Source organism: Pararhizobium sp. LjRoot235 (genome assembly GCF_964254145.1).
Taxonomy (GTDB): Bacteria; Pseudomonadota; Alphaproteobacteria; order Rhizobiales; family Rhizobiaceae; genus Pararhizobium.
The window spans coordinates 55182-167525 of record NZ_CAXUSP020000001.1; the positions used below are offsets into that span (position 1 = coordinate 55182).

At 61.0% G+C, this 112344-nt stretch carries 111 protein-coding genes and 2 tRNA genes (2 of these 113 running past the window's edge); 69 read left to right on the forward strand and 44 right to left on the reverse strand.

Going from position 1 to position 112344, the window contains the following annotated elements; genetic code table 11:
• Positions 1-55 (forward strand) — tRNA-Leu (locus ACSQ2Z_RS00295); it begins 32 nt to the left of the window's first position.
• A gap of 463 nt (positions 56-518) precedes the next feature.
• Here the strand turns inward: ACSQ2Z_RS00295 and ACSQ2Z_RS00300 are convergent.
• The 3 genes from ACSQ2Z_RS00300 to ACSQ2Z_RS00310 all read right to left on the reverse strand — a co-directional run bounded on the left by ACSQ2Z_RS00300 (position 519) and on the right by ACSQ2Z_RS00310 (position 2189).
• Entirely contained in the window at positions 519-1034 is a 516-nt protein-coding gene (locus ACSQ2Z_RS00300; protein ID WP_436079368.1) for a hypothetical protein, read from the reverse strand.
• Positions 1035-1554: 520 nt separating this feature from the next.
• Positions 1555-1773 (reverse strand): hypothetical protein, encoded by a 219-nt coding sequence (locus tag ACSQ2Z_RS00305; protein WP_436079369.1) that lies wholly within the window; start codon positions 1771-1773, stop codon positions 1555-1557.
• Positions 1770-2189, reverse strand: a complete 420-nt coding sequence (locus tag ACSQ2Z_RS00310; RefSeq protein ID WP_436079370.1) for a DinB/UmuC family translesion DNA polymerase — start codon at positions 2187-2189, stop codon at positions 1770-1772. Before ACSQ2Z_RS00310 ends, ACSQ2Z_RS00305 begins: the two co-directional genes overlap by 4 nt.
• Positions 2190-2395: 206 nt before the next feature.
• Here ACSQ2Z_RS00310 and ACSQ2Z_RS00315 point away from each other — a divergent pair, with 206 nt between their 5' ends.
• The 8 genes from ACSQ2Z_RS00315 to ACSQ2Z_RS00350 all read left to right on the forward strand — a co-directional run bounded on the left by ACSQ2Z_RS00315 (position 2396) and on the right by ACSQ2Z_RS00350 (position 9356).
• Positions 2396-2830 carry a DUF1772 domain-containing protein gene (locus ACSQ2Z_RS00315; RefSeq protein ID WP_436079371.1) on the forward strand — a complete coding sequence of 145 codons (435 nt, stop codon included), beginning with the start codon at positions 2396-2398 and terminating at the stop codon, positions 2828-2830.
• 224 nt (positions 2831-3054) lie between these two features.
• Positions 3055-4254, forward strand: a complete 1200-nt coding sequence (locus ACSQ2Z_RS00320) for an ABC transporter substrate-binding protein (protein WP_436079372.1) — start codon at positions 3055-3057, stop codon at positions 4252-4254.
• A 127-nt stretch (positions 4255-4381) separates the two neighbouring features.
• Positions 4382-5248, forward strand: a complete 867-nt coding sequence (locus tag ACSQ2Z_RS00325) for a branched-chain amino acid ABC transporter permease (protein WP_239601771.1) — start codon at positions 4382-4384, stop codon at positions 5246-5248.
• 4 nt (positions 5249-5252) lie between these two features.
• The gene (locus tag ACSQ2Z_RS00330; protein WP_436079373.1) at positions 5253-6242 is read left to right on the forward strand and encodes a branched-chain amino acid ABC transporter permease; all 990 of its coding nucleotides are present in this window, start codon (positions 5253-5255) and stop codon (positions 6240-6242) included.
• A gap of 3 nt (positions 6243-6245) precedes the next feature.
• The gene (locus ACSQ2Z_RS00335; RefSeq protein ID WP_436079374.1) at positions 6246-7025 is read left to right on the forward strand and encodes an ABC transporter ATP-binding protein; all 780 of its coding nucleotides are present in this window, start codon (positions 6246-6248) and stop codon (positions 7023-7025) included.
• 3 nt (positions 7026-7028) lie between these two features.
• Positions 7029-7751 (forward strand): ABC transporter ATP-binding protein, encoded by a 723-nt coding sequence (locus ACSQ2Z_RS00340; protein WP_436079375.1) that lies wholly within the window; start codon positions 7029-7031, stop codon positions 7749-7751.
• Positions 7752-7774: 23 nt separating this feature from the next.
• Complete coding sequence (locus ACSQ2Z_RS00345; protein ID WP_436079376.1) at positions 7775-8530, forward strand: aspartate/glutamate racemase family protein; 756 nt, start codon at positions 7775-7777, stop codon at positions 8528-8530.
• A gap of 121 nt (positions 8531-8651) precedes the next feature.
• Complete coding sequence (locus ACSQ2Z_RS00350; RefSeq protein WP_283073070.1) at positions 8652-9356, forward strand: GntR family transcriptional regulator; 705 nt, start codon at positions 8652-8654, stop codon at positions 9354-9356.
• A 235-nt stretch (positions 9357-9591) separates the two neighbouring features.
• On the opposite strand, the gene ACSQ2Z_RS00355 is transcribed toward ACSQ2Z_RS00350, so the two are convergent.
• Entirely contained in the window at positions 9592-10365 is a 774-nt protein-coding gene (locus ACSQ2Z_RS00355; protein ID WP_436079377.1) for a slipin family protein, read from the reverse strand.
• Complete coding sequence (locus ACSQ2Z_RS00360) at positions 10362-11762, reverse strand: NfeD family protein (protein WP_436082926.1); 1401 nt, start codon at positions 11760-11762, stop codon at positions 10362-10364. The genes ACSQ2Z_RS00355 and ACSQ2Z_RS00360 overlap by 4 nt, the downstream gene beginning before the upstream one ends.
• A gap of 217 nt (positions 11763-11979) precedes the next feature.
• Here ACSQ2Z_RS00360 and ACSQ2Z_RS00365 point away from each other — a divergent pair, with 217 nt between their 5' ends.
• From ACSQ2Z_RS00365 to ACSQ2Z_RS00420, 12 genes are all read left to right on the forward strand, one after another.
• A complete protein-coding gene (locus ACSQ2Z_RS00365) occupies positions 11980-12681 on the forward strand; it encodes a CerR family C-terminal domain-containing protein (protein ID WP_436079378.1) in 702 nt (233 codons plus the stop codon).
• Positions 12678-13685 (forward strand): secretion protein HlyD, encoded by a 1008-nt coding sequence (hlyD, locus tag ACSQ2Z_RS00370; protein WP_436079379.1) that lies wholly within the window; start codon positions 12678-12680, stop codon positions 13683-13685. The genes ACSQ2Z_RS00365 and hlyD overlap by 4 nt, the downstream gene beginning before the upstream one ends.
• Positions 13682-15424 (forward strand): ATP-binding cassette domain-containing protein, encoded by a 1743-nt coding sequence (locus ACSQ2Z_RS00375; RefSeq protein WP_436079380.1) that lies wholly within the window; start codon positions 13682-13684, stop codon positions 15422-15424. Before hlyD ends, ACSQ2Z_RS00375 begins: the two co-directional genes overlap by 4 nt.
• A complete protein-coding gene (locus ACSQ2Z_RS00380) occupies positions 15421-16554 on the forward strand; it encodes an ABC transporter permease (protein ID WP_436079381.1) in 1134 nt (377 codons plus the stop codon). The genes ACSQ2Z_RS00375 and ACSQ2Z_RS00380 overlap by 4 nt, the downstream gene beginning before the upstream one ends.
• Positions 16554-17666 carry an ABC transporter permease gene (locus tag ACSQ2Z_RS00385; protein ID WP_436079382.1) on the forward strand — a complete coding sequence of 371 codons (1113 nt, stop codon included), beginning with the start codon at positions 16554-16556 and terminating at the stop codon, positions 17664-17666. Before ACSQ2Z_RS00380 ends, ACSQ2Z_RS00385 begins: the two co-directional genes overlap by 1 nt.
• Before the next feature lie 256 nt (positions 17667-17922).
• Positions 17923-19455, forward strand: a complete 1533-nt coding sequence (locus ACSQ2Z_RS00390; protein WP_436079383.1) for an acyl-CoA carboxylase subunit beta — start codon at positions 17923-17925, stop codon at positions 19453-19455.
• A gap of 79 nt (positions 19456-19534) precedes the next feature.
• The gene (gene yghU, locus ACSQ2Z_RS00395) at positions 19535-20446 is read left to right on the forward strand and encodes a glutathione-dependent disulfide-bond oxidoreductase (RefSeq protein WP_436079384.1); all 912 of its coding nucleotides are present in this window, start codon (positions 19535-19537) and stop codon (positions 20444-20446) included.
• A gap of 10 nt (positions 20447-20456) precedes the next feature.
• Positions 20457-20834, forward strand: a complete 378-nt coding sequence (locus ACSQ2Z_RS00400) for a hypothetical protein (protein ID WP_436079385.1) — start codon at positions 20457-20459, stop codon at positions 20832-20834.
• A gap of 4 nt (positions 20835-20838) precedes the next feature.
• Positions 20839-22842, forward strand: coding sequence for an acetyl-CoA carboxylase biotin carboxylase subunit (locus tag ACSQ2Z_RS00405; RefSeq protein WP_436079386.1), 2004 nt, complete (start codon positions 20839-20841; stop codon positions 22840-22842).
• Between the two features lie 793 nt (positions 22843-23635).
• Positions 23636-25777 (forward strand): methylmalonyl-CoA mutase, encoded by a 2142-nt coding sequence (gene scpA, locus ACSQ2Z_RS00410; protein WP_436079387.1) that lies wholly within the window; start codon positions 23636-23638, stop codon positions 25775-25777.
• 166 nt (positions 25778-25943) lie between these two features.
• Positions 25944-26132, forward strand: coding sequence for a hypothetical protein (locus ACSQ2Z_RS00415; RefSeq protein ID WP_436079388.1), 189 nt, complete (start codon positions 25944-25946; stop codon positions 26130-26132).
• Between the two features lie 169 nt (positions 26133-26301).
• Positions 26302-26514: a hypothetical protein gene (locus ACSQ2Z_RS00420; protein WP_436079389.1), complete on the forward strand. Its 213-nt coding sequence runs from the start codon at positions 26302-26304 to the stop codon at positions 26512-26514.
• Between the two features lie 196 nt (positions 26515-26710).
• Here ACSQ2Z_RS00420 and ACSQ2Z_RS00425 read toward each other — a convergent pair whose 3' ends face one another.
• A complete protein-coding gene (locus ACSQ2Z_RS00425) occupies positions 26711-27742 on the reverse strand; it encodes a hydroxyacid dehydrogenase (protein WP_436079390.1) in 1032 nt (343 codons plus the stop codon).
• A gap of 93 nt (positions 27743-27835) precedes the next feature.
• The gene (locus ACSQ2Z_RS00430) at positions 27836-28147 is read right to left on the reverse strand and encodes a hypothetical protein (protein ID WP_436079391.1); all 312 of its coding nucleotides are present in this window, start codon (positions 28145-28147) and stop codon (positions 27836-27838) included.
• 141 nt (positions 28148-28288) lie between these two features.
• On the opposite strand from ACSQ2Z_RS00430, the gene ACSQ2Z_RS00435 reads away from it, so the two are divergent.
• Both ACSQ2Z_RS00435 and ACSQ2Z_RS00440 read left to right on the forward strand, forming a co-directional pair.
• A complete protein-coding gene (locus ACSQ2Z_RS00435; RefSeq protein ID WP_436079392.1) occupies positions 28289-28915 on the forward strand; it encodes a ribonuclease D in 627 nt (208 codons plus the stop codon).
• Positions 28915-29847, forward strand: a complete 933-nt coding sequence (locus ACSQ2Z_RS00440; protein ID WP_436079393.1) for a DUF817 domain-containing protein — start codon at positions 28915-28917, stop codon at positions 29845-29847. The genes ACSQ2Z_RS00435 and ACSQ2Z_RS00440 overlap by 1 nt, the downstream gene beginning before the upstream one ends.
• A 56-nt stretch (positions 29848-29903) precedes the next feature.
• Here ACSQ2Z_RS00440 and ACSQ2Z_RS00445 read toward each other — a convergent pair whose 3' ends face one another.
• The gene (locus ACSQ2Z_RS00445) at positions 29904-30236 is read right to left on the reverse strand and encodes a DUF6665 family protein (RefSeq protein ID WP_436079394.1); all 333 of its coding nucleotides are present in this window, start codon (positions 30234-30236) and stop codon (positions 29904-29906) included.
• Between the two features lie 60 nt (positions 30237-30296).
• Entirely contained in the window at positions 30297-31679 is a 1383-nt protein-coding gene (locus ACSQ2Z_RS00450) for a nicotinate phosphoribosyltransferase (protein WP_436079395.1), read from the reverse strand.
• Between the two features lie 370 nt (positions 31680-32049).
• On the opposite strand from ACSQ2Z_RS00450, the gene ACSQ2Z_RS00455 reads away from it, so the two are divergent.
• The gene (locus ACSQ2Z_RS00455) at positions 32050-33918 is read left to right on the forward strand and encodes a hypothetical protein (RefSeq protein WP_436079396.1); all 1869 of its coding nucleotides are present in this window, start codon (positions 32050-32052) and stop codon (positions 33916-33918) included.
• Positions 33919-34004: 86 nt separating this feature from the next.
• Here the strand turns inward: ACSQ2Z_RS00455 and rpsA are convergent, their stop codons facing one another.
• The 3 genes from rpsA to ACSQ2Z_RS00470 all read right to left on the reverse strand — a co-directional run bounded on the left by rpsA (position 34005) and on the right by ACSQ2Z_RS00470 (position 37350).
• On the reverse strand, positions 34005-35708 hold the full coding sequence (gene rpsA / locus ACSQ2Z_RS00460; RefSeq protein WP_436079397.1) for a 30S ribosomal protein S1: 1704 nt from the start codon (positions 35706-35708) through the stop codon (positions 34005-34007).
• 122 nt (positions 35709-35830) lie between these two features.
• On the reverse strand, positions 35831-36463 hold the full coding sequence (cmk, locus tag ACSQ2Z_RS00465) for a (d)CMP kinase (RefSeq protein WP_436079398.1): 633 nt from the start codon (positions 36461-36463) through the stop codon (positions 35831-35833).
• A complete protein-coding gene (locus ACSQ2Z_RS00470) occupies positions 36460-37350 on the reverse strand; it encodes a hypothetical protein (RefSeq protein WP_436079399.1) in 891 nt (296 codons plus the stop codon). Before ACSQ2Z_RS00470 ends, cmk begins: the two co-directional genes overlap by 4 nt.
• Positions 37351-37591: 241 nt before the next feature.
• On the opposite strand from ACSQ2Z_RS00470, the gene ACSQ2Z_RS00475 reads away from it, so the two are divergent.
• From ACSQ2Z_RS00475 to ACSQ2Z_RS00530, 12 genes are all read left to right on the forward strand, one after another.
• Complete coding sequence (locus tag ACSQ2Z_RS00475) at positions 37592-37981, forward strand: TIGR02300 family protein (RefSeq protein ID WP_436079400.1); 390 nt, start codon at positions 37592-37594, stop codon at positions 37979-37981.
• A gap of 201 nt (positions 37982-38182) precedes the next feature.
• Positions 38183-38258 (forward strand) — tRNA-Ala (locus tag ACSQ2Z_RS00480).
• A gap of 220 nt (positions 38259-38478) precedes the next feature.
• Entirely contained in the window at positions 38479-38907 is a 429-nt protein-coding gene (locus ACSQ2Z_RS00485; protein WP_436079401.1) for an OsmC family protein, read from the forward strand.
• Between the two features lie 74 nt (positions 38908-38981).
• A complete protein-coding gene (locus ACSQ2Z_RS00490; RefSeq protein ID WP_436079402.1) occupies positions 38982-40289 on the forward strand; it encodes a UDP-glucose dehydrogenase family protein in 1308 nt (435 codons plus the stop codon).
• 42 nt (positions 40290-40331) lie between these two features.
• Positions 40332-41336 (forward strand): NAD-dependent epimerase, encoded by a 1005-nt coding sequence (locus ACSQ2Z_RS00495; RefSeq protein ID WP_436079403.1) that lies wholly within the window; start codon positions 40332-40334, stop codon positions 41334-41336.
• 304 nt (positions 41337-41640) lie between these two features.
• Positions 41641-42057, forward strand: coding sequence for a hypothetical protein (locus tag ACSQ2Z_RS00500; protein WP_436079404.1), 417 nt, complete (start codon positions 41641-41643; stop codon positions 42055-42057).
• Positions 42058-42582: 525 nt separating this feature from the next.
• Complete coding sequence (locus ACSQ2Z_RS00505; RefSeq protein ID WP_436079405.1) at positions 42583-43155, forward strand: hypothetical protein; 573 nt, start codon at positions 42583-42585, stop codon at positions 43153-43155.
• Positions 43156-43180: 25 nt separating this feature from the next.
• Complete coding sequence (locus ACSQ2Z_RS00510; protein ID WP_436079406.1) at positions 43181-44668, forward strand: O-antigen ligase family protein; 1488 nt, start codon at positions 43181-43183, stop codon at positions 44666-44668.
• Positions 44665-45441, forward strand: coding sequence for a metallophosphoesterase family protein (locus ACSQ2Z_RS00515; protein WP_436079407.1), 777 nt, complete (start codon positions 44665-44667; stop codon positions 45439-45441). The genes ACSQ2Z_RS00510 and ACSQ2Z_RS00515 overlap by 4 nt, the downstream gene beginning before the upstream one ends.
• A gap of 139 nt (positions 45442-45580) precedes the next feature.
• Complete coding sequence (locus ACSQ2Z_RS00520) at positions 45581-47728, forward strand: GumC family protein (RefSeq protein WP_436079408.1); 2148 nt, start codon at positions 45581-45583, stop codon at positions 47726-47728.
• A 278-nt stretch (positions 47729-48006) separates the two neighbouring features.
• A complete protein-coding gene (locus tag ACSQ2Z_RS00525; protein WP_436079409.1) occupies positions 48007-48567 on the forward strand; it encodes a transglutaminase-like cysteine peptidase in 561 nt (186 codons plus the stop codon).
• Positions 48568-48880: 313 nt separating this feature from the next.
• A complete protein-coding gene (locus ACSQ2Z_RS00530) occupies positions 48881-49573 on the forward strand; it encodes a hypothetical protein (RefSeq protein ID WP_436079410.1) in 693 nt (230 codons plus the stop codon).
• Positions 49574-49725: 152 nt separating this feature from the next.
• Here ACSQ2Z_RS00530 and ACSQ2Z_RS00535 read toward each other — a convergent pair whose 3' ends face one another.
• Positions 49726-50904, reverse strand: coding sequence for a fumarylacetoacetate hydrolase family protein (locus tag ACSQ2Z_RS00535; RefSeq protein WP_436079411.1), 1179 nt, complete (start codon positions 50902-50904; stop codon positions 49726-49728).
• A 221-nt stretch (positions 50905-51125) separates the two neighbouring features.
• Between ACSQ2Z_RS00535 and ACSQ2Z_RS00540 the strand changes: the two genes are divergently transcribed.
• From ACSQ2Z_RS00540 to ACSQ2Z_RS00550, 3 genes are all read left to right on the forward strand, one after another.
• Positions 51126-52316 carry a TMEM43 family protein gene (locus ACSQ2Z_RS00540; RefSeq protein ID WP_436079412.1) on the forward strand — a complete coding sequence of 397 codons (1191 nt, stop codon included), beginning with the start codon at positions 51126-51128 and terminating at the stop codon, positions 52314-52316.
• A 164-nt stretch (positions 52317-52480) separates the two neighbouring features.
• Positions 52481-53269, forward strand: coding sequence for a YdcF family protein (locus tag ACSQ2Z_RS00545; RefSeq protein WP_436079413.1), 789 nt, complete (start codon positions 52481-52483; stop codon positions 53267-53269).
• Positions 53270-53330: 61 nt separating this feature from the next.
• Positions 53331-53966 (forward strand): trimeric intracellular cation channel family protein, encoded by a 636-nt coding sequence (locus ACSQ2Z_RS00550; RefSeq protein ID WP_436079414.1) that lies wholly within the window; start codon positions 53331-53333, stop codon positions 53964-53966.
• Positions 53967-53974: 8 nt separating this feature from the next.
• Here ACSQ2Z_RS00550 and irrA read toward each other — a convergent pair whose 3' ends face one another.
• The gene (gene irrA, locus ACSQ2Z_RS00555) at positions 53975-54394 is read right to left on the reverse strand and encodes an iron response transcriptional regulator IrrA (RefSeq protein WP_436079415.1); all 420 of its coding nucleotides are present in this window, start codon (positions 54392-54394) and stop codon (positions 53975-53977) included.
• 320 nt (positions 54395-54714) lie between these two features.
• Here irrA and fabA point away from each other — a divergent pair, with 320 nt between their 5' ends.
• The 4 genes from fabA (at position 54715) to htpG (ending at position 59331) form a co-directional block, all read left to right on the forward strand.
• Complete coding sequence (gene fabA / locus ACSQ2Z_RS00560) at positions 54715-55230, forward strand: 3-hydroxyacyl-[acyl-carrier-protein] dehydratase FabA (protein WP_436079416.1); 516 nt, start codon at positions 54715-54717, stop codon at positions 55228-55230.
• Between the two features lie 47 nt (positions 55231-55277).
• Positions 55278-56501 carry a beta-ketoacyl-ACP synthase I gene (gene fabB / locus ACSQ2Z_RS00565; protein WP_436079417.1) on the forward strand — a complete coding sequence of 408 codons (1224 nt, stop codon included), beginning with the start codon at positions 55278-55280 and terminating at the stop codon, positions 56499-56501.
• 4 nt (positions 56502-56505) lie between these two features.
• Positions 56506-57312, forward strand: coding sequence for an enoyl-ACP reductase FabI (fabI, locus tag ACSQ2Z_RS00570; RefSeq protein WP_436079418.1), 807 nt, complete (start codon positions 56506-56508; stop codon positions 57310-57312).
• A gap of 132 nt (positions 57313-57444) precedes the next feature.
• Positions 57445-59331, forward strand: a complete 1887-nt coding sequence (htpG, locus tag ACSQ2Z_RS00575) for a molecular chaperone HtpG (RefSeq protein WP_436079419.1) — start codon at positions 57445-57447, stop codon at positions 59329-59331.
• A gap of 78 nt (positions 59332-59409) precedes the next feature.
• Here the strand turns inward: htpG and ACSQ2Z_RS00580 are convergent, their stop codons facing one another.
• From ACSQ2Z_RS00580 to rbfA, 10 genes are all read right to left on the reverse strand, one after another.
• Complete coding sequence (locus ACSQ2Z_RS00580) at positions 59410-59646, reverse strand: hypothetical protein (RefSeq protein ID WP_436079420.1); 237 nt, start codon at positions 59644-59646, stop codon at positions 59410-59412.
• A gap of 136 nt (positions 59647-59782) precedes the next feature.
• On the reverse strand, positions 59783-60799 hold the full coding sequence (locus ACSQ2Z_RS00585) for a class I SAM-dependent methyltransferase (protein WP_436079421.1): 1017 nt from the start codon (positions 60797-60799) through the stop codon (positions 59783-59785).
• A gap of 82 nt (positions 60800-60881) precedes the next feature.
• Entirely contained in the window at positions 60882-63014 is a 2133-nt protein-coding gene (pnp, locus tag ACSQ2Z_RS00590) for a polyribonucleotide nucleotidyltransferase (protein ID WP_436079422.1), read from the reverse strand.
• A 361-nt stretch (positions 63015-63375) separates the two neighbouring features.
• Positions 63376-63645 (reverse strand): 30S ribosomal protein S15, encoded by a 270-nt coding sequence (rpsO, locus tag ACSQ2Z_RS00595; RefSeq protein WP_018323646.1) that lies wholly within the window; start codon positions 63643-63645, stop codon positions 63376-63378.
• 199 nt (positions 63646-63844) lie between these two features.
• Positions 63845-64726 (reverse strand): phytanoyl-CoA dioxygenase family protein, encoded by an 882-nt coding sequence (locus ACSQ2Z_RS00600; RefSeq protein ID WP_436079423.1) that lies wholly within the window; start codon positions 64724-64726, stop codon positions 63845-63847.
• Between the two features lie 4 nt (positions 64727-64730).
• Entirely contained in the window at positions 64731-65495 is a 765-nt protein-coding gene (locus ACSQ2Z_RS00605; RefSeq protein WP_436079424.1) for a TylF/MycF/NovP-related O-methyltransferase, read from the reverse strand.
• Positions 65496-65611: 116 nt separating this feature from the next.
• Positions 65612-67303, reverse strand: coding sequence for a sensor histidine kinase (locus ACSQ2Z_RS00610; protein ID WP_436079425.1), 1692 nt, complete (start codon positions 67301-67303; stop codon positions 65612-65614).
• Positions 67304-67436: 133 nt separating this feature from the next.
• On the reverse strand, positions 67437-68372 hold the full coding sequence (truB, locus tag ACSQ2Z_RS00615) for a tRNA pseudouridine(55) synthase TruB (RefSeq protein WP_436079426.1): 936 nt from the start codon (positions 68370-68372) through the stop codon (positions 67437-67439).
• Between the two features lie 3 nt (positions 68373-68375).
• Positions 68376-68831 (reverse strand): hypothetical protein, encoded by a 456-nt coding sequence (locus ACSQ2Z_RS00620; protein ID WP_436079427.1) that lies wholly within the window; start codon positions 68829-68831, stop codon positions 68376-68378.
• Positions 68831-69235 (reverse strand): 30S ribosome-binding factor RbfA, encoded by a 405-nt coding sequence (gene rbfA, locus ACSQ2Z_RS00625; RefSeq protein WP_436079428.1) that lies wholly within the window; start codon positions 69233-69235, stop codon positions 68831-68833. Before rbfA ends, ACSQ2Z_RS00620 begins: the two co-directional genes overlap by 1 nt.
• Before the next feature lie 189 nt (positions 69236-69424).
• On the opposite strand from rbfA, the gene ACSQ2Z_RS00630 reads away from it, so the two are divergent.
• The 3 genes from ACSQ2Z_RS00630 to ACSQ2Z_RS00640 all read left to right on the forward strand — a co-directional run bounded on the left by ACSQ2Z_RS00630 (position 69425) and on the right by ACSQ2Z_RS00640 (position 71674).
• Entirely contained in the window at positions 69425-70177 is a 753-nt protein-coding gene (locus ACSQ2Z_RS00630) for a type 1 glutamine amidotransferase (protein WP_436079429.1), read from the forward strand.
• A gap of 208 nt (positions 70178-70385) precedes the next feature.
• Positions 70386-71090: a pentapeptide repeat-containing protein gene (locus ACSQ2Z_RS00635; protein WP_436079430.1), complete on the forward strand. Its 705-nt coding sequence runs from the start codon at positions 70386-70388 to the stop codon at positions 71088-71090.
• Positions 71091-71215: 125 nt separating this feature from the next.
• Complete coding sequence (locus tag ACSQ2Z_RS00640) at positions 71216-71674, forward strand: GFA family protein (protein ID WP_436079431.1); 459 nt, start codon at positions 71216-71218, stop codon at positions 71672-71674.
• A gap of 51 nt (positions 71675-71725) precedes the next feature.
• Here the strand turns inward: ACSQ2Z_RS00640 and ACSQ2Z_RS00645 are convergent, their stop codons facing one another.
• On the reverse strand, positions 71726-72031 hold the full coding sequence (locus ACSQ2Z_RS00645; RefSeq protein ID WP_436079432.1) for a putative quinol monooxygenase: 306 nt from the start codon (positions 72029-72031) through the stop codon (positions 71726-71728).
• Positions 72032-72171: 140 nt separating this feature from the next.
• On the opposite strand from ACSQ2Z_RS00645, the gene ACSQ2Z_RS00650 reads away from it, so the two are divergent.
• Positions 72172-72489: a winged helix-turn-helix transcriptional regulator gene (locus tag ACSQ2Z_RS00650; RefSeq protein ID WP_436082927.1), complete on the forward strand. Its 318-nt coding sequence runs from the start codon at positions 72172-72174 to the stop codon at positions 72487-72489.
• 155 nt (positions 72490-72644) lie between these two features.
• On the opposite strand, the gene ACSQ2Z_RS00655 is transcribed toward ACSQ2Z_RS00650, so the two are convergent.
• Together ACSQ2Z_RS00655 and lepA are read right to left on the reverse strand one after the other, a co-directional pair.
• The gene (locus tag ACSQ2Z_RS00655) at positions 72645-73019 is read right to left on the reverse strand and encodes a YegP family protein (RefSeq protein WP_436079433.1); all 375 of its coding nucleotides are present in this window, start codon (positions 73017-73019) and stop codon (positions 72645-72647) included.
• A 204-nt stretch (positions 73020-73223) separates the two neighbouring features.
• Positions 73224-75056: a translation elongation factor 4 gene (gene lepA / locus ACSQ2Z_RS00660; protein WP_436079434.1), complete on the reverse strand. Its 1833-nt coding sequence runs from the start codon at positions 75054-75056 to the stop codon at positions 73224-73226.
• A 166-nt stretch (positions 75057-75222) separates the two neighbouring features.
• Here lepA and ACSQ2Z_RS00665 point away from each other — a divergent pair, with 166 nt between their 5' ends.
• The 5 genes from ACSQ2Z_RS00665 to ACSQ2Z_RS00685 all read left to right on the forward strand — a co-directional run bounded on the left by ACSQ2Z_RS00665 (position 75223) and on the right by ACSQ2Z_RS00685 (position 78918).
• Complete coding sequence (locus ACSQ2Z_RS00665) at positions 75223-75756, forward strand: helix-turn-helix domain-containing protein (protein ID WP_436079435.1); 534 nt, start codon at positions 75223-75225, stop codon at positions 75754-75756.
• A 4-nt stretch (positions 75757-75760) separates the two neighbouring features.
• Positions 75761-76291, forward strand: a complete 531-nt coding sequence (locus tag ACSQ2Z_RS00670) for an N-acetyltransferase family protein (RefSeq protein ID WP_436079436.1) — start codon at positions 75761-75763, stop codon at positions 76289-76291.
• Positions 76292-76446: 155 nt separating this feature from the next.
• Positions 76447-76824 carry a hypothetical protein gene (locus ACSQ2Z_RS00675; protein WP_436079437.1) on the forward strand — a complete coding sequence of 126 codons (378 nt, stop codon included), beginning with the start codon at positions 76447-76449 and terminating at the stop codon, positions 76822-76824.
• A 149-nt stretch (positions 76825-76973) separates the two neighbouring features.
• On the forward strand, positions 76974-77639 hold the full coding sequence (locus tag ACSQ2Z_RS00680; RefSeq protein WP_436079438.1) for an OmpA family protein: 666 nt from the start codon (positions 76974-76976) through the stop codon (positions 77637-77639).
• 181 nt (positions 77640-77820) lie between these two features.
• Positions 77821-78918 (forward strand): helix-turn-helix transcriptional regulator, encoded by a 1098-nt coding sequence (locus tag ACSQ2Z_RS00685; protein ID WP_436079439.1) that lies wholly within the window; start codon positions 77821-77823, stop codon positions 78916-78918.
• Here the strand turns inward: ACSQ2Z_RS00685 and ACSQ2Z_RS00690 are convergent.
• Together ACSQ2Z_RS00690 and epmA are read right to left on the reverse strand one after the other, a co-directional pair.
• Positions 78915-79979: a lysine-2,3-aminomutase-like protein gene (locus ACSQ2Z_RS00690; protein WP_436079440.1), complete on the reverse strand. Its 1065-nt coding sequence runs from the start codon at positions 79977-79979 to the stop codon at positions 78915-78917. The genes ACSQ2Z_RS00685 and ACSQ2Z_RS00690 overlap by 4 nt on opposite strands.
• Positions 79976-81046, reverse strand: a complete 1071-nt coding sequence (gene epmA, locus ACSQ2Z_RS00695; protein WP_436079441.1) for an EF-P lysine aminoacylase EpmA — start codon at positions 81044-81046, stop codon at positions 79976-79978. Before epmA ends, ACSQ2Z_RS00690 begins: the two co-directional genes overlap by 4 nt.
• A 198-nt stretch (positions 81047-81244) precedes the next feature.
• On the opposite strand from epmA, the gene efp reads away from it, so the two are divergent.
• Positions 81245-81814: an elongation factor P gene (gene efp / locus ACSQ2Z_RS00700; protein WP_436079442.1), complete on the forward strand. Its 570-nt coding sequence runs from the start codon at positions 81245-81247 to the stop codon at positions 81812-81814.
• Positions 81815-81882: 68 nt separating this feature from the next.
• Here efp and ACSQ2Z_RS00705 read toward each other — a convergent pair whose 3' ends face one another.
• Together ACSQ2Z_RS00705 and ACSQ2Z_RS00710 are read right to left on the reverse strand one after the other, a co-directional pair.
• Positions 81883-82212, reverse strand: coding sequence for a hypothetical protein (locus tag ACSQ2Z_RS00705; protein ID WP_436079443.1), 330 nt, complete (start codon positions 82210-82212; stop codon positions 81883-81885).
• Between the two features lie 25 nt (positions 82213-82237).
• Complete coding sequence (locus ACSQ2Z_RS00710; RefSeq protein ID WP_436079444.1) at positions 82238-82489, reverse strand: GlsB/YeaQ/YmgE family stress response membrane protein; 252 nt, start codon at positions 82487-82489, stop codon at positions 82238-82240.
• A gap of 187 nt (positions 82490-82676) precedes the next feature.
• Here ACSQ2Z_RS00710 and ACSQ2Z_RS00715 point away from each other — a divergent pair, with 187 nt between their 5' ends.
• Positions 82677-83582, forward strand: a complete 906-nt coding sequence (locus ACSQ2Z_RS00715) for an EamA family transporter (RefSeq protein WP_436079445.1) — start codon at positions 82677-82679, stop codon at positions 83580-83582.
• Between the two features lie 83 nt (positions 83583-83665).
• Positions 83666-84907: a class I SAM-dependent methyltransferase gene (locus ACSQ2Z_RS00720; RefSeq protein ID WP_436079446.1), complete on the forward strand. Its 1242-nt coding sequence runs from the start codon at positions 83666-83668 to the stop codon at positions 84905-84907.
• On the opposite strand, the gene ACSQ2Z_RS00725 is transcribed toward ACSQ2Z_RS00720, so the two are convergent.
• The gene (locus tag ACSQ2Z_RS00725) at positions 84891-85718 is read right to left on the reverse strand and encodes a lipo-like protein (protein WP_436079447.1); all 828 of its coding nucleotides are present in this window, start codon (positions 85716-85718) and stop codon (positions 84891-84893) included. The genes ACSQ2Z_RS00720 and ACSQ2Z_RS00725 overlap by 17 nt on opposite strands.
• A gap of 150 nt (positions 85719-85868) precedes the next feature.
• Between ACSQ2Z_RS00725 and mbfA the strand changes: the two genes are divergently transcribed.
• Positions 85869-86852: an iron exporter MbfA gene (gene mbfA, locus ACSQ2Z_RS00730; protein ID WP_436079448.1), complete on the forward strand. Its 984-nt coding sequence runs from the start codon at positions 85869-85871 to the stop codon at positions 86850-86852.
• Positions 86853-86925: 73 nt separating this feature from the next.
• On the opposite strand, the gene ACSQ2Z_RS00735 is transcribed toward mbfA, so the two are convergent.
• Together ACSQ2Z_RS00735 and ACSQ2Z_RS00740 are read right to left on the reverse strand one after the other, a co-directional pair.
• Positions 86926-87546: a transglutaminase-like cysteine peptidase gene (locus ACSQ2Z_RS00735; RefSeq protein WP_436079449.1), complete on the reverse strand. Its 621-nt coding sequence runs from the start codon at positions 87544-87546 to the stop codon at positions 86926-86928.
• A gap of 229 nt (positions 87547-87775) precedes the next feature.
• Positions 87776-88579 (reverse strand): alpha/beta hydrolase, encoded by an 804-nt coding sequence (locus tag ACSQ2Z_RS00740; RefSeq protein ID WP_436079450.1) that lies wholly within the window; start codon positions 88577-88579, stop codon positions 87776-87778.
• A gap of 217 nt (positions 88580-88796) precedes the next feature.
• Here ACSQ2Z_RS00740 and infC point away from each other — a divergent pair, with 217 nt between their 5' ends.
• The 5 genes from infC to pheT all read left to right on the forward strand — a co-directional run bounded on the left by infC (position 88797) and on the right by pheT (position 93972).
• Positions 88797-89333 (forward strand): translation initiation factor IF-3, encoded by a 537-nt coding sequence (gene infC, locus ACSQ2Z_RS00745; protein ID WP_436082928.1) that lies wholly within the window; start codon positions 88797-88799, stop codon positions 89331-89333.
• 233 nt (positions 89334-89566) lie between these two features.
• On the forward strand, positions 89567-89770 hold the full coding sequence (rpmI, locus tag ACSQ2Z_RS00750; protein ID WP_018323613.1) for a 50S ribosomal protein L35: 204 nt from the start codon (positions 89567-89569) through the stop codon (positions 89768-89770).
• A gap of 38 nt (positions 89771-89808) precedes the next feature.
• The gene (gene rplT / locus ACSQ2Z_RS00755) at positions 89809-90213 is read left to right on the forward strand and encodes a 50S ribosomal protein L20 (RefSeq protein ID WP_349436690.1); all 405 of its coding nucleotides are present in this window, start codon (positions 89809-89811) and stop codon (positions 90211-90213) included.
• A gap of 97 nt (positions 90214-90310) precedes the next feature.
• Positions 90311-91396 carry a phenylalanine--tRNA ligase subunit alpha gene (gene pheS / locus ACSQ2Z_RS00760; protein WP_436079451.1) on the forward strand — a complete coding sequence of 362 codons (1086 nt, stop codon included), beginning with the start codon at positions 90311-90313 and terminating at the stop codon, positions 91394-91396.
• 149 nt (positions 91397-91545) lie between these two features.
• Positions 91546-93972, forward strand: coding sequence for a phenylalanine--tRNA ligase subunit beta (gene pheT, locus ACSQ2Z_RS00765; protein WP_436079452.1), 2427 nt, complete (start codon positions 91546-91548; stop codon positions 93970-93972).
• Positions 93973-94192: 220 nt separating this feature from the next.
• On the opposite strand, the gene ACSQ2Z_RS00770 is transcribed toward pheT, so the two are convergent.
• Both ACSQ2Z_RS00770 and ACSQ2Z_RS00775 read right to left on the reverse strand, forming a co-directional pair.
• Positions 94193-94552: a nuclear transport factor 2 family protein gene (locus tag ACSQ2Z_RS00770; protein ID WP_436079453.1), complete on the reverse strand. Its 360-nt coding sequence runs from the start codon at positions 94550-94552 to the stop codon at positions 94193-94195.
• Between the two features lie 250 nt (positions 94553-94802).
• The gene (locus ACSQ2Z_RS00775; protein ID WP_436079454.1) at positions 94803-95798 is read right to left on the reverse strand and encodes an aldo/keto reductase; all 996 of its coding nucleotides are present in this window, start codon (positions 95796-95798) and stop codon (positions 94803-94805) included.
• A 136-nt stretch (positions 95799-95934) separates the two neighbouring features.
• Between ACSQ2Z_RS00775 and ACSQ2Z_RS00780 the strand changes: the two genes are divergently transcribed.
• Entirely contained in the window at positions 95935-96825 is an 891-nt protein-coding gene (locus tag ACSQ2Z_RS00780) for a LysR family transcriptional regulator (RefSeq protein ID WP_436079455.1), read from the forward strand.
• Between the two features lie 62 nt (positions 96826-96887).
• Positions 96888-97505 carry a hypothetical protein gene (locus tag ACSQ2Z_RS00785; protein ID WP_436079456.1) on the forward strand — a complete coding sequence of 206 codons (618 nt, stop codon included), beginning with the start codon at positions 96888-96890 and terminating at the stop codon, positions 97503-97505.
• Positions 97506-97560: 55 nt separating this feature from the next.
• Here the strand turns inward: ACSQ2Z_RS00785 and ACSQ2Z_RS00790 are convergent, their stop codons facing one another.
• Together ACSQ2Z_RS00790 and ACSQ2Z_RS00795 are read right to left on the reverse strand one after the other, a co-directional pair.
• Complete coding sequence (locus ACSQ2Z_RS00790; RefSeq protein ID WP_436079457.1) at positions 97561-98004, reverse strand: N-acetyltransferase family protein; 444 nt, start codon at positions 98002-98004, stop codon at positions 97561-97563.
• A 20-nt stretch (positions 98005-98024) separates the two neighbouring features.
• Positions 98025-98975: an aldo/keto reductase gene (locus ACSQ2Z_RS00795; protein WP_436079458.1), complete on the reverse strand. Its 951-nt coding sequence runs from the start codon at positions 98973-98975 to the stop codon at positions 98025-98027.
• Positions 98976-99150: 175 nt separating this feature from the next.
• Here ACSQ2Z_RS00795 and ACSQ2Z_RS00800 point away from each other — a divergent pair, with 175 nt between their 5' ends.
• Positions 99151-100137 carry a Gfo/Idh/MocA family protein gene (locus tag ACSQ2Z_RS00800; RefSeq protein WP_436079459.1) on the forward strand — a complete coding sequence of 329 codons (987 nt, stop codon included), beginning with the start codon at positions 99151-99153 and terminating at the stop codon, positions 100135-100137.
• 61 nt (positions 100138-100198) lie between these two features.
• On the opposite strand, the gene ACSQ2Z_RS00805 is transcribed toward ACSQ2Z_RS00800, so the two are convergent.
• Positions 100199-100420, reverse strand: a complete 222-nt coding sequence (locus tag ACSQ2Z_RS00805) for a hypothetical protein (protein WP_436079460.1) — start codon at positions 100418-100420, stop codon at positions 100199-100201.
• A 366-nt stretch (positions 100421-100786) separates the two neighbouring features.
• Here ACSQ2Z_RS00805 and xseA point away from each other — a divergent pair, with 366 nt between their 5' ends.
• The 3 genes from xseA to ACSQ2Z_RS00820 all read left to right on the forward strand — a co-directional run bounded on the left by xseA (position 100787) and on the right by ACSQ2Z_RS00820 (position 103792).
• Entirely contained in the window at positions 100787-102379 is a 1593-nt protein-coding gene (gene xseA, locus ACSQ2Z_RS00810; RefSeq protein ID WP_436079461.1) for an exodeoxyribonuclease VII large subunit, read from the forward strand.
• 201 nt (positions 102380-102580) lie between these two features.
• Positions 102581-102931, forward strand: a complete 351-nt coding sequence (locus ACSQ2Z_RS00815; RefSeq protein WP_436079462.1) for a MarR family transcriptional regulator — start codon at positions 102581-102583, stop codon at positions 102929-102931.
• Between the two features lie 6 nt (positions 102932-102937).
• Positions 102938-103792 (forward strand): NlpC/P60 family protein, encoded by an 855-nt coding sequence (locus ACSQ2Z_RS00820; RefSeq protein ID WP_436079463.1) that lies wholly within the window; start codon positions 102938-102940, stop codon positions 103790-103792.
• Here ACSQ2Z_RS00820 and ACSQ2Z_RS00825 read toward each other — a convergent pair whose 3' ends face one another.
• The 5 genes from ACSQ2Z_RS00825 to ACSQ2Z_RS00845 form a co-directional block, all read right to left on the reverse strand.
• A complete protein-coding gene (locus ACSQ2Z_RS00825) occupies positions 103793-104752 on the reverse strand; it encodes a 2-hydroxyacid dehydrogenase (protein WP_436079464.1) in 960 nt (319 codons plus the stop codon).
• A gap of 11 nt (positions 104753-104763) precedes the next feature.
• Positions 104764-106392, reverse strand: a complete 1629-nt coding sequence (locus tag ACSQ2Z_RS00830) for an ABC transporter ATP-binding protein (protein ID WP_436079465.1) — start codon at positions 106390-106392, stop codon at positions 104764-104766.
• 8 nt (positions 106393-106400) lie between these two features.
• Positions 106401-107543 (reverse strand): ABC transporter permease, encoded by a 1143-nt coding sequence (locus ACSQ2Z_RS00835; protein WP_436079466.1) that lies wholly within the window; start codon positions 107541-107543, stop codon positions 106401-106403.
• Positions 107543-108634, reverse strand: coding sequence for a microcin C ABC transporter permease YejB (locus tag ACSQ2Z_RS00840; protein WP_436079467.1), 1092 nt, complete (start codon positions 108632-108634; stop codon positions 107543-107545). Before ACSQ2Z_RS00840 ends, ACSQ2Z_RS00835 begins: the two co-directional genes overlap by 1 nt.
• Before the next feature lie 180 nt (positions 108635-108814).
• A complete protein-coding gene (locus ACSQ2Z_RS00845; RefSeq protein ID WP_436079468.1) occupies positions 108815-110662 on the reverse strand; it encodes an extracellular solute-binding protein in 1848 nt (615 codons plus the stop codon).
• A 227-nt stretch (positions 110663-110889) separates the two neighbouring features.
• On the opposite strand from ACSQ2Z_RS00845, the gene mepA reads away from it, so the two are divergent.
• Positions 110890-111966 (forward strand): penicillin-insensitive murein endopeptidase, encoded by a 1077-nt coding sequence (gene mepA, locus ACSQ2Z_RS00850; protein ID WP_436079469.1) that lies wholly within the window; start codon positions 110890-110892, stop codon positions 111964-111966.
• Between the two features lie 109 nt (positions 111967-112075).
• Positions 112076-112344, forward strand: partial view of a methylglyoxal synthase gene (locus ACSQ2Z_RS00855; protein ID WP_436079470.1) — the 5' portion only. 112 nt of this gene lie beyond the right edge of the window; only the first 269 of its 381 coding nucleotides appear in the window; its start codon is at positions 112076-112078; its stop codon lies beyond the right edge, outside the window.

Here is a 112344-nt window from a genome sequence, read left to right on the forward strand (position 1 = left end):
TTCAGGTGCTGGTACTCGCAAGGGTGTGGAGGTTCGAGTCCTCTTCTGGGCACCATTCCATTCTAAGTGCTTGATTTAATTCAAGGACTTTTATGCTTGTCAGTAATGTTCCAGCTGTAGCAGTGTTTGTTATAGTCGAGGCATTCAAAGCATGAGAACACTGCCCGAACGGCTTATGGTGCGCAACTGCACCTTCTATTGCCGGATGTGGTGCCGCGCGACCTCGCGCGAACCTTTGGCCGGCAGCTGGTTGTCATCTCCTTGCGGACAAAAGACCTCACGCTGATCGATTCGAAGACGGCTCGAGCCCGATTTCTAAAGATCGCCCGGCAGCACGCTATCGACGTGAGCGACCGTGAGTTCACACAACGTGCCGAGCTTTTCCGAGAAGCGAGCGAGACGCCGACACGGCTGTGGAGCGGCGAACTGGTGCCCCTGCCGACGCCCGCGGATTTCGGCCATGACCAAGAAGATGCCTACACATATTTTGACCACTTGGTCGCGGACGGCGATCTGAATCACGTCCTGATAGGCTCGAGCTTCCCAAAGAGCGCGGCAAACGGCACTTTTTTGGTATCCAAGTGAACCATCTCCACTTTCGTCATGTCGTATTTTGAAGCTTCGGTTTTGCTTGCGGGCTTCTTCTTTCGTATCGATTGCGCGTGATCGGTTCCTCTGGCCGATTTCGGCGCTGCCTTGGGCGTGGCGATTGGGATTTGCCGAGGAGGCTCTGCTATCGTTTCGACCCACGCGCCGGAGAAGAAAGCAACCGGCTGCAATGTGTCACGATCAACGAATGAAATCTGGTTGCCGCGAACGCTCACAAAGTCCCCTGCCTCAAGAAGCGGCTTTGCCGATCGGCATGTAAAGCGAAACTGTTCGCCTGTATCGGAGTCGAGAAACTCGCCCTCAACCTTATTTTCGTCGCCGCGCCTGTCGACGGATTGAACGACTACGAGTGTCCACTCTTCGGGCTTTCTTCGCCCGAAGACTTTGTGCCCGGAGAAACCCACGATTTGCGCAGCGTCGAGCAACTCGATGACTTGGCCTCGCGCCCGCCGCGTAGGTACGGCGGGTGCTTCGACTGCCGCGAATATCTTGTGCCGCGAATTATCTGTGCATCCGTGTTTTGGCCACGGCGGACCAGGTAATTGAAGAAAACCCTGCTACCGGCGGTATTTGCGTAGAAAAAGACTGGTTCCCTGCAAACGGGGCAGCGAGCGTTTGGATTGACGTAACATGCGGAGACGGAATTCGCGCCGCTCTGCTGTAACAGCACTTTTGCATCTCGATACCGAAAGCTCTCGGTAAGCTCGATCCTGTTGATCCTTGATCGCCCGTAATTGACGCACCATCCGCATGAACAATCGGGGTAATGATTATGGCCTGTCATAACGGCCGATGCGCCCCAGTCACATAAAAAGGTCAGACGTATCCCCTCTCGAAAAGCCATCTCCGCCCGCTCCCCTCCTCAGTGCCACGATGGCGAGAATGCTTCACAGCAGGCGTGCGGGCAAGATCGATCAGGCAAGTCCACCAACAAACCCGGTCAGTTCATCGAGGCGGAGACAGGCGCACTCCGCCGCGACATCCGCGCGCCCTGCACACGGTTTCGCGCTCCAGCTCGTCGATGTAGAGAAATTCTCGCTCTGGCGACGAGTAGACGATCGCCCGCGTCAGATAATGGACGTGGCCACATTTCTTGCAGCGCGCTTCCAGCCTTTGATTGTCAGCCAGATCGCCGACACGGATATTCTGCTTCCAGCTTTTCACCAGAAATCCTCCGCGGATGGAATGCGCGTGTAGCTGATCTTCCCGCCGACATGGCCGCCAGGCGGCGGCCGCCACTGGCCGAGACTGACGACCGTGCCGGCGTATCGCGTATTCAGATTATCGATCGCCTTGCTGGCGTTTTCCCAACGCCGCCGCTGGCGATCGTCGTTGAGCAGTAAGTCGAGCTGACGCTCATGGGATGGCGAAAGGTCGTAAAGCGTGACGCCGATCCGAAAAATCATCACGCCGCGCGGATAGTCCTTCCATACCTGGCCCCACAACTCGGAAAGCGCTGAGAGTATGGCCTGGTCGTCGTTGACGGCAGGCAGATGACGCTTTCCCATCCAAGACCCGTCCCGGATCGACAACCAGAGCCACAGGCCAGCCGCATAGAAATTCTCCCGCCGCAGTCGCAATTTTCTAGAAGTTCACGCAAACTCCGGCAGGCAGACCACACAAAATCACCGGCGGTGATACCGGCTTGTCACAAAGCAACCGAAATTGGCGAAGGACGGAGAGCGCCGGGTGTCGGCGACACGCGTCTCACGCGTGCAGAGGAAAACAATGCACCTGCTGTCGGGGCGTTCATCGTGTATGATGGTCCGAGATAGGAGAACGTCGAATGTTCGGTCTGCTCGCTTTGCTCACGGCGTCCATCTTCTTCGGCGCCGCCATTTACATAAACGTGGCCGAACAGCCGGCAAGGCTTGGCCTCGATGATCGCGCGGCCCTCGCGCAATGGGGTCCGGCGTACCGGCGGGGCTTCGAGATGCAGGCTTCTCTCGCGCTCGTTTCCGGCCTCCTCGGCGCTGCGGCGTGGTGGCAGACCGGCAATCCGCTTTGGGGTGTCGGCGCAGCGATCATCATCTTGAACTGGCCCTATACGATGCTCGTCATCATGCCGGTCAACCGGCGCCTGGAGGCAACGCGACCGGAAGAGGCGGGCGAGGAAACCCGTGACCTTCTTCTCCGCTGGGGCAAGCTTCATGCGGGCCGAAGCGCCATCGGCGCAATCGCGGCGGCCATCTTTCTGCTCGCAGCCTTTCGCGGTCTTTGAACCGTCCTCCCGAGGGCTACACGCGCAATCGGTGCGAAGATTTCCCCTCAGCAGCCATTCAAAGTGCTTTGCGCGTCTGAAAAGACGCGCGGCGCTGTGGGACGGCGCAATCAATTTTGTATACAAAAATAGACAATAATGTTGACAACAATGTATTTTAGGATTTCCTTTAACTTTATCCGCACCGCCACGGCGCACCGGATGCTAAAAAAATGGGGAGTGAGATGATCAACAGACGCTCGACATTGAAATCGCTGGCGCTCGGCGCCGTTTCGCTGCTGGCAATCGCGGCCGGAGGCACCTTTTCGGCGCAAGCCGAAAACAAGGTGCTCAAGATCGGCTTCGTTGGCGTGACCAGCGGTCCCGCCGCCGCCTGGGGTACGTCCAACGTGCGCTCGATGCAGACACGCGCCGACTGGATCAACGAGACCGGCGGCGTGAAGATCGGCGATGACACCTACAACATCACCATCGTCACCTTCGACGACCAGAGGGATCCCAAGCGTGCCATCGCCGGCATGGAGAAGATGGCCCAGGAAGGCATCCGCTATGTCGTCGGACCGAATGTCGACGACGGCGCCGCCGCCGTTCGCCCGGTGGCGGAATCCAAGGGGATCATCTATTTCCCCTATGCCTTCCCGAAATCGCTTTATGTCGCACCGGCTTCGAACGCGGTGCTCGGCATGGTCGCCAATTATCAGTCCGGGCCGGCGATTTACAAATACCTGAAGGAAAACAAGGGCGTGAAGAAGGTCGCCTTCATCGCCGCCAATGAATCCGATCCGCTCAGCCAGCGTGACAGCGGCGTTGCCGCCGCCAAGGAACTCGGGCTCGAAGTGGTCGCCGAGACCGACACCTACCAGACCGACACGCGCGACTTCACGCCCGTGCTGACACCCATCGTGCAACTGAAGCCAGACCTGCTCGTGCTGTCGGGCGTCGCACCGGCCAATGCGCCGTTGCTGATCCGCGCGGCACGCGAACTTGGCTATGAAGGCCTGATTTCGGCCGAGACAGCGCAGGACGCGACGGTGCTGCAGGAAGGCGCCGGCGAACTCGCCAACGGCTTCATCTCGGTCGGCGGCGCCTCAACGCCGGAGATCCGCACGCCGATGATGGAGGAATTCATCGATCGCTACATCAAGAAGTTCGGCGAATACAATGACGAGTCCAATACCAAGGTCTACGCGCTCGAATACATCATCGAAACGCTCAAGGCGAACCCCAAGGCGATCGACGACGTCGAGGAGTTCAAGAAGACCATGGACACGTTCTCGGCGCCCAATCCCTATGCCAAGAACGGCACGCTGAAATATGTCGGCATGACGTCCTTCGGCCAGAAGCGGCAGGTCTCAGTGCCGATGGTGGTGACCGAGTTCAAGGACGGCGCGTTCCAGACGCTGTTCGTCGGTGAAGTGGACTGACATTCGTCGCGGTCACGTTGTGATCGTCCTGCGAGCGAGACCGGGAGCTGGTGAAAAACCGCCAGCCCGGCACCTCAATCGAGGTTCGGGAATAGTCCCGAACCTCCCACCGACTGGATCCGTCGCTATGGAACAGGTGATTGCCAACGGACTCTATCTGGGCGCCCAATACGCACTGATCGCGCTCGGACTGACGCTGATCTTCGCGCTGATGAACGTGCTCAATTTCGCCCATGGCCAGATGTATGTGCTGGGCGGCTTCGTGACCTATTCGATCTACGGCCAACTCAAGCTGCCTTTCGTGATCGCGCTAATCTGTTCGGGCGTGACGCTCGCGATCGTCGGCGCGCTGATGGAGAAATTCCTGTTCCGCACGGTGATCCGGCGCAGCAAACGCGAGGAAAGCACGATGCTGCTTGCGGCCGCGACCGCATTCTTTCTCGATGCCGTCGTGCTGTTGCTGTTCGGTGAGAAGCAGCGCGGTGTGCCGAAGATCATCAGCGGCGTCTTCGTCTCCGACAGGGTGATCCTGCCCTATGACCGGATTCTCGTCGGCGTTGTCGCCATTCTGATGATCGCCACCTTCATGCTCTTCATGCAATACAGCAAGCCGGGCCGGGCCATGCGGGCGCTGGCGCAGGATCGCATCGCCGCGCAACTGATGGGCGTCAAGGTCGAACGCTATTCGATGATCGGCTTCGCGCTCGGGGCGATGCTAGCCGGCATCGTCGGCGGGCTCCTCGTCAGCATCACCGGCGTCAATTCCGGCATCGGCGGGCCGATCTCGATCAAGGCCTTCCTGATGGTGATGATCGGCGGCGCCGGCGTCGTCGGTGGCGCGATCGCCGGCGGCTTCATCCTCGGCATGATGGAATCGGTCGGCCTCACCGTGCTGCGCGCCTATGGCGACATCACTTACCTCGTCATCTTCGCGCTGCTGATGATCTTCCTGAGCATCCGCCCTCACGGGCTGATGGGCAAACCGTGGGGTTGAGGCGATGGGCAAGTCACGAGCCAATACCGTCAAGATCGTCTCGGCCGCCCTGTTCCTGCTTGTGCTGCTGGTGGTGGTCCCGCTGCTGATCGCGGCAACGGGGCGAAGCGATCTTTATTACACACTGACATCCGTAGCGCTTCTCAGCATCATCAGCGCGGGCGTGTGGATCACCTTCTATATCGGCCGCATCAACATCGGCCAGGGCGCCTACGCGCTGATGGGCGGCTACGTCTCCGCCATCCTGGTCATGAACTACGGCGTATCGTTCTGGCTGACCTTGCCGCTGGCGGGCCTGTTCTGCGCCGCCGCAAGCGTTCTCATCGGACTGCCGATCCTGCGCCTGCGCGGCGTCTATTTCGCCATGGTCACGCTGGTGCTGACGGAGGTCACCCGCCTTCTCGCCCTTGCCGTGCCGACGATCACCAACGGCGCCTCGGGTATCGTCAGCATTCCCCTGCCGGCCGGCATAAGCTTCTTCGGCATCACGCTCGTTCCGGATTTTGCAACGCTCGCGAATCCTCGCCTCGCCTTCTACATTGTTTCCGTATTGCTGATGGCGCTTTGCTTCCTGGGCCTCTACCGGCTCGCCCATTCCCGCATCGGCCAGCTCTGCCAGTCGCTGCAGCAGAACGAGGAGCTCGCCTCCTCGATCGGCGTCAACATCGCCTATCTCCGCGTTATCGCCTATGCGCTGTCGTCATTCCTCGGCGGCGTCGGCGGAGCGATGTTCGCATCGATCTCCCAGTCGATCTACCCGTCAAGCTTCACGGTCGTCGACTCGGTTAATTTCATGCTCAACTGCTTCCTCGGGGGGCTCGGCTATGTTCTCGGGCCGATGCTCGGCACCTTCGTCCTCTATTTCGGCTGGGACCTGTTGTTCGAGACCGGAGAGTTCCAGCTCCTGATTTTCTCGACAGTGCTGATCGCGTTGATGCTGGTGTTACCGAACGGCCTGCTGAGCCTGACCCTGCCGCACAAGAGGAGGGCCTAGGCGGTGGCTGATATTCTCGAAATCGTCGGCCTCACCAGGCGTTTCGGCGGCCTCGTCGCGGTCAACAACGTATCCTTCTCCGTGCGCGAACGCGAGATCCTCTCGGTGATCGGGCCGAACGGCGCCGGCAAATCGACGCTGTTCAAGCTGATCGCCTCGTTCCTGCGGCCGACGGAGGGCGAAGTGCGTTTCAGGGGTGAACGGATCTCGGGACTCGCACCGCACATCGCTGCCCGAAAGGGAGTGGTGCGGACCTTCCAGGAGACCACGATCTTCAAGGACATGACCGTGCGCGACAATGTTGTGACGGCCCATCATCTGCGCTCGCGCGCCAGCCTTGCCGGATTCTATTTCGGCAGCGCGGCGGCGCGCGGCGACCTGGATGCATTCGGCACGTCGGCAGACGAGATCCTTGCCTTCCTCGGCCTGGCGGCGATGCAAAGCGAGGTCGCCAGCACCCTGCCCCACGGGCATCTGCGCGCACTCGGCATCGCCATCGCGCTTGCCACCAATCCGTCGGTCATTCTGCTCGACGAGCCCTTCGCCGGCATGAACCACGACGAGACGAGGCGGGCGATCGAGATCGTGCGGAAGCTGCGCGAACGCGGCATCACCGTGCTCCTGGTCGAGCACGACATGCCGGCGGTCATGAACATCTCGGACCGCATCGTGGTGCTCAACTTCGGCCTGAAGATCGCCGAGGGGGTTCCGGCAGAAATCCAGCAGCACCCCAAGGTCATCGAAGCCTATCTCGGTGCCGAAGACGAATCGATCGGATTGTAGGTCATGGAACCACTGCTGAAATTCGATGACGTCGAGCTTTACTACGACCACGTCTACGCCCTGAAGGGCGTGTCGATCGAGGTGCACGAAGGCGAGACCGTGGCGCTGATCGGTGCAAACGGCGCGGGCAAGTCGTCTATCCTGCGCGCCATCACCGGTCTCAGAAAGATCCGCAAGGGCGAGATCCACTACCACGGCAACCGGATCGACGGCACGGCACCGGATGAGATCGTCCGGATGGGCATCTCCATGGTGCCGGAGGCACGCCGCGTCTTTCCCTTCATGACCGTGCGCGACAACCTGCTGATGGGCGCCTTCACCCGCACCAACAAGATCGAGATCCAGCAGAGCATGGACATGGTGCTGACGCGCTTTCCGCGTCTCAAGGAGCGCTATTCGCAGCAGGCCGGAACGATGAGCGGCGGCGAACAGCAGATGCTGGTCATCGGCCGGGCACTGATGGCGCGCCCTCGCCTGCTGCTGCTCGACGAGCCCTCGCTCGGCGTCGCGCCGAAGCTGGTGCAAGACATCGCGCGTTCGATCGTGGCGATCAATCGCGACGAAAAGGTCAGCGTTCTCCTTGTCGAGCAGAATTCGCGCATGGCGCTGCGCGTTTCCCAGCGCGCCTACGCGCTGACGACCGGCAAGGTGGCGCTCAGCGGAAATTCGGCCGAGATGCTGGCCGACGAGCGGGTCCGGCATCTCTATCTCGGCGGCGAAATCTAGGCGGCGAAACTAGGCGGTAGGACATGCGCATCCTCGTCATAAATCCAAATACCACCGCTTCGATGACCGACAAGATCGGCAAGGCGGCAGAGGTCGCGGCCTCGTCCGGAACGCAAATCGTGGCGGTCAACCCGAAGGATGGCCCCCCGAGCATCGAGGGTTATTTCGACGAGGCTTTCGTCGTCCCGGGCATCATTGCGGAAATGGCAAAGGCGGGCGCGATGGATGCCTATGTGATCGCCTGTTTCGACGACACCGGTCTGGACGCGGCGCGCTGTGCCGCCGACGCTCCGGTGATCGGCATCGGCGAGGCGGCCTTCCATATCGCAACGCTGATCGCCGGCAAGTTCAGTGTCGTCACCACGCTCGCCCGTTCGGTGCCGGCGATCGAGCACAACCTGTCGAAATACGGCCTCGCCTCGCGCTGCGCCAAGGTCCGCGCCTCGGATGTCCCCGTGCTCGACCTCGAGCTGCCCGGTTCCGATGCCCGCCGCAAGATCTCCGCCGAGATTGCCCGGGCAATCACCGAAGACAAGGCGGAGGCGATCGTCCTTGGCTGCGCGGGCATGGCCGACCTCGCGCATGCGCTTTCGCAGGAACACGGCGTGCCGGTGCTCGACGGCGTCGCCTGCGCGGTAAGGCTCGCCGAAACGGTTTCGGCGCTGGGTCTAAGGACATCCAAGGTCGGTGGCTATGCCGCCCCGCTCGCCAAACGATTTGCCGGGCTCTACGCGCCGTGGTCTCCGGGAGGTGACAAAGGCGCCGACGGCACGCCATAGGCCCACGGCGCTGCAATTATGGGACTACGGCTCGGCCGAGTGGGGCGGCGCACCGGGGTGGGATTGACCGGAAGGCGAGCCATATGAGACTTCATAGGGCCCGGCCCAGAAAACGATGAACATGTTGACAACACTCAGGCCCGAAAACGATCGTCAAAAGCCGGCGGCGCGCTGGTCGCCGATCTATCATAGTCTCAGGGACGCCATCGTCGGCCACCGCCTGTCCCCCGGCACGAAACTGCCGGAGGATGAGCTGGCGTCGATCTATTCGGTCAGCCGGACAGTCATCCGCGCCGCCCTCCAGGAGCTTTCGCACGATTGGCTGGTGCGGCTGGAGCCCAATCGCGGCGCCTTCGTCGCGCAACCCTCGCCCAAGGAGGCGCGCGAGGTCTTCGAAGCACGCGCCTTGATCGAGCCGAGGGTTGCAGCACTTGCCGCCAGAGCGGCGAAACCGGGGGATGTGGGTCTTCTGCGCCACCATCTCGAAAGGGAGCATGAGGCGCTGCACGCCGGACGCGACAGCGACGCGATCATGCTGTCCGCCCTGTTCCACGTCGGCATCGCCGAAATCGCCGATCAATCCGTCATGACGGGCTTCGTCCGCGATCTCGTTTCCCACTCCTCGCTGATCATCGCGCTCTACTGGAAACGGCGGGACACCACCTGCGAGAGCCACGCCCATCACGCGCTGGTCGATGCCATCGAGGCAGGTGACCCCGACAAGGCTGCGGACCTGATGAAGGAACATATGCTCGACCTGCTGTCGGGTCTGGACCTGAACCGCACGGAGCAGAAGCCGGGCAACCTCGCCGATATCTTGCGCTGATATCGTGTTCCGGTATTCGGCGCATCGAGCCCATCCACGGCCAAATGCGTTACACGCAAGGCGCAACAGCATTTTACAGCGCCGCGCGTCTTATCTGACGCATCTTCTGTGCACCATTCCATTCTAAGTACTTGATTATCTTCATGTACTTATATTTCTTCCCGACTTTGCCTTAGCTGTAACAGTATTTGTTATGGTCGAGGCCTACGGACTGCAGGCCAACCGTGGTCATCTATCATTTGGTTGGTGTGTCCGTCCTGGCGGCCAGGAGATGAACGAGTTCCATCGGGAAGGGGAATATTATCGTTGAGTTCTTTTCTCCGGCAATGACGTTCAACGCGCTTAGGTAGCGCAGCTGCATGGCCAGCGGCTGCTTTGCCAAGATTTCGGCCGCTTCCACCAGCTTCGCCGCAGCCTGCTGCTCACCCTCTGCATTGATGACTTTCGCGCGCCGCTCGCGTTCGGCCTCCGCCTGGCGAGCGATCGCACGGATCATGGATTCGTTGATGTCGACGTGTTTGATCTCGACGTTGGCGACTTTGATACCCCAGGCGTCAGTTTGGGTGTCGAGCATTCTCTGGATATCCTCGTTGAGCCGGTCACGTTCCGCGAGCATCTCATCGAGATCGTGCTTGCCGAGTACCGAGCGCAGCGTCGTCTGGGCAAGCTGGCTCGTGGCTGCCATGAAATCCTCGACCTGGATCGTCGACTTTTCGGGATCGATGACCCTGAAGTAAATGACCGCACTGACGCGAACCGAGACGTTGTCACGAGAGATGACGTCCTGGCTGGGTACATCGAGAACGCGCGTCCGCAAATCGACCCGCACCATCTGCTGCACGTAAGGAACGAGCAGGATCAATCCAGGCCCCTTCACACCGGTGAATCGGCCAAGTGTGAAAACAACCGCGCGCTCATACTCGCGCAGGATCTTGATCGCGCTCGCGAGGATGACCAGCAAGAGGATGATCGCGGCGAAATAGAAGATGAAATCTCCAAACATGGTCATGCGCTTTTCTCCCTGCCTTCCAGAGGCCGCTGATCTCTTGGCGGTTTGCGGGCAACCTCAAGCGTTAGCCCCTCTCGAGCGATGACCGTCACATCGTCTCCGGCTGTGAGCCGTTCGGCGGAGACCGCTCTCCAGCGCTCTCCGTGGGCGAGGATGTAGCCGGTGGTGTCCGTCCAATCCGAAACTTTGCCGGAAATGCCGATCATCTGCTCCGCACCCGTGACGACGGCATGCTGGCGCGCGGTGAATGCAAGTCGAGCAACAATGAAGCTGAAGGCGAGGCCGGAAATGCCGATGCCAACCAGAACTCGCCAGCTCACTTCAAAATCCGGTACATCCGTATCGAAGAGAATCGTGGCACCTAGAACGAGCGCGACGGCACCACCGAGGCCGAGGACGCCGAACGTCGGCGTATGCGCTTCCGCAACGAACAGAGCGCCAGCAAGGGCGATGAGGCCGACACCCGCGTAGCTTACCGGCAGCATGGCCAAAGCGTAAAGGCCGAGCAAAAGACTGATGCCGCCGACCGTTCCAGGTATCACCGCCCCGGGTGTAAGAAACTCGAAAATCAAGCCATAAATACCGATGATCATCAGGATGAGTGCCACGTTCGGATCGGCAATGACCGAAAGCAGGCGCGTCCGCCAGTCAGGCTCGATGTTCTGGACGATGAGACCGGTTGTATCGAGGCGTATGTCTCTCTCTCCTACTCGCACCGTACGGCCGTTGGCTTGCGCCATGAGATCATCAACAGTGGTTGCGATGAAATCGATGACTTTTTCACGTTCGGCAGCGATCGACGAAAGGCTTGCGGCGTCGCGCACCGCCCGTTCTGCCCAGTCGGCATTGCGATTGCGAAGCTCAGCCAGCCCCCGAAGATAGGCAGCCGCATCGTTCACGGCTTTGGCCTCTGCGGCGTTGCGCGGCTGTTTTTCCTTGCCGTCGCGGTCATCGTCACCGTCGAATCCGCTGCCACCGAGGGCAATAGGCGTTGCCGCACCCAAATTGGTGCCTGGCGCCATGGCCGCGATATGGCTGGCATATAAAATGTAAGTGCCGGCGCTGGCCGCGCGTGCACCACTCGGGGCCACGAAACTCGCGACAGGCACCGACGAGGCAAGGATTGCGCGAATGATTTCCCGCATCGACGTATCGAGGCCGCCGGGTGTGTCCATTTGCAGAACGACCAGCGTCACCTCGCGTTCGTTGGCAAGCTCAAGACCACGTTTCACATAGTCGGCCGACGCCGGGCTGACGGCGCCATTCAATCGCAGCAGCAGGGCGACGCGCTCCGAACCCGCTGTCGGTGCGACGGAAAACAGGGATGCCAAGCCCAAGATGAGTGCGAGAGCGAAAATTCGGCTTGCCTGTTGGCAAAACCTCCGGGGTCGCACCATCAGCCGATAAATGTTCATAATTTTAAATATACGCCAGAATCACCAAAAGATAAGGCAGGAGCTTCTTGGCCACCCGCTCATGAAAATGGCCGCATCGTTCCCAATGCGGCCATCCTGTCTGATTTGTCGGACGTTTCACACAGCAACCCCGGGAGCGTTTCGCAAGCGACACATTCATTCGATTGACTGAACTGATGCAACAGCGTATATTTACGCCATGACTAAAATTGAAACCGATCAGAACGCCGTCACCGCACGCCGCGATGCAACCCGCGAAAAGCTGCTTGTCGCTTCGCTCGACGTCTTCGGCCGCTATGGCTTCGACGGCGCTTCGACACGGCGGCTGGCCGATGCAGCAGGTGTCAACCTGCAGGCCATTCCCTATTATTTCTCGGGTAAGGAAGGCCTCTATGTTGCCACCGCCGACTATCTGACGGAGCTGATCAGCAATCATGTCGGCGACATTCGGCAGCGCGTCGGCGCCCGCATCGTCGCGCTCGACACAGCAGGCGAACCGATGTCGCCGGAAGAGGCCCGCGCTTTCCTGACCGAAATCGCCCAGTCGATGATCGCGCTCTTCGTCAGCAAGAAATCCGAATCCTGGGCGCGCTTCATCATTCGCGAGCAAATGGAGCCCACCGAGGCCTTCACGCGCGTCTATCAGGGCATCATGCGGCCCATGATCGAGATTGCCCGGAGGCTGATCGGCACGATCCTTAATGAGGATCCGGTATCCGAGCATGTGCGGCTGCGCGCCTTTTCCTTCATCGGCAGCATCCTCGTTTTCCGCATGGCGCACGCCGCCGTGCTCGCGCAGATGGAGTGGGAGACGGCCGGTCCAAACGAAGTCGCGACCTTGCGCAATCTCGCCGCCGAACTCGTCGCTGCCCTTGGGCCTGTCAAAGGAGGCGCGGCATGAAAAAGATCGTCGTCATTCTGCTGCTTGCCATAGCCGGCGCTTCCGCATGGTGGTTCGAGCTGCCGGCGAAACTCGGCTGGCAGGACACAGGGCGGAAGGACTTCGTGCTCTACGGCAATGTCGATATCCGCCAGGTCTCCCTCGGCTTTCGCGTCAACGGCCGATTGTCGGAGGTCGCGGCCGATGAAGGCGATGCCATCAGGAGCGGTGCGGTTCTCGCCAGGCTCGACGCAAGGCCCTACGACTATGCCGTCCAGTCGGCGCAGGCCAATGCTGCTGCCCTTCGCGCCACGCTCGACAAGCTGAAGGCCGGCCCGCGTCCAACCGAGATCGCCCAGACGCGGGCCACCTACAATGCCAGCGTCGCCGAGCTCGAGAATGCCGTACTCGAACTCACCCGCGCTGAGCAGCTTCGTCCGCGGGGCACGATCTCGCAGTCGGCTTTCGACCAGGCGACGGCTGCGAAAGCAATGGCGGCGGCGCGCGCGGAAGCCGCCAGGCAGGCGCTGAACCTGATCGAGGAAGGCACCCGCGCCGAGGACATCGCCGCCGCCGAGGCGCAGCTGCAGGCCGCAGAAGCGACGCTGGCCTCGGCCCGCACATCGCTGGAGGATACCGAGCTGCGGGCGCCGAACGACGGCATCATCCTGTCGCGCGTGCGTGAAACGGGCGCGATCGTCGCGCCGGCGGACACCGTCCTCGTCCTGTCGCTGACAGAGCCGGTCTGGGTGCGCACCTACGTCGCTGAGCCCGACCTCGGCCGCATCCATCCCGGCTTGAAGGTGAAGGTGACCTCCGATACCCGCCCGAACGACGCCTATGACGGGACGATCGGCTTCATTTCGCCGATCGCCGAGTTCACCCCGAAATCGGTGGAAACGGCAGAACTTCGAACCGACCTCGTCTACCGCCTGCGTATCGTCATCGACAAGCCCGGCACCGACCTGCGTCAGGGCATGCCGGTCACCGTGCGGCTTCCCTTGGGCGAGGTTGCCCGGCAATGACCGCCGCTCCGGACAGGACCGAACTGGTCCGGCTGTCGGACGTGACGAAGCGGTTCGGTGATGCTCCGCCGGCACTCGATGCCGTATCCGGCTTCATCCCCGGCGGCGAGATCACCGGGCTTGTCGGCCCCGATGGCGCCGGCAAGACGACGCTCATCCGCCTGATGACCGGCCTGATGCTGCCCGACAGCGGAACAGTAGAAGTTCTAGGTTTCGACACAGCCAGGAACCCGGCCGCAATCCAGGCCGCCATCGGCTACATGCCGCAGCGCTTCGGGCTCTACGAAGACCTGTCGGTGCAGGAGAACCTCAATCTCTACGCCGACCTGCGCGGCCTGCCGAAACAAGAACGGGCGGCGACCTTTGATGAACTCCTGATCTTCACCGATCTCAAGCGCTTCACCGGCCGGCTGGCCGGAAAGCTCTCCGGCGGCATGAAGCAGAAGCTGGGGCTTGCTTGTGCGCTGCTCAAGAAACCGCGCCTGCTGCTGCTCGACGAACCCGGCGTCGGCGTCGATCCGATCTCGCGCCGCGACCTCTGGAAGATGGTCGAGGACCTGACGAAGGAAGGCATCGGCGTCGTCTGGTCGACCGCCTATCTCGACGAGGCGGAAGCCTGCGACGGCGTGCTGCTGCTCAACCAGGGAAAACTCATGTTTTCCGGCAAGCCGGCGGATATGACCGCGCGTGTTAAGGACCGGGTGTTCCGGGTCTCCGGCGTTTCCGGTCGCAAGCGGCAGGTGCTGGCAAGGCTTTTGGACGAAGAGGGCGTCATCGACGGCGTCATCCAGGGCGAGGCCCTGCGGATCGTCGCCGGAGAGGGGGCCGAGCCCCGATTGCTGTCTGCCGGAGACGGTGCAAAGGCTTCCCCTGCCCCGCCCCGCTTCGAGGATGCCTTCGTCGATATGCTCGGCGGCGGGCCGGGCGGGCGCTCCAAACTTGCTGAAGCCCAGCAGCCGCTGGCAGCAAAAGATGATCGCCCCGTCATCGAAGCGAAGGGGCTGACCAAACGTTTCGGCGATTTCACCGCAGCCGAGGACATCACGTTCGATATCCGCCGCGGCGAGATTTTTGGACTGCTCGGGCCGAATGGCGCCGGCAAATCCACAACGTTCAAGATGCTCTGCGGCCTGTTGAAGCCGACGGCCGGGCAAGGCCGCGTCGCTGGCTTCGACCTGCGCCGCGATGCCGCCTCCGCGCGCAACCAGCTCGGCTACATGGCGCAGAAATTCTCGCTCTACGGCGACCTCAGCATTGCCCAGAACCTCGATTTCTTCGCCGGTGTCTATGGCCTGTCCGGCCAGCGCAAGCGCGACCGCATCGCCCTGATGAACGAGATCTTCGATTTCGGCCGCCATGCCGGACAATCGTCGAGAGACCTGCCGCTCGGCCTGAAGCAGCGCCTGGCGCTCGCCTGCGCCGTCATGCACGAGCCACGGGCGCTGTTCCTCGACGAACCCACCTCCGGCGTCGACCCGATCACCCGGCGCGAATTCTGGACGCATATCAATGGGCTGGTCGAAAAAGGCGTGACGGTGCTCGTCACCACCCATTTCATGGAGGAGGCCGAATATTGCGACCGGATTTCGCTGATCTATCGCGGCCGTTCGATCGCGCTCGGCTCGCCGGATGAACTGAAGGCAAGCATCGTCACCGGCGACCAGCCCGATCCGACCATGGAGGACGCCTTCGTCGCGCTCATCCGGCAATCCGAATCCGAAACGAGGCAAGCGGCATGAGCACCTCCTCGACATCGGACAGGATCAGGCGCTTCACGGCTCTCGTGCGCAAGGAGAGCTATCAGGCCGTGCGGGACCCCAGCACGACGCTGATTGCCTTCGTGCTGCCTTTGATCCTGCTCTTCCTGTTCGGCTACGCCGTGTCGCTCGATACCACCCGCACCCGCATCGGCCTCGCCATGGAGGAGACCACGCCGCTTACCCAGAGTCTCGCCGCGAGCTTCGAAGCCTCGCGATATTTCACCGTTGCCACCAGCCGCGACCGGCGCGTTTTCGAGGAGGATCTGGTCAATGGCCGCATCCGCGGCATTTTCGTCATCCCGGCCAACTTCACGACGGACTATGCCGCCGGCAACCGGCCGCAGGTCCAGGTGATCGTCGATGGCTCCGAGCCGAACACGGCGAATTTCGTCCAGAACTATGCGCAGGGTACCGTCGCCAACTGGGAGCGCCAGCGGCAAGCTCTGATGGCCGAGGGTGCGCCCGCGATGTCGATAGAACAGCGCTTCTGGTTCAATCCGGAACTCACCAGCCGCTATTTCCTCGTCCCCGGCTCGATCGCCATCGTCATGACGCTGGTCGGCACGCTACTCACCTCGCTGGTCGTCGCCCGCGAATGGGAACGCGGCACGATGGAGGCGATGATGGCGACGCCGGTAACAGCGATCGAACTGCTGATCGGCAAGATCTTCCCCTATTTCGTGCTTGGCCTCGCCGCGATGACGCTCTGCGTGCTGCTTGCCGTCTTCCTGTTCGGCGTGCCGTTCCGCGGCTCGGTTCTGGCGCTCTATGCGCTGTCGGCGACCTTCCTCATTCCGGCACTTGGCCAGGGCCTTTTGATTTCGGCGGCGACCAAGAACCAGTTCCTCGCGTCGCAACTGGCGCTGATCTCCGCCTTCCTGCCGGCTTTCCTGCTGTCCGGCTTCCTGTTCGAGATCAATTCGATGCCGACCGTCATCCAGTGGATCACATTCATCGTACCGGCGCGCTACCTGATCCCGAGCCTGCAGACGGTGTTCCTCGCGGGCGATATCTGGCCGATGTTCCTGCATTCGATAGCGGTCATGCTGACGATCGGCGCGGTGTTCTTTGCGCTCGCCGCCCGCAGCACCAGAAAGAGGATCGGCTGATGTGGTGGACGCGTCTTCGGGCCCTGATCGTCAAGGAATTGCTGGCCGTGCTGCGCGACCCGAAGGGCCGCGCCATCCTGATCGGCCCGCCCCTCATCCAGCTCCTCGTCTTCTCCTATGCGGCAACGCTCGAGGTCCGCAATGTCGATGTGATGGTCCTCAATCGCGACAGTGGCCATTGGGGACAGGAACTGGTTGAGCGCATCGAGGGATCGCCGACCTTCCGCAGGATCGAGATCGCCGCGCGGCAGGACGATGTGCGCCAGGCGATCGACAGCCAGGACGTCATCGCCGCCGTCGAGATCGGTCCGGATTTTTCCCGCGGCATCGAGGCGGGAACCCCGGTCGATCTGCAGATCATCCTCGACGGGCGCCGCTCGAACGCCTCGCAGATCGTGTCCGGCTACCTGACCCAGATCGCCGGCGGACTTGCGGCCGACACGCCTGCCGGCAAACGGTCGGCCGCGCGCTCGATCTCGGCCATTCCGCGCAATTGGTTCAATCCGAACCTCACCTATCAATGGTTCATGGTGCCTAACCTGATCGCCAGCATCGCGCTCCTGATCGGGCTGGTCGTCACCGCGCTGTCGATCGCCCGCGAGCGCGAACTCGGCACCTTCGACCAGTTGATGGTGTCGCCGCTGCGCGTGCATGAAATCCTGATCGGCAAGCTCTTGCCGCCTATGATGATCGGCCTCTTTCACATCACCCTCTACATCCTGGCGGCGCTGTTCATCTTCGGCCTGCCGCTCAGGGGCTCGCTGCTTTTGCTCTATGGCAGCGCGATCTTCTATCTCGCGTCGGTGGTCGGCATCGGGCTGTTCATCTCGGCGCTCTCGATGACGCAGCAGCAGGCCATCCTCGGCGCGTTCCTGTTCATGGTGCCGGCCATGCTGCTCTCCGGCTTCGCAACGCCGATCGAGAATATGCCGGACTGGCTGCAGCCGGTGACGCTGGTCGACCCGCTGCGCTATTTCCTGATCATAGTGAGGGGCGTCTTCCTCAAGGATATCGGCCTTGTCGAGGTCGTCCGCCAGACGATCCCGCTCTGCCTGATTGCCGCGGTCACCTTGAGCGCTGCCGCCTGGCTGTTCCGCAGGCGCCTGGAATAATGCCGGCCAAAGTCCTTAAAGGCTGTGGTATGCGCCCGCATGTCGTTTTGCTGGCGGTTGTTTTCATTATCTTCATCTGTTCGGCGAAGCGAGGCTGAGAAAGCTATCTGAGCGCGCCCCTTGCGCGGCTGGTCGCAGCCTTGCGGTCGGGACAAGAGCGGCCGGTGGCTCACACTAAAGTTTTCCAAACGATATCGGCGATTTCCTTCGAACCCGTTTCCGGCTAAGCAAGACGCAAAGACTGTCGGGAGGGGGCATGCGCACTATCATCGAATCGGTTGAAGCACGCCGCGCCGAAGCACGGCTCGGCGGCGGGCAAAAGCGTATCGACGCCCAGCATGCCAAGGGCAAGCTGACGGCGCGCGAGCGCATCGAGGTGCTGCTCGACGAAGGCTCCTTCGAAGAATACGACATGTACGTCACCCACCGCGCTGTCGATTTCGGCATGGCCGAACAGAAGGTCGCAGGCGATGGCGTCGTCACCGGTTGGGGCACGATCAACGGCCGCCAGGTCTACGTCTTCTCCCAGGATTTCACCGTGCTCGGCGGCTCGCTGTCGGAGACCCACGCCCAGAAGATCTGCAAGATCATGGACATGGCGGTCAGAAACGGCGCGCCGGTGATCGGCCTCAACGATTCGGGCGGCGCGCGCATCCAGGAAGGCGTCGCCTCGCTTGCCGGCTATGCCGAGGTCTTCCGCCGCAATGCCGAAGCATCCGGCGTCATCCCGCAGATCTCCGTCATCATGGGGCCTTGCGCCGGCGGCGCCGTCTATTCACCGGCGATGACCGATTTCATCTTCATGGTGCGCGACACCTCCTACATGTTCGTCACCGGCCCCGACGTGGTGAAGACCGTCACCAACGAGATCGTCACGGCCGAGGAACTGGGCGGCGCCGGCACCCATACCAGGAAGTCGTCCGTCGCCGATGCGGCCTATGAGAACGACATCGAGACGCTGGAGCAGGTCCGCCTGCTGTTCGATTTCCTGCCCCTCAACAACCGCGAGAAGCCGCCGGTGCGTCCGTTCCACGACGACCCGGCCCGCATCGAGATCCGGCTCGACACGCTGATCCCCGACTCGTCAGCCAAGCCCTACGACATGAAGGAACTGATCCATGCGATCGCCGACGAAGGCGATTTCTTCGAACTGCAGGAAGCCTTCGCGAAGAACATCATCACCGGCTTCATCCGCCTGGAAGGCGAAACGGTCGGTGTCGTCGCCAACCAGCCGATGGTGCTGGCCGGCTGCCTCGATATCGACAGTTCGCGCAAGGCCGCCCGTTTCGTCCGCTTCTGCGACGCCTTCTCGATCCCGCTTTTGACACTCGTCGACGTGCCCGGCTTCCTGCCCGGCGTGGCGCAGGAATATGGCGGCGTCATCAAACACGGCGCCAAGCTGCTCTTCGCCTATAGCCAGGCAACCGTGCCGATGGTGACGCTGATCACCCGCAAGGCCTATGGCGGCGCTTATGACGTCATGGCTTCCAAGCACATCGGCGCCGACGTCAACTATGCCTGGCCCACCGCCGAGATCGCCGTGATGGGTGCGAAGGGTGCCACGGAGATCCTCTACCGCTCCGAACTCGACGACCCGGACAAGATCGCCGCACGCACCGCGCAATACGAGACCCGCTTCGCCAACCCCTTCGTCGCCGCCGAACGCGGCTTCATCGACGAGGTGATCATGCCGCACTCCTCCCGCCGCAGGATCGCCCGCGCCTTTGCCTCGCTCAGGAACAAGCGCAAGGAACAGCTGTGGCGCAAGCACGACACGATACCGTTGTGATGGGCTTCAATGCCGCCGCCGGCGCCCCATATGCTTGACGCGCGCTCTGAGCGCATGTGTCAATTACCAAGGACAGTTCATGACCGAAAAATCCCCCGCTGATAATTTTCCTGCCGGTTACGAAGTTCCCAGGGTCTGGACCTGGGACAAGGCCAATGGCGGAGAGTTCGCCAATATCAACCGCCCCATCGCCGGCTCCACCCATGACAAGGAACTGCCGGTCGGCAAGCATCCGCTGCAGCTCTATTCGCTGGCGACGCCGAATGGCGTCAAGGTGACGATCATGCTGGAAGAGCTTTTGGCTCTCGGCCACAAGGGCGCGGAATACGACGCCTGGCTGATCAGGATCGGCGATGGCGAACAGTTCGGCTCCGGCTTCGTCGACGTCAATCCGAATTCGAAGATCCCGGCCCTGATGGACCGTTCCACGCCGGAACCGACCCGCGTCTTTGAAAGCGGCTCGATCCTGCTTTACCTCGCCAACAAGTTCGATGCCTACTTGCCGAAGGACCACAAGGCGCGCACGGAAACGATGAACTGGCTGTTCTGGCAAATGGGGTCAGCACCCTATCTCGGTGGCGGTTTCGGCCATTTCTATGCCTATGCGCCGATGCATATCCAATACGCGATCGACCGCTTTGCGATGGAAGTGAAGCGCCAGCTCGACGTGCTCGACCGGCATCTCGCCGACAACCGCTACATGGCAGGCTCGGAATATTCGATCGCCGACATCGCCATATGGCCCTGGTACGGCAATCTGGCGCTGGGCAAGCAGTATGGCCAATCCGGCATCTTCCTCGACGTTCAGAGCTACAGACACGTTCAGCGCTGGACCGCTGAAATCGCAGAGCGCCCCGCGGTCAAGCGCGGCCGCATGGTCAACCGCCTATCTGGCGATCCCTCCGAGCAGCTGCACGAACGCCACGATGCCTCCGACTTCAAGACGAAGACGCAGGACAAGATCGGCCAAGACCAGACAGTCAAGGCCTGAGGAGACAAGGATGCCCAAACGGCCCGACATGACCAAGCATCGAGGCTTTCCCTCCGGCATGCCGGGCCACGGCCATCATTTCACCATTCGTCGGGCGAACGAGAAGGGGGTAACGCCGCTCAAGGCATTGCAGCGCCTCGCTCGCCCGCACACGATCGAACACAAGGTGGATGCAGCCTTCCTGCATGCGCTCTGGCACCATTTCGGGCCGGAACCGTTCGAACGGGGCAATCTCGATGCAGGAAGGCTGAACCTCTTGTTTGGCCGCGAGGTCGTGCCGGCTGAGGAGCCGTTCGATCCAACGTCCTATGAAGCGCTTTTGAGGATTGACGAAAGAGTAGCGCGCAGGAGCTTCCCGGAAGCGTTCGAAGACGTGATGGAAGTCTGAGCCCATGTTCAAAAAAATCCTCATCGCCAATCGCGGCGAAATCGCCTGCCGGGTCATCAGAACCGCAAAGAAGCTCGGCATCGCCACCGTCGCCGTCTATTCCGATGCGGATGCCGATGCCCTGCATATGAGACAAGCCGACGAGGCGGTGCATATCGGGCCCGCGCCGTCCAGCCAGTCCTATATCGTCATCGACAGGATTCTCGACGCGATCAAGAAGACCGGCGCCGATGCCGTGCATCCGGGCTACGGCTTCCTCTCGGAAAACGCCACCTTCGCCGAAGCACTGGAAAAGGCCGGCGTCGTCTTCATCGGCCCAACGGTAAATGCCATCCAGGCGATGGGCGACAAGATCACCTCGAAGAAGCTGGCGGCGGAAGCCGGCGTCTCCACCGTACCCGGCCATATGGGCTTGATCGAAGATGCCGACGAAGCGGTGAAGATCGCCGGCGAAATCGGCTTTCCGGTGATGATCAAGGCGTCTGCCGGCGGCGGCGGCAAGGGCATGCGCATCGCCTGGAACGATGCCGAAGCCCGCGAGGGCTTCCAAGCCTCGAAGAACGAGGCGAAAAGCTCGTTTGGCGACGACCGCATCTTCATAGAGAAATTCGTGACGCAACCGCGCCATATCGAGATCCAGGTGCTGGGCGACAAGCACGGCACGGTTCTTTATCTCGGCGAGCGCGAATGCTCGATCCAGCGGCGTAACCAGAAGGTCATCGAGGAGGCGCCATCGCCTTTTCTCGATGGGAAGACCCGCCGCGCCATGGGCGAGCAGGCCGTCGCCCTCGCCAAAGCAGTCGGCTACCATTCCGCAGGCACTGTCGAGTTCATTGTCGATGGCGAGCGTAATTTCTACTTCCTCGAAATGAACACCCGCCTGCAGGTCGAGCATCCGGTGACGGAGCTGATCACCGGCATCGACCTGGTCGAGCAGATGATCCGCGTCGCATCCGGTGAGAAACTGTCCTTTGGCCAGAAGGACGTGCGCCTCAACGGCTGGGCGATCGAAAGCCGGCTCTATGCCGAGGACCCCTATCGCAATTTCCTGCCCTCGATCGGCCGGCTCACCCGCTACCGCCCGCCGGCGGAAGGAACGACGGCCGACGGCACCATCTTGCGCAACGACACCGGCGTCTTCGAAGGCGGCGAGATCTCGATGTATTACGACCCGATGGTGGCAAAGCTCTGCACCTGGGCGCCGGACCGGCTCTCGGCCATCGATGCGATGAGCGCGGCCCTCGACGACTTTGAGGTCGAAGGCATCGGCCACAACCTGCCATTCCTCTCGGCCGTCATGCAGCACGACCGGTTTCGCGCCGGCCGGCTCACCACCGCCTTCATCGCCGAGGAATTTCCGGACGGCTTTTCCGGCGTCGAACCCGATCCGGCATCGGCCCGCAAACTGGCGGCGGTCGCCACGCTGATCCATCAGGCCCTGCAGAGCCGCGCCGCGCAGATCTCCGGCACGATCGGCAATCACCGCCGGGTGATCGGCAAGGACTGGGTCGTCAGCTTCGGCGGACAGGAATACGCGCTGACGCTCGACGCCAAGGCCGACAGCGCCCATGTGCAGATGGCCGATGGAGCGGCTTTCGCGGTCGCGGGCGACTGGATGCCCGGCTGCAGCCATGCCACCTTCAACGTCGAGGGTACGGCCATGGGCGTGAAGATCGACCTTTCCGGCACCGCCATCCGCCTGCGCTGGCGCGGCATGGACGTTACCGCCCATGTGATGAGCCCGCGCGTTGCCGAGCTTGCCCGGCTGATGCCGAAAAAGCTGCCGCCCGATACCTCGAAAATGCTGCTCTGCCCGATGCCGGGCGTCGTCACCGCACTTGCCGTTGCCCCGGGCGACACGGTCGAGGCCGGCCAGGCGTTGGCAACCGTGGAAGCAATGAAGATGGAAAACACCCTGCGCGCCGAACGCCGCAGCGTGGTGAAGCGCGTCGCCGTTTCGGCCGGCACGAGCCTCGCGGTGGATGAGCTGATCATGGAGTTCGAGTAGTGCCGGAGAATTCCCCTCACCTGCAATTTCTAACACTTGAGCGAAGCTAAGATGTTGAAATTGCTTCCTCTCCCACCGAGGGGAGAGGTATGATGCGGAAAACTCGGCGCGCTACCTCTCCCCTTGTGGGAGAGGATACAAAATCAAGATCTTAGCTTCAGCTAAGTCTTGGATTTTGTTGGTGAGGGGATGCGCGACACGAATCCCGCTCTCCATAAGAGAAAACAAGGATGTCAGAGAAACCGAATGACTTTTTATCCCCGCCCCGCGCATCCATGCCATGATAGCCTCCGTTCCGCCATCGGATACGCTGCCAGGCGTGGCAGTGAGGCGGAGCCGGCGCTGGATGGGAGAGAACGACGCAGGCTCTTTCATCCGGGGTTCGCAGAAAGGTTCCCCTCCGCAGGCTGTTGCTGCTGCGGGCGTGCCGACGGTGCACTGAGGGCCGACAAGGCCGTAGCGGAACGAAGTTGCGGGCAAAAACCGCCGAACGGGGCGCTGAAAGGTGTCATTTTTTTATTACCCAACGCGGCAGCTTTGAGCGCCCCGTCCTTTGCGTACTCTAAACCCACGGCGGTTTTCCGCGCGTGGATGCAGGCGGTTGAGGCAACGCTCCAACTGATCTCCCCCCTTGAGGGGGAGATGCCCCGAACGGGGCAGAGGGGGGTAATGCGGCGTTCGCACAGGCCGATGGCTCGCCCCCCTCTGTCGGTTTCACCGACATCTCCCCCTCAAGGGGGGAGATTGGACCGAGCCCTTAGCCGCACGACCTCAGATAAAGGGATGCAAACCCATGCCCGATAAGAAAACCCTCAACGACTGGGCCACCCTCGCCGAATGCGAAGTGAAATCCTCGCTCGAGGCGCTCACCTGGCAGACGCCCGAGGGCATCGCCGTCAAGCCGCTCTACACCGAGGCCGATCTCGAAGGCGCCGATCATCTCGGCTCGCTGCCGGGCTTTGCGCCGTTTACCCGCGGGCCGCGCGCCACCATGTATGCCGGCCGCCCCTGGACGATCCGCCAATATGCCGGCTTCTCCACCGCCGAGGCCTCGAATGCCTTTTACCGCAAGGCCCTCGCGAGCGGCCAGCAGGGCGTCTCCGTCGCCTTCGACCTCGCCACCCATCGCGGCTATGATTCGGACCATCCGCGCGTCGTCGGCGATGTCGGCAAGGCGGGCGTGGCGATCGATTCGGTCGAGGACATGAAGATCCTGTTCGACGGCATTCCGCTCGAAAAGATCTCCGTCTCGATGACCATGAACGGCGCCGTCATCCCGATCCTCGCCGCGTTCATCGTCGCCGGCGAGGAGCAGGGCGTGCCCCGCGCCGAGCTCTCCGGCACCATCCAGAACGACATCCTCAAGGAGTTCATGGTCCGCAACACCTATATCTATCCGCCGGAGCCTTCCATGCGGATCGTCGCCGACATCATCGATTATACGGCGCGTGAAATGCCGAAGTTCAACTCGATCTCGATCTCCGGCTATCACATGCAGGAGGCCGGCGCGACACTGACGCAGGAACTCGCCTTCACGCTCGCCGACGGCCGCGAATATGTCCGCGCCGCCCTCGCCAAGGGCCTGAACGTCGATGATTTCGCCGGCCGCCTCTCCTTCTTCTTCGCCATCGGCATGAACTTCTTCATGGAGGCCGCCAAGCTCCGCGCCGCCCGGCTGCTCTGGACGCGGATCATGGAGGGTTTTGCGCCGAAAAACCAATCCTCGTTGATGCTCAGGACCCATTGCCAGACGTCGGGCGTCTCGCTGCAGGAACAGGACCCCTACAACAACATCGTCCGGACCGCCTTCGAGGCAATGTCGGCCGTGCTTGGCGGCACGCAGTCGCTGCACACCAATTCTTTCGACGAGGCGATCGCGCTGCCGACCGAATTCTCCGCCCGCATCGCCCGCAACACCCAGCTCATCCTGAGCCACGAGACCGGCGTCACCAAGGTCGTCGATCCGCTCGCCGGCTCCTACTATGTCGAAAGCCTGACGGCGGAACTGGCGGACAAGGCCTGGGCGCTGATGGAAGAGGTCGAGGCGCTTGGCGGCATGACCAGGGCCGTGGCCGAAGGCCTGCCGAAACGGCTGATCGAGGAAGCGGCGACCCGCCGCCAGGCTGCCGTCGACAAGGGCGAAGAGGTCATCGTCGGCGTCAACAAGTATCGGCTGGAAACCGAGGATGATCATGACATCCTCGACATCGACAATGCCGCCGTGCGCACCGCCCAGATCAAGCGCATCGAGGAAACGAAGCGCCGCCGCGATACGGCCGAGGTCACCGCAGCACTCAAGGCCCTCACGGGCGTCGCCCGCAGCGGCGAAGGCAACATCCTCGAAGCCGCGGTCGAAGCCGTCCGCGCCCGCGCCACCGTCGGCGAAATCTCGGACGCCATGCGCGCTGTCTTCGGCGATCATTCCGCAGTCCCCGAGGTCGTCACCGACATCTATGGTGATGCCTACAAGGACGAACCGGAACTGGTGACGCTCTCAGCTCGGTTGTCGACGGTCGCCAAGTCGATCGGCCGCAAGCCGAAGATCATGGTTGCCAAGCTCGGCCAGGACGGTCATGACCGCGGTGCCAAGATCATTGCATCAGCCTTCGGCGATATCGGCTTCGATGTGCTCGCCGGTCCGCTGTTCCAGACGCCGGAGGAGGCCGCGGACATGGCGCTTGCGGCAAACGTCCACGTCGTCGGCGTTTCGTCGCTTGCCGCCGGCCACAAGACGCTTCTGCCGCAACTGATCGAGACGTTGAAAGCCAAGGGCGGCGGCGACATCATCGTCATCTGCGGCGGCGTCGTGCCACGCCAGGATTATCAATTCCTGATGGATCACGGCGTCGCCGCCGTCTTCGGGCCGGGAACCAATGTCATGGAGGCAGGCCGCGCCGTGCTCGATCTCCTCGAAGGCAGGCTGCGCAATGCCTGAGGCGACGGAATACCCCAAATAATCATCGCCGAAAAGTTGTGCTTCCGATTTACGGGAAATGTCGCATTCTGTTCACGTGCTCAGGTGATTCGCCGCATGTGCCTGCGTCAGGCCGGATTGAGAGCTGGACGACGACGCTAAATGATTTAGCCGGGGGGCAAGCGCGATGCGGAAGCGCGACGAGGTCGAAAACTGGGCAGTCGACAGGGCGCAACAAATTCTGATGCGCGAGGGCATGGACCTCGCCCTCTCGGCGCGCGACTTTGACAGCAATGCGATCCGGGCCAAGGGCAAGCTCCTGGCGATGGCGATCGCCGCTTCGCTGCTCGAGGCATCCGCTGTGGCGGCGGAATGACCTGAACGGCCTGTTCGGCTCTCGAGTTTGGCACGGTAACCCTGGTTCGACCGCCGGGCCGCAACCCCTTAAATTTGAGAATTGTCACCACGTCTCACGGTATTACAATGCCGGTTCAAACCGGGTGTGTTTCGAACGCCAGGTGTGTTTCGAACGATGGGGTGAAGCAATGTCGTTTCTGTCGGACATGGCCTTGAACCAGAGTGAAATCGAAGTGGTCTGCAGCGCGCTCGAAGAATGGTGCAAGGAAACACGCACGCGGCTCGACAGCGACGATGGCCGCGACGCCGCCACCGTGATGCTCGGCCTCTACAAGACCGGCCACGCCACCAAAGGCTCCATTCTCGAAGCGATGCGCCGGGTCGCCGGCGAGTGTGTCTGACGGCTCTTTAAGACGCGTCAGACATGCACCGGTTCGCAGCGCGGTCAGCAGCGCCGTGTTCCTGGCGACTTGCCGGCCAAATGTCCCCGCCTTGTCCAACTGCGGTAGACTCTTCCCTCGCAGGACGGCGGCGCTGTCTGTTTTTTGAAGAGTCCGGTTGAATTCTATTACTGGCAGCTTTCGCCCGCGGCGGACGTCAGTTGACAGTGACGGGTTTGGAGCGCATGCGCGACACCGTCTCGCGCTCCGCCCGCTTGCAGCGCATCGGCGGCAGGTTGCGGTCCATCAGGTCCATGTCCTCCAGCACCATATCGCCCATTTTCTTGAAGGCGCTGTCGAGCGCGCCGGCCCGGTGGGCGGAACGCAGGAAACCCTTGAGGTTTCGAACGGGATGGTCGAGCGGCAGCGGCTCCTGCGGAAAGACGTCGCTTGCCGCAACGATATGGCCGCTTGCGACCGCCACCATCAGCGCATCGAAATCCACCACATCGGCACGGCTGAGCAGGATGAAGGCGGCGCCCGGCCGCATGCTGGCAAAGGCATCGGCGCCGAGGAAATGCTGGTTCTCGCTGGTGACGGCCGCAACGACGAAAATGAAGTCGCTTTCGGTCAGCACCTCCTCAAGGCTCGACGGCTTGACGCCGTGGTCGATCAGGATCGAGGCCGGCATCCACGGATCGAAAACGCGGGTCTTGGTGCGGAAGCCGGTAAGGACCCGGTTCAGCGCCTTGCCGAGATCGCCGAAGCCGATGATGCCGACGTCGGCGCCGGAGAGAAGCCGCGCTCGGGTATTGCCCTCGCCGCCCCAGAGTTCCCGGCCCTCGCGGAAATCGAGATCCGCATCGACGATGCCGCGGGCGATGTTCAGCGCCATGGCAAGCCCGAGTTCCGCAACCGGCTCGGCAAAGACCTGGCCGGTCGTGACCACATGAATGCCGCGGGCGAACAGCACCTCGTAGGGCATGTTGTTGATCAGGTTACTTTCGACATTGAGGATGCAGCGCAGCCCAGGCATGCGGGCAAGGGTTTCGGCGCTGAGCGGCGGCTGGCCAATAATATAACGGGCTTCGCCGAGAATCGCGTCACCCAACCCGGCGATATTCTCCGGAGCGGCCTCGACGATCCGGTATTTCGCCTCGAGCTGTTCGCGCGCTTGCGGCGTGAAGATCAAGTTGAGCGTGCGCGGCTCCGGCGCGCAAATGACGAGCGGCCGCTGCGGTTCAAGCATGATGTCGTCTCCCAGGCCGGCATCGGAAAAGCCGGCACGCCTCCATGCGGCAAGTTGTATTGATGCCCCGGCGATTTGCAAGCGGCCGCGCTGTCAGTAATTGAAGCCGCGCAACTGCCGTATGATCGAGGGGGGCAGCCGGCCGGACTGGAAGACCGGTCCGTTGCCGCGCCGGCAGAAATTGGTGGTCGCATAGCCTGAATTGAGACCAGGGTCGCGCCGCACTACAACCTGCTTGCATATCACTGCGTTTTCCCGCTCCACGGCATCCGGCGACTTGACGCCCGGAAGATCGGTATAGGCCTGCACAGGTTGCCACAAAGGATCAGCCGAGGCCATCGGCCCAAACGACGACGATGCAACAGACAGGAAGAAGGTCAGGCTGACGGTCCGGAGCACCTTCATAAGTTTCTCACATTCTGATCCGGCAGCCGGAAATCCGAAGTGTTTCCGCGTAAGGAGACGTTTCGTTAGCAGCGAAGTTGCGCTATAGCCCAACGACTTGAACGAAGCGCGACACCCTGTTCGGCTGATGTGGGGATTTCCATGGCAAATACAATACGGTTTCACGAAGGCGACATCTCCGCGGAAGACGCCGCCCGCTACAAAGGCGCGATCGCCATCGACACCGAAACGCTCGGCCTCATTCCGCGCCGGGACCGGCTCTGCCTCGTCCAGCTTTCACCGGGCGATGGCACCGCCGACGTGATCCAGATCGCCAAGGGTCAGAAAGAAGCGCCCAACCTAGTCGCCATGCTGGAAGACCCAGCCCGCCAGAAGATCTTCCATTTCGGCCGCTTCGACATCGCCGTGCTGTTCCACACCTTCGGGGTGACGACGACGCCGGTGTTCTGCACCAAGATCGCCTCGCGTCTGACGCGGACCTATACGGACCGTCACGGCCTGAAGGACAATCTGAAGGAACTGCTCGACGTCGATATTTCCAAGCAGCAGCAATCTTCCGACTGGGCGGCCGAGACGCTGACGCCGGCGCAGCTGGAATATGCCGCCTCCGACGTGCTGCACCTGCATGCGCTGCGTGACAAGCTGACGGCACGGCTGATCCGCGACGGCCGGATCGATCATGCCGACGCCTGTTTCGCCTTCCTGCCGACGCGCGCCAAGCTCGACCTGCTCGGCTGGGAAGAAACCGACATTTTCGCGCATAGCTGATGCCGCCAATCGAAGGCCACGCCACAGGGCCGGTTCTCGAACCCCTGCGGCTTGCAATCCGGCGGCAGCTTCAACGCTTGCCGCCGGGCCATGCCGAGTTCATTCTCTTCGGCTTGAAACAGGCATGGTCATGTCTTTTCGGCGCGCTCGTCCTGTTTTTGATCATCGCTACCAAGCTCGTCTGGGGCTCTGAGTGGGTCTTGAACCGCTATGATGCGCTCTTTCTCATGGCGCTGGCGATACAGATCCTCTTTCTCCGGCTGAGGATGGAGAGCTGGGACGAGGCGAAGGTCATCTTGATCTACCATGTCACCGGCACCTGCATGGAGATGTTCAAGGTGAAGATGGGATCGTGGACCTACCCGGGGGACGCGATCTTCCAGATATCCGGTGTGCCGCTTTTCTCGGGCTTCATGTATGCTTCTGTCGGCAGCTACATGGCACGCGCCATCCGCATTTTCGACATGCGCTTCACGCACTACCCGCCGTTCGCACTCACGGCCCTTCTGGCGGCGGCGATCTACATCAATTTCTACAGCCATCATTATATCGCCGACCTGCGCATCGGGCTTTTTGCGACCACCGTTCTCCTTTTCTGCCGGGTGCGCGTATATTTTACCGTGGAGCGGAAAGCGCGCTGGATGCCGCTGGTGCTGGCCGCATTTCTCACCAGCATCTTTCTCTGGATTGCCGAGAACATCGGAACGGCAACGGATATCTGGCTTTATCCAGGGCAAAGCGAATGGCACATGGTATCGCTGCAAAAGATGGGGTCGTGGTATCTGCTGCTTTATGTGAGCTTCGTGCTGGTCACGATCGTGTGCAAACCGAAGCTGCCGGATGGCTGGAAAACCAACGCCAAACGGCCGATGAGGACGGCGTCCCCCGCGTTGCTTGCCAAGGAGGACTCTCTGGCGCCGCGCGTCCTCTGAGCCGCGCCAAGGTCACCATGACGCTTTGATCGGCTGCAGAATTTGCAGTAGCCTGATCAGGCCTTGCGGATGATGCCGAGCCGCGCCATCACTTCCTTCGGGATGCCATAGCGCTGGACCGCGTCACGGTTCGAGCGCAGGCCGCAGATCTCGCGCTGGATGAAGAAGGCCCAGACGGCATCGGCAGCATCGTTCAGCAATTGCTCGCGCCGCTCCGGCGTCGTTGCGGCATCGGCAAGCACGCTCAGCGCCGCGATCGCCTTTTCCACCTTCAAGCCGTGCCGCCCGAGCGCATCGGCCCGTTCGGACATCAACTCGTATTCCAGGAGATTGAGGCCGGAACCTCTCTTGAAGGACGAGGACAGGGATTGGGGCGGGCGGACCGTCATCTCAAGGCTCCCATATAAACCAGAGCAAAGATGGGACGAGAGCGCCGATGCTGCAAGCGCCTATTTGGCGCGCTCTCGAATTTCTGCAAAGCTCCAGTCCCTCAGAAGCTCGCCCTCCTTCCACACCGGCTCCAGATGGTTGCGCCGGTCCTTGAGCTCGTCAAGGCGCGCCGCTTCCAGCCCGCCGAGACCGCTGACGACGGCCTGGCGGCCGGCCTTGGAGGCTTTGACATTCATGGTCGCCGGGCGCTTGAAGACATCGCGCCATTTGCCGGTATCGTCCCGTCGCGCATTGGTCTTCATGGCGAAGGAATAGGTGTCGCGATTGACCTTCTGCAGCAGGCCGCCGCCCATGCCGAAGGCGATGTTTTCAGCCGAGAAACCAAAGGCTTCCAGCCGCCCGAGGATCTGACCTATATCGGCGTTGGAGACGCCGTCGCCCTGGATGACGCGCACAGACTTGTCGAGCACTTTGTAGCCCTTGGCATTCAGCGTCGATCCGAAATGATAATCCAGCTGCTTGACGACATGGACCGGCGTTTCGATGGGATCACCGCTGTCGGGGCGGATGACCAGCGTGCCGCCGCTGGCCTTGACCCTCTCGCGCAGCTGCTTGCCCCAGATTTCAGTGACCGCATGATTGATATCATAGCTGTCGGAGACAACCGCGAACATGCCGCCGCCGGCGAAGCGGTCGATCATGTTGGCATAGGCGTCCGCTTCGCGCTCAACACCCCAGGCGGTCATGGTCGAATGTTCGGAGGCCGGGATGGAGAAACCGGCCATCTCGGCGCCGTAATACCGCCGGGCATAGAGCACGCCGGTCACGGTATCGGTCCCCATGAAGTTGACGAGATGGGCGGCGCCGCCGATGCCCGCCTGCTCAAAGGCGCCGACGCCGCGGGCGCCAAAATCGTGCAGGCGGAAGGGCAGAACAGCTTGCGGATCGTCGCAGGTCTTTTCGAGCATCGGGCGGATGATCTGCTTGACCTTGCGGGCATTGCTGGCAACGGAGGACGGGTACCAGACGGCGCGCAACAGCGCGGTCTCGATATAGGAGGGCAGCCAGAAGGATTGCGGATCGGTATTGACCACCTGCACCATCGGTACGCCGCGGCGAATGAGCGTACCTTCCGGCAGGGCCTGGATCTCCAGCGGTAGATAACCGCCGAACTGTTCGACGATGCGCCTCCAGCCGGCGCGATGGAACGGCAGGCCGTGTGCCGTCACGATCGCCTCGGCTTCGTCGATATCGGCCCGCGTCACCGGCTTGCCGAGATAGTCCTTCAAGAACATCTGCAGGCCGAAGAACAGGACATCGGCCTGATCCTGATGGCCGCGCGTTTCGATATAGGCGGAGATGGCGCTTGTGCCCGGCGGGTATTGCAGGAAGTGGCTGAACTTGTAGCTATCGGTGTTGAGGATCAGATTGGCCGGATTCATCGCATTCCCCCTCAAGCAATTCCAAGTCCGCCGCGCGATCAACGGCGGGCGGCGGCAAAGATGTACGCGACCGGGCAAAACGCAGCAAGGGCAAAGGCGGCCACGTGCTCCGGCTGAATTCTCCTCGCGCCGCGCAGCATGGTTAATATTCTGTCAATCATTCTGCCCTAACATCGATCCTGAAATGCTCGGCCATTCGTGGTTCCGCAGCAGCAGCCGCAGTCTGGTATGGCCGTGAACGCGCCGTCGGGCATGCGCATGAAGCGCCCTTTTCCTTCGATATCCGCTTGGTCTCATCCGGCTCGACGGCCGATGGGCAGCGAACAGACACGATCCCTTTGGCCTCAACCCGAACCTGACGGAGATTGCGATGCTGACGCCCATTCTCACAGTCAAGACATCTGCCGCAACCGGCCAGACGGCAGCCGCGGTGGAGGCCGTGACGCCGAAGGAACAGCGCACGCATGCAGAACCTGTGAGGATTTCGGGAAGCCAGTCGGAAGCCGTCCTCAAGGTTCTCGAGACGCTGAACCGCCACCTCGTCGGTAGCGAACCACTGCCGAAGGAAGCATTGATCCGGTTACTGGACACCCTGGCAAAAGTCCTGAAATTTCCGCCGCTGCCGCAGGAAACCGTGCGTGACTTTAGCAAGCGGCTTGCAGTTTTTCTGGAGACACTGCCGCCAGCCGCGCGGCTGGCGCTGGAAAAACAACTGGGGCAGCGCGATCTGGCCATATCGATCCGGATTCTCGCGGAAGCGCTGAAGGGGCCTTCGATCATCGACGCGCCGCGTCTGCTGGAGACGTTTTTCACCCCGGCAACGGTCGCGCGGCCAGCGACCGGCCAGCCGGAGGGACGGCCGGCTGCGACAGGGACCATGCCACCGGAAACCGGGACAGGTCGCCCGACAGCGCAGCCGCAGTCTGCGGCACCGGCGACAGTGAGCGATTCCGGCATGCTGCAGGCGGTCCTGAAGAAGGCCTTTGGTGACGAAGGAGAGACCACGGCGCCAGCTGTTGTTGCGGAGGAGGGCGAAGGCGGGGAACAAACGGCCGAATCGCAAACACCGCGCGGTAGCGACACAGCTGCTGCAGGCGCGCAGCGCCTAGCCAAGGCGAATTCCGAGACGATCCCCTTGCTGCGGGCCGCCGCTGCCTTTCTCGCCGCGGATTCGGAGGCTCTGTCGCTGGTGGCCGCCATTGCCACGGGCGACATCGATAGCCAGACAAAAGCCGATCTGGAGCAGGAATTGGGATTCGATCTCTCAGAGCAAACGGGGCAGATCGAAACACCGCAACAGCCGATCCAAGCCGAATCCTTTGCTGCGGAAGGCGCGCAGGAGCCCACATCAGGAACGGCAACAGGCGAGAACACCGCATCCTCCGAGACCGGTTCCGCTTCGCGGCAGGCCGCGCCGGCGGTAGCCGATCTCCTGCCAGCGACCGCCGCCGAACCGGACGTCCGGACGGAAATCATCCAGTCCGCCGACATGCAGCCGCATCGCGGCGAGGTCGAAGATTTCAAGGGCGACGGTCCCGGAGAATGGGACCTGCACACAGAACTGGAGGAGCGCCCCTTTGCGCCGGTGGCCGAGGCGCAATCCGCTGCATTCGAAGCCGAGACATCGCGTCCCGAAAAGATGCTTGTGGAGACACTGAAAACGCTGGTCGAGGCCAGCCTGCCGATGCCGGAAGGATCAGCAGGCACGGGGCCGCAAACGCTTTTTGCCGCGCTGGCAGGCGAGACGGCCGATATGGGCGCCGAAGCACTGTTTGCAGAACTTCAGACGGCGGACGATATCGAGCTGCCGCCGGATACGGCGCTGACCACCGGTGGCTTCGCCGAGCAACCCGAACTTGAAGCCGACACCTGGAGCGCGTTGCTCGATCCTCCGGAGGAGAAGGCGCCGAGGCGGCCGACCCATCCTTCTGCCCTGGATGAAGGCGGGCGCGAGGCCCAGATACCCCGGCCGCCGGAAACGGGCATTGCACGAGATGCCATCCCCTTCGCGATGATCCCCTATTTGCCCACAAAAACCGTGGAGACGCGGAGCGTCAAGGAAGAAGAGGAACAACCGTCCTTTGCCGAGGACGAGCAGCGGGACGAGCGCGGAGAAAGCAATGATCAGGGGCACGAAAACGAGCATCACGCCGCAGGAAACGAGGTGGCCAGCCAAGAGGACGAAACGGCAACCGCCGATGCCTACGATGTCTACAAACGCATGGGCGGGCTCGTCTGACTGAACAGCTGGCGCCGCAGACCAGGACACGAAAAAGCCCGCGGAAATCGCTCTCCGCGGGCTTCTTTATTCGTAAGGCCTAAGGCTTATTCGCCGCCGCGGTTCTTCAGAGCCGCACCGAGGATGTCGCCGAGCGAAGCGCCCGAGTCGGACGAACCGAACTGTGCGACAGCTTCCTTCTCTTCAGCGATTTCAAGCGCCTTGATCGACAGCATGACCTTGCGGTCCTTCTTGGAGAAGTTGGTGACGCGGGCGTCAACAACCTGACCAACGGAGAAACGCTCCGGACGCTGCTCGTCGCGGTCACGCGACAGATCGGCACGGCGGATGAACGAGATGAGGTCTTCGTGGTTGACGAGCTTCACTTCGATGCCACCGTCGTTGATGGCGATGACTTCGCACGAGACGACGGCGTTCTTGCGCAGGTCGCCGGAAGCGGCGGCGTCGCCGACCGCATCCTTGCCGAGCTGCTTGATGCCGAGCGAGATGCGCTCCTTCTCGACGTCCACATCGAGAACGACAGCCTTGACGACGTCGCCCTTGTTGTATTCCTCGATGACCTGTTCGCCCGGACGGTTCCAGTCGAGGTCGGAGAGGTGCACCATGCCGTCGACGTCGCCGTCGAGACCAATGAACAGGCCGAATTCGGTCTTGTTCTTGACTTCGCCTTCAACTTCGGTGCCAGCCGGATGGCTGTGCGCGAAGGCCTGCCACGGGTTCTCGAGCGTCTGCTTGAGGCCGAGCGAGATGCGGCGCTTGGTCGGGTCGACTTCGAGAACGACAACGTCGACTTCCTGCGTCGTGGACAGGATCTTGCCGGGGTGTACGTTCTTCTTGGTCCAGGACATTTCGGAGATGTGGATCAGGCCTTCGATGCCCGGCTCCAGCTCTACGAATGCACCGTAGTCGGTGATGTTGGTGACGGTACCGGAGATCTTCTTGCCAACCGGGTACTTGGCACCGATGCCATCCCACGGATCCGACTCGAGCTGCTTCATGCCGAGCGAGATGCGGTGGGTTTCCTGGTTGATGCGGATGATCTGAACCTTGACCTGCTGGCCGATGTTCAGGATTTCCGACGGATGGTTGACGCGGCGCCATGCCATGTCGGTGACATGCAGCAGGCCGTCGATGCCGCCGAGGTCAACGAACGCACCGTAATCGGTGATGTTCTTGACGACGCCGTCAACAACCTGGCCTTCTTCGAGGTTCTGGACGATTTCCGAACGCTGTTCAGCGCGCGATTCTTCGAGAACCGTGCGGCGCGACACGACGATGTTGCCACGGCGCTTGTCCATCTTGAGGATTTCGAAGGGCTGCGGGTTGTGCATCAGCGGCGTGACGTCGCGGATCGGACGGATGTCGACCTGGGAGCGCGGCAGGAAGGCAACGGCACCATCCAGATCGACGGTGAAACCACCCTTGACCTGGTTGAAGATGACACCTTCGACGCGTTCGCCGGCTTCGAACTTGACTTCGAGGCGGACCCAGCTCTCTTCGCGGCGAGCCTTCTCGCGCGACAGAACAGCTTCGCCCAGCGCGTTTTCGATGCGCTCGACGTAAACTTCGACCTCATCGCCGACCTTCAGCGTGCCGTCCTTGGCCTTGGCGCCGAATTCCTTCAGAGCGATGCGGCCTTCGACCTTCAGACCGACGTCGACGATCGCGACGTCCTTCTCGATGGCCGTAACAATACCCTTGGTGACGTAGCCTTCGGCAAGATCCTGCGTGGCAAAGGATTCCTGCAGCAGAGCGGCGAAATCGTCGCGGGTGGGGTTAGCTTGAGACATGAATACTCCTGATGTGCCTTCATATGGGGCACAGGCGCCGGGGGTTGGTGTTGAACCTGTCCGAAAACCATCCGCTCCCATTCAGATGAGGAGCAAATCCGGCGCGGGGATGGTGTCTCGAACTATTTCTTCAATGCGGCATCGATGATGCTCTTCGCCGCCAAGAATGCGGCCTCTATACTCATTTCGGACGTATCTAGCAAGTGCGCGTCGTCGGCCGGGCGAAGCGGACTGTCGGCGCGGCCCATGTCGCGCTCGTCGCGCTTGACGATGTCGGCGAGGATCTCCAGATAATCGGCCGGAACGCCGTTTGCGACGATCTCGTCGAAGCGGCGGCGCGCGCGCACTTCGGGGGATGCCGTGACATAGAGCTTCACTGGCGCATCCGGGCAGACAACCGTGCCGATGTCGCGGCCGTCGAGCACCGTGCCCGGCTCACGCTTCGAAAAGGCACGCTGCGCCTCGACCAGCGCCTGGCGGACGAGCGGCATCACCGCGATCTTCGAGGCGGCCTCGCCGACCGAATGGACCGACAGCACGGAACGATCGAGCCCGGCAAGCTCAACCTCGCGCGCCATCTCCTCAGCCAGCAGTTCGTCATCGAGCGGCAGGCCCGCATCGATGAGCGCCTTGGCCGTGGCGCGATAGGTCAGCCCGGTATCGAGGTGATGAAAGCCGTAGTCCTTGGCAATCCGTCGCGAAAGGGTTCCCTTGCCCGCCGCCGCGGGTCCGTCGATGGCGATGATGAATGTCATTCTGCTACCTGGAAGTGGATGTGATCGTCGTGGCGGGCCGCCCTGCAGCCCTGGAATCTTACAATACCGTCGTCTACCGCAAGCCTTTTCGCAAGGTGCGGTTCGATGAATATCTTCTCGACACCCATTTTTCGGCCATCGGAGGACAGCCACTGAACCGCTGCCTTCGTCCGCTCTTCGTCCAGATGCCAATCAGCAAAAAGAGGTTGAAGAAATCCGAGGTTCCAGCGGAAGGTCAATAGATCGTTGCGCCCGTCACAGGGAAGCGGGGCGCCGGCACTGGCCTGTTCGAACGCGAAATTGCCGATCGGCGACCGCGTTCGTCCGTTCATCGCGGCTTTTCCTCGGTAATAGAACGCTATGTCCAGCTTCCGTCCGTCATTATGCGAAAGGTGCGGAAGAAGCGGGAAGCCGTCCAGAAACGGAAAATTGGCATCGAGCGCCAGCGTAACCGTCCCAGGAAATGCCCCCGCCATATGCCGGGACAGCGCATCGGCGACGCGCAGCACGTCACCGGTCACGTAATTTCGGTTAAGAACGCAGTAGAGAGGAGATTGGAGCTTTAGCGGCGTGTTCCCGCTGAAACATGGCAGTGGAACCCGACCGAACAGGGGAGCCACCTGGTGCGCAGCAACGGTCGCCGCCGCATAGAGGCTGAGAAACACCGCCAGCCAGGCCAAGCGGCCCGGGATTTTTGCGACGCAGGATACACCGATCGTTGCGAGGAAGACGATCCCACCGATCTGCGTCAGCAACGTCAAGACGACAAGGAAAAGAACCTTGCGAGCGAGCGCGGCGCCGGCCCTATAACTCCGTTTTTCGTTGACGACGTTCACAATCAAGCCCGTCATACTCTTCGTTACGCACAGCACCGCCCTGCGTTCCATTCCGCAAGCGAAGGGCGGCTTTGCAGCGGCAAGGCTTGCTATCGGCCCGTTTCGAGCGCTGCCTAACACAATGGAGCCGAACGGTCATCCTATCCCCAAAGAAAAGCGCGCAGCTGTCTTGGCAAGTTAGGCTTTGACAGATCAGGCCAAGACGATTATGGGGACCGGCTAATTCATTTCACGTTCAACGCCGGTATTCCGGCAAATGCCGGTAACCCCGGCCATTCAAGAGGCTTTGACTGTGGCAAAAGCGGAACTTGGAACAAAACGCATCGATCCGGAAACAGGCCGTAAGTTCTACGACCTGAACAAGGATCCGATCGTTTCTCCCTACACCGGCAAATCCTACCCGTTGTCCTTCTTCGAAGAGACCTCCGTCGCCAAGGTGCTGGAAAAGGCTGCCGAGGAGGACGAGATCCAGGAAGTCGATACCGAGAACCCGGAAGTCGAGCTCGTCTCGCTCGAGGATGCCGACAGCGAAGCAGGCAGCGGCGACGATCTGCCGGATCTGGGCGATGACGATGTCGAGATCGAAGGTGACGACGACGACACCTTCCTCGAGCAAGATGACGAAGACGAAGACGGCCTTTCCGATCTGATCGGCGTTTCGGACGACGACGACGAGGTCTAAACCTCTCATAATTCACGCAAATGGCGTCCGCGCGGGGTTTCGACCGGCACGCGGACGCAAGTTCCGGGCTCATTCGATAAAATCTCGCCCGCTTGTGTTTTTCGGCTTGCCATCTGCAAAAAGCAGAAGTATGAAGCCGCCACCCGGCCGAACGAACAGTTCGGACGGACTTCCCGGAACCGGCATCGCCGGACCCAAAATGGGGCTATAGCTCAGCTGGGAGAGCGCTTGCATGGCATGCAAGAGGTCAGCGGTTCGATCCCGCTTAGCTCCACCATTCTCTTTCCTTATCCATCGAAGACTCTTGCGTGGCAGATCTGGGCGGAATTAAATAAATTGCTGCCTGCATTAGGCGGAGACCCTCCCTCCAATAGCTCGCCGCCATCGTAGATTACTGTCTTGCTGCCGATTTCGTTCTTCGATTTGCCGCAAACGTTGTTTCGACTGATAGTCCCGTCTGAAGCGGATTATCTCTGGCGCGCAGGAAAGGACAGGACATGACGGACTTGAAGACACGATCCCGGCCGACAGGGGCAACCGCCGTTCTGGGCCGCACTGGATTTCCGCATATTACGTCAGCAACCGGGGGCGAACTCGGCATCGTCACCGGCCCGTCGCAGCAAGGCTTCAATCCGCTCGACCTGCTTTACGCGTCGCTGTCCGCCTGCCTCACGATGAGTGCCCGCATCGCGGCAAGCCAGATGGGCGTTCTCGACAGGGTGACGGAAATCAGCGCAGAAGTCACCGGCGAAAAGGCGACGGAAGGACTTTCGCGGGTTCAGACATTCAACATCCTCTTCACGATCAAGGGCGACATCGACGATGAGACGCGCAACGCCATTGCGCGGGCGGCGGAAGAGGAAATCTGCACTGTCAGCAACACGATCCGCGGCAATCCCGATTTCTCGACGACCGTATCCGTTTAGCTCTTCAAACTCCGCCCATTGGCAACCCGCGCGTGTTTGACTATGAGTGCATCCGAGCAATTCTGGAGTATGTCATGAAAATCACGATGATCGGCGCCGGTTATGTCGGGCTTGTCTCCGGTGTCTGTTTTGCGGATTTCGGCCATGAGGTGGTCTGCATCGACAAGGACGCGAGCAAGATCGAGGCGCTCACCGCCGGCCGCATTCCGATCTTCGAGCCGGGCCTGGAACAGCTGGTTGCCAACAACGTCAAGGACGGGCGTCTGAGCTTCAGCTCCGCTCTGGCGACCAGCGTCGCGCAAAGCGACGTGATCTTCATTGCGGTCGGCACGCCCTCGCGGCGCGGCGATGGCCATGCCGACCTTTCCTATGTCTATGATGCCGCCCGCGAGATCGCCGCCCATGTGACCGGCTTCACCGTCATCGTCACCAAGTCGACGGTTCCGGTCGGCACTGGCGACGAGGTTGAGCGGATCATGCGCGAGACCAATCCGGACGCCGACATCGCCGTCGTCTCCAATCCGGAATTTTTGCGCGAGGGTGCTGCGATCGACGACTTCAAGCGGCCGGACCGCATCGTCATCGGACTCAACGACGAGCGCGCCCGCGGCGTCATGACCGAGGTCTATCGACCGCTCTATCTCAACCAGTCACCGCTGCTCTTCACCACGCGGCGCACCTCCGAGCTGATCAAATATGCCGGCAACGCCTTCCTCGCCATGAAGATCACCTTCATCAACGAGATGGCCGACCTTTGCGAAAAGGTCGGTGCCAATGTCCAGGAGGTCGCCCGCGGCATAGGGCTGGACGGTCGCATCGGTTCGAAATTCCTGCATGCGGGGCCCGGCTATGGCGGCTCCTGCTTCCCGAAGGACACGCTGGCGCTAGTCAAGACGGCGCAAGATCATGATAGCCCGGTGCGGCTGATCGAAACCACCGTCGCCGTCAACGACAACCGCAAGCGGGCGATGGGCCGCAAGGTGATCGCAGCGGCCGGCGGCGATGTGCGCGGCAAGAGGATCGCCGTGCTCGGCCTCACCTTCAAGCCCAACACCGACGACATGCGCGACAGCCCGGCGATTGCCATCATCCAGGCGCTGACCGATGGCGGCGCCATCGTCACCGGCTATGATCCGGAAGGCATGGAGAATGCGCGAAACGTCATCGACAGCATCGCCTATGCCGACAGCCCCTACACGGCGGCGGAAGGCGCCGACGCACTCGTTATCGTCACGGAATGGAACGAGTTCCGCGCGCTCAACCTCGGTCGGTTGAAATCGTCGATGAAGAACCCCGTGCTTGTCGATCTCAGAAACATCTATCACCGGGACGAAGTGACCAAGCACGGTTTCAGCTATACGAGCATCGGCCGGCCGGTATAACCGCGGCATCTCGATCGACGGCAGGCAAAGCAAGGAGCCGGTATGCGCTATCTGATCACAGGAACGGCTGGTTTCATCGGATTCCACCTGGCCAAGCGGCTGCTCGATGACGGCCATTTCGTCACCGGCTTCGACGGCATGACCCCCTACTACGATGTCCGGCTGAAGGAGCGGCGCCATGCCATCCTTTCCCGCTCGAACGGCTTCCGGCCGGTGATCGGCATGCTGGAGGACGCTGGCGCGCTGCAGACGGCCGCGGAGATTGGCGAGCCGGACGTCATCGTCCACCTCGCAGCCCAAGCCGGCGTCCGTTACAGCCTTGAAAACCCCAAGGCCTATGTCGATTCCAACCTGATCGGTTCATGGAATATCCTTGAACTGGCCAAAGCCGTGCAGCCCAAGCACCTTTTGCTTGCCTCCACCTCGTCGATCTACGGGGCCAACGAGAAAATCCCGTTTGCCGAGACCGACCGGGCCGACGAGCCGATGACGCTCTATGCCGCCACCAAGAAATCGGCCGAGCTGATGGCGCATAGCTATGCCCATCTCTACGGCGTGCCGACCACCGCTTTCCGCTTCTTCACGGTCTACGGACCCTGGGGACGCCCGGACATGGCGCTGTTCAAATTCGTCGATTGCATCCTCAACGGTCGGCCGATCGAGATTTATGGCGAAGGCCGTATGAGCCGCGACTTCACCTATATCGACGACCTCGTCGAAGGCATCGTCCGTTTGATGAGCGTCGTGCCGGCGGCGGAAAATCGCATCGGCGACATCGATACGCTGTCGCGGCACGCGCCGTTTCGCGTCGTCAATATCGGCGGCGGACAGCCGGTGGAACTGATGCGTTTCGTCGAGACGGTCGAGGCCGCTGTCGGCAGACCGGCGATCCGTATGATGCTGCCGATGCAGCAGGGGGATGTTCCGAGAACCTTTGCCGCCCCGGACCTTCTGAAGGCGCTGACGGGCTTCACGCCATCCATATCGGTAGAGGAAGGTGTGAAACGCTTCGTCGCCTGGTATCGGGCGGAGATGATCAGCGCCTGAGAATGACCAGGCTCGATCCGCCATTCCGCCGAATCATCAAACGAACCGGCACGGACAGAAACGTATGGATCTGCTGGAACAAAGTCTCCGAGAATATCGCACCGCACATATTCTGTTGCTGCGGTGCATCCTTGGCCCACTTTCGAAAGCGCGTTTGCCAGCGGCTCGCGTCCATTGGCCCGATAATGACTTGACACGAGCCTTAAGAAACTCCTAATCTACTCCAAAATCTAATTAATTTTCCGGGGCGGATTTCCCAAGTCCGATCCATTTAACCAAGTCCAATCCATTTAAGGGGTTCATTATGTTTAAACGGTCTTTGCTGATTTCGACACTCGCGCTTTGCGCTTCCGTTTCTTTCGCACATGCACAGGCAGCACCGTCTGCAGCTGCCATTTCGGGCCTCACCACCTGCACAAGCGACTGCGTTACCGAGGCACAGAGCCTTGTTGATGCAATCAACGCCATGCCGGCTGGTCCGGAAAAGGACAGGCTCCTTCTCTCGCTGGTCAAGGCGGTTGGTACTCTCGCCATTGCAAATCCGGAACTCTCTGTAGCTCTTGGCGGTATCGCCGCGTCGGCTCAGGCAGGATTGAGCCCGGCGGCGGCGGCGGCGTTGCCATTTGTTGCGCAGGTGGTGGCCGCTCTCAGCGCCGGCACCCCCGGTTCGGCGACGGCCGCTCTCGGCGCGCCGAGCTTGGGCGACGATCCGGCGAGCTGATTTTACGAACGGTCTGGTTATCGGCTTTGAAAAGGCGCCTTGCGGGGCGCTTTTTTATGCTGTTGTTCTGCGGTCCGCATGGGTCGCGGAATGTCGTTGCGTGTGTGGTGCGCCATTCCCGCAGTGGCACAATTGTCATTGCTCTGACCGGCGCTTGATGCTGCAAGGTTCGTAATGTCGGACAGTAATATATACCATTGACATAAAATTGAAGACGCAAGCCTCGCCCAACTCCCCGCTGCTACGGTAAACCCATGTGCTCGAACCCGTTGATCCGATTGCACGTTCACAATTGCTTAGGCGACATTTCGGCTGCGGTTTTCGGCCACAAACCACAATCTGGGCGGCAGGCATGAAATTTTTCAGTAGCGTCCGGGCTCGACCACTCGACAAACATCGATGCCGGAGAGACCCCGCCAGAGACGGCGCGCCATGGTGAAGCAGAGAAAATGGATTGCGATGGCATGTTGCTTGCTGATTTCGGCGGCGAGCGGATACGGCCTGTGGCGTGAACTGGCGCCATTTATGGCCAGACCCATCGAGCAGGCGCTAACCCCAGCCGTATTTGCTGACGAAGATTTCGGCTTCGGCCTTTCGTCCTATTCGAAGACGCTGGTCATGAAGGACTGTCTCCGCATCGCGCTGGCCTACAGGGATATCGACATGATCGATGAAGCGGCGCGCGATGTGGTGTCGAAATGCGCCGCACGGGCCTCTGATATCGTTGCCGCGACGCCGACGGATTCCTTCGCCTGGCTGGTGCGTGCCGCCGCATCGGTTCGCCTGCTTGCCAGAGACGAGTTCAACGCCGCGTTGAGGCAATCGCAATTGACCGGTCCCAATGAGCAGTGGATCGCCCATTTTCGCGTCAATCTGGCGGAGACCTATTTTGCGCAGCTGAGCGCCGAGACCATCAAATCGGAAGCCGCCGACCTGAAACTGCTCGCGAGCAGCGAAAGGGGTGTCAAACTCATTGCCCAACGCTATGTCTCCAACCCGGATTTCCGGGCGCGAATCACTGCCATCGTCGAAACGATGCCGCCGGACCGGCAGATCGCCTTTCTGGGAAACGTCAAGAAATCGATGGGCAAGCGATGATCCGGGTTCCAGTTTTGCGGCATCCATGCCAAGACCTGCTTGGAACACCGGCACAGGATCAGCGCGCATCCGCGCCGGCACAAGAATGGCAGGCCTTGAGACCATGAAGAAGACGGCGCGCTACCACTCAGACCGCTTCCGGCTAAACAATCAGTTGATGTGGCCCATTCTTCTGGTTCTGTTCCTGTCGCCCTTCGCGTTCGGAAGTACCAAGCCCTCCTTCTGGCTGCTATGGTCCATGCTCATCTCGCTGTGCGGCGCCGTTCTCTTTGGCCGCATGGCGCTGTCCAACGCCCGGTTCAGGATCGCGCCGCGCAATCTGTCGGTGCTGTTCGGACTTTTTTCCCTTTTCGGCGCCTATATGATCGTCCAGGCGCTCCCGCTCGGTGCTTTGTCTCCGGCGGTTACCAGCATTGCCGATCCGAGCATCATCATCACCGTCGATACGATCAGCCTGACGCCGCACGACACAACCCTTGCGCTCGCGCGCTGGGCAACCTACGGCCTGCTTTTCTTCCTGGTGCTGCAAATCACCAGCAACCCGCAGCGCGCTCACGCCTTCATCAAGCTCATCTATTGGATCATCGTCATCCACGCCGTCGTCGGGCTGCTGTTCCTCGTGCAGTTTGGCGACACGATCCTTGGCATTCCGAAGTGGAAATATTTCGGCTCGGCGCTGGGCGGCTTCATCAATCGAAATTCGTTTGCCACCTTCCTTGCCTTCGGCAGCGTGCTTGGCATCAACCTGATGATCGACCGGATGACCGAGGAGGCCTCGGGAAAAGGCGACAACTCGATTTTTGGGACCTATCTCGGCAAGGGTGGCGTCGTCACCATCGGTCTTGGCTGGCTGGTCGTGGTCATCGCGCTTGTCGCGACAAACTCCCGCATGGGTCTCTTTGCCGCCTGTTGCGGCATGATTGCCTCGGTCGCTCTGGCGCTTGCCAAGAAGACCGCCGGTACCAACAAGGCCGGCATATGGATTCTGTTGCTCGTCATCCCCGTAATGGTTGGTCTCGGCATGTTTGGCTACGGCGCGATCTTTCTGGAGCGCCTCGGCCAAATCGGAGATTCTTCCGAGGTTCGAATGCAACTGTACCAACAGGTCCTGCAGATGATCGAAACCCGTCCCCTGCTCGGGTTCGGCGGCAATAGTTTCGAATATGCCTATCCGCTGTTTCATCAGGCGCCGGTCAGCGTCGATCTCGTCTGGAACCTGGCGCACTCCACCTATCTGGCACTCTGGGCCGAATACGGCCTGGTCTTTGGCAGCCTGCCGCTGCTGATCGTTGGTATCATTGTGTTTCAGTTGGGAGCGGCCTATGTCAAGGCGCCGGGTCAGGACATGCTGATACGCTGCGGTCTTTGCGTCATCCTGGTCGGCGCCGTACATTCGCTGGTCGATTTCAGCCTCGAGATCGAGGCCGTGACACTCGCGTTCGTCGCCATTGTCGCCACGGCATGGGCGCGGCAGTTCGAACTCACAAGCGCCGGCGAGAGGGGCGGGTCATGATCCGCGGCATCGTCGACTTTCTGCGCGGTAGCATAGACACAACAGCACCCTCGCAACGGCAAAAGCTCTTTTTCGAAGGTGGCCCGGATCACATCTATGCCGTCGGCGACGTGCACGGATGCGACGATCTTCTCGGCCGGCTGGAAGATTTGATCTTCGAGGACTGTCGCAAGCATGACGGTTCCAAATGGCTGATCATGCTCGGCGACTACGTGGACCGCGGACCAAAATCGGCCTCGGTGCTCGATCGGCTGATAGCCAAGCCGCGTGCGGACATCAAGCGCTTCTGCCTAGCCGGCAATCATGAGGACGTGATGCTCGATTTCCTGCGCAATCCGTCTTCCACTCATCAATGGCTGGACTTCGGCGGACTTGAGACGCTCTATTCCTACGGCCTGCACAAGCTGCCGGCCAATCGCCAGGCACTGAAGAACCTGCTGCAATCGCGCATTCCGGACGAACACGTCGCCTTTCTCGAATCCCTGCCATCGATGCTGAGCATCCCAGGATTCTGTTTTGTCCATGCCGGTCTTCGCGATGGGGTGCCGCTCGACGAGCAGGTCGATGCAGACCTGTTGTGGCTACGACCTGGAGCAGTTGGAAAACCCGCAGAGACAAATGGCATCATCGCGATCCACGGCCACACGCCGGTCGCTAAAGTCGAAGTAGGTCCGGCGCGGGTCAATGTCGATACCGGCGCCTATATGAGCGGAATATTGTCCGCAGTGCGACTTTCTCGCCGCAGTGCGCCAAAGATCATTCAGTGCAGTTAATGATGATTGAACTTGGCAATTGTCGGCCGTCCGTAATCTGCTAGAAATACTGCAGTGCATGCTGCAATGCAGCAAATCAAATAACTTTAAATTTTTTTACAGTAACGGCGACAGCTGTTCAGATAATGGTTGTGTGCAAATGGATGCAGAAATTGACCTCAAAGGCATTCTAGGGTTGATACGCCGACAACTTTGGCTGATCTTATCCACAATTGCCGCTATACTCGTCCTAGCAATTGTATTTACCTATTCCCTCACGCCAAAGTACACGGCGACATCCCTTGTTCTTGTCGACACAAGCACAAAAAATCTTCTTAATTCCGACAATATTCTTTCCAATCCCAACGCCGACAACTCGCGCGTCGAAAGCGAAGTCGGCATTCTCAAGTCCGATCGTATCCTTCTCGACGTCGTCAGCGAAAACAACCTCGTCTCCGACAGCGAGTTCGGCATCGCGGTTTCGCTGAAAGACCGGATCCTCCGCTGGCTGCGTATTCCGCTCCCGCCGGCCCCTACCGGCGAGGAGGCCCTGTCGCGCGTCCTGGCCTCGTTCAAGTCGGCCATCACCGTCGGCCGCAGTGGCCTGACCTATCTAATCACGGTCGGCGTGATTTCCAAGGACCCAGCAAAGGCGGCGAAGCTCGCCAATTCGATGAGCGAAACCTATATCCGGGACCAAATCAACGCGAAGGTGTCAGCGACCCTTACCAAACGCGATACGATCCAGAAGCAGGCGGAGGCTGCCAACGCGGCAATCGTCGAAAACGAAAAGAACTTCGATTCCTATATTACCAGCAATATCGACCGCCTGGAGAAACAGGCCAATTCACTGGGGCTGACTACGCTTCGCACCGAACTTGAGAAAGTCAACCAGGATCGGGCGGACGAGCTCAGCCGGATCGAATCGCTACAGAAGTCGCTGCAAGCACGGGATTTCTCGACGCTGGTGACGCAGGTTGGATTGGACGCTCTCAACGAATTACAGCGCCAGCGCGAAGGCCTCGCAACGCGGATCGCCGCGGCCGGCGACAGCAGCACTGAGGCCATCAGCCTGCGCGAAGAACTCGCCAAGGTCGACAAATCGCTGGCCAATGCTGCATCTCAGGAAGTCAACAACCTGCAGCAGACGGTCAATACTCACCAGCAGCGGGCAAACGAGGTTCGCCAGAAGATCCGCAGCGCGGTTCTGCAGAGCAACCTGCCGCCGGAAGTGTTGACCGAAATCTACAGCCTGCAGCAATCCTCCGAGATCGCCCGCAATCAGTACCAGACCCTTCTGGCCCGCCTGCAGGAGCTCGATGCGCAGGCTTCGCTGCAGCTGCCCGACAGCCGCGTGGTTTCGGCCGCGCTGACGCCGACCCTGCCCTCGTTCCCCAACAGCAAGGTGATCCTGGGACTGGCACTCATTGTTTCGATCGGCCTCGGCATCGGTCTTGCCATTCTGCGCGAATATTTCATCGGCGGCTTCGTCAGTGAAAACCAGATCGAAGCTGTGCTGAAAGTGCCGCTGTCGGCCATCGCCCCGCGCCAGGCGACGGATGATCATCACAAGCTGGCGAGCCCGACCTCCAGCCTGGCCGATCTCATGGTGACATCACCGCTGTCGCTCTTCAGCGAAAGTGTGCGGCGCCTTCGGCTGACGCTCGACCAGCAGGAAAGGAAGAATTCGGCGCCCAAGCGGCAGGATGGTGACGACGGTAAGATCATCATGGTCTCCTCCGCGCTTCCGGCGGAAGGAAAGTCGACGATGGCGCTGTCTCTCGCCCGCGCCTATGCGCTGACCGGCAAGCGGACGCTGCTAATCGATTGCGACCTGCGCAAGCCGAGCGTCAACAAGCATCTCAATCTCGAACCGAACCATGATTTCATCGACTATCTGCGCCAGGATCGCAGTACGGCGACGCTGACCTCACTGATCATGCGCGATCCGCTCTCCAACCTGACGGTGCTGCTCGGCGGACGGCGCAGCGACATCGCCACGGACGAACTGGTGATGAGCGAGAAAATGGGCCGGATTCTCGCCAGTGCCCGCAAGCATTTCGATTACGTCATTCTCGACACCCCGCCGGTCGAACCGGTCGTGGACGGTCTCTATCTTTCCCGTCATGCCGACATGGTCGTCTTCGTCATCAAATGGGCCAGCACGCCGCAGTCGAGCGCCAAGCGGGCCGTCGCCGCGCTCAAGGAGAACAAGAACCCGGATGCCGGCATCGTCACCCTGCTCAACCAGCAGGACCGCACCAAGATGTCGGGCAACTACAGCTATTCCGGCTACTACACCGAATAGATACCGGATATGTGCTGATCGAAGGGGCGCGACGCGCCCCTTTTTATGCCTGGAAACGGCCATGCGGTATGGCTTGCCGCGCAAAAAATCGAAACCGGTAAAATTGTATCTTTCCACTTAAGCGGGCCGAAAAACGTTCTCATGTATCGTCATGATACAGATGGACGAAACGGATGTGTTCCGCTTCGCAGCATGATGCGCCCTCCGCCTGAACCGAAATGATTTCGGTCCAACAAGAAGCCTTGGACAGAAGGCTACGGACAACAGGGACAGGAATCATGTTCAAGAAAGCAGTCATCGCATTGGCGACCATCGCAGCTCTTGGCGCCACCAGCATGTCTTCGGCCTATGCCATCAATCTCGGCTCGGCGCGCGGCGCCGTGAAGGTGCATCGCCAGACATCGGTCGCGCCGATCGCATTTTCCCTTTACTGCCTCGATCATATCGAGGAATGTACCAAGAGTTCCAAGTCGCAGGTCGCTTACACCTCGAAGATCCGCGGGCTGCTGGCCTCGGTCAACCGTTCTGTCAACCGCAGCATCCGTCCGCTGAACGAGCGCCGCGACGTCTGGTCGCTCAACCCGCGCTTCGGCGATTGCGATGACTACGTCATGACCAAACGCAGTCGTCTCATCGGTGCCGGCGTTCCCTCCAGCGCGCTGCGCGTCGCCGTGGTACGCACACCGCGTGGCGAGGGTCACGCGATCCTGCTGGTCAAAACCTCCGCCGGGGAATTTGCCCTCGACAACTTGCGCAAGACGATCGTCAAGCGCAACCAGACCGGTTACCGCTTCCTCAGCGTTGCATCGGCCGATCCAACCCGCTGGTCGGTGAACTGAGCGGAGAGGACCATCAAGGGACGGGGAAAGTGCTTGCTCCTCCCGTTCGCATCCGATCGTTGGCCGGCCAGCGACCGGTACCATGCTGTCGACGCCGCGGATTGTCGAACGGTGCCGCGACTATCGCGTACCGTCGGCTTCTCCGGACATAGGTGGTCGAATACGTGATGCCCCCAAATTGGTCTTGTTATCGCGCGATTAGCCGGCCGTCTTTTCCTCTAAATTTAGTTTTTGCGCAGATACTGAAGTCGGTTGCCCAATAGATCATCTGCGCCGTCGCAACCTTCGGGCGCTCATCGTAACAGGATTCATCATGAAACTGAAAGCTTCGCTGTGTGTCGCAGCAGTCCTGCTGCACCTTTCGGCAGCAGCCTTTCCGAACGTCGGGACCGCCTATGCGGCCGGCGGCCATAAAATGCGCTCCGCTCACTTCCTTACTACGGCGCTGGAGAAAAAGGGGTTCAAGATCGATGGCGTCCATCGCAAGGGACAAGTGTATTTCGTCAAGGTCACCGATGACGGCACCACGGCCATTCTTGCCATCGACGGCTACAGTGCCGAAATCGTCGGTTTGAAAGTTCTGGTCCTCGCACCGGGCGCCACGGCCAAGGCGCGGGGCACCGGTGGCAGCCACTTCGTCGATCTGACTTATGAATACGGATATGTAGTCGAAGAGACCGTCTACGAGGCGTCCTACGAACTGACGGTCGAAGAAATATCCGTCACCGAGGAGTACACCGAGGTAAGCTACGAGGAAAGCGAAGAGGTCACTTACGAGGAGGTCGAGGAGACGGCGGAGGCCGACCTTGACGACGGCACGGAGGAAGATGCCGCGGGTGATGCCGAGGCGGACGCCAATGACGATGCCGATGACGGCGATGCAGATGATGCCGCCGCAGATGCGGATGATGCTTCCGATGACGCCCCCGATGACGCATCGGATGACGGCGACGGCGATGATGCCGGTGACAGTGACGACGGCGGTGGAGACGATTCTGCCGAGTAATCTGTCCAACATCAGCGGCTCCCATCACGCTCCGCGTATGGGCGCCGCTGGCAGGCTCGCGGATGGGCTTCGCTACTGCATAATCCCTTAAATCGGTATCGATTTAAGGATAAAATTATGCAGCAGTTTTAAAGTACAGCGTCCTTTGCGCGTCATATATGACGCGCGGCGCTGTAGATGAGATCCCTCGCTACAAGATTGCGCATCAACGCCGAGGGGCCGAAAGTCCATGGCGGGCATTCCGTCGCGAGGCGCACGGTATTGGTCAGCGAGCCGAGATGGCCATTCGAGATCGTCACGATGTCACCGATCTTGTGGGTGAAGCCCTGCCCCGGCGCATCGCGATCCTCGACGGGCGCAAACAGTGTGCCCATGAACAGCATGAAACCATCGGGATATTGATGGTGACGGCCGATCGTCTGGGAGACCAGGTCGAGCGGATCGCGGCTGATTTCCCGCATGGTGCTTGATCCCCTCAGCACAAATCCGTCCGGGCCGCTGATCGTCAGCGACAGATCGGCATTGCGCACGTCGTCGATCGAATAGGTGGCGTCGAACAGGCGGATGAACGGGCCGATGGCGGACGATGCGTTGTTGTCCTTTGCCTTGCCCAGCAGCAGCGCCGAGCGACCCTCGACATCACGCAGATTGACGTCATTGCCGAGGGTGGCGCCCTTGACGCGGCCCTGGCTGTCGACGGCCAGCACGATTTCCGGCTCCGGATTGTTCCAACGGGAAATCGGGTGCAGGCCGACGGAGGCGCCCCAGCCGACGGAGGCCAGGACCTGCGCCTTGGAAAAGATCTCGGCATCCGGACCAATGCCGACTTCGAGATATTGCGACCAGACGCCTTCTTCGATCAGCGCCGCCTTCACCTTCGCCGCTTCCGACGAGCCTGCCTTCAGGTCGCGCAGGCTATCGCCGATGATGGCGGTCACGCGCTCGCGCATCTTTTCGGCCAAGGCCGGGTTTCCGGCAGCCTTTTCCTCGATGACCCGCTCAAGCATCGACCGCGCGAAGGTGACGCCGCAAGCCTTGACCGCCTGCAGGTCACAGGGTGCCAGGAGATGCATCGACGAGAGATCGCCGGCAGCCTCTACCGAGTTGCCCATCACGACTTCCAACGACGCGAGATGCTCGCCCTCCTGCTGCAGGAGAAACGCAACCGGGTCATCGCGTTCGAGCAGGTCGCGCATCGTTGGCACTTCCTTCGAGGTGATGTCGTAGAGATCACCTCCGCGCAGCACCACCACGGAAGGCCCGGAGACATCCGGCCTCCAGAGGCGCCCAACGTATGTTCCCGTCTCCAAAATATCGTTTGTCGCCGCCATGCCGCCCTCCTCCCGAAATGCCTGTCGCCGCAAGATAACTTGCGTCCGGCTTTGAACAAAGTGCGAAAGGGCAAATGTCAGGAAATCTTGCGAAGACCGAAGAATGTTCAGCCCGACAGCGAACGCTATATTTAATTTTACTGATTTCCTGATAGCACCTGAGGAGCGAATAAGTGCGCCAGGCCAGCCGTCGCACAGATGGTCATAAGAGGGGATAGGAAATGAGCTTTACGGAAACGACGACGACCTCATGGTTTTCACGGCTGAAGAACGGGCTGATCGGCCTCGTCCTTGGCCCGCTTCTGGTGCTCGGGATGATTTGGCTGCTATCGTGGAACGAGGGCCGCTCGGTGCAGACCTATCGCGCGCTTACAGAGGGTGCCGGCATCGTCGTTTCGGTCGACAGCGGCACTGCCGATCCGGCCAATGAAGGCAAGCTCGTGCATATTTCCGGACCGGTGAAGCCGGACGGCGCGCCCGAGGATCCGGCGCTCGGCGTCGTGGCGGAGGGTGCGGCCGGCCTCAAACGCAAGGTCGAGATGTATCAATGGATCGAGGACAGCAAGAGCGAGACCCAGAAGACGCTTGGCGGTGGCGAGGAAACCGTCACCACCTACACCTATAAGAAAGAATGGCGCTCGCGCCGGGTGGATTCCTCCGATTTCAAACAGGCCGACCAGCACCAGAACCCCGAAATGCCGATAGAGGGTGAGCGCTTCACCGTTGCGACCGCGACGCTCGGCGCGTTCACGGTGGACGGCAAGGCCGTTGCCAATCTTGGCACGGACAGCCCCGTCAAGCTCTCTGCCGATGTCATCGATCGGGTGGCCTCGGCTCTCGGGTCCGACAAGCCGGTCAAGGCGGAGGGTGCGACGATCTATGTCTCGCAGAACCGCCTGAGCCCGGCGATCGGTGATCTGCGCATCAGCTTCAGCCGCGAGGACATCTCCGAGGCCAGCTTCGTCGGCGCGCAGCAGGGCACGACGATCGCCGGATACAAAGCCTCCAATGGCCGTCACCTATTCCTGAGCGCTGCCGGGAGCGTCGGCGCACCGGACATGTTCGAGGCGGCCCAGAGCGAGAACACGCTGATCACCTGGCTCATTCGTTTCGGCGGCCTGCTCGGCATGTTCATCGGCTTCGTCATCATGCTGTCGATCCTCGGCATCATCGCCGACGTCATTCCCTTTGTCGGCTCGATCGTCGGCTTCGGCACATCGATCATCGCCGCTATCCTGACACTGCTCCTTGGGCCGCTGGTCATCGCCATCGCCTGGATCGCCTATCGGCCGGTGCTGGCGATCATCGTTATCGCACTTGGCATCCTTTTGGCCGCGGCGCTGATTTATCTTCGGCGCAAGAAGGCGGTCAATGCTCCAACGGCATCAACCGCCACTTTCGGGCGGACCTGACACGGACTGCGCGCTAGACCGGGCGCGCCTCCCCTCGCGTCGTTTGGCAAAACAGCAATGGTTGCGATGCGCGCCGTTCGGCAAATCGACCGCCGGACGTTTGCGTTTGACCGTCGTTCTCTCTAGCCTGCAGTCCCCGCAACGCAGCGAACTACAGGCACCGGATGTTTCTCGTCTCGAAAGTCTTCTGGCTGTTGGCGCAGCCGCTCTCGCTGATCTTCCTGCTTTTGATCCTGAGCTATGTTTTCGGTGGCGTGGGTCTCCAACGACTACGCAGGTTCTTCTCCGGGCTTGCCGCGACCCTGTTGTTTTTGACGCTGTTCACCACTTGTGGTGCGGTGATGCTGCAGGTGTTGGAGAACCGCATTGTCCGGTCCGCAAGCCTGCCCGCCGATCTCTCCTGCATCATCATCCTGGGTGGCGCCTTCGAGAACGAGGTGATCGCCGGGCGTGGCGGCATGGAATTCAATCAGGCGGCCGACCGTTTCGTCGCGGGGCTGAAGCTGGCCCAGGCTTATCCTGCGGCGAAAATCCTGGTCTCGGGCGGCGACGGTTCGTTCAGCGGCAAATATCAGGGCGACGCCGAGACCTCCATGGCCTTCTTTTCCACTTTCGGCATTGCACCGGACCGGATCATTCGAGACAGCCAGTCGCGAACCACTTTCGAGAATGCCGACAACACCAGGGCGCTGCTCGAGAAAAACGGACTTTCGGATTGCGTCCTGATCACCTCGGCCTTCCACATGCCGCGGTCGGTAGGCTTGTTCCGCAAGCTCGGCATTCCGGTCACGCCCTGGCCGGTGGATTATCGCACCAGCGGGCAGCTTTCCCTTGCCCCGGATTTCAGCCAGCCATCGCTGAATGCGCAATTGACGACGACTGCGACGCGCGAATGGACCGGACTGATCGCCTATTACCTCAGCGGCAGAACGCATGTGCTTTTCCCGCGATAATGCATGCCGTTGACGCGACATCCCCGTTGTGGTCCTTCTCGGTTTTCTGGCGGGGGGGAACATGCCAATCCTGGAAATTCTCGACTATGCCGGGGTGGCGGTGTTTGCGGCGACCGGGGCGCTTTCCGCCTCGCGCAAGCAGCTCGACATCATCGGCTATATCTTTCTCGCCTCCGTGACCGGCATCGGCGGCGGCACGCTGCGCGATGTTGTTCTCGGTGCTACGCCCGTCTTCTGGGTCACAAATCCCATCTATCTGGTCGTCTGCAGCTGCGCCGGCCTCCTGGTCTTTTTCTCCGCTCGCAGGATGGAGTCACGTTACAAGTTTCTGGTCTGGCTCGACGCCATCGGGCTTTCGGCCTATTGCGTCATGGGCGCGGCCAAGGGGCTCTCGGCGACCGGCTCGCCGATCGTGGCGCTGGTCACCGGCATGCTGACGGCGACCTTCGGCGGCATCCTGCGCGATCTGCTCGCAGGCGAGCCGTCGGTGCTGCTGCGCCCCGAGATCTATGTGACGGCAGCACTTGCCGGGGCCGGCGTCTTTACCGCCGCTACCTACTTCGGCACATCGCTGCTCATCGCGTCGAGCCTAGGCGTCCTGACGGCCTTTGCGGTGCGGGGCGGGGCCTTGAAATACGGATGGACCTTGCCGATCGGCGATCCCCGCCCCGGTCGCCATCCCGACGATGTCATGTAGGAAAGAACTCAGTCGCGCTTGCGGCGAAGGCGGATCACCACGTCGACATGGGCGATTTCCATGCCTTCCGGCGGCGCGGGGAGGTTGTCGATCGTGATGCTGTTGACCGGGATGTCGAGCACTTCGTTGTGGCCCTCGACAAAGAAATGGTGGTGGTCGGACACGTTGGTGTCGAAATAGGTCTTGGCGCTCTCGACGGCGAGAACGCGGATCATGCCCGCCTCGGTGAACTGGTGCAGGGTGTTGTAAACCGTCGCCAGCGATACCGGCACGCCCGCGGCTACGGCTTCCTCATGCAGTTCTTCCACCGTCAGATGACGGTCGCCCTTGGCAAAGATCAGGTCTGCAAGCGCCACGCGCTGACGCGTCGGCCTGAGGCCGGAGCGGCGCAGGCGTTCTTCCGAACGGATCTCGATGGCAGTCGTCATACGGACGGGTCCAGATTTTCGAAGCTATTGCATAACATATTCCCTGTGCCGATATAACTTTTGCTGCGAATGCTTTCAATAGTAAGCAAGGGTCCAAGCCGGCCAAGCCATGAAAAACAGCCTGAATCTTGGGGCAAAGGCCAATTATCTCTGGCTGTTGCAGTCCCCATCATGTATGCGACGGCGGAAATAGACCTTGTGCTTGACCGGGCAGGGAGATGCGACACAACTGGGAACCGTCATGCCGACGCTTCAAATTGTGCCTGTCTTGCTCTAAACCAAGTCAACGAAAAACGGATGCAGCGGGGAAACGACAGTTCATGACGACCAGACAATCCAGCTTCAACTATGAAGAGATCCTGACCTGCGGTCGTGGCGAACTATTTGGCCCGGGCAATGCCCAGCTTCCCCTGCCGCCGATGCTGATGGTTCATCGCATCACGGACATCTCCGAAACCGGAGGTCTATTCGACAAGGGTTATATCCGCGCCGAGTACGACGTCCATCCCGATGATTGGTATTTCCCCTGCCATTTCCAAGGCAATCCGATCATGCCGGGCTGCCTTGGCCTTGATGGCATGTGGCAGCTGACGGGCTTCTTCCTCGGCTGGCTTGGCGAGCAAGGTCGCGGCATGGCGCTTTCCACCGGTGAAGTGAAGTTCAAGGGCATGGTCCGCCCGGATACCAAGCTCATCGAGTATGGCATCGACTTCAAGCGCGTCATGCGTGGCCGCCTTGTTCTTGGCACGGCCGATGGCTGGCTAAAGGCCGACGGAGAGATCATATACCAGGCAAGCGACCTTCGCGTCGGTCTGTCGAAGGAAAAGGCTGCCTGAACCGCGGCCACGCCGCACTCAGAGACAAATAAGAAGAGGTCATCGACATGAGACGGGTTGTTGTCACGGGTCTGGGCATTGTTTCCTCCATCGGGAACGATGCGCAGGAGGTCACCGCGTCACTGCGCGAGGCAAAATCGGGCATTTCGTTTTCGAATGATTTCGCCGAACACGGCTTCAAATGCCAGGTCTGGGGGGCGCCCAATATCGACACGACCGATCTTGTCGACCGCCGCGCTGCCCGTTTCCTGTCACAGGGCGGCACGTGGAACCACGTTGCCATGAAGCAGGCGATCGCCGACTCGGGCCTCGAAGACAAGGATATCGGCGGCAACGAGCGCACCGGCATCATCATGGGTTCGGGCGGTCCCTCGACCCGCACGCTGATCGAAGCGGCGGAAATCACGCTGAAGAACAACTCGCCCAAGCGCATCGGCCCGTTTGCAGTGCCGAAGGCGATGTCGTCGACGGCATCGGCGACCCTTGCCACCTGGTTCAAGATCCACGGCGTCAACTATTCGATTTCATCGGCCTGCTCGACCTCGGCGCATTGCATCGGCAACGCTGCGGAAATGATCCAGTGGGGCAAGCAGGACGTGATGTTCGCCGGCGGCCACGAGGACCTCGACTGGACCATGTCCAACCTGTTCGACGCCATGGGCGCGATGTCCTCCAAGTACAACGACACGCCCTCCTCCGCCTCGCGCGCCTATGACGTTTCCCGCGACGGCTTCGTCATCGCCGGCGGCGCCGGCGTTCTGGTTCTCGAAGAACTGGAGCACGCCAAGGCCCGCGGCGCCAAGATATATGCCGAGATCACCGGCTACGGTGCAACCTCCGACGGGTACGACATGGTGGCCCCGTCCGGCGAAGGTGCGGTCCGCTGCATGCGCCAGGCGCTCGCCACGGTGAAGGGCGAGGTCGACTACGTCAACACCCACGGCACCTCGACGCCGGTGGGTGACTCGAAGGAGATCGGTGCTATCCGCGAAGTCTTCGGGAGCGAGATCCCGCATATCCAGTCGACCAAGTCGCTGACCGGCCACTCGCTGGGTGCTGCCGGCGTGCAGGAATCGATCTATTCGTTGCTGATGATGCAGGCCGGTTTCATCGGCGAAAGCGCTCACATCACCGAGCTCGATCCGGAATTCGACGGCGTGCCGATTGTGCGCAAGCGCATCGACAACGCCAAAATCGACATTGCGCTTTCCAACTCCTTCGGCTTTGGCGGCACCAACGCGACGCTCGTTTTCCAGCGCTACAACGGATAAAACCATGACCGGTCTGATGAACGGAAAACGCGGCCTCATCATGGGTGTTGCGAACAGCCACTCGATCGCCTGGGGCATCGCCAAGGCGCTGGCAGCCGAGGGTGCAGAGCTCGCCTTCACCTATCAGGGCGAAGCGCTTGGCAAGCGGGTCAAGCCGCTGGCAGCTGAACTGAACTCCGAGTTCCTTTTGCCCTGTGACGTCGAGGACATCGCCTCCGTCGATGCCGTCATCGACGCGCTAAAGGAAAAATGGGGCACGCTCGACTTCGTCGTCCATGCCATCGGCTTTTCCGACAAGAACGAGCTCAAGGGTCTCTACGCCGATACGACGCGGGACAATTTCAGCCGCACCATGGTCATCTCCTGCTTCTCGTTTACCGAGATCGCCAGGCGCGCTGCCGAACTGATGACGGAAGGCGGTGCGATGCTAACGCTGACCTATGGCGGCTCCGTGCGCGTCATGCCGAACTACAACGTCATGGGCGTCGCCAAGGCGGCGCTTGAAGCATCCGTGCGCTATCTCGCAGCCGACTATGGCGCGCGCGGTATCCGGGTCAACGCCATCTCGGCCGGCCCGATCCGCACACTCGCCGGCGCTGGGATTTCCGATGCGCGCGCCATGCTCTCGTGGCAGCAGAAGAACTCGCCGATGCGCCGCAGCGTGACGATCGAGGATGTCGGCAACTCGGCGCTCTACCTGCTGTCCGGTCTGTCGCGCGGCGTGACCGGCGAGATCCACTATGTTGATTCCGGTTACAACATCACCTCGATGCCGGCGCTGGACACATTGCGCAAGGCGGACACGGAGTAATCTCCGGGCTGGCCGTCCCGGTGCGGGCGGTTCGCAGACTGCGCGCACCTCTTGCCCTCTTGAATTTTGCCCGATTCCTTGCCAGTTCAGAGCGCGCAAGAATTCCACAATACAAGATGAGGCATGACAAGCATGAGCAACGCTCAAGAAAAACCCGTCGAAAACCATGTTTTTGAGGCCGACGTCGCGCGCCTGCTGCATCTTATGGTGCATTCCGTCTATTCCGACAAGGATGTGTTCCTGCGAGAGCTGATATCCAACGCTGCCGATGCCTGCGAAAAGCTGCGCTACGAGGCGATCGCCGCGCCCGAACTCCTCTCCGACGATCCGGCGTCGCGCATTACGCTGACGCTGGACGTGGACAAAAACACAGTGACCTTGGAAGACAATGGCATCGGCATGAACCGCGACGATCTCGTCGAAGCGCTCGGTACGATTGCCCGGTCCGGCACCCGCGCCTTCATGGAGCGCGTCGAGGCGGCAAGGGCCGGTGAAGGCGCCCAGCTGATCGGCCAGTTCGGCGTCGGCTTCTATTCCGCCTTCATGGTCGCGGACAAGGTCGATGTCGTCTCGCGCCGTGCGGGCAGCGCCCATGCCTGGCTCTGGTCGTCCGACGGCAAGGGCAGCTACACGGTGGCCGAGGCTGATCTGGCGCAGGCGCCGGCGCGCGGCACCCGCATCACGCTGCATCTGATGGAGGATGCCAAGAGCTATACCTCGAAGTGGAGCGTCCAGCGGATCGTCAAGGACCAGTCCGGCCACGTCCCGGTGCCGATCGACCTGATCGAGAAGCCGGGCGCGGAAGCGGAGCGCATTGGCGACGGTTCGGCGCTCTGGACGAAGTCCAGGAACGAGATCACCAAGGAGGAATACGCGGATTTCTATCGCGGCGTTTCCGGCCACTATGACGAACCGGCGCTGACGGTGCATTTCCGCGCCGAGGGGCGGCATGAATATACCGGCCTTGCCTTCGTGCCGGAATCGAAGCCCCTCGACCTGTTCGATCCCGAGGGCAAGGGCCGGATGAAGCTCTACGTCAAGCGCGTGTTCATCACCGATGACGCCGCGCTTCTGCCGCGCTACCTGCGTTTCGTGCGCGGCCTCGTCGACACCGCTGACCTGCCGCTCAACGTCTCGCGCGAAATGATCCAGGAAAGCCCGATCCTCGCGGCGATTCGCAAGGGGCTGACCAATCGCGTGCTGACCGCGATCGAGAAGCTTCAGGAGAGGGACGAGACTGCTTTTGCCAAGCTCTGGGAGGCCTTCGGCAGCGTGCTGAAGGAAGGTATCTATGACGATTTCGAGCGCCGCGCGCAGCTTCTTGCGCTATCGCGCTTTCGCAGCACAGCCTCGGACGAAGCGACGCGGTCGCTCGCCGACTACGTCAAGGACATGAAGGATGCGCAGGCGGCGATCTACTATCTGGCAGGCGATAATCTCGACCGCCTGAAGGCTTCGCCGCAACTCGAAGGTTTTCGTGCCCGCGGTATCGAGGTGCTGCTTCTGACGGATTCCGTCGACAGCTTCTGGGCGACGGCCGCTCCGGACTTCGAGGGAAAACCGTTCAAGTCGATCACCCAAGGCGCCGCCGACCTCGCCCAGGTGCCGAAGACGGAGGACGGGGCTTCGACGACGCCGGAGGCGACGCAAGCCGTCAGCGATTTCATCGCCTTCGCCAAATCGGCGCTGGGCGAGGCGGTATCGGATGTGCGGGCTTCCGACCGGCTGACGGAAAGCGCCGTCTGCCTCGTCGCGCCGGAACAGGCCTATGACCGTCAGCTGGAAAAGATGCTGCAGGGCGCCGGCAGGCTGGATGCGATCGCCAAGCCGATCCTCGAGATCAATCCCGGCCACGGGCTGATCGCAGCACTGGCTTCAGGCACCAGCGACGAATTCCGCACCGACGCCGTCCAGCTTCTGCTCGACCAGGCCCGCGTTCTCGACGGCGACAAGCCGCAGGACCCCCGCGCCTTCGCCGAGCGGCTTTCGCGGCTGTTTGAGCGGGCTTTGAAAGCATAATTCACGAGAACGATGCGATGGCAGGCCCAGAGCGTGCCATCGCTCTCACCCTGCGATTGACAAGTGCGTCTAGAATCCTCAGGCGGCCCACCAGACGGCGAGCAAGACCGCCAGAACCGCGACAGCGAAGATGCCGAACATCGTCATCTGCTTGCGCGCCTGATCTAGGCTTTCCGGGTCGGCCGGCCGGCGGCCGGTCCGGAACGCCAGGGGCACCTCGGAGGTGGGTTCCTTGCCTTCACCGCTCTTGATATCCTTTGCGATCACTTCCGCGACATCTTCCGTGATGGGCGGGCGGGCAGGTCCAAATCCCATTGTTTGCTCCATCGCGCGCGGCGCGTCCGGTCGGACGCGCAAGGGGCGCGGCGGAAAAAATCGTGAACCTTTTTCAGGGCGAACGCAACTGCAAAGTGCACCCGCGAAGCGGCACGGGCATACCTCCTGTTGAGGTTCAGCGCTTGCCCCAGAGCACCTTGAAGCGGGCGTTGCGGCAGGTTTCACCCCATTCCTTGAAGGTCTCGGCCATCACCGGCTCGTAAGGCAGGCCGCGATTGGCAACCAGCATCAGCCGTCCGCCGATCTTCAGTGCCTTGGCAGCCGCCTTGATCATCGCGATGCCAAGCGCCGGATCGGCGGCCTGAGTCTCGTGGAACGGCGGGTTCATGACGATCAGGTCGTATTTGTCGCGGGTTTCCTCGGAGGTGAGGTCGTGCCAATAGAAGCGGGTCGGCACGTTGGGCGCATTGGCCTTGAGGTTTGCCCGCGCCGCCTCCAGCGCGTGATAGTCGGCCTCGAAGAGATCGATACCCTTCAGGCCAGGGGATTTATCCGCCAGCATCACCGAAAGATACCCCCAGCCGGCGCCGAAATCGGCGGCGTGGCCCTTGAAGTCGTCAGGCAGCCGCGAGGCCAGCAATTCCGAGCCGGCGTCGATCCGGTCATGCGAGAACATGCCGGGTGCGGCATCGAAGCGGCCTTCGACACGCGCCGGCTTCTTGGCAAATTTCTCAATCACGTCGCCGGCATCTTCGGGACGGCCGAACCAGAAGGCGATGCCGTGATATTTCGGCAGGCTGTCGCCGCCCCAGCCGAGTTGGGCGACGCGCTTGCGCAACGACTGGATGCCGTCTTCCTTGCCGCCGGCAACGACGATCAGGCCGCCGATCTTGGTGCGCTTCAGCGCTTCGGCGATCCGGTCCTCATTCTCGCCCTTGTGCTTGCCGCAGAGGATGAGCGCGGCATCATAGTCTTCGCCCTCGACGAACGGCGTCACCGGCACCTTCGCGGCTTCCAGAGCCTTGTAGAGCGGCCTTGAGCCCTGCACTGCGGCAATCGACGCGGCAAAATCCGCCGGCAACCGGTAACCCGCCTCGGCGCCGAGGAACAGCACGCGCTCGCCTTCGCCGGGCGCGGGAACAACGCCGGTCTCGAAGGGATGGAAAAGGGTTTTCAGCGCGTCGCGGCTCATGGTGGAACATCCTAGCGGGATCATAAGAAAGGGCGCGGAACGATCCGCTCCGCGCCCATGGCAGTCTTTTCAAGCGCAGCGCTTATTCAGCAGCTTCGCCTTCGCCCTTGGCGAGTTCCTTGCCGGTTGCCTGATCGACAACCTTCATGGAGAGGCGAACCTTGCCGCGCTCATCGAAGCCCATCAGCTTGACCCAGACCTTGTCGCCTTCCTTGACGACGTCGGAGGTCTTGGCAACACGCTCGGAAGCGAGCTGCGAGATGTGCACGAGACCGTCACGCGGGCCGAAGAAGTTGACGAAAGCGCCGAAGTCGGCGGTCTTGACGACCGTGCCTTCGTAGATCTGGCCGACTTCCGGCTCCGCAACGATCGAATGGATCCACTTGCGGGCGGCTTCGATTTCCTTGGCCGACGAAGAAGCGATCTTGATCGTGCCGTCGTCTTCGATGTTGACCTTGGCGCCGGTCTTTTCGACGATTTCGCGGATGACCTTGCCGCCCGAACCGATGACCTCACGGATCTTGTCGACCGGGATGTTCATCACTTCGATGCGCGGTGCGAACTCGCCGAGCTGGCTGCGACCCTCGGTGATGGCACTGGCCATCTCGCCGAGGATGTGCTTGCGGCCGCTCTGCGCCTGGCCGAGCGCGACTTTCATGATCTCTTCGGTGATACCGGCGATCTTGATATCCATCTGCAGCGAGGTGATGCCGTCGGCGGTGCCTGCGACCTTGAAGTCCATGTCGCCGAGGTGATCTTCGTCGCCAAGGATGTCGGAGAGAACGGCGAAGCGTTCACCTTCGAGGATCAGGCCCATGGCAATACCGGCAACCGGCTTGGCCAAAGGAACGCCGGCATCCATCAGTGCGAGCGAGGTGCCGCAAACGGTTGCCATCGAGGACGAGCCGTTGGATTCGGTGATCTCGGAGACAACGCGCAGCGTGTAGGGGAACTGGTCCACGGACGGCAGCATCGGACGGATCGCGCGCCAGGCGAGCTTGCCGTGGCCGATTTCGCGGCGGCCCGGGGAGCCCATGCGGCCCGTTTCACCGACCGAATAGGGCGGGAAGTTGTAGTGCAGCATGAACTTTTCTTTGTACATGCCGGTCAGGCTGTCGACGTACTGTTCGTCTTCGCCGGTGCCGAGGGTGGCAACGACGATCGCCTGCGTTTCACCGCGGGTGAAGAGTGCCGAACCGTGGGTGCGCGGCAGGATGCCGACTTCCGAGACGATCGGGCGGACGGTTTCGAGATCGCGGCCGTCGATGCGGCTCTTGGTGTCGAGGATGTTCCAGCGAACGATCTTGGCCTGCAGGTGCTTGAAGACGGCGCCGACGACTTCGGCGGTGTACTTAGGCTCAACGCCCTCGGGCAAGAAGTGTGCCTTCACCTTTGCCTTGACGGCGTCGACGGCGGCGTAGCGCTCAGCCTTCAGGGTGTTCTTGTAGGCAACGCGCAGTTCGGCTTCGGCGATCGAAAGCATTTCGGCTTCGAGTTCCGAATAGTCTTCCGGCTGGAAGTCGCGCGGCTCCTTGGCAGCAACTTCGGCGAGCTTGATGATCGCGTCGATGACCGGCTGGAAGCCCTTGTGGCCGAACATCACGGCGCCGAGCATGACGTCTTCGTTCAGTTCCTTGGCTTCCGATTCAACCATCAGGACGGCGTCCTGCGTGCCCGCGACAACGAGGTCGAGGGTCGATTCGTCCATCTCGTCGAGATGCGGGTTGAGCACATATTCGCCGTTGATATAGCCGACGCGTGCGCCGCCGACGGGGCCCATGAAGGGAATGCCGGAAAGCGTCAGGGCTGCGGAAGCGGCAACCATCGACAGGACGTCCGGATCATTTTCCAGATCGTGCTGGACGACGGTGACGACCACCTGGGTGTCGTTCTTGTAGCCTTCCGGGAAAAGCGGGCGGATCGGACGGTCGATCAGGCGGGAAACCAGCGTTTCCTTTTCCGACGGACGGCCTTCGCGCTTGAAGTAGCCGCCCGGAATCTTGCCGGCGGCGTAGGTCTTCTCTTGGTAGTTGACGGTGAGCGGGAAGAAATCCTGTCCCGGCTTCGGCGCCTTGGCCGAAACGACGGTGGCGAGAACAACCGTCTCGCCATAGGTGGCAAGCACGGCGCCGTCAGCCTGACGGGCGATCTTGCCGGTTTCGAGCTTGAGCGGGCGGCCCGCCCATTCAATTTCTACCGTGTGGGTATCGAACATGTTTTGTCCTTCGTGTGCGGCAGGTCCGCGCCGCAGCCTAACTGGCGCGGGCGGTCCGCAAAAATGACGCATCACGGGCAAGACAACGGGAGGCTTCCAAAATCTGGCTGGCGGTCGTTCCGCTCCTGAAAGCCAATTGGCTTCGGGCGCCGGGAAAAACGAGCAAGCGCCGAAGCATCCTGCAATCCTGCCCCATGACAGGTCATCGGTTGGTTCCGCAGAGCCGGCCCATCCGGTCTGCTGGAGCGTCCGCTTCGCCGGGAGCCAGAGCGGCTCGCCCGGAAGCGCAAAAGGCGGGATTAACCCCGCAAAAACGAACCGGCGGGCATCCTTCCTTGGAAGGGTCCCGCCGGGATAAGGCTTAGCGGCGAATGCCGAGAGCGGTGATCAGCTTGGTGTAGCGCGCTTCGTCCTTGCCCTTGACGTAGTCGAGGAGCGAACGGCGGCTGGAAACCATTGCCAGAAGGCCACGACGCGAGTGGTTGTCCTTCTTGTGGCCCTTGAAGTGTTCGGTCAGGTTGTTGATCCGCTCGGTGAGGATGGCAACCTGGACTTCCGGAGAACCGGTGTCGCCTTCAACAGTTGCGTATTCCTTGATGAGCGCAGCCTTGCGCTCTGCAGTGATCGACATCGTGTCATCCTTTCAATATTTAGGATTTCGGGTCGCCAGCAGCCGGGATGTCGTCTAGCTGCGGCCATGAAGGCAAAAGTCCGCTTGATCGGGTCTGATGCTGGCGCTGCCTATAAACCATCCGGCATCGAAAAGAAAGGGGGCGATACCCCCAAGATCAGCCAAGGCCGGCGGCGTTACTACACGGTCCACCTGAAGCCTAAACGGCCTGACGGATTTTTTCCGGATAGACTTCCTCGAACTTCGGCGCCTTTGGATTGACGTCCGCGTTCACCCAGTTGATCCGAAGCGCTTCCTCATCGAAAAGATCCGAGAAACGGAAAAGCTGCACGATCCTGGTGTCATTTTCCGAATAGTTTTTTTCGGAACGATGCAGAATGTTGGTGTGAAACACGACAAGGTCGCCGAGATCCGCTTCGCAGCGGATTTCCTCATAGGCCGAAAGATCGATGTCATCGACGACCGTTGCAAGGTGACCACTCTGTTCCCGCTCATGCGGCCGGATGCCGAGTTTGTGACTGCCCTTCCAAACACTCATGCCCCCCACATCTGCGTAATGCCTGCTCAGGGAAATCCAGAACGTGATCTGGTTCGGGCTTTGAAGCAGATAGGGATAATCCTGATGAAGCGGCAGATTGAAACGGAAGCTGTCGCTTCCCGGGGGAAACATATGCAAGGTATCCGACAAGGTCGGCGTCGCGAGAACGCCGGCATCGCCGAACACCGCGGACGTCATCGCGATCAATGCCGGGTGCAACTTCAGCGACATGCCGCTCAGCAATTTGTTCGGACGCGTCCCTATGTCATAGAGCTTGCCAACCAGGTCCCGCCGATGGCGGGCGAGATGGCCGACCATTTCATCGAGGCAAAGGCTCTTGTCGGTAGCGCACCCTGCCCAGCCGCAGAGTTCCGTCGTTAGCTTTTTCAGGTCGCGTTCGAACGCGCGAAAAATCGGATCATCCCTGAAGAAGCCAGGCAGAATTACGACGCCCGCATCATCGTATATCTGCCGGAACTTATCGAGATGTTCGCCGATGTTAGACGGGGTTACTCCAGGCAACGTGACATCCCCACAGGGCATGAACTTACTCCTTGATGATATAGCCGCCGGGATTGCTGTAGAAAGGGAATTTCCGAATACGCGGCATCGACGAACCGAAGAAATCACGCACCGCAGATGCCTCTCCCGGAAACTCGTCGAACGCGAATTCGTCGAGAAGGATCACGCCCCCCGGCAGCACCATGTCGTAAAGGTGCTTCAACCCAACGAGGGTCGGTTTGTACATATCGCAATCGAGATTCAACAGACGTATGCAGGTGCCGGATCGTTCTTCGGCGAATTTCGGGACGGTTTCGCAGATATCCCCTTCGATCAACTGTATCCGGGGCTTGTGCCCGATGAAGCGGTCGAAGTCGAAAAGATGAATGTGGGTCTTAAGATCCTCGTACCAATTCGCCGAGCTCCAGCCGCCCGTCACCTTGCCGACACGCTCGTCGGGCGCGCCGTCCTTTTCGTCAAGGCCGGTAAAGCCGGCAAAGTTATCGAACCCGATGACCGAACATGAACGATCGTTCGGATTCATAAGCTCCATGAATTTGGCGAAGAGAATAAGGGATTGGCCCTTGAAAACGCCCAGCTCCACAATGTGGCCGGGCATGTCCTGAACCAAGCGGAACGCTTCCCAAAGTGCCAGAATTTTTCCGACGTGAATTCGGCGAAGGTAATTTGCGATCGAACCATCGAGCAAACCGAGGTCGCCGGTACGACGCATCAAGAGCTCGTTGAGGCCCTCGACTACGTACTTATCGTCGGGCTGGCGGTGCGGACGTTTCTCAAGGTCAATGGCCATTGCGCTCTCCGTGTCATGCCAGCACGGGCGAAGGGCTTCCGGTGGCCCAATCCGTTTATCGAGAGTGGCTTGCACGAACCTTGACTTCCGCCTCGGCAAAAACCGACCGAGACGGCTCACTGCTCGAATAGCCGTTCCTGGGGAATAGTCACCCGCCACTCGATGCCGTCCGCATGCATGATCCGCTCCAGTTTGGCATCCAGCGCCATGCCCAGCATGCGCTCGAGCACGATGGTCCCGAAACCTTTGCGTGTGGTGGCGACAGCATCCGCGTCGATCACCGCGCCCGCTTCTCGCCAGACGAGCTGAAATGCCGCATCAGTGACTGACCACATCAGGTCGACAGTCCCCTTGCTGTTGCCCAGCGCGCCATATTTCGTGGCGTTGGTGGCAAGCTCATGCAGCGCCATGCCCAGCGTCTGCGAAACCTGTGCGTCAAGGCGCACGGGCGGTCCCGAAAGGCGAACGCGCCGCGGATCATCGGGAATGAACGGCTGCAGCTGGTTCTGCGCAAGCTCCTGGAAATCGACGCCCTGCGTGGCGTTGGCAATCATCAGATCGGTCGAGCGGGCCAGGCCGGCAATCCGCTTGCGGAACGCCTCGGCAAAATCCGCCCGGCCCTCCCCCACGTCGAGGGATTGGTTGAGCATCGATTGAATGACACTCAACTGGTTCTTGGAACGGTGCGCCACCTCGCGCATCAGGAAGCGGATTTCGTTTTCGGCCTTCCGGCGGGCCCGCGCCGCCTCGGCCAGCGCGGTAGACACTGTCTCGATCTCGGAAATCATGTGCCTGCGCGGCGCGATCGGCCGGCCGGCACCCAGGAGATGCGCATCGCGCGCCAGCACCGTGACGCCCTGCGTCAGCAGCCCGGCAATCGTGACCGACCCGGCGACGGCGATGCCGGCAAAGAGAACACCGCCCAGAGACAGCCAGAGATAGGACCACAAGGCCGGGGCATCGACATCGGCACTTTTTGCCCATGCGATGACCTTCCAGCCGGTGAGGACGGAAAACTCGGTGACTGTCCTGTATGACACGCCGTCATTCGTCGCTTCACCGACGCCGACACGCAATGCCGGTACGATGTCCATGAAGAACGGCTTGCCCACCGTCACGGCGGGGTCGGACGAGGCAATCACGTTGCCTGCGCCATCGACCAGCGCCGCATTCCAGCCGGGCGACAGGACATCCTTGCTGACCGCTTTCGACATGTTCTCGGCATTCTGCGTCAGCGTCAGCAGAAAATCATTGTTGCCGAGCGGCGTGGTGATCGGCAGGTAAACGTTGAACGCCCATTTTTTCACTGTCTTGCCGAAAAAGACATTTGAAATGAGCGGGCCGTTGCGAAATGCCAGATCGATCGACGCAGGATCCGACACCTTGGCGAGCGCGCTGCCAAAGGGCACCCGCGTATTCAAAAGCTGGTTATGCGCGCGATCGATAATCAGCAGAGCGGAATCGGTATCGGCGAGGGCGGACGACGCCCGCTCATAGAACTGGTCCAGATTTCTGTTGTCGATCGCGCTGGTGGTCGACAACACCTTGAGCGTGGTCAGCATGCCGTCGATCTCGCGCTCGACGACGCGGGTGACTGCGCCGGTTGTGCCCTTGAGCAGGGCCGTGACCACGCGCTCCTGCTCGTCGGTACTGCGCTTCAGGATGATCATCGAAAAGACGAAGGAAGGAACGATGGCGACGAGCAGCAGGACCGTCAGATAGAACGACAGAGGGCGCCTCCGCCGCGAGCGCAGGAGTGTCGTCCAAGGAGCGTCCAGCTCGCTCTGTGTGTCCTGCCTGTCGCTCAAGCTTTCCTCATCAGATCAGCCCCCGGGCCGCGAAATGCACGCGAATCCCGATCACCGACCGGAACATGCGCCAGCGATCTCAGGAAGGCAACCCGATGTCATGCGACGAAATCTATGGGGTCGCGGCGGGAACTCAACCGGTGGCGAAAACGCGCTTCGGCCTGAATTCACCCTCGCCGATCTCGCCGATGGCGACCAATTTGCCGCGCGACGTCGCATAGGCCTCCGGCTCCGCCATCGGCGCATCGCGGCCGCGCAGAATGATCGGATTGCCCATTTTGAGGCGATGCGCCTGTTCCTCGGTGATGGCGATATGCGGCAAGTTGGAAAGCGCCTCGCCGGTATCGATCAGGAAGGCATCGAGCGCTTCCAGCCGCTCGTCCTCGTTCTCGATCTTTTCCAGCGCCACCAGTTCGGCAAGCGGCACCATCGCCTCTTCGGCAAAGGGGGCGACGAAGCTGCGGCGTAGCGACGCGATATGGCCGAAACAGCCGAGATCGCGACCGAAATCGCGCGCCAGAGACCGGACATAGGTTCCCTTGCCGCATTCGATCTCGAAATGCGCTAGGTTCGGCGTGCAGCCCAGCAGCGACAGGCGAAACACTTCCACTTCGCGGGCCGGGATATCGACGGTTTCGCCTTCGCGAGCCAGATCATAGGCGCGGTTGCCGTCGATCTTGATGGCGGAAAACTGCGGCGGCACCTGGCTGATGACGCCGGTATATTTCGGCAGCAGCGCGCGGATGTCCTCCTCGGACGGGCGGGCGTCTGACGACTGGACGACTTCGCCCTCCAGATCGTCCGTCGAGCGCTCTTCGCCCCATGCAACGGCGAATTCGTAGATCTTGCGGCCGTCCATGACGTAGGGAACCGTCTTGGTCGCATCGCCGAGCGCGATCGGCAGCATGCCGGAGGCGAGCGGATCGAGCGTGCCGGCATGGCCGGCCTTCTGCGCCTTGAACAGCCATTTGATCTTCGACACGGCCTCGGTCGAACCGAAATCCAGCGGCTTGTCGAGGATCAGCCAGCCGGAAACAGGGCGGCCCTTGGGTTTGCGAGGTCTTGACATTCTCTATGCTCTTTTTTTGCGAAACGTCGCGGCTGTTTTCGCCACGCTGCCGTCCGGCATTTTCTGGCTGTTGCCCTTTTCAAATCCCAAGGCGTAGAGCCGCCTTGCGATCAGGTATCCCGCCGCGATCGTGCCGCCATTATCGGCCCTGTAATCCTCGCCGAGGTCTTCGACGATCAAAGGCTCGAGGGCGCCGAGCGGCGGCTTGCCGGCGGCGGCGGCATCGAGCAGCAGCTTCTCATTATAGGGCGAATAGACGATGGCCTCGAGCGCCTTCATCTCGCGGTCGCCATGGGCGATCTCCTTGCCCCGGCGGAAGGGCAGACCGGAGGCGACCATCATTTCCACCAGCCGAACGGCTTCGGCATTGTCGAACCGGGCAAGGCCGTTGCGGTAGAATGTCTGGCGCTGCTCGAAGGTCCATCCGTTCAGCTCATCCAGAGTGATATGCTTTGCCATCACTCTTCGCCGTCTTCGTCCTTCAGGTCGCGGACCACGTCCGGAGACTTGAGCAACTCGTCGATCTTCCTGTAATTGTCGAAGCTGGTGTCGTCGCGGAAGCGAACTTCCGGCATGTATTTCATCTGCCTGAGATGCGGCGTCAGCCGACCGCGGATATATTTTGCATTGCGGTTCAGCGCCTCGATGGTCGCTGCGTGATCGGCGACGCCGAGCGGCGTCACGAATGCCGTGGCGATCTTCAGATCGGGCGACATGCGCACTTCGGAAATCGAGATCACCGTCTTTTCGATCAGCGGATCGCGCACCTCGCCGCGCTGCAGCACCTGCGTCAGGGCTGCGCGAACCTGTTCGCCGACCCTCAGCATGCGCTGCGAGGGGGCAGAGGATGTAGCTTTGCTCATGGTTTTTCCGCTGTCTGGCGTTTCGTTGAACGCGACCAAGCCGGTCCAATGCTACTTTCGGGCCAAAAGGTCAAGACTTGTCGGCCGTGCCGGCAATAGCACACGCCGGCAAATCGGCTCGAAACCCTCTTGAATGGCAAGGCGCGGCATGATCATTCTTGTTGAAACGACAGAATAAGCGGAGACGACATGCGGGTTCTGGTGGTGGAAAACATGATCCAATCCGACCTTGGACAGGTGGGCGTGGCGCTTGCCGAAGCAGGGGCAGAGATCGACCTCAGGCGCGCTTTCGCCGGTGAGGCGCTGCCTGGCGACATTCATGCGTATGACGCGCTGGTGGTGCTCGGCGGCGAGCAGAGCGCTGTCGATGACCTCATCCACCCCTATCTGCCGGAGCTTGTCCGCCTGATGCGCGCCTTTGCCGATGCCGACAAGGCGGTGCTCGGCATCTGCCTCGGCAGCCAGCTTCTGGCGCGCGCATACGGGGCGGCGAACCTTCTCGGCCGGACTCGCGAATTTGGATGGCACGAGGTGCAACTGACAAGCGAGGGTATTTCCGATCCGGTGCTGAGCGCAGCCGGCAAGACCTTCACGAGCTTCCAATGGCATTCCGACAGCTTCGCCCTGCCCGAGGGCGCGGTTCATCTCGCCACCAATCCAGCCGTTGCCAACCAGGCCTTCCGTTTCGGCCGCGCCGCCTATGGCATGCAGTTTCACTTCGAGGCCGGAACACGCGTCGTCGAGGACTGGAACCGGATTTTCGAGGACCAGATCATGGGCCTCGACCCGCATTGGCTGGAGCGCTATCCGGAGCATGCGGCGCGGCACGCAGAACAGGCCGATGCGGCGGGCCTTGCGCTCGCCCGGGCCTGGGTCGGGACGATCCGGAGCGCCGGCGCGGCTGGTAACGAGATGCGGACACTGGCGGCGGCATCGGCATAGGCTGGGCGCCCGGTTTGAACATTGCCGCGCGCCTCCCCATTTCCATGAGTACCGGCAACGGCAATATTCTTTTTATTGCCGTGCAAGCGGTATAGAACGGCTGGAGACGATACATCCGGGCAACCGGGCGGAGGATCGATTGGGAACATGCGTGCTTGCTAAAGAATTCAGTGGGATGGCGAAGATGTGCCGATACGCGCGGAAGGCAATGCCACCGCGCCTTGCGCCTGCCTTGCTGGCAACCGCCCTGCTCCTTGCCGCCCCGGTTTTTACAGGTCAGCCGGCAATGGCCGCCTATTGCAACAGCGCGCCCGAGCCCGGGCTGGACTGGAGCAACTGCACCAAGAAAAGCCTGATGCTGCCGTCGAGCGAACTGGAAGGCGCCAACCTCTTCGGCACTGATTTTTCCATGACCGACCTCAGCGGCTCGAACCTGACGTCCGCGAACCTGGAGAAGGCCCACCTGGTACGCGCCTGGCTGTCCGGCGCGAGGGCGGAGAGGGCGAATTTCGCGCGGGTCGAAGCCTACAGATCGAACTTCGTCAACATTATCGCCAACGGCGCTTCATTTGCCAGTGCCGAGCTGCAGCGGGCCGATTTCAGCGGAGCCCAGCTGACCGGCGCCGACTTCGAGAAAGCTGAACTCAGCCGCGCACACTTCAAGGGCGCGGTGCTGACGGGCACGCGCTTTTCGTTTGCCAATCTCTCCCGCGCTGATCTCAGCGGCGCGACATTCGAAGGTCCACTCGTGTTCGACCAGGCCTTCCTGTTCCTGACCCGGATCGAGGGGCTCGATCTTTCTACCGCCAAGGGGCTTGAGCAGGCGCAGATCGATCTTGCCTGCGGCGACGGTAAGACGAAGCTGCCGGCCGGGCTGGACGCGCCATCCAGCTGGCCTTGCGGCTCGGACTGAAATCGGCGGCCAAACCACCCTTCTCCGGCGATCCTACGCAGCAACGGATCGCTGGCAAAGGCAATGATCGGTTTGGCGGCTGCGGCCTCACCGCTAGATTGATCTGAAAATACGAAGGACCCATCATGAAAATTCAAAAACTCCCCTTGGAGGGCGGCTGCCGATGCGGCCAGGTGCGGCTGAAGATCAGCGCGCCGCCCATCATCACCATGGCCTGCCATTGCACCGGCTGCCAGAAAATGTCCTCCAGCGCCTATTCATTGAGCGCCGCCATCCCTGCCGAGGGTTTCGAAGTGACTGAGGGCCAACCGGTGATCGGCGGCCTGCACGGCGCCGAAACCCACCACTACTTCTGCCCACACTGCATGACCTGGATGTTCACCCGGCACGAAGGCATGGACTGGTTCGTCAACCTGCGCCCGACCATGCTGGACGATGCCAGCGGGTTCCCGCCCTTCATCGAGACATTCACGAGCGAGAAACTGCCCTGGGCAACGACAGTGGCCGTACACAGCTACGAGACGTTTCCATCGATGGAAGATTATCCGGGGCTGGTGAAGGAATTTGCCGAGCGCGCCTCTTAGGCAACGATCTTTCCTCCCGTCATCCTCAGGTGAGGATGACGGGAGCTTTGATTATCGCTGCCAGAGGAGATCCGTCTCCTCGTAATGCCTCATTTCAGCGATCTCGCCGACGAACGGCCTGATCGCTGAAAGAAACGGAGGAAAGCAGGGTCCTTTGCGAAAGCCTTGCATATGGGCTTCGAGCGAAGTCCAGTGAATGCGCAGAATGAGGCTGTTTGGCTCCTCGACGCAGCGGGCGAGATCAAAGGCCAGACATTCCGGCGCCGCGCGAAGATGCTCCGCCGCCTGCCCGTAGGCGGCGACAAGCTCTTCAGCGGAATGGGTTTTCATTTCGTATCGGATATATTCGGCGATCATGCGGGTCTCCTCCAAGGTTGCGTCGGAGTTTTGCCGAGGAAATTCAAATTCGACAAGGACTTACCTTGAGGTAGGTGGGATGCGCACCGGCGCGCGTGCCGCGTCATGCCGGGACAACGGAGTTCGATGTAGTGACGGCCATGGACAAGATGCACGACTGCCCGGTGCTGGCGACGATCAGGGCAATGGGCGGCAAATGGAAACCGCGCATCCTCTGGCGGCTGCGCGAAGGGCCGGCCAATTTCGGCGACCTGCGCCGCGTCGTCGGCGTCTCGGAAAAAGTGCTGCACGAGAACCTGCGCGCGCTGGAACGCGACAACCTTGTCTCGCGCACACCCTCAAAGATCGGCGAGGTCGTTTATGTCGAATATCGCTACACCGACTACGGCCTGTCGCTGGTGCCGGTGCTCGATGCGATGGGGACCTGGGGCTCTATCCATGGCTCGAAATGCGGCTGACATTCACCAGCGTCTCTCCCTGTCCGCCTATTCGTGAACGAGAAGCTGCCTTCGCAGGCACCGGTGCGGAGCGCCGGCAAGCGACGTTCCGACAGATGGAAATTGCGACATCAGATTTCGCGCGTAGCGACGGCAAAGCGTCGAAAATTACGCTCTCAGGCGCTGGCGGTTTCGTCTTCCACCGACGCATCCGGTCCGTTCTTCTTGACGGACTCGATGCAATTCTTGGCGCTTGCCTTGGACGCATAGGTCTCCGAGCGGACCATCGTCTCGCCATTGGCAGCCTTGAAGCGCACGAAATGCTCGCCGTCCTTGCTTTCGACGATCTCGAAACGATAACCCGATCCGGTTTCGTCCTTGCTGACATCGACCGTCGCCGCACCCGGAGCGTTCTTCTTGATCGATTCGATGCAGTTCTTCGCGCTCGCCTTGGAAGCGTAGTTCTCCGACCAGACCATCACTTCCGCATTGTAAAGGAACTGGATGCGGAACTGGTCGTTTGCGGCCTTCAAGATCTTGAATTTGTGCATTTCGAAACCCCTTATGGATCCGGCAAGACTGCAGGCCGATGCTTCGGCATGCAAGGAAAGGTTTAATGGAGGGGGGCCTGCAGTTCAAGTTGGCTTGATGTTGACGATCCAGTTCCCGCATCAGCCTTGCGAGGGTACCGTGTAATTCTTTCCTCAAACAAAAAAGAGGCCCGAAGGCCTCTTTTTCAACAGCAATGCTTCAGCCTATTCGTCGCCCATCTTCAGCGCCGCGATGAACGCTTCCTGCGGGATTTCCACCTTGCCGAACTGGCGCATGCGCTTCTTGCCGGCCTTCTGCTTGTCGAGCAGCTTGCGCTTGCGGGTGGCGTCGCCGCCGTAGCATTTGGCGGTGACGTCCTTGCGCAGCGCCGAGATGGTTTCGCGGGCAATCACGTTGCCGCCGATGGCGGCCTGGATCGGAATCTTGAACATGTGCTTCGGGATCAGCTCCTTGAGCTTCTCGCACATGTCCCGGCCGCGCTTTTCCGCCGCCATGCGGTGCACCATCATCGACAGCGCATCGACCGGCTCGCCGTTGACGAGGATCGACATCTTCACCAGATGGCCTTCCTGGTGATTTGTGATCTGGTAGTCGAACGAGGCGTAGCCCTTGGAGATCGACTTCAGCCGGTCGTAGAAATCAAAGACGACTTCGTTGAGCGGCAGATCGTAGGTCAGCATCGCGCGGGTGCCGACATAGGTGAGTTCCACCTGGATGCCGCGCCGGTCCTGGCAGAGCTTGAGGATGCCGCCGAGGTAATCGTCCGGCGTCAGAATCGTCGCACGGATCCATGGCTCGTGGATTTCCTTGATCTTGACGACATCGGGCATATCGGCCGGATTGTGCAGCTCGCGCTCGCTGCCATCGTTCATGAAGAGCTTGTAGACGACCGAAGGCGCCGTCGCGATCAGGTCGAGATCGAATTCGCGCTCGAGCCGCTCCTGGATGATTTCGAGATGCAACAGACCGAGGAAGCCGCAGCGGAAGCCGAAGCCAAGTGCCGCCGAGCTTTCCATTTCAAAGGAGAAGGAGGCATCGTTGAGGCGCAGCTTGCCCATGGCGGCGCGCAGGTCCTCGAAATCGGCGGCATCGACCGGGAAGAGGCCGCAGAAGACGACCGGTTGGGCCGGCTTGAAGCCCGGCAGCGCTTCTGCCGTCGGGCGCTTGTCCTCAGTGATCGTATCGCCGACGCGGGTGTCGGCCACTTCCTTGATCGAGGCGGTGATGAAGCCGATTTCGCCCGGACCGAGCGCATCGACATTGACCATCTTCGGCGTGATGACGCCGACACGCTCCACCTGATACCTGGCATCGGTGCCCATCATGCGGATGGTCTGGCCTTTTTTCAACGTGCCATCGATGATGCGGACAAGAACGATGACGCCGAGATAGGTGTCGTACCAGCTATCGACCAAGAGCGCCTTCAGCGGCGCATCGTCGGCGCCGCCCTTGGGAGCGGGCAGCTTGTGGACGATCGCCTCCAAGACATCCGGGATGCCAAGACCGGTCTTGGCCGAGATCAGCACGGCTTCCGACGCATCGATGCCGATTACTTCCTCGATCTGTTCCTTGATGCGCTCCGGCTCGGCGGCCGGCAGGTCGATCTTGTTGAGGACGGTAACGATCTCGTGGTTGTTGTCGATCGCCTGATAGACGTTGGCAAGCGTCTGGGCTTCGACGCCCTGGGAGGCATCGACCACCAGCAGTGAGCCTTCGCAGGCCGAAAGCGAGCGCGAGACTTCATAGGCAAAGTCGACGTGGCCGGGCGTGTCTATCAGGTTGAGCACATAGGTCTCGCCGTTGTTCGCCTTGTAATGGAGGCGCACGGTCTGGGCCTTGATGGTGATGCCGCGTTCTTTCTCGATGTCCATGCTGTCGAGAACCTGTTCCGACATCTCGCGGTCGGCGAGGCCGCCCGTCGTCTGGATCAGGCGGTCGGCCAGGGTCGATTTGCCGTGGTCGATATGGGCCACGATCGAGAAATTGCGGATGTGCGACAGGGGCGTTTTTGAAGGTGTTGTGCTCATGGGCCGCATATAGCAGCGCACTCAATCGCCGCAAAGCGGGAAATGCAGGCTTTGTTCACTATAATTGCCGGGACTTTCGGCCGGTCTTTCCCCTCTTGACTCCATCATAGGAACATTTAATTCTCTTATAATGGAATCACATCCCGAGACTTTCGAAATCGATATCGGCGAGCGCATGAAAGCACTGCGCCTTCAACAATCCATGACGCTTGACGAGCTCGCCGGCCGCTCGGGTGTCAGCCGGGCGATGATCTCACGGATCGAGCGCGGCGAGGCGAGCCCCACCGCGCAGCTGCTTGCCCGGCTCTGCAGTGCGCTGGGCACCACGCTGTCGCGCTTCTTTGCCGGCGAACAGCCGGAAGGAAAGCCGCTTCTGCGCCGCGCCGGCCAGCGCATCTGGCGTGATCCGGACACGGGCTATCTCCGCCGCTCGGTTTCGCCGGATGGCACCGGCTCGCCGGTCGATATCGTCGAGGTCGAGTTTCCGCCGGGCGCCCGGGTGGTGTTCGAGCAGCACCAGTTCGAAGCCGGGTTCACCCAGCATCTTTGGCTCTTCGAGGGAAGGCTCACCATGACCGCGGGGGAGGAAACCCACCTGCTCGAGGCAGGCGACTGTCTGTTCATGCGGCTTGCCGAAGCCCACATCTTTCACAATCAGCATGACGCGCCGGCCCGCTACGCCGTCATTCTCAACCGCAGCAAAGTCTAGTCCCATGTCAAAGGTCGCGATCCGCACCCTTACCCCTTCTGAAACCGCCGCTGCCCTGCCGGCGCTGGCCGAAGTCCTCGCGGATTGCGTCGAGGGCGGCGCGTCCGTCGGCTTCATGTCGCCGCACACGCCCGCGGATGCCATCCCCTATTGGGAAGGCGTCGCCCGCGCGGTGAGCGAAGGACAAACGGTCCTGATCGTGGCGGAGAAGGACGCAGAGATCCTCGGCACCGTGCAATTGGGCATCGGCATGATGCCGAACCAGCCGCATCGCGCCGATCTGAAGAAGCTGCTTGTTCATCGCCGGGCGCGCGGCCTTGGGCTTTCGCGATTGCTGATGGACGCTGCCGAAAGCGAGGCGGCAAAACACGGACGGCATGTGCTCGTGCTCGACACGGCAACCGGAAGCCCGGCCGAATCGATCTATGAAAAATTCGGCTGGCAGCGGGTCGGCGTCATTCCACGATATGCGCTGATGCCCGATGGCAGCTATTGCGGATCGACGTTTTTCTACAAGTCTTTGGCTACGATTTGACCGAAAGGCGAAACCACGTCGCCCGTTCCACCTATCCTTGTCACCAAAAATGGCGTGGATAAATTCGCGCCGTCGGCCCGAGCCAGCCGTTCCGCGGTTCTTATATTCGTGCTAGCTGAATCGTGGCCGCACGGCCGACAATTCAGAGGGGATCCATGAAAACCATTCGCCAACGCGCGGGTCTGGCCGCGCTTTCCATATTCGTGCTTTGGGGCGGCGTTTCTGCCGCCTCCGCTGCCGATGTGACTTTCCAGATGATGAACAGCCATCCGAACGCCGTCGAAGTCGAGCTTTACAGCCAGGATCGCGACCATCTGTGGCCCGGCAACAATCAGGTCTATCTGCTGGACGACGGCGAAACCAAGCAGATTCCCCTGTCCTGCGACGACGGCGAGAAGATCTGCTACGGCGCCTGGGTTTCCGGCGACAAGACGACCTATTGGGGCACCGGCCCTGACAATGCCGAGACCTGTTCCGATTGCTGCTACACCTGTCAGGGCGGCAACACGGAAGAGATCAACCTGACCGAATAGCGACCAGGCGCGGGAGCGCTGCCAAGCGGCTTTCCCGCGCCTTTATACAACCGATCTGGCTGCTTGATCCTTAAATGGCACCTGCTCTTCATCTTCCTGCCGCAATCGGTAGTATGAAGCAGATAGCACCATTGGGGACCCCTGATTCCATGATCAAGAAATTTGCCGTACTGACTATCGCCGCCGTCTATCTTTCCGGTTGCACCACCACCGACCCGTATACAGGCCAGCAGAAGATGTCGAACACCGCCGGCGGCGCGCTGATCGGCGCGGGCCTTGGCGCCGCAACCGGCCTTCTCGTCGGCGGAAGTGCTGCAGGCCGCCGCGACGCGGCCCTCGTCGGCGCCGGTATCGGTGCGCTCGGCGGCGGCCTGATCGGCAACTACATGGACAGCCAGGAATCCGAACTGCGCGCGCAGTTGCAGGGCACCGGGGTTTCGGTCACCCGCGCCGGCGACCGCATCATCCTCATCATGCCCTCGAACATCACCTTTGCGACCGACCAGGACCAGGTGAACCCGGGCTTCTATTCGACGCTGGACTCGGTCGCTATCGTCTTGCGCAAGTTCAACAAGACGCTGATCGATGTGGACGGCCATACGGACTCGACCGGCAGCGCCAGCCACAACCAGGGCCTTTCCGAGCGCCGCGCCATTTCGGTCGCCAACTATCTCGGCTCGCGCGGCGTCGACCAGCGCCGCATGTCGGCTGTGGGCTATGGCCCGGACCGGCCGGTCGCTTCGAATGCGAGCGAAGCCGGGCGGGCGCAGAACCGCCGCGTCGAAATCTCGATCGCGCCGATCAAGGAAAGCTGATCCGGCTCATGGATTGCAAAAAGCCGGTCGCCGCGAGGTGGCTGGCTTTTTTGTTTGCAGGTCGGTCAGGCGATGCACCGCACCGAAATAGGTTCACGATTGCGAAAGCCCATCCCCCACCATTGACGCGCGGAGCAGTCCAAACTTAAACTCGGTTATCGCGAACGTGAGCAGACTACGAATGCGCGTTAACGCCGGACCACTCGCCCAGGCTCTCGATCGCGTCCAGGCCGCGGTTTTCGAACCGTCGCTGTGGCTGCAGGCGGTGGAGGCCATCAGCAATGCGACGGGCGCTATAGGCGCCAACATCATGGAACCGACCGGCCGCGGCGCCTTTGGCGCGGTCTTGTGCACTGAAAATCTCGGGGACCTTCTCGACGGCTATATTCGTGAAGAATGGAATGCGAGGGATTTTCGCGCGCAACTCCTGCCGCCACTCCATCGCTCCGGTGTGGTGCTTGAAGCGAATTTCATTTCCCGGGAACAGTTCGACCATCACGAATATTATAAATTCCTGAGAAAATACGGGGTCGGCGATTCCGTTCTCATGGATATCTCCGCAGGCAGAGACGAGTTGTATTTCGTCCTGCAAAACGGCGTGTCGGATAACTCTCCGCTTCTGGAAGACATGCCGCATTTCCACGCCATTCGAAGCCGGCTCCTCACCGCCATGCAGCTCGCCAAACACATCGACGCCAGTAAGGTGATGGGCATGGCGGCTGCTTTCGAGACATCAAACATTGCCAGCATCTTCTTTAACCGAAAGGGTCTCGTCACACTGACCAATCCGAAAGCAGACGCCCTGTTTACAGGGGGATTGCGAATTTCGCGAGGAGAGGTGCGGGCCTGCTTTGCCAGCGAAACCGCCCGCTTCAGCCGCGAACTCAAAATCGCGACACAGGCAACCGGACACTCCGCCGGGGCATTGTCTGCGGTTCGTCTCTCGCGTCCCGGAAAACGGCCGCTGATCGTTCGTTTCGAACGGTTCGGACCCAATCTCTCCGACGTGTTTTCCCATTCCTGCGCCGTCGCCCTGATCGAGGATCCGGACGAGGACATGCGGCTGAAGCCGGAAACGCTGATGGCGCTGTTCGATCTGACGCCCGCGGAGGCGAGGATATCGCTTCTCGTCGCCAGCGGCTTGAGTGCCGTCGACATCGCCGCCCGGCACGCGGCCGGCTACGAAACGGTCAGAAGCCATATCCGCTCGATATTCCAGAAAACCGGCACCGGCAGGCAGTCGGAACTCAGCGCACTGTTCGGGAAGATCCGCCTCTAAGCCTGTGCTGGCACCACCGGCGGATAGGCATGCGGCTCGCCATGGAAATCCGAGACGGTATAACAGCCGCCACCATCGTCCTCGATCGTCGAAGCGCTGATCACAGTCTTGCCATGACCGCCCGGGATATCGAGGACGTAGGCCGGCTGGCAGAGCCCGGAGATGCGGCCGCGCAGCGATGCGACCAGCGCTTGCCCCTCCTCGACCGTCAGGCGGAAATGGCTGGTGCCCGGTGCGAGATCGGGATGGTGCAGGTAATAGGGCTTGATCCGGTTTTCGACGAAGGCCCGCATCAGCGCGGCAAGCGTATCCGCATTATCGTTGACGCCCTTCAACAGCACCGACTGGCTGACCATGACGACACCGGCATCGACGAGGCGGGCGCAGGCGGCGCTCGCTTTGGCGGTCAGTTCGCGCGGATGATTGGCATGCAGGGCCAGATAGGTGGTCTTGCCGCTGGCTTTCAGGGCCGCGATCAGGGCCTCATCGACACGCTCCGGCTCGACGACCGGCACGCGGGTATGGAACCGGACGATCTTCACATGATCGATGCCCGCCAGCCGCTCCATAATCGAAGCCAGCCGGCGCGGCGATAACACCAATGGATCGCCGCCAGTGAGGATCACTTCCCAGATTTCCGGATGATCGGCGATATAGGCGAAGGCCTTGTCCATCGCCTGCGATGCAAGCGTGCCGAGCCCCTGCGGGCCGACCATTTCGCGGCGGAAACAGAAGCGGCAATAGACCGGGCAGACATGCACGGCTTTCAATAGCACGCGATCCGGATAGCGATGGACGATGCCCTCGACGGGGCTGTGCGCGCCGTCGCCGATCGGGTCTTCCCGCTCTTCCGGCAGGCGGACGAGTTCTGCCGCATCCGGGATGAACTGGCGAGCGATGGGATCGTCCGGATTACCCGGGTCGATCAGCGCCGCCATGGCGGGCGTGACGGCGATTGCGTAGCGCGCGGCGACATCCGACAGCTGCGCACGCTGGGCGTTGGCGATCAGTCCCGCCTCTTCGAGATCCTCGGTCGTTGTCAAAGCGCGGATGGCGGTCACGGCCGGCCTCCTCGTTGGTCGCTGGTTTCCGCGACCGGCGCCCAGATGACCTGGTCGATGCGCGAGGCCCCCGTCGCCAGCATCACCAGCCGGTCGAAGCCGAGCGCACTGCCGCTTGCTTCCGGCATGATGTCAAGCGCATTGAGAAAATCCTCGTCCAGCGGATAGGTTTCGCCGTAGACACGGCTCTTCTCGGCCATTTCCATTCCGAAGCGGCGGCGCTGTTCGGACGCGTCCGTCAGCTCGCCGAAAGCATTGGCGAGCTCGACGCCGCAGGCATAGAGCTCGAAACGCTCGGCGACGCGCGCGTCATGCGGCGTTGGCCGCGCCAAGGCAGCTTCGGCGACGGGATATTCGTAGAGGATCGTCGCGCGGCCGAACCCGAGATTGGGCTCGACTTTCTCGACGATCACCCGGCTGAAGAGATCCGCCCAGGTATCGTCTTCGGCGACGCGCTGGCCGGCGGCACGAAGACATTCGGCCAAATGCTCCCGGTCGGTTTCACCAGTGCGATCGATCGAGGCGGTGAGATCGATGCCGGCGAAGCGCTCGAAGGCTTCGGCGACGGTAATCCGCTCCGGCTCGAGATAGGGATCGGCTTTCGCGCCGCGATACGTCAGCTGCTTCGTCTGGGCGGTCTCGGCGGCAAGCCCAAGGATTTCGGCACAATCACGCATCAGCACCTCGTAGGTTTCGCCGGCCCGATACCACTCGAGCATGGTGAATTCCGGATGGTGCAGCGGCCCGCGCTCGCGGTTGCGATAGACATGGGCGAAACAGGCGATGCGTTCCTCTCCCGCAGCCAAAAGTTTCTTGCAGGCGAATTCCGGCGAGGTGTGAAGATAGAGCGGCATCCGGCTGCCGTCATGATTGATAGCCTGCGTTGCAAAGGCGTGCAGGTGTGCTTCGTTGCCCGGCGACACCTGTAGCGTGGCGGTATCCACCTCGATGAAATCCCGTGCGCCGAAGAAGGCGCGCAAAGCAGCCTGAATCCGGTTGCGGCCGAGGAGGAAACCACGGCGGTCGGCATGGACATCGGGCGTCCACCAGGGGGAGGCAGCGGGCATGAAGGTCCTGTATCCAGATTTCTCGAGCAGTCGATGTGTGGCGCAATTCTGCGGTTTCTTCGGGCAGCCCCTGCCGCCGCACTGGCAATTTGCACAAATATAGGATAGGTGCGGCCCGAAAACGCATTCTGGCGTCTTTGACGCGCATATTTCGTGCGCTCCTCTACGACGCATCAAGCTCAGTTACAAGGAAGACTTATGGTCAAGGTAATCGCCTCTTCAGTCCGCAAGGGCAATGTTCTCGAAGTGGACGGCAAGCTCTACGCCGTTCTGACCGCCGCGAACTTTCATCCGGGCAAGGGCACACCGGTGACCCAGGTCGACATGCGTCGCATCTCCGACGGCGTGAAGGTTTCCGAGCGCTGGCGCACGACCGAGCAGGTGGAGCGCGCCTTCGTCGAGGACCGCGAGCACACGTTCCTTTATGAAGACGGCGAAGGCTTCCATTTCATGAACCCGGAAACCTACGACCAGGTTACCGTTACGCCCGACGTCATCGGCGACGACAAGGCCTACCTGCAGGAAGGCATGGTCGTCCAGCTGAAGATGTTCGAAGGCATTGCCTTGGCTATCGAACTGCCGACCCGCATGACGCTGGAAATCGTCGAGACCGAGCCGGTCGTCAAGGGCCAAACGGCGTCTTCGTCCTACAAGCCGGCGATCCTGTCGAATGGCGTTCGCACCATGGTTCCGCCGCATATCGGCGTCGGCACCCGCGTCGTCATCCTGACGGAAGACGCGTCCTATGTCGAGCGCGCCAAGGACTGACCGTTACAACAGACATGGAAACGGGCGCGGCCTCGTACCGCGCCCGTTTCCGTCGCCGCCGCAAACCTTCAGTGTTTCAATTCCGGATAGGCTTCGGACAGTTCATCTACGCCGCTCAGCGCGTCGTCATAGCCTTCGAGCGTGACGCAAACGCTGGAATGCACATCAAGGACACCGTCATGCCGCACTGCAATGCGGCTTCCGTTGCTGCGCACTAGAACCGCATCCCCCTTAAAACCCTGCTTCAGCAACCAGTCGCGCGGCGCATTCAAGCGAATGCGCACCTGGCTGGTGTCATCTTCGTCACGCGCCACGATCAACTCATAGGAAACCGGCTCGCAATGGCCGTTGATTTCCAGCTTGCCCTGGCCGCTGCCCTCGGCAGCGAATGTCAGCATCGTCTTTCTCCTTCACGACTGATTGCTACCTTCGCACGGCGCGTCCGACCGCGATCAGCAGGCAGGCACCGATGAAGCCGATGACCAGATAGGCGAGCCAGCCGGCGAAACCTATTCCTGCAATCGCAAGAATGGCGTTAAGGACGATGGCGCCGACAATGCCGAGAATGATGTTCATGAACATGCCCATTTCGGATTTCATGAACTGTTCCGCCATCCACCCGGCAAAACCGCCGATGATGATCGCCGCAATCCATCCTACACCGTTGACGTCCATGTGGGTTCCCTCGCTTGAAGATTGCATTTGCCTGCGACGATAACGATCATCGAGCGATTATGTTCCAGCCATGAGGGGCCAGCATCAAATGGCGTGAACCTAAGCTCCACAAATATGAATTTGTCCCACACGCGCGCCTTTAGTAGAGCCGGTGCAAGCAATCGGCATCGGCCTGGAGGACAAGAACTTGGATCAGCGGACAGCGAAACCGGCCTATGGAAACGACACGGCGATCCCGGTGGCGGCACCGTTGACGACAGGGACGGCGGCCGCCCTGACCGGCGGCGTGCTGTGCCTTCTATCAATGTCAAGCGTGCAGTTCGGCTCGGCGTTTTCGGCATCGGCGATCGCCGCCTACGGCCCTTTTGCCACCACGTGGCTGCGGCTGATCTGGGCCGCGGCTCTGTTGGCCATCGCCGTGCGGCCGCCGATCCTGCGCTATTCGCGGGCACAGTGGCAGACCGCCGGGCTGCTCGGCGCCTCCATGGCCGGGATGACGCTGTGTTTCTTCGCGGCGATCGAGCGTATTCCGCTCGGCTTGGCCGTGGCCATCGATTTTCTCGGACCGCTGGCCGTCGCGACCTTTGCCTTCGGCCTCGGCTGGCGGCTGGTCTGGCCGCTGATCGCCGGCGCCGGCGTGCTTTTCCTTGCCCATGACGGGCATGGCTGGGTCGGGGATCCCACAGGCATTCTCTTTGCCTTTGGCGCTGCGGCCGGCTGGGGGCTCTACATCGTCCTGATGAAGAAGGCTGGTAGCGCATTCGAAGGCCTGCAGGGTCTGTCCATGTCGCTGATCGTGGCCGCTTTGGTCGCGACGCCGTTCGGGCTGATGGAAGTCTCGCGCATGACGGCCGAGGGCGTCGTCACCATTGCCGGGCTTGCGCTGCTCGTGCCGCTTATCCCCTACGCCTTGGAAATGATCGCGCTCAGGCGCATGAGCACCTCGTCCTTCGGCATCCTGATGAGCCTCGAGCCCGCCATTGGCGCGATTGCTGGCTTCGCCGTGCTCAGCCAGCCGATGACGGCGCTGCAGATCGCCGGCACCGTACTGGTCGTCGCGGCAAGCGCTGGGGCGACAGCCACCGGCCGTTGAATATTTACGAATTTGGACCGCGCATTTTGAAAACCCGGTGATAGAGTGACGCGTCGCGAGCTGCTTTATCCACCGAGGTGTGCATGTTTCCACTGTCGCATATGATGAAAGCCTTCATCCGCAAGGGCCAGCTGACGGTCATCGACGCAAGCGGCAAACCGCATGTCTTTTCCGGCGAGCCCGGTCCCGAAGTGACCATGCGGCTGACAGATCCGAAACTTTACCGCACCCTTGTCTTCAACGCCGAACTCGCCGCCGGCGAAGCCTATATGGATGGGACGCTGCGCTTCGAAGACGGCTCGACCTTGCGTGATTTCCTGACGCTGTTTTCGATCAACCGGCTGGCGCTCGGGAACTATCCAATCCAGAAGGCGCTGCGCGCCATCAAGATGCGCTTTCGCAAGCGCCAGCAATCCAACGTCAAGGGCGAGGCGCAGCGCAACGTCGCCCATCACTACGATCTCGGCAACGATTTCTACAAGCTCTTCCTCGACGAGCACATGCTCTATTCCTGCGCCTATTTCCGCGAACCGCAGGAAACTCTGGAGCAGGCGCAGCGCAACAAGCTTCGGCTTCTCGCCGCCAAACTCTGCCTTCGCCCCGGCATGAAGGTCCTCGACATCGGCTGCGGCTGGGGGGACCTTGCGCTCTATCTCGCCCAGCTCGAGGACGTCGAGGTTCTCGGCGTGACGCTGTCGACGGAGCAGCAGGCACTGGCGACGCAGCGGGCGAAGGATGCCGGGCTTGACGGCCGGGTGCGCTTCGAACTGCGCGACTACCGCGAGGTCGACGAAACCTTCGACCGCATCGTTTCCGTCGGCATGTTCGAGCACGTCGGCGTGCATCACTATGACGAATTCTTCAAGAAGGTGAACGCGCTGATGCCGGACGACGGGCTAGCGGTGCTGCATTCGATCGGCCATATGAGCCCGCCCGGCATGGCGAGCGCCTGGCTGCGCAAGTACATCTTCCCGGGCGCCTATTCTCCCGCGCTTTCCGAAGTGTTCGAGGTCGTGGAACGCAACAGCCTGTGGGTGACGGATCTGGAATTCCTGCGCACCCACTATGCGACGACCCTCAAGCACTGGGGCGAGCGCTTCGAGAAGAACCGCGCCAAGGTCATCGAGATGTATGACGAGCGGTTTGCCCGCATGTGGGAATTCTATCTGATAAGTGCCGAGATGATGTTCCGCACGGGCAGCCAGCTGGTTTTCCACATGCAGCTTTCCCGGTCCCGCGACGCCGCACCGATCGTGCGCGACTACATCAGCGATCGGCAGAAGGCCTATATCATCCGCGAGCAGACGCTCAATATTTCTCTATGAGTGGCCTATCGCCCCTGGCCTCCCATTGCAGCCGTTTGTAGTCGAAGCCGTATTCGAGCGTCGGCTTGACGATTGCGAAATAAGGAGAAAGATCGAAATCACGCGGCGTATAGAGCGAATGATGGCGGATATGCAGGATTTCGGCGCGTGAATAATGCGATGTCGCCGCTGCCCGGCCGGGCGCGCGGGTGATCTCGGGTAGGATCGGATAGCGGATCTGCTCGAAGGCCTCGGCGATCAGCGTCGAGCAGATGGCACGGGTCGGATCGCCCGAACCGAAGGCCAGCAGGCGGCGGCGCCAGCGCACCGGAACCGGCGGTGCCGGCATGAAATAGCGCAGCATGTCGAGGATATTCTTCATGTCGTATTTCAAGCCCAGCCGCGAGATCATGAAGGACAGGACCGTATCCCGGTCTTCCGGCGTAAGGCCGATGGGCCGACAGATGCGGGTGTTGTAGGTGGAGTATTTTCGAAGCGGCACCGCCACACAGCCTTCGCCGAGATTGACCTCGATCAGCTGTGGCCGATCGATGACCGGAAGCGTCGCCTCGTCGAGCGTCAGCGGGATTTCGTCGCCGGCGAAGAAGGCGGCGTGCGACCAGGTCGACTGGGTCAGATACTTGATGGCAGCGGAGACTTTCTGATTACCCTCGATCAGCAGAATATCGCCGGGACGAAGCGTGCGGGCGAGCGTCTCCGGATCGGACGGTGTATAGGGCTCATAGCCCGAGGTCTTCGTCGTCAGCCTTTCGGCCAGCGCCATGCCGATGCGGTCGAGGATCGTATCCTTGCTGGACAGGAGCGGGTTCATGCGGGGACACAGCTTTCGAGGAAACCGTTCATCGTCCGAATATCGTGGAATGTATCCGGCTTGCTGTCGAGTCTTCGCCGCTCGTTTCGCTTGACCTTTTCGTGATGCCTCCTTATTTTTAGAATCATTCTAAACTTGGTAGATTGCATCATGTTCGCCCGTCTGTTCTCCCGTTTCAAGCGCCCCCTGTCTTCCCTGTCCGAACAGGAAGTTCTGGCGCTCGCCATTTCGTCGGAAGAGGACGACGGACGCATCTACCAGGCCTATGCGCAGGCTTTGAAGGGAAGGTATCCGGATTCTGCCAAGGTCTTCGAGGACATGGCCGAGGTGGAAAACACCCATAAGAACATGCTGATCGACATGCATCGCCGCCGCTTCGGCGAACGGATTCCGCTGATCCGGCGCGAGCACGTCAACGGCTTTCTGGCACGCCGGCCGGACTGGCTGCGGCAGAACCTGTCGCTTGATGCGATCCGCCGCGAGGCAGAGGCGATGGAGACGCAGGCCTATAATTTCTACGTGGAGGCGGCCAAGCGCACGTCCGACGCATCGACCCGGCAATTGCTGGGCGAACTGGCGCTGGCCGAACAGGGCCATGAGGACGTGGCGCGCATGTTGACCGACAAGCATGTGACCGAAGGCGTCCGCAGGACGGAGGACGACACGGCGTATCGCCAGTTCCTGCTCACCTACGTTCAGCCGGGCCTTGCCGGGTTGATGGACGGTTCGGTCTCGACGCTCGCGCCGATCTTTGCCGCCGCCTTTGCCACGCAGGACACCTGGCAGACCTTCCTGGTCGGCCTTTCGGCCTCCGTCGGCGCCGGCATATCGATGGGCTTCACCGAGGCGGCGCATGATGACGGCAAGCTTTCGGGACGCGGCTCGCCGCTCAAGCGCGGCCTTTCCTGTGGCATCATGACGGCGCTCGGTGGGCTTGGACACGCCCTGCCCTATCTCATTCCACATTTCTGGACCGCGACGATCATGGCCGGGATCATCGTCTTCTTCGAACTCTGGGCGATCGCCTTCATCCAGAACAAGTACATGGAAACCCCATTCCTGCGCGCCGCCTTCCAGGTGGTGATCGGCGGCAGTCTGGTGCTGGCGGCCGGCGTGCTGATCGGCAATGCGTAGCGCCGAGCCAAAGGAAGGAAGGGTGCGCTGATCCCGCGTGCCTTCCGTCGTTTGAAACTGGAAATTCAGATCTTCAATTGCCGACAGAGCCGACCAAAACTTCCGCGCCGTTCTCGATCGTCACCCAGCGGCCGGTGTTGATGGAGGCCTGGCGCTTCAAAAAGCGGTAGGGCGTCTTCGTCCAGAGCTTCACCTCGTTTTCGAGGTTGTCGAGGATGAAATCACCCTGTGCGGTGCGCACGGTCAGAACCGCATGGCCCTCGCCGTCCGGCTTGCGGACGACGGTGATCAACAGGTCGGATGGCGAGAAGCCTTTCTCGATCAGGCGCTTGCGCTTCAAAAGCACGAAATCCTCGCAGTCGCCGGAGCCACCGGGATAGGTCCAGACCTCGTCCTTGCCGTACAGGTCCATATCGGTCATCGGCGAAATTTCGCGGTTGACGGCGAGATTGACCTCGCGAATGACCGACCAGCCGAAGTCGGTGACGCGCGGCGCGGTCGACGACCTGGACTTGATCTCGCATTCGGAGTGATGGGACTGGCAGAACTCGTAATGGCCGATCGGCTGGGAGGTGATGGCGCCCGTCTGCATCGAGAGGGCTGTTGCCGATGGCGCCGGAATAGCCGCGCCTGCCGATGCGAAAACAGCCGCGATTGCCACGACCATTTTCTTAACCCCCGTCAACTGCGCCATACACGTCCCCTGTGGCGCGGCTTTCTCCTGAAACAGTTCCGAAGAATCCCCGCGAAAAGCTGAAATCTGACGCCAGCTTTCGCGATCGATCCCCGTCCGCGAGCTGCTCTAATCGTTAACAAAGAGTTAACAGTGCGCCCGAAACGAAGTCAATCTGCAGAATTGGGGATTGCTGGATATGGTTAAAATGCGCAGAAAAGTGACATTTATGTCAATTTATCGAGCGTTTTCAGTCAGATAACATACCATCGACGGCAGCCAGTATGCGCTCGACATCCTCGGGGCGCGACAGACGGTGATCGCCGTCGCGGACCAGTGTCATCACCACGTCGTCGGACGGCAGATGCTCCATCAGCCTCAGGGCGTGGCCATACGGCACGTCGGGGTCCTGCATGCCTTGCAGGATATGCACCGGGCATCCGGTCGCGATGATCCCGTCCAGCACGCGGTTCTTGCGCCCGTCCTCGATCAGCCGCGCAGTATAAATGTTCGGGTCCGGTCCATAGGGCGTCGGCTCCTCGAAATAGCCGCGCTCAGCAAGGGATGCACGCTCGGCATCCGTCAGGTTCGGTTCGATGAGCTCGCTGGTAAAATCCGGCGCCGGGGCAATCAGTACCAGGCCAGCGATTCGGCCACCCTGGCCCCGCGCGCGCAGTTCAGCGATAAGCCGCAGCGCGACCCAGCCGCCCATCGACGAGCCGATGACAACCATGCGCTCGGGATTGACGTGGCCGATGACCGCGAGGCTTTCTTCCAGCCATCGGGAAATCGTTCCGTCGGTAAAAGCGCCACCGGAGAGGCCGTGGCCGGAATAGTCGAAGCGTATGCAGGCGGCACCGGTCTCTTCCGCGTGGCGTTCGAGTTCGACCGCCTTGGTGCCGGCCATGTCGGACCGGTATCCGCCGAGCCAGACGAGTGCCGGCAGGGATTTGCCGCTTGCCGCGGGCAGAATGTGCATGGCGATCCGGCGCTTATCCACGCCGCTGCCGACATCGAGATAATCGGGCTCTGCGTCTGAGTTTGGCAATGACATCAAGTCTTTTCCCTTTTTTATGCGTTTCTCGCTGTTTTTCTTTCTAAAACAGATTCTCCGAGTGCCAGACAGGTGGTGATTTCCGCAAAAAGCTGTGGTATTGACTTTCCCGCAGCAATTTCCACATGACGGCCCAGCGGCAGTTGAACGGCATTTTGCCGGGAAATCGCGCTACCGTCAGGCATTCCATTCGTAACAGCTCGAGGAGAGTACGACCATTCGCAGACCGTTCAAAACGGACGCCCCGACAAAAGACGGGCCCCGCTCTAACAAGGAAATCCGGGTTCCCCGGGTTCAGCTCATCGACGCCGAAGGTGTCAACCACGGCAGCATCCCCACAGATCAGGCATTGCGCATAGCAGAGGAAGCCGGGCTTGACCTTGTGGAAATTTCGCCGAACGCTGAACCGCCTGTGTGCAAGATCCTTGATCTGGGCAAGCTGAAATACTCAACGCAGAAAAAGGCGGCCGAAGCACGCAAGAAGCAGAAGATCATCGAGATCAAGGAGATCAAGATGCGTCCGAACATCGACACGCACGATTACGACGTGAAGATGCGGGCGATGAACCGCTTCTTCGAAGAAGGCGACAAGGTCAAGGTGACCCTGAAGTTCCGCGGCCGCGAAATGGCGCACCAGGAACTTGGCCTGAAGCTCCTGCTCCAGGTCAAGGAAGACACGCTGTCAATCGCCAAGGTCGAAGCCGAGCCGAAGCTCGAGGGCCGTCAGATGATGATGGTGCTGGCGCCGAAGTAAGCGCCGCGTTTTCAGGTTCGATCCTGATGAAGCCGCCGGCGAGGCGGCTTTTTCATGTCTGATGCCGGCAATGCGGAAATATCGGGGCGTTTGCCGCAATGCCATTGCACTTTGCGGGCGCTTCGGTTACAAGCCCCCGTCCGAACGGTCCGGCAGGGCATGCCGTGGCCGTTCTTTACGCTGGAGACGACCTCGTCAGTCGATCTCGAAATCAAGAAAAATGGAGTAGCAAAATGCCCAAGATGAAGACGAAATCCTCGGCCAAGAAGCGGTTCAAGATCACCGCAACCGGCAAGGTCATGGCCGCTGCCGCAGGCAAGCGCCATGGCATGATCAAGCGGTCCAACAAGTTCATTCGCGATGCACGTGGCACCATGGTGCTTGCAGAGCCTGATGGCAAGAAGGTCATCAAGAACTACCTGCCTAACGGTCTCTAAGACGTCTGGCACTTTTGGATTTTTAAGGAGATCATGACATGGCACGTGTAAAACGCGGCGTAGCAGCTCACGCCAAGCACAAGAAGACACTCAAGGCAGCCAAGGGCTTTTACGGCCGCCGCAAGAACACCATCCGCGCCGCCAAGGCAGCCGTGGACCGTTCGAAGCAGTTCGCTTACCGCGACCGCAAGGTCAACAAGCGCAACTTCCGCGCTCTCTGGATCCAGCGCATCAACGCTGCCGTCCGCGAACATGGCCTGACCTACGGCCGCTTCATCGACGGCCTCTCCAAGGCTGGCATCGAAGTCGACCGCAAGGTTCTGTCCGACATGGCAATCCATGAGACGGAAGCATTCGGCGCGCTCGTCGCCGCCGCCAAGAAGGCGCTTGAATACCTCAAGGACGCCGGCACCACCAACGAGTTTGAAAGCGCGGTTCGTTAAAAGCCAGCGCTTCCCAGGCCTTTTGAATATGAATTGGGAAACCCGCGCTGGTACGGCTGGCGCGGGTTTTTCTTTGACCGATCACGGGAAATGAACCATGTCCGATCTGCAAGCACTGAAAGAGAAGCTGCTGACCGAAGTGACCGGCGCGCATGACGAGGCGGCCATCGAAGCCGTGCGCGTCAATGCGCTCGGCAAGAAGGGCTCGATCTCCGAACTCCTGAAGACGCTCGGCACCATGTCGCCGGACGAGCGCCAGACGCGGGGTGCTGCGATCAATGCACTGAAGAACGACGTGTTCGAAGCCATCACCGCCCGCAAGTCGGCGCTGAAGGACGCAGCGATTGCCGAGCGGCTCGCCCGCGAGACCGTCGATATCAGCCTGCCGGTTCGCTCGTCGCCGGCCGAACGCGGCCGCATTCACCCGATCAGCCAGATCATCGACGAAATCACCGCGATCTTCGCCGACATGGGTTTCTCGATCGCCGAAGGTCCGGATATCGAGACCGATTATTACAATTTCACCGCGCTGAACTTCCCCGAAGGGCACCCCGCGCGCGAAATGCACGACACGTTTTTCTTCAATCCGGACGAGAAGGGCGAGCGCAAGGTGCTGCGCACCCACACCTCGCCGGTGCAGGTGCGCACGATGGAAGCGCAAAAGCCGCCGATCCGCATCATCATCCCCGGCAAGACCTACCGGCAGGACAGTGACGCGACGCATTCGCCGATGTTTCACCAGGTCGAGGGCCTGGTGGTCGATACCAAGTCGAACGTCGCCAACATGCGCTGGATTCTCGAAGAGTTCTGCAAGGCCTTCTTCGAGGTGGACGATGTGACGATGCGCTTCCGCCCGTCCTTCTTCCCCTTCACCGAGCCGTCCTTCGAGGTCGACATCCAGTGCGACCGTTCCTCCGGCCCGATCGTCAAGTTCGGCGAAGGCACCGACTGGATGGAAATCCTCGGCTGCGGCATGGTGCACCCGAACGTGCTCCGCGCCGGCGGTCTTGATCCCGACGTCTACCAGGGTTTTGCCTGGGGCATGGGCCTCGACCGCATCGCCATGCTGAAATACGGCATGCCGGACCTCAGAAACTTCTTCGACGCCGACGTGCGCTGGATGAGCCACTACGGTTTTCGCCCACTGGACATGCCGACATTGTTCGGCGGCTTGAGCGTATAGTTATGCCGACGCGTTTCTGACGGCATTGTTGGGCTTATCTAACGCAGCTGTTGGCGGCGGAATTGCTGCAGGTACGACGAGAACTGGATTTGCTGCCCACGTCGCGAGATTTTACGATCTTGAGATTCCATGAATTGAAAGAATAACTCATGAAATTCACCCTCTCCTGGCTGAAAGAGCATCTGGAAACGGATGCAACCCTTGAACAGATCTGCGAGCGCCTGACGGCGATCGGGCTGGAGGTCGAGGATGTCGACGACAAGGCAGCCTTTAAGCCTTTCGTCATCGCCAAGGTCATTTCGGCGGAAAAGCATCCGCAGGCCGATAAGCTCAAGGTGCTGATGGTTGATACCGGCAGGGGCGCCCCGGTACAGGTCGTTTGCGGCGCGCCGAATGCGCGCGCTGGCCTTGTCGGCGCTTTTGCGGCACCCGGCACCTATGTTCCCGGCATCGATGTGACTCTGTCGGTCGGCAACATCCGTGGTATCGAAAGCCACGGCATGATGTGTTCCGAAAAAGAGATGCAGATTTCCGATAGCCACGACGGCATCATTGACTTGGCCGAAGACGCGCCGGTCGGCACGAGCTTCGCCGCCTATGCCGGGCTCGACGATCCGATGATCGAGATCAATCTGACGCCCAATCGTCCCGACTGCACCAGTGTCCACGGCATCGCCCGCGACCTGGCCGCCTCCGGGCTCGGTACGCTGAAGGCTCCGGTGGCGCCGTCTTTCAAGGTGGAAGGCGAGACAACGACCAAAGTAACGCTCGATCTCGGTGAAGACACGCACCTCTGCCCAGGTTTTGCGCTGCGTCTCGTGCGCGGCGTCAGGAACGGGCCGAGTCCGAAATGGATGCAGCAGCGGCTGCTTGCCATCGGCCTCCGGCCCATCAATGCGCTGGTCGACATCACCAACTACATGACATTCGACCAGGGCCGGCCGCTGCACGTCTTCGACGCCGCCAAGGTCACGGGCAACCTCACGGTTCGCCGCGCCAAAGAGAGCGAAAAGGTTTTGGCGCTCGACACGCGCGAATACTCGCTGTCGCCGGCCAATGTCATCATTGCCGATGAAGACGGCATCGAATCAATCGGCGGCATCATGGGCGGCGAGCATTCCGGCTGCGACGAGAATACGACCGACGTGCTGATCGAATCGGCGCTCTGGGACCCAATGAACATCGCCAGGACCGGCCGCACCCTCGGCATCATCAGCGATGCGCGCTATCGCTTCGAGCGTGGCGTCGATCCGGAATATATGGTTCCCGGCCTCGAGCGCGCCACGCAGCTGGTCATCGACATCTGCGGCGGCGTTGCGGCCAAGGCCGGCGTGATCGGCTATGCCGGCTACACGCCGAAGATCGTCGATTTCCCGGTTTCCGAGGTCAAGCGCCTAACGGGTCTCGAGGTCAGCGCCGACGAGAGCATCTCGATCCTCAAGGGTCTCGGTTTCGGTGTGGATGGCTCCGGCAGCAAAGTCTCCGTTTCCGTTCCTTCCTGGCGGCCGGATGTCGATGGCAAGGCGGACCTCGTTGAAGAAGTCATGCGCATCCATGGCGTCGACAACATCAAACCGGAGCCGATCGAAAGCCTCGGCAGCGTCAACGGCAAGATCCTGACGACGCTGCAGATCCGCACGCGGCAGGCCAAGCGGGCGCTTGCCGCGCGCGGCATGCTGGAGGCCGTCACCTGGTCGTTCATCTCGAAGGCACAGGCCGAGCTTTTCGGTGGCGGCGCACGCTCGCTTTCGCTGGCTAACCCGATCGCCGCCGACATGTCCGACATGCGGCCTTCGCTGCTGCCGGGCCTTTTGACCGCCGCCCAGCGCAATGCCGACAAGGGCTTCGGCGACGTGGCGATCTTCGAGGTCTCCGGTACCTATGAGAACGACACGCCGACTGGCCAGCGCCGCGTCGCCGGCGGCATCCGCCGCGGCACGGCATCGCTTGCCGGTTCGGGCCGTCTGTGGTCGAATGCGGCAAAGGGTGGCGGCAAGCCGGTCGATGTGTTCGACGCCAAGGCCGACGCCATTGCTGTTCTCGAGGCCTGCGGCGTGCCGATGGGCAATGTCCAGTTCGAGGCCGGCGGCCCGTCCTGGTATCACCCGGGCCGTTCCGGCACGATCAAGCTCGGTCCGAAGATCGTGCTTGGCACTTTCGGCGAATTCCATCCAAAGGTGCTGGAAGCTCTCGACGTTTCCGGTGCACTCTCGGGCTTCGAAGTCTATGTCGACGCCATGCCCGAGCCGAAGAAGAAGGCCACCCGCACCAAGCCGGCGCTGGAGCTTTCACCTTTCCAGGCCGTCAGGCGCGACTTCGCCTTCGTCGTCGACAAGACCGTCGAGGCCGGGGCCGTCCTCAAGGCAGCATCGAGCGCCGACCGCAAGCTGGTCACCGCCGTCAATGTCTTCGACATCTTCGAGGGCGCCTCGCTCGGCGAAGGCAAGAAGTCGGTGGCGATCGAGGTCGTCATCCAGCCGGCGGAGCGCACGCTGACGGACGAGGATTTCGAAGTCCTGACCGGCAAGATCATCGCCAATGTGACGAAGAGCACGGGTGGGGTTCTGCGGGCTTGATAATTTGGCCGCAAGAGGGGTTCTCCTCCCTTTGCGGCCCGCAATTTGCCGGGCGAGCCGGTCCGACCTCCGGGTCATCCTCGGGCTTGACCCGAGGATCCATGCTCCGGATAACGGAGATGCGCAGCGGCGATAGCATCTGGATCCTCGGGTCAAGCCCGAGGATGACGGGGCAAGAGGGTAGCGACTGGCCACAAGCGGAACGAGGAGACAACAACCCCTACCGATGCAGATGATACAGCTTGTTGATGATCACCCAGTGGCCGCCGATCTTCAATAGAGACAGATAGTCGGTGAAGCGCATACCGGCGAATTCGTCGGTGACCTTGACGAAGGCGGCGTCGCCCTCGAGGTCGGTAATCTCGATATCCATCAAGGGCTGAGTTCCGGGCGCCGCCGGCGGTTCGGCGAGGATGGCGGCGATGAAATCGTCGCGGGACATCCATTCGACGGCGCCCTCGTAATTACCGATGATCTTGGCATCCGGATGGAAGGCCTTGCGCAAGGCGGCCTCGTTGCAAAACGCCATACCATCGACATAGAGGTGAACGACTGTGCCAACTGCCTGTTCGTCCGACATTCACAGCACCTCCCTTCTGCATAATCCCTTAACCCGGGGATCGATTTAAGGATTAAAATTATGCAGCAACTTCAAAAGTGATACAGCGTCCCTTGCGCGGCAGATCCGACGCATGGCGCTCTAGTCCGTCGAACGATCCTATCACGACGCCGGAAGCGAACAAAGACGAAGCTGCGCGCCATATCGCCTGGCATCCATTACCGGTTGTGCTTCGCCCCGAAGAGCGAGAGCATGGTGAGACTGTACAAGTCTATCTGTTGGTCAATACCAGCGAGGCATCCGAGTAGCGCTTGCCGGCCACCTGGCTCGGCGACAGGGCATCCGCGAGCACCGCCAGTTCGTCATCCGACAGAACGATTTGCGCTGCGGCCACATTCTGCTCCAGATGGTTGAGCTTGCGGGCGCCGGGGATCGGGACGATGAAATCGCCCTGATTGAGCACCCAGGAAAGAGCCAGCTGAGCCGCCGTCACGCCCTTGCTTTCGGCGATCCCGGTCAGTGTTTCGACGAGTCCGGCATTGGCGTTGAGATTTTCCGCCTGGAAACGCGGCAGAGTTCGGCGGAAGTCGTCCTGCTCGAGATCGTCCACCTTGCGGATCGCACCGGCGAGCATGCCGCGTCCGAGCGGGCTGTAGGGCACGAAGCCGATGGCGAGTTCGCGGCAGACATTGAGCACCTCGTCTTCCGGATCGCGGCTCCACAACGAATATTCACTCTGGACGGCAGCGATCGGGTGGACGGCATGGGCACGGCGGATGGTGGCGGCACTTGCCTCCGAAAGGCCGAGCGTGCGCACCTTGCCTTCGCGCACCAGTTCCGCCATCGCGCCCACCGTGTCCTCGATCGGCACGGAGGGATCGACACGGTGCAGGTAGTAAAGATCGATGACATCGGTACCGAGGCGTTTCAGCGAGGCTTCAGCGACCGCCTTGGCATTTTCCGGACGACCATCGACACCGATGATGGTCTCGCTGGAGGATTTTCCGGTCATGATGCGGAAGCCGAATTTGGTGGCGATGGTGACACGGTCGCGAACATCCTTCAGGGCTTTTCCGAGCAGGATTTCGTTTTCATAGGGGCCATAGACCTCCGCCGTATCGAAAAAGGTGACGCCAAGATCGACGGCGCGATGCAGGGTGCGGATCGATTCCTTCTCGTCGGCTGCGCCATAGGCGAAGCTCATGCCCATGCAGCCGAGCCCAACGGCTGAAACGGTAAGATCCTGTCCAAGTTCGCGGGTTTTCATCGTGATTGCTCCTTTGTGAGCCGGAGAGGGGAATGCGAGCGCCGACGGGCACCGGCGTTACAGCGTGAAATTAATGCGCCTGAGATCGTTTGATAACGGCTGCAAATCCTAACGGGTTGTTCTATTGTTTCGATCAATGAACCGGAACCAGCTCGCTCAACTCGCCGTCCTGTCCACCGTCGCCGCCCATCGCGGCTTTCGCGCGGCGGCAAAGGAACTCGGCATTGCGCCGTCGGCCGTCAGCCACGCGATCTCGGCGCTGGAGGAAAGCCTCGGCGTGCGGCTTCTGGCACGCACCACGCGCAGCGTCGCGCCGACGGAAGAAGGCTTGCTGCTCCTGGAACGCCTGCGTCCGGCGCTCAGTGATATCGGCATGGCGCTCGACGCCGTCATTGAGGCGAAGGTGCACCCCTCCGGCAATCTGCGCGTCACCGCGCCGCGCTTTGCCGCCGATCTCCTGATCGCGCCGCGGCTCGGTGAATTCCTGGGCCTTTATCCGGATATCACGCTGGAGATCGCCGACGAGGACGGGTTTACCGATATCGTGCGCGAGGGTTTCGACGCCGGAATCCGGCTGGAAGAAAGCCTGGATGCCGATATGATCGCAGTCAAGATCGGGCCGCCTCTGCGGGGCGCCATCGTCGCCTCGCCCGCCTATTTCGACCGGTTCGCGGTCCCCGAGCATCCGCGCGATCTTCTGCGGCACCGCTGCATCCGCCGCCGCTTTTCCAACGGCACGCTCTACAACTGGGAATTCGAGAAGGACGGGCAGGAATTGACCATCCCGATCGAGGGGCCGCTGATTCTCGGCGAGGACCGGCCGATCATCGCGGCGGCGATCGGCGGAGCAGGGCTCGCCTACGCCTTCGAGATGCGGGTGATCGAACATATCGAGGCGGGGCGGCTGGTCCGGGTCCTGGAGGACTGGTGCCCGCCCTATCCCGGCGCCTATCTCTATTATGCCAGCCGGCGGCAGATGCGTCCGGCCTTGCGCGCCTTCATCGATTTCTTCCGGCACGTCGGCTGAATGAAAACGGGTGGCATGCAGACCGCCGCCGGCATAGTCTTCCGGAAAGCGGGAGAATTTGCATGAAAAAGCCGGGGTCGATGAAGGCGCTGGAGGATCTGGGCCGCGCGCGCCTGTCGGAGACCTTCTTTCTGAGAGACTTCCTGCATTCCGAGATCGCCGATTTCTACGGCATGCCGAATATCCCCGACGATCCGGAATTGGCGATCGCTGCCGGCAGGAAACTCTGCGAAGAATTGCTGGAACCGCTGCAGCGAACCTTCGGCCGGCTGCATATCCGCTCCGGCTATCGGTCCCGGTCAGTCAACGCGTTCGGCAACCGCAACAAGCTCAATTGCTCGACCAATGCGGCCAGCGCCGCCGATCACATCTGGGACATGCGCGATGCCGACGGCTGCATGGGCGCGACGGCCTGCATCGTCATTCCCTGGGTCTGGGACCGGCGCGCAACCCACGGCGGCTGGCAGTCACTTGCGTGGTGGATCCACGACAACCTGCCCTATGCTTCACTCTGCTTTTTCCCGAAACTCTGGGCAGTGAACATCCAGTGGCACGAGCGACCAGCACGGCGCATCCGCAGCTATGCGGCGCCGGCTGGTCTGCTGACAAAGGAAGGCATGGCCAATCATTCCGGCACTCATGCGGAGTTTTACCAGGGTTTTCCGCCTCTGGAAGGCTAGAGCGTTTTTACGCATTCCAGACGGAAAACCGTTTCACACTTTTCCTGGAAATGCTCTAGAAACTCATCCGGTAGCGGACATGGCCATCGGCCTCGGTATATTTGTCGTAGAGCCGCCGTGCCGTCTCATTACCTTCGTCGGTATGCCAGTAAAGGCGGGCCCAGCCATTGGCCTTGGCTTTTTCGACGAGATCGTCGAGCAACGCTTTGCCGATGCCCTTTCCGCGCATAGCCTCGTCGAGGAAAAGGTCTTCCAGGTAACAGACCGGCTCCTTCACCCAGGTCGCCTCATGCAAGAGGCAGATGGCAAAGCCGACGACGTGACCGTCCAGCACCGCGACACGCATGAACAGCGGCGTGGCAGGATCGATGATCCGGCCCCACGTCGTTGTCGTCACATCCGGGGATACCGCCACCCGGTAGAAAGCGACATAGCCCGCCCAGAGCCTGCGCCAGTCCGCTTCGTCGCCGGGCGCCGCGTCGCGTATCTCAACCGTCATGCTTTTTCCTTCCGGGTCTTCTATTCGCTGGCCTCGTTTAGCAGCTGGCAGGCTTCGTTGGAAAGGCGGATCGAAGCCGCCTTTATCAGACTTTCGAGCTGGGTCAGGTTCGTCGCACTGGAAATCGGCGCCGTGACACCCTTGCGGGCCATGATCCAGGCAAGAGCAATCTCGGCCTGCGTGTTGCCGGTGTCAGCTGCCACGTCGTCCAGCGCGCCCAGGATGCGCATGCCGCGGCCGTCGAGATATTTGCCGATGCCGCCGCCGCGTGCCGAACCCTCCAGATCCCGGTGCGAGCGATATTTTCCCGAAAGAAAACCTCTCGCAAGACCGAAATAGGTGATCACGCCGATCTCCTCGGTCATGCAGAGATTTCGGAGCGGGCCGTCGAAGGAAGCGCGGTCATAGAGATTGTATTCCGGCTGCAGCACTTCATAGCGCGGCAGGTTCTCGCCCTTCGAAACATCGAGCGCGTCGCGCAACTGCCCGGCGCTCAGATTGGACGCTCCGATATGGCGAACCTTGCCCTGCCGCAGAAGGGTATCATAGGCGCCCAGCGTTTCCTCATAGGGCGTTTCGGCATCCGGCCAATGCGACAGGTAGACGTCGATATGATCGGTCTGCAGCCGGCGAAGGGAATCCTCGACAGCCTGCAGGATCCATTTTGCCGAGAGCCCCTTCTGGCCCGGCCCCATTTCTGAGCCAACCTTGGTGACGATCACGGCCTCGTCCCGGTCGCGGCCCGACTGTTTCAGCCATTTGCCGATGATCGTCTCGGATTCGCCGCCGCTATTGCCAGGAACCCAGGTGGAATAGGCATCCGCGGTATCGATGGCGTTGAAGCCTGCGGCGAAGAAGGCGTCGAGCAATTGGAAGGAGGTGTTTTCATCCGCTGTCCAGCCGAAGACATTGCCGCCGAAGACCAGCGGCGCGATAGACAGGCCAGTGCGGCCGAGGGTCCGCTTTTCCATGAGGTCGCTCCAGAATGCCATGGGGTAAATCGCTCGGGAGGCGCAAAGTCTGCCTCATGGAGATAGGCAAGGTACAGCGTTTTTACATGACCGGCGGCAATTTTATTCCCGCCCACGTGGCTTGATGGGCAGGTACCTCGCGGTTACTGTGCCGCCAAAACAGGGAGGATATGTCATGCTGCGCTTCGGTATTCTGTCGACGGCCAAGATCGGTCGCGAGCTTGTTGTTCCCGCCATCCAGGACGCGGAAAACTGCGTCGTTGCGGCGATTGCCAGCCGTGAGCTTTCCAAGGCGCGCGAGATGGCCGACCGTTTCTCCGTGCCGCACGCCTTCGGTTCCTATGAAGAGATGCTGGCGTCAGATCTCATCGACGCCGTTTACATCCCGTTGCCCACCTCGCAGCATATCGAATGGACGATCAGGGCGGCCGATGCCGGCAAACACGTGCTTTGCGAGAAACCGATCGCGCTCAAGGCGTCCGAAATCGGCGCGGTGATCGAAGCACGCGACCGCAACAAGGTGCTGATTTCCGAAGCCTACATGGTCACCTACAGTCCCGTCTGGCGTAAAGTCCGCTCGCTGCTGCAGGAGGGTGCTGTCGGCAAGCTGCGCCACGTCCAGGGCGCCTTCACCTATTACAACCGCGATGCCGCCAATATGCGCAACAAGCCGGAACTCGGCGGCGGCGGGCTGCCTGACATCGGCGTCTATCCGACGATAACGACCCGTTTCGCCACCGGCAGGGAGCCGATCCGGGTACAGGCGAATACCGACCGCGATGCGCAGTTCGGCACCGACATGTATTCCAGCGTGCGGGCCGATTTCGGCGACTTTGAACTGAGTTTCTACATCTCCACCCAACTCGCCGCCCGCCAGGTGATGGTGTTCCATGGCGACAAGGGCTTCATAGAGGTCAAGTCGCCGTTCAATGCCGACCGGTATGGCGCCGAGGAACTCGAGCTTACCAACCAGAACCACGCGCAATCGCAGGTCTTCCGCTTCCAGGATGCCCGCCAGTACAAACTCGAAGCGGAAGCCTTTTCGCGTGCGGCACGGGGCGAAGAGGAAGAGGTGGTGACGCTGGAAAGCTCGATGGACAATCAAAAGCTGATCGATGCGATCTACCGGGCCAGCGAGAAGGACGGCTGGGAGCCGGTTTGAATTTGAAAACCCGCTGGCTGCGGAGCGGCGGGTTTTTCAAGGGTGCGCGATGATGTGGGTCTTATGCCTGCCGGCTCCGCACAAGAATGAACGCGGCAAAGACCGGTGCCGCGATCCCGGCATTATAGGCGAGCAAGGCGAGAGCCAGCGCAAGCGGCGACACGGCACCGGCCGAAAAGAGTGCGGCAAGAGCGAAGGCCGAAACAATCAGACCACCGGCCAGAACGTAGCTACACACAGACCGCAGCCCCGCTGCCAAAAATCCGACTGTAAATGCGGTCAAGATCAGCATCCGACCCCTCTCAACGATGAGCATAGTGCAACCAGTTTGCACTATGCTCGCTAAATTTGGCTTAACCCTCTGTTGGCCATAACGTATCGGGCGCCGGAGAGTTCCCTTGGCGACCGGTATATTTGCCATTTGCGTGAAATCTGTGGCGTACGATCGTCCCTCGCGTATAGGCGCCCGCCCTTGCCTGGATCGCCCGCGCGGAAAGAGAAACGGCCGCGCACTGGCTTGCCCTCAGTCGTGACATTCGTCACGATGCGCACGGTTTGAGCACCGGAGACAAACGGGCAGAATGAAACGCCTGTTGAGGGTCGCCGCCAACGGCTGGTCATCCGCGGCCTGGCACGGCAAAATAGGTTCATGAACTCGTTCTTCGATTCCGATTCGCCCTCCAATCTCACCGAATATTCGGTGTCTGAGCTATCCGGTTCCATCAAGCGCACGATCGAGCAGGCCTTCGACCAGGTGCGGGTGCGCGGCGAGATTTCTGGCTATCGCGGCCCGCATTCCTCTGGCCACGCCTATTTTTCCCTGAAGGACGACAAGGCGCGAATCGACGCTGTCATCTGGAAAGGCACGATGAGCCGACTGAGGTTCCGGCCGGAAGAAGGCATGGAGGTGATCGCCACCGGCAAGGTGACGACCTTCCCCGGTTCGTCGAAATACCAGATCGTCATCGAGACGCTGGAGCCTGCGGGCGCTGGCGCGCTAATGGCACTGATCGAGGAGCGCAAGCGCAAGCTCGGCGCCGAAGGACTGTTCGACCAGGCGCGGAAACGGCCCCTGCCCTATATGCCGCGTATCATCGGCGTCGTCACCTCACCGACCGGCGCTGTCATTCGCGATATCCTGCACCGGATTTCAGATCGGTTCCCCGTACATGTCATCGTCTGGCCCGTGCGCGTCCAGGGCGATGGCTCAGGCAATGAGGTGGCTGCAGCGATCGAGGGCTTCAACGCCTTCACTGCCGGCGGCCCGATCGCCCGGCCGGATCTCCTGATCGTCGCACGCGGCGGCGGCAGCCTGGAGGATCTCTGGAGCTTCAATGACGAGGCCGTGGTGCGGGCGGCGGCGAATTCGCAGATCCCGCTGATCTCTGCCGTCGGCCACGAAACCGACTGGACGCTGATCGACTACGCGAGCGACCAGCGGGCACCGACGCCGACGGGGGCCGCGGAAATGGCCGTGCCGGTGAAGGCTGAGCTGGAGGCCTGTGTTTCGGCTCTTTCTGCACGTCTCAAGGCCGCGGTGACGCGCCAGATGGACAACCGGCGGCAGTCGGTTCGCGCCTTGGCGCGAGCGCTACCGTCACTCGATCAGCTCCTCGCTTTGCCACGCCGGCGCTTCGATGAAGCATCAACGAGGCTTGGGCGCGGCCTTCAGATGAATACGGCCAACAAGCGGCGCGCCTTCGAGCGCATATCGGCGCACCTGAGGCCAGACGTATTGGCGACCAGGATCAACGAGCGGCGGCAGAAACTGTCCGATCGGATGATCCGCGCCGAGCGCATCGTCGAGCGCCTCCTCCAGCGTTCTGCGACAAGAGTATCTTCGGCTGATGCATCGCTCAGAACCCTCCCAGGCCGGCTGCTTAGCCAGATCCACCGTTCGCAGGATCGCTTGACGGGCCTTGCAGGCAGAGCCGACAACGCTCTGCTGGCCGATTTGCGGCGGCGGCGCAGCACGGTGACGGCACAGGACCGCATCCTGCAGTCTCTGTCCTATCGCAACGTGCTGAAGCGCGGCTACGCACTGGTGCGCGATGAGACGGGAGCCCCGGTCAAGCTGGCTTCAGCCCTCTCGCTGAACCAGGTGATCGCCATCGAATTTGCCGACGGGTCCATCAACGCCGTGACGACGGAAGGCGGCGCGCCAGCGCCGCCACAACCGGTGAAGAAGCGCGCTGAAAAGCCGGCACCGACCGAGCCGCCGAAACAAGGCAGCCTGTTCTAAGGATGAACGCCAACGTGCAGTTCAGGAATCTTGCACGACAGGGACCGTGTGACGGAAAAGCAGCGCGCGGCGCATCTTTCGAAGATCGAAAAGGCGATCGCGCGGATTTGACAACGGCCAAGCCTTTGTCCCGCCCAAAAAGAAACGCTTCCGTAACGATCCCGCCTGTACATTTGGCCACTCGAAACCAAGGGGCACCGGATGCCGGTCGAACTCTCAGCCTCCCAGGCGCTGAACCTCTGGCACGCCGTGTCGCTCGAGCAGGTGCGGATAGACGATCGCGACCTGACGCTGCGGCAGATGGCCATCCTCCTGCATATCTACCTCGTACCGCCGCCGCACACCGTGCGCGGGCTGGCTGCTATTCTCGGTGTGACGAAGCCGGTCATCACCCGTGCCCTCGACACGATGGGCGACCTCGGCCTCGTCGCCCGCACGCGAGACGAGCGCGACAAGCGCAATGTGATCATCAAACGTACGGTCGAGGGCGCGCTTTATCTTGAAAAACTTGGCGACCTGATCATTGATCAGGGACGCAAATTGTCTATCTGAGGACCCATGTCTGATCTTCCCGACCGCCGGCTGAACGCCTATCGCCCGGACCTTGCCGAAGAGCGCCTGCGCGGCGTCGTCGAGGCGGCCAACTATGTCGGCGGCTCACCGGGCGAGGTCTGCATTCCCGTCGTGCAGGTACGGGCGCGGCCTGACCCTGAGTGCGGCGTGGACACCGAGCTGTTGCTGGGGGAGACGGTGCGCGTCCTCGATGCCGCCGGAGGATGGGCGTGGGTCAAGGCGGATTTCGACGACTATGTCGGTTACGTGCCGGCCGATGCCGTTTCATCCGTGCTGCGCCGCCTGACGCATATCGTCACCGCGCCACGCACCTTCGTCTATTCTGGCCCGGACCTGAAATTCACGACGGTTCAGGCGCTGTCGATGGGCAGCCGCATTGCCGTCGTCGGCGAAGAGGAAACACGCGGCACCCGCTATTTCCTGCTGGAAGGCGGCCAGGCCGTTATCGCCAATCACTGCGCGGAGGTGGGAAAGCCATTATCTGGAGACTACGTCTCGGTGGCGGCACGGTTCCTTGAAACGCCCTATCTCTGGGGCGGACGCTCCGGTTTCGGCATCGACTGCTCAGGCCTTATCCAGCTGTCGATGATGATGACCGGCAAGAGCGCGCCGCGCGATACCGACATGCAGGCCAAGGGACTTGGCACCGAAATCACCCGCGACGAACTGAGCCGCGGCGATCTCGTCTTCTGGAAGGGGCACGTGGCCATTATGGAAGATGAAAAGACGCTGCTGCATGCCAATGGCCACACGATGAACGTCGCCCTGGAGGGGCTGAACGACGCGATCACGCGGATTGGCTGGCTCTACGACCAGCCGACGGGGTATCGCCGACCCTGATCAATAGCCGGCGTTTCGATCCACCAGATGTTCCAGCGGCAGGCCGCTTTCAAAGCGGTTGATCTGCTGTTCGACATGCGCAAAGAGCGCCTTGACGTCCGAGGAGGCTGCGACGTGCGGGGTGATGTAGACGTTGTCCATATCCCACAAGGGGCTGTCCTTGGCCAGCGGCTCCTGTTCGAACACGTCGAGCGAGGCGCCGCCGAGCAGGCCCGATCTCAGCGCCGCCAGAATGTCGGTCTCGACCTGGCTGCCGCCGCGGCCGCCATTGATGAAGATCGGCGCGCCGAAGGGGCCACCGCGACTGAGCTTCGTGAAGATCGAGGTATTGAAGATGCCACGGGTTTCGTCGGTCAACGGCAGCAGACCGACGAGGAAATCGGTTCCAGCGAGAAACGCGTCCACTTTATCGCCCGCGAAGGTCGCGACGCCATCGATCTCCTTCTTCGAACGGGACCAGCCGATGGTCCTGAAACCCAAGACGCGGAGCTTGGCGATGGCATCCTGCCCCAACACGCCGAGCCCCATGACGCCGACGGTGACATCGGCGGCTTCGGGCTGGCTCAGATCTTCCCAGACGTGCGCCCTGGCGCGCGCTTCATAGGCGCGGTGCTGACGCAGATGCAGAAGACAGTTCATGACGACCCACTCGCTCATGCGTGTGGTCAGGCTGCGATCGACGAAGCGGACCAGGGGCACATCCGGCAGGCCGGAAAGCGTCAACACATGATCGACGCCGGCGCCGCCGGAAAAGACGACCTTCAGATCCGGCGCGCGCGAAAACAGGTCCGGATCGGATTTCCAGACGACCGCATAGTCGATGCCGGAGAGATCACGATCCTTATGGGCAGGGTCTGCGAGATTGATGACTTCGCGGCCGCCAAAGGCGCCTTTCAGGCCGTTTTCCACTTCCTGCGGAATAAACTTCAGATCGACGATGACGGGACTTTTCGAAGGCATGAAACGGAACTCTATTGATTGATGGCGGGCACGTTGACCGCTTCCATGTTGAAGGCAGCGGCCATCAGCGCCTTGGTATAGTCTGCCTGCGGCGCCGTGAAGATGCGTTCCGATGGTCCCTGCTCCACCACCTTGCCGAGCCGCATGACGATCATGTCGTTGGCGAGCGCTCGGACGACTTTCAGGTCGTGGCTGATGAAGAGGTAAGCGAGCGAATGCTTCGCCTGCAGATCGCGCAAGAGATCGACCACCTGCGCCTGCACGCTCATGTCGAGCGCCGAGGTCGGTTCATCGAGCATGACGAACTGGGGCTTGAGAACCATGGCGCGGGCAATGGCGACGCGCTGCCGCTGGCCGCCTGAGAACTCGTGCGGGTATCTCCAGCGGGTCGCCGCATCGAGGCCCACCTCCTCGAGCGCCGCTGCGACGCGGGCATCGCGTTCCTTTTCGGACAGCGAAGGCTCGTGCACCTTCAGCCCCTCGCCGACAATGTCGCTGATGGCCATGCGGGGGCTGAGCGAACCGTAGGGATCCTGGAAGACGATCTGCATGCGGCGGCGCAAGGGGCGCATCTGCTTGAACGAATAGCCGGCTATTTCATTGCCGATGAAGCTGATGCGTCCCTTCGAGGAGATCAGGCGCGTCAGGGCAAGGCCGAGCGTCGTCTTGCCGGAACCGGATTCACCGACGACACCGAGCGTCTGGCCGGCACGCAGCGTCAGATCGATGCCGTCGACCGCCTTCACATGATCTACGATGCGGCGCAGGAAACCGGCCTTGATCGGGAACCAGACCTTCATGTCCTGCGCCTCGATCACCACCGGCTTCGAGGTATCGGATACCGGCGGTACGCCCTTTGGTTCCGAGGCCAGAAGATGGCGGGTATAGGCGTGCTGCGGATTGGCGAAAATTTCCGCCGTCGGACCCGTTTCGACGATCTTGCCCTTGGTCATGACACAGACCCGGTCGGCGATCTTGCGGACGATTCCGAGATCATGGGTGATGAACAGCATCGACATGCCATGCTCATCCTTGAGCTTTTTCAGAAGCTCGAGGATCTGCGCCTGGACGGTTACGTCGAGCGCGGTTGTCGGCTCGTCGGCGATCAGCAGTTCCGGCCGGTTGGCGAGCGCCATGGCGATCATCACACGCTGGCGCTGGCCGCCGGAGAGCTCATGCGGATAGGCAGCGAGACGTTTTTCCGGCTCGCGGATGCCGACCTGATTGAGCAGTTCCAAAACGCGTTTACGCGCCGCTGGTCCGGTGATCCCCTGGTGCAGGTCGAGGATTTCGGCAATCTGCCGCTCGATCGAGTGCAGCGGGTTGAGCGATGTCATCGGCTCCTGGAAGATCATGGTGATGTCGTTGCCGCGCACATGGCGCAGTTCGGCCTCCGAGGCCTTCATCAGATCCTTGCCGTTGAAGAGGATTTCCCCGCCCGGATGACTTGCCGCCGGGTAGGGGAGCAGTTTCAGGATCGAATTGGCCGAGACCGATTTTCCCGAGCCGGACTCGCCGACCAACGCAACGACCTCGCCACGCTTGATGTCGAAGGATATGCGGTCCACGGCCACCGACGTCTTGCCGCCCTGGTGGAAGGCAACGGAGAGATCACGCACGGAAAGGAGTGTATCTGTCATCGCGATGCTCATCTGAACGTCTTCCTTGGGTCGAAGGCGTCGCGGGCCGCTTCGCCGATGAAAATCAGCAGCGACAGCATGACGGACATGACCACGAAGGCGGTGAGGCCGAGCCAGGGGGCCTGCAGGTTGGATTTGCCCTGCGAAATCAGCTCACCGAGCGAAGCCGAGCCCGGTGGCATGCCGAAACCGAGGAAGTCGAGCGAAGTGAGCGTGGTGATCGAGCCGGAGAGGATGAAGGGTAGGAAGGTGAGCGTCGCCACCATGGCATTGGGAAGCAAGTGGCGGAACATGATCGTCCGGTTGTTGACGCCGAGCGCCCGAGCGGCGCGGACATATTCGAAATTGCGGGCTCTCAGAAACTCCGCCCGCACGATGCCGACGAAACCGACCCAGGAGAAGAGCAACATGATGCCGAGCAGCACAAAGAAGCCGGGCGGCAGGATCGCGGCGATGATCAGGAGAATATAGAGCACCGGCATCGATGACCAGATCTCGATGAAGCGCTGCAACAGCAGGTCCGTCCAGCCGCCGAAATAGCCCTGCACGGCACCGGCGGAAACGCCGACAATGGCGGATGCGATGGTCAAGGCGAGACCGAAGAGAACGGAAATACGAAAGCCGTAGATCATCCGCGCGGCGACATCGCGGGCCTGATCGTCAGTGCCGAGCCAGTTGAGGTTGCCGAGCGTGCAGCCGGGATCGTTGTCGCCCTGCGGATAGCCAGAGCAGCGTTCCGCCTTGTCCATCAGCCAGAAGGGCGCCGTTGGAGCAGAGTGCGGGATGTTGGAATTGGCAGTCTGGTAAGAATAGCGGATCGGCGGCCAGATCATCCAGCCATTGGCGTTGATCTCGTCGCGGATATAGTCGGAGCGGTAATCCGTTTCGGCCAGAAAACCGCCAAACTTCTCTTCCGGATAGTTGACCAGTACCGGAACCAGGATTTCGCCCTTGTAGGAGGCGAGGACCGGTTTGTCGTTGGCGATGAATTCGGCGCACAGACTGAGACCGAACAGCACCATGAATATCCAGAATGACCAGTAGCCGCGCCGGTTGGCCCTGAAATTCTCCCGGCGGCGCTGGTTGATGGGTGACAGCCGCCCAGGCGCGCCGCTGACGAGGGCAGGATTGCTGGAGATGACATCTGGCATCAGACATCCCTCCGCTCGAAATCGATGCGTGGATCGACCCAGGTATAGATCAGGTCGGACAGCAGGCCGACAAGCAGGCCCATCAGCGAGAAGATATAGAGCGTCGCAAAGACGATCGGGTAGTCGCGCTTGACGACGGATTCATAACCAAGCCGGCCGAGCCCATCGAGCGAGAAAATGTACTCCGTCAAAAGCGATCCCGTAAAGAACGCCGTGATGAAGGCGCCCGGAAAGCCGGCGATGACGATCAGCATGGCGTTGCGGAAAACGTGGCCGTAGAGAACCTGCCGCTCGTTCAGGCCCTTGGCGCGGGCCGTGGTGACATACTGCTTCTTGATCTCGTCGATGAAGGAATTCTTCGTCAGAAGCGTAGTGGTTGCAAAGGCCGACATCAGCAGCGTGATCAAGGGCAGGGTCATATGCCAGAAATAATCGAGGATCTTCTGCCACCAGTTCAACTGGGCGAAATTATCCGAGACGATGCCGCGCAACGGGAACCAGTCGAAGAACGAGCCGCCGGCAAAGAGCACGATCAGCAGGATACCGAACAGGAAGCCCGGTACCGCATAGCCGATGATGATGATGCCGGACGTCCAGACATCGAAGGTCGAACCGTCCGAGATGGCCTTCTTGATGCCGAGCGGAATAGAGATCGTGTAGGAAACCAGAAGTATCCAGAGGCCGAGCGAGATCGACACCGGCATCTTGTCGAGGATCAGGTCGATCACCGAAGTGTTGCGGAAGAAGCTCTCGCCGAAATCGAAGCGGATATAGTTCCACATCATCAGGCCGAAACGTTCGACCGGCGGCTTGTCGAAACCGAACTGCTTTTCGAGCTTTGCAATGAATTCCGGATCGAGCCCCTGGGCGCCGCGGTATTTTCCTGAAAATTCGTCGCCACCAGATTGCATACCGAGGTCGCCCCCGCCGCCGGAAAGCCGATCGCCGCCCTGGTTCTGGCCCGTAAGGTCGGAGATCACCTGTTCGACGGGACCGCCGGGGGCGAACTGGACCACAGCGAAGGAGATGGCCATGATGCCGACGATCGTCGGGATCATCAGAAGCAGGCGCCGCAGAATATAGGCACCCATCAGCGAACCTCCTGCCTGCTGCTTGCCCCGGCAGTCAGAGCCAATCCGTCATCGGCAACCCTTCTGTCATCAATCAATCTGCTGGTCTCCTTCAAGGCGCCGCTGCCGCGACCGGCTTCGGCGCCCAACCTGATTCGCATAAGTGCATTTGGAGTACACGACGCGCCGTGTGCAAGGCTTTCATTGCGCGCCGGCTGACTTCGACCACCAGATTTCCGGGAAACCGACGGCGTATTTCGGCAGTTCGGCTGGATGCTCGAGATTGGCCGAATAGGCGAGCCGCGAATAGCGCGCGGTATAGCTGGGGATGACATAGTGGTGGGCGAGCAGGACACGATCGAGGGCCTTGGTCGTGGCAATCAGCTCGTCTCTGTCCTTGGCGAAAATAATTCGGCGAACAAGCGCATCGATGCCTGGATCGCTGATACCGGCATAGTTCCGCGAGCCCTCCCGTTTGGCAGATTCCGAGCCCCAATATTCCGCCTGTTCGTTGCCGGGGTTCAGGGACTGGCCCCATCCGAGATAAATCATGTCGAAATCGCGCGAGCGCCAGCGGTTGGTATATTGCGACGCATCTACAGTACGCACGCTGACTTGAACGCCGATCTTCTTGAGATTCTGGGCGAAAGGCAGCGCCACGATCTCGATGGTCGGGCCATCAAGCAGGATTTCAAAACTGAAGGGTTCGCCGGTCTTTGAATTGACCATCCGGTTACCCTTGAGTTCGTAGCCGGCTTCCTTGAACAGGGCGATCGCCTGGCGAAGGTTATCCCGCTGCTTTTTCTGGTCGCCGCCGACCGGATTCTTGTACTCCTTGGTGAAGACTTCGGGCGGGACCTGGTTCCTCATCTCATTCAGGATTTCCAGTTCACGACCCTGCGGCAAGCCGCTCGAAGCGAGTTCCGATCCGAAAAAGTAGCTGTTTATGCGGTCGTACTGATTGTAAAAGATCGTCCGCTTCAGTTCCTCGAAATCGAAGGCGTAGTTAAGCGCCTCGCGCACACGCTGATCCTGAAACTTCTCACGGCGCAGATTGGGGATGAAACCGACCAGAACGCCGCTGTTGCGATAATCATTGTCCACGATTTCGCGTTTGATGCGGCCATCCTTGGCGGCGGGGAAATCATAGGCTGTCGCCCAGCGCTTGGCGGAGTTTTCCGCCCAGAAGTCGGCATTGCCGGAACGGAACGCTTCGAAGGCGACATCGAGGTCGGCATAATAGGCGTAGGTGTAGGAAGCGAAATTGTTCTGGCCGATATTCACGTTGAGGTTCTTGCCCCAATAGTCGTCGCGCAGCTCGTAGCGGATGGTTGCGCCCGGCTTCATTGCCGCGATCTTGTAGGGGCCGGAGCCCATCGGGATTTCGAGCGTGGTTTTGGAGATGTCGCGCTGAACGCCCTTGGCGTCCTTTCCTTCCCACCAATGCTTCGGAACGATCATCAGTTCGCCGACGATTTTCGGCAGTTCTCGATTGTTCTTCTCGTCGAAGGAGAACGTGACTTCGCGATCGCCGGTTTTTTCGGCCTTGGTCACGTGCTTGTAGTAAAATTCCTTCTGGGGATCGAGTTCTTTGGTTTTCTCGAAACTGAAGACGACATCCTCCGGCGTCACCGGCCGACCATCTGCCCATTTGGCCTCTGCCCGCAGCCGGAACTTCACAAAACCGAAGTCGTCCGGATAGGCGATGGCCTCCGCCAGAAGACCATAATCCGAGGCGATCTCGTCCATGGAGGGCGTCATCAGCCTGTCGTAAACAAGATTGCCTGCCGGCGGCGATGCCATTCCCGCAGCGATGTCGCCCTTGGCAAGCAACGAATTCAGGGTATCAAACGTGCCTGAAGCCGTCAGGTTCACATTACCACCCTTCGGCGCATCCGGATTGACGTAGTCGAAACGAGCAAAACCGTCCTTGTATTTCAGCACGCCCACCGTCGCGGTGCCGCCATGCCATTCCGGCTCCTGAGCGGCTGCCGGCGCGGTCAGCGACAGAAAGACTGCCATCAGAGTCAGTGCGGTTTTGAAGTTCATGCCAATTCGCTGCATCCAGCTTTCCCTTTTTTCCTTGCTTGAAAGACAGAATAGGCAAAATCCGGGCAATTGACATAAGCCGCCTCAAATCAGGCATTTTTTTTGGGTCAGCATCGCAACCTCCGCAAGGCTGACACAAATGCACCGTGTTACACCAAGCGAGGACAATCGCGGCTGGAGCGGCGCTCCGACATGCGGCACTATGACGATCGGGGAATCAGCGGGGAATGACAGTGATAAAGGCAGGACTCTTTCGGCATCTGGGATCGTTGGCGCAGGCGGCGCTGATCGGCTCGAGCCTGGTCACCGGTAATGCGGCATGGGCCGATGACACGCCTGCCAAGCAGTTGTTCGGCAAGGTCCAATTGCCGAGCAACTCCGCGCCGAGCCCTGTCGGATTTTATGCCAAAGGCTGCATGGCCGGAGCCGTCGCGATCCCGACGGACGGGCCGACATGGCAGGCGATGCGGCTGTCGCGAAACCGCCGCTGGGGCAATCCGGCGATGATCGCGCTTCTTGAGCGGTTCTCGAAAGACGCTACCCGGCTCGGGTGGGGCTCCGGTATCCTGGTCGGCGACATTTCCCAGCCGCGGGGCGGACCGATGCTCTCCGGACACTCCTCCCACCAGATCGGGCTCGATGCGGATATCTGGTTCACGCCGATGCCGGAGCAGCGCCTCTCCGCGCAAGCGCGCGAGGACCTGCCGTTCACGTCGATGCTCGACGAGAGCAAATTCCTGACCGTTAATTCCAAACGCTGGTCGCCGACCCATGCGAAGGTGGTCATGCAAGCCGCCAGCTATCCGCAGGTGGAGCGGATTTTCGTCAATCCGGCGATCAAGAAAAAGCTGTGCGACACGTGGACCGGCGACCGCGCCCTGCTCGGCAAGGTCCGCCCGATCTATGGCCATGACGCACATTTTCACATTCGCATGCACTGCCCGCCCGGCGCTTCCGGATGCAAGGCGCAGGCGCCTGTGGCGAGCGGCGACGGCTGCGACAAGTCGCTGGCCTGGTGGTTCACAAACGAGCCTTGGGCCAAGCCGAAAAAGAGGCCGGGCGAAAAGCCGGTGAAGCCGAGATTCGCGACGCTTTCCGACCTGCCGAAAGCCTGCGCCGCCGTGCTCGCTGCTCCGGCGGCCTCCGAACAGTCAGCGACCTTCGGCACCGCCTATGTCGCGCCGCAGCCACAGCTAATGCAGCCGTCCGGCGATGCGGCAATCCAGCAGGTGATCAATGCCGGGGCCGATGATCTGCCGGAGCGCGCGATTCCGGTTCCTCTTTCTCGTCCCTCGCTGCAATAGGCATTTGGCACGCCCTTTAAGCACTTTTCATCCACGGAACTGTGCTGTACAGGAGTTCAAATCGATTTAAATCGAGACCGTCATGGTCGGTTGACGCCGGGGATCGGGGATGACCAGTCAAAAATGCGTGGCGCTGATTGCGCATGACCAGAAGAAAGACGACATCGCCGCCTTTGCCAAGGCGAACGAGGCCGTGCTTGCACGCTGGAAGATCGTTGCCACCGGCACGACCGGCGGCCGGGTGCAGGAGGCCTGTCCGAGCCTCAATGTCATCCGCATGAAGAGCGGCCCGCTCGGCGGCGACCAGCAGATCGGCGCGATGATCGCCACTGGCGACGTGCACATGCTGATCTTCTTCACCGACCCGCTCACCGCCAT

Bases quoted from the DNA above. Each gene is read 5' to 3' on its own strand.
- ACSQ2Z_RS00315 (WP_436079371.1), top strand. From the start codon at position 2,396: ATGTTCGGTCTGCTCGCTTTGCTCACGGCGTCCATCTTCTTCGGCGCC.
- ACSQ2Z_RS00320 (WP_436079372.1), top strand. From the start codon at position 3,055: ATGATCAACAGACGCTCGACATTGAAATCGCTGGCGCTCGGCGCCGTT.
- ACSQ2Z_RS00325 (WP_239601771.1), top strand. From the start codon at position 4,382: ATGGAACAGGTGATTGCCAACGGACTCTATCTGGGCGCCCAATACGCA.
- ACSQ2Z_RS00330 (WP_436079373.1), top strand. From the start codon at position 5,253: ATGGGCAAGTCACGAGCCAATACCGTCAAGATCGTCTCGGCCGCCCTG.
- ACSQ2Z_RS00340 (WP_436079375.1), top strand. From the start codon at position 7,029: ATGGAACCACTGCTGAAATTCGATGACGTCGAGCTTTACTACGACCAC.
- ACSQ2Z_RS00345 (WP_436079376.1), top strand. From the start codon at position 7,775: ATGCGCATCCTCGTCATAAATCCAAATACCACCGCTTCGATGACCGAC.
- ACSQ2Z_RS00350 (WP_283073070.1), top strand. From the start codon at position 8,652: ATGTTGACAACACTCAGGCCCGAAAACGATCGTCAAAAGCCGGCGGCG.
- ACSQ2Z_RS00355 (WP_436079377.1), bottom strand. From the start codon at position 10,365: ATGACCATGTTTGGAGATTTCATCTTCTATTTCGCCGCGATCATCCTC.
- ACSQ2Z_RS00360 (WP_436082926.1), bottom strand. From the start codon at position 11,762: ATGGTGCGACCCCGGAGGTTTTGCCAACAGGCAAGCCGAATTTTCGCT.
- ACSQ2Z_RS00365 (WP_436079378.1), top strand. From the start codon at position 11,980: ATGACTAAAATTGAAACCGATCAGAACGCCGTCACCGCACGCCGCGAT.
- hlyD (WP_436079379.1), top strand. From the start codon at position 12,678: ATGAAAAAGATCGTCGTCATTCTGCTGCTTGCCATAGCCGGCGCTTCC.
- ACSQ2Z_RS00375 (WP_436079380.1), top strand. From the start codon at position 13,682: ATGACCGCCGCTCCGGACAGGACCGAACTGGTCCGGCTGTCGGACGTG.
- ACSQ2Z_RS00380 (WP_436079381.1), top strand. From the start codon at position 15,421: ATGAGCACCTCCTCGACATCGGACAGGATCAGGCGCTTCACGGCTCTC.
- ACSQ2Z_RS00385 (WP_436079382.1), top strand. From the start codon at position 16,554: ATGTGGTGGACGCGTCTTCGGGCCCTGATCGTCAAGGAATTGCTGGCC.
- ACSQ2Z_RS00390 (WP_436079383.1), top strand. From the start codon at position 17,923: ATGCGCACTATCATCGAATCGGTTGAAGCACGCCGCGCCGAAGCACGG.
- yghU (WP_436079384.1), top strand. From the start codon at position 19,535: ATGACCGAAAAATCCCCCGCTGATAATTTTCCTGCCGGTTACGAAGTT.
- ACSQ2Z_RS00400 (WP_436079385.1), top strand. From the start codon at position 20,457: ATGCCCAAACGGCCCGACATGACCAAGCATCGAGGCTTTCCCTCCGGC.
- ACSQ2Z_RS00405 (WP_436079386.1), top strand. From the start codon at position 20,839: ATGTTCAAAAAAATCCTCATCGCCAATCGCGGCGAAATCGCCTGCCGG.
- scpA (WP_436079387.1), top strand. From the start codon at position 23,636: ATGCCCGATAAGAAAACCCTCAACGACTGGGCCACCCTCGCCGAATGC.
- ACSQ2Z_RS00415 (WP_436079388.1), top strand. From the start codon at position 25,944: ATGCGGAAGCGCGACGAGGTCGAAAACTGGGCAGTCGACAGGGCGCAA.
- ACSQ2Z_RS00420 (WP_436079389.1), top strand. From the start codon at position 26,302: ATGTCGTTTCTGTCGGACATGGCCTTGAACCAGAGTGAAATCGAAGTG.
- ACSQ2Z_RS00425 (WP_436079390.1), bottom strand. From the start codon at position 27,742: ATGCTTGAACCGCAGCGGCCGCTCGTCATTTGCGCGCCGGAGCCGCGC.
- ACSQ2Z_RS00430 (WP_436079391.1), bottom strand. From the start codon at position 28,147: ATGAAGGTGCTCCGGACCGTCAGCCTGACCTTCTTCCTGTCTGTTGCA.
- ACSQ2Z_RS00435 (WP_436079392.1), top strand. From the start codon at position 28,289: ATGGCAAATACAATACGGTTTCACGAAGGCGACATCTCCGCGGAAGAC.
- ACSQ2Z_RS00440 (WP_436079393.1), top strand. From the start codon at position 28,915: ATGCCGCCAATCGAAGGCCACGCCACAGGGCCGGTTCTCGAACCCCTG.
- ACSQ2Z_RS00445 (WP_436079394.1), bottom strand. From the start codon at position 30,236: ATGACGGTCCGCCCGCCCCAATCCCTGTCCTCGTCCTTCAAGAGAGGT.
- ACSQ2Z_RS00450 (WP_436079395.1), bottom strand. From the start codon at position 31,679: ATGAATCCGGCCAATCTGATCCTCAACACCGATAGCTACAAGTTCAGC.
- ACSQ2Z_RS00455 (WP_436079396.1), top strand. From the start codon at position 32,050: ATGCTGACGCCCATTCTCACAGTCAAGACATCTGCCGCAACCGGCCAG.
- rpsA (WP_436079397.1), bottom strand. From the start codon at position 35,708: ATGTCTCAAGCTAACCCCACCCGCGACGATTTCGCCGCTCTGCTGCAG.
- cmk (WP_436079398.1), bottom strand. From the start codon at position 36,463: ATGACATTCATCATCGCCATCGACGGACCCGCGGCGGCGGGCAAGGGA.
- ACSQ2Z_RS00470 (WP_436079399.1), bottom strand. From the start codon at position 37,350: ATGGAACGCAGGGCGGTGCTGTGCGTAACGAAGAGTATGACGGGCTTG.
- ACSQ2Z_RS00485 (WP_436079401.1), top strand. From the start codon at position 38,479: ATGACGGACTTGAAGACACGATCCCGGCCGACAGGGGCAACCGCCGTT.
- ACSQ2Z_RS00490 (WP_436079402.1), top strand. From the start codon at position 38,982: ATGAAAATCACGATGATCGGCGCCGGTTATGTCGGGCTTGTCTCCGGT.
- ACSQ2Z_RS00495 (WP_436079403.1), top strand. From the start codon at position 40,332: ATGCGCTATCTGATCACAGGAACGGCTGGTTTCATCGGATTCCACCTG.
- ACSQ2Z_RS00500 (WP_436079404.1), top strand. From the start codon at position 41,641: ATGTTTAAACGGTCTTTGCTGATTTCGACACTCGCGCTTTGCGCTTCC.
- ACSQ2Z_RS00505 (WP_436079405.1), top strand. From the start codon at position 42,583: ATGGCCAGACCCATCGAGCAGGCGCTAACCCCAGCCGTATTTGCTGAC.
- ACSQ2Z_RS00510 (WP_436079406.1), top strand. From the start codon at position 43,181: ATGCCAAGACCTGCTTGGAACACCGGCACAGGATCAGCGCGCATCCGC.
- ACSQ2Z_RS00515 (WP_436079407.1), top strand. From the start codon at position 44,665: ATGATCCGCGGCATCGTCGACTTTCTGCGCGGTAGCATAGACACAACA.
- ACSQ2Z_RS00520 (WP_436079408.1), top strand. From the start codon at position 45,581: ATGGATGCAGAAATTGACCTCAAAGGCATTCTAGGGTTGATACGCCGA.
- ACSQ2Z_RS00525 (WP_436079409.1), top strand. From the start codon at position 48,007: ATGTTCAAGAAAGCAGTCATCGCATTGGCGACCATCGCAGCTCTTGGC.
- ACSQ2Z_RS00530 (WP_436079410.1), top strand. From the start codon at position 48,881: ATGAAACTGAAAGCTTCGCTGTGTGTCGCAGCAGTCCTGCTGCACCTT.
- ACSQ2Z_RS00535 (WP_436079411.1), bottom strand. From the start codon at position 50,904: ATGGCGGCGACAAACGATATTTTGGAGACGGGAACATACGTTGGGCGC.
- ACSQ2Z_RS00540 (WP_436079412.1), top strand. From the start codon at position 51,126: ATGAGCTTTACGGAAACGACGACGACCTCATGGTTTTCACGGCTGAAG.
- ACSQ2Z_RS00545 (WP_436079413.1), top strand. From the start codon at position 52,481: ATGTTTCTCGTCTCGAAAGTCTTCTGGCTGTTGGCGCAGCCGCTCTCG.
- ACSQ2Z_RS00550 (WP_436079414.1), top strand. From the start codon at position 53,331: ATGCCAATCCTGGAAATTCTCGACTATGCCGGGGTGGCGGTGTTTGCG.
- irrA (WP_436079415.1), bottom strand. From the start codon at position 54,394: ATGACGACTGCCATCGAGATCCGTTCGGAAGAACGCCTGCGCCGCTCC.
- fabA (WP_436079416.1), top strand. From the start codon at position 54,715: ATGACGACCAGACAATCCAGCTTCAACTATGAAGAGATCCTGACCTGC.
- fabB (WP_436079417.1), top strand. From the start codon at position 55,278: ATGAGACGGGTTGTTGTCACGGGTCTGGGCATTGTTTCCTCCATCGGG.
- fabI (WP_436079418.1), top strand. From the start codon at position 56,506: ATGACCGGTCTGATGAACGGAAAACGCGGCCTCATCATGGGTGTTGCG.
- htpG (WP_436079419.1), top strand. From the start codon at position 57,445: ATGAGCAACGCTCAAGAAAAACCCGTCGAAAACCATGTTTTTGAGGCC.
- ACSQ2Z_RS00580 (WP_436079420.1), bottom strand. From the start codon at position 59,646: ATGGGATTTGGACCTGCCCGCCCGCCCATCACGGAAGATGTCGCGGAA.
- ACSQ2Z_RS00585 (WP_436079421.1), bottom strand. From the start codon at position 60,799: ATGAGCCGCGACGCGCTGAAAACCCTTTTCCATCCCTTCGAGACCGGC.
- pnp (WP_436079422.1), bottom strand. From the start codon at position 63,014: ATGTTCGATACCCACACGGTAGAAATTGAATGGGCGGGCCGCCCGCTC.
- rpsO (WP_018323646.1), bottom strand. From the start codon at position 63,645: ATGTCGATCACTGCAGAGCGCAAGGCTGCGCTCATCAAGGAATACGCA.
- ACSQ2Z_RS00600 (WP_436079423.1), bottom strand. From the start codon at position 64,726: ATGCCCTGTGGGGATGTCACGTTGCCTGGAGTAACCCCGTCTAACATC.
- ACSQ2Z_RS00605 (WP_436079424.1), bottom strand. From the start codon at position 65,495: ATGGCCATTGACCTTGAGAAACGTCCGCACCGCCAGCCCGACGATAAG.
- truB (WP_436079426.1), bottom strand. From the start codon at position 68,372: ATGTCAAGACCTCGCAAACCCAAGGGCCGCCCTGTTTCCGGCTGGCTG.
- ACSQ2Z_RS00620 (WP_436079427.1), bottom strand. From the start codon at position 68,831: ATGGCAAAGCATATCACTCTGGATGAGCTGAACGGATGGACCTTCGAG.
- rbfA (WP_436079428.1), bottom strand. From the start codon at position 69,235: ATGAGCAAAGCTACATCCTCTGCCCCCTCGCAGCGCATGCTGAGGGTC.
- ACSQ2Z_RS00630 (WP_436079429.1), top strand. From the start codon at position 69,425: ATGCGGGTTCTGGTGGTGGAAAACATGATCCAATCCGACCTTGGACAG.
- ACSQ2Z_RS00635 (WP_436079430.1), top strand. From the start codon at position 70,386: ATGCCACCGCGCCTTGCGCCTGCCTTGCTGGCAACCGCCCTGCTCCTT.
- ACSQ2Z_RS00640 (WP_436079431.1), top strand. From the start codon at position 71,216: ATGAAAATTCAAAAACTCCCCTTGGAGGGCGGCTGCCGATGCGGCCAG.
- ACSQ2Z_RS00645 (WP_436079432.1), bottom strand. From the start codon at position 72,031: ATGATCGCCGAATATATCCGATACGAAATGAAAACCCATTCCGCTGAA.
- ACSQ2Z_RS00650 (WP_436082927.1), top strand. From the start codon at position 72,172: ATGGACAAGATGCACGACTGCCCGGTGCTGGCGACGATCAGGGCAATG.
- ACSQ2Z_RS00655 (WP_436079433.1), bottom strand. From the start codon at position 73,019: ATGCACAAATTCAAGATCTTGAAGGCCGCAAACGACCAGTTCCGCATC.
- lepA (WP_436079434.1), bottom strand. From the start codon at position 75,056: ATGCGGCCCATGAGCACAACACCTTCAAAAACGCCCCTGTCGCACATC.
- ACSQ2Z_RS00665 (WP_436079435.1), top strand. From the start codon at position 75,223: ATGAAAGCACTGCGCCTTCAACAATCCATGACGCTTGACGAGCTCGCC.
- ACSQ2Z_RS00670 (WP_436079436.1), top strand. From the start codon at position 75,761: ATGTCAAAGGTCGCGATCCGCACCCTTACCCCTTCTGAAACCGCCGCT.
- ACSQ2Z_RS00675 (WP_436079437.1), top strand. From the start codon at position 76,447: ATGAAAACCATTCGCCAACGCGCGGGTCTGGCCGCGCTTTCCATATTC.
- ACSQ2Z_RS00680 (WP_436079438.1), top strand. From the start codon at position 76,974: ATGATCAAGAAATTTGCCGTACTGACTATCGCCGCCGTCTATCTTTCC.
- ACSQ2Z_RS00685 (WP_436079439.1), top strand. From the start codon at position 77,821: ATGCGCGTTAACGCCGGACCACTCGCCCAGGCTCTCGATCGCGTCCAG.
- epmA (WP_436079441.1), bottom strand. From the start codon at position 81,046: ATGCCCGCTGCCTCCCCCTGGTGGACGCCCGATGTCCATGCCGACCGC.
- efp (WP_436079442.1), top strand. From the start codon at position 81,245: ATGGTCAAGGTAATCGCCTCTTCAGTCCGCAAGGGCAATGTTCTCGAA.
- ACSQ2Z_RS00705 (WP_436079443.1), bottom strand. From the start codon at position 82,212: ATGCTGACATTCGCTGCCGAGGGCAGCGGCCAGGGCAAGCTGGAAATC.
- ACSQ2Z_RS00710 (WP_436079444.1), bottom strand. From the start codon at position 82,489: ATGGACGTCAACGGTGTAGGATGGATTGCGGCGATCATCATCGGCGGT.
- ACSQ2Z_RS00720 (WP_436079446.1), top strand. From the start codon at position 83,666: ATGTTTCCACTGTCGCATATGATGAAAGCCTTCATCCGCAAGGGCCAG.
- ACSQ2Z_RS00725 (WP_436079447.1), bottom strand. From the start codon at position 85,718: ATGAACCCGCTCCTGTCCAGCAAGGATACGATCCTCGACCGCATCGGC.
- mbfA (WP_436079448.1), top strand. From the start codon at position 85,869: ATGTTCGCCCGTCTGTTCTCCCGTTTCAAGCGCCCCCTGTCTTCCCTG.
- ACSQ2Z_RS00735 (WP_436079449.1), bottom strand. From the start codon at position 87,546: ATGGCGCAGTTGACGGGGGTTAAGAAAATGGTCGTGGCAATCGCGGCT.
- ACSQ2Z_RS00740 (WP_436079450.1), bottom strand. From the start codon at position 88,579: ATGTCATTGCCAAACTCAGACGCAGAGCCCGATTATCTCGATGTCGGC.
- rpmI (WP_018323613.1), top strand. From the start codon at position 89,567: ATGCCCAAGATGAAGACGAAATCCTCGGCCAAGAAGCGGTTCAAGATC.
- rplT (WP_349436690.1), top strand. From the start codon at position 89,809: ATGGCACGTGTAAAACGCGGCGTAGCAGCTCACGCCAAGCACAAGAAG.
- pheS (WP_436079451.1), top strand. From the start codon at position 90,311: ATGTCCGATCTGCAAGCACTGAAAGAGAAGCTGCTGACCGAAGTGACC.
- pheT (WP_436079452.1), top strand. From the start codon at position 91,546: ATGAAATTCACCCTCTCCTGGCTGAAAGAGCATCTGGAAACGGATGCA.
- ACSQ2Z_RS00770 (WP_436079453.1), bottom strand. From the start codon at position 94,552: ATGTCGGACGAACAGGCAGTTGGCACAGTCGTTCACCTCTATGTCGAT.
- ACSQ2Z_RS00775 (WP_436079454.1), bottom strand. From the start codon at position 95,798: ATGAAAACCCGCGAACTTGGACAGGATCTTACCGTTTCAGCCGTTGGG.
- ACSQ2Z_RS00780 (WP_436079455.1), top strand. From the start codon at position 95,935: ATGAACCGGAACCAGCTCGCTCAACTCGCCGTCCTGTCCACCGTCGCC.
- ACSQ2Z_RS00785 (WP_436079456.1), top strand. From the start codon at position 96,888: ATGAAAAAGCCGGGGTCGATGAAGGCGCTGGAGGATCTGGGCCGCGCG.
- ACSQ2Z_RS00790 (WP_436079457.1), bottom strand. From the start codon at position 98,004: ATGACGGTTGAGATACGCGACGCGGCGCCCGGCGACGAAGCGGACTGG.
- ACSQ2Z_RS00795 (WP_436079458.1), bottom strand. From the start codon at position 98,975: ATGGAAAAGCGGACCCTCGGCCGCACTGGCCTGTCTATCGCGCCGCTG.
- ACSQ2Z_RS00800 (WP_436079459.1), top strand. From the start codon at position 99,151: ATGCTGCGCTTCGGTATTCTGTCGACGGCCAAGATCGGTCGCGAGCTT.
- xseA (WP_436079461.1), top strand. From the start codon at position 100,787: ATGAACTCGTTCTTCGATTCCGATTCGCCCTCCAATCTCACCGAATAT.
- ACSQ2Z_RS00815 (WP_436079462.1), top strand. From the start codon at position 102,581: ATGCCGGTCGAACTCTCAGCCTCCCAGGCGCTGAACCTCTGGCACGCC.
- ACSQ2Z_RS00820 (WP_436079463.1), top strand. From the start codon at position 102,938: ATGTCTGATCTTCCCGACCGCCGGCTGAACGCCTATCGCCCGGACCTT.
- ACSQ2Z_RS00825 (WP_436079464.1), bottom strand. From the start codon at position 104,752: ATGCCTTCGAAAAGTCCCGTCATCGTCGATCTGAAGTTTATTCCGCAG.
- ACSQ2Z_RS00830 (WP_436079465.1), bottom strand. From the start codon at position 106,392: ATGACAGATACACTCCTTTCCGTGCGTGATCTCTCCGTTGCCTTCCAC.
- ACSQ2Z_RS00835 (WP_436079466.1), bottom strand. From the start codon at position 107,543: ATGCCAGATGTCATCTCCAGCAATCCTGCCCTCGTCAGCGGCGCGCCT.
- ACSQ2Z_RS00840 (WP_436079467.1), bottom strand. From the start codon at position 108,634: ATGGGTGCCTATATTCTGCGGCGCCTGCTTCTGATGATCCCGACGATC.
- ACSQ2Z_RS00845 (WP_436079468.1), bottom strand. From the start codon at position 110,662: ATGAACTTCAAAACCGCACTGACTCTGATGGCAGTCTTTCTGTCGCTG.
- mepA (WP_436079469.1), top strand. From the start codon at position 110,890: ATGACAGTGATAAAGGCAGGACTCTTTCGGCATCTGGGATCGTTGGCG.